The organism is Mariniradius saccharolyticus AK6, assembly GCF_000330725.2.
GTDB classification, from domain to species: domain Bacteria; phylum Bacteroidota; class Bacteroidia; order Cytophagales; family Cyclobacteriaceae; genus Mariniradius; species Mariniradius saccharolyticus.
On the sequence record NZ_AMZY02000006.1, the window covers coordinates 113,838 to 229,180 of the forward strand.

General features: G+C 46.4%; 93 protein-coding genes (2 of these 93 cut by a window edge). 43 read left to right on the forward strand and 50 right to left on the reverse strand.

Translation table 11 applies throughout. The features are described 5' to 3' along the window. From C943_RS04630 to C943_RS04645, 4 genes are all read right to left on the reverse strand, one after another. Positions 1-136: the beginning of a PorP/SprF family type IX secretion system membrane protein gene (locus C943_RS04630; RefSeq protein ID WP_040479022.1), read on the reverse strand. The gene continues 836 nt to the left of window position 1, outside the view; the window shows 136 of its 972 coding nt (coding positions 1-136); its start codon is at positions 134-136; its stop codon lies beyond the left edge, outside the window. Positions 137-210: 74 nt separating this feature from the next. Further along, the gene (locus C943_RS04635; protein WP_040479025.1) at positions 211-984 is read right to left on the reverse strand and encodes a uroporphyrinogen-III synthase; all 774 of its coding nucleotides are present in this window, start codon (positions 982-984) and stop codon (positions 211-213) included. 33 nt (positions 985-1,017) lie between these two features. Beyond that, positions 1,018-2,145, reverse strand: coding sequence for a DUF4271 domain-containing protein (locus tag C943_RS04640; RefSeq protein ID WP_157198431.1), 1,128 nt, complete (start codon positions 2,143-2,145; stop codon positions 1,018-1,020). A 9-nt stretch (positions 2,146-2,154) separates the two neighbouring features. Beyond that, entirely contained in the window at positions 2,155-3,879 is a 1,725-nt protein-coding gene (locus C943_RS04645; RefSeq protein WP_008624761.1) for a BamA/TamA family outer membrane protein, read from the reverse strand. A 45-nt stretch (positions 3,880-3,924) separates the two neighbouring features. Here C943_RS04645 and hemW point away from each other — a divergent pair, with 45 nt between their 5' ends. Next, positions 3,925-5,052, forward strand: a complete 1,128-nt coding sequence (hemW, locus tag C943_RS04650; protein WP_040479148.1) for a radical SAM family heme chaperone HemW — start codon at positions 3,925-3,927, stop codon at positions 5,050-5,052. A 19-nt stretch (positions 5,053-5,071) separates the two neighbouring features. Further along, on the forward strand, positions 5,072-5,380 hold the full coding sequence (locus C943_RS04655) for a DciA family protein (protein ID WP_008624764.1): 309 nt from the start codon (positions 5,072-5,074) through the stop codon (positions 5,378-5,380). Here C943_RS04655 and C943_RS04660 read toward each other — a convergent pair whose 3' ends face one another. Continuing rightward, positions 5,381-6,100 (reverse strand): DUF4197 domain-containing protein, encoded by a 720-nt coding sequence (locus C943_RS04660; protein ID WP_008624765.1) that lies wholly within the window; start codon positions 6,098-6,100, stop codon positions 5,381-5,383. A gap of 90 nt (positions 6,101-6,190) precedes the next feature. Here C943_RS04660 and C943_RS04665 point away from each other — a divergent pair, with 90 nt between their 5' ends. From C943_RS04665 to C943_RS04690, 6 genes are all read left to right on the forward strand, one after another. Further along, positions 6,191-8,254, forward strand: a complete 2,064-nt coding sequence (locus C943_RS04665; protein WP_040479031.1) for a PP2C family protein-serine/threonine phosphatase — start codon at positions 6,191-6,193, stop codon at positions 8,252-8,254. A gap of 31 nt (positions 8,255-8,285) precedes the next feature. Further along, positions 8,286-8,618 carry an STAS domain-containing protein gene (locus C943_RS04670; RefSeq protein ID WP_008624767.1) on the forward strand — a complete coding sequence of 111 codons (333 nt, stop codon included), beginning with the start codon at positions 8,286-8,288 and terminating at the stop codon, positions 8,616-8,618. Between the two features lie 3 nt (positions 8,619-8,621). After that, positions 8,622-9,038 carry an ATP-binding protein gene (locus C943_RS04675; RefSeq protein ID WP_040479034.1) on the forward strand — a complete coding sequence of 139 codons (417 nt, stop codon included), beginning with the start codon at positions 8,622-8,624 and terminating at the stop codon, positions 9,036-9,038. Between the two features lie 165 nt (positions 9,039-9,203). Next, positions 9,204-11,135, forward strand: a complete 1,932-nt coding sequence (locus C943_RS04680) for a peptidylprolyl isomerase (RefSeq protein WP_008624769.1) — start codon at positions 9,204-9,206, stop codon at positions 11,133-11,135. Then, on the forward strand, positions 11,089-11,982 hold the full coding sequence (locus C943_RS04685) for a peptidylprolyl isomerase (RefSeq protein ID WP_040479151.1): 894 nt from the start codon (positions 11,089-11,091) through the stop codon (positions 11,980-11,982). The genes C943_RS04680 and C943_RS04685 overlap by 47 nt, the downstream gene beginning before the upstream one ends. After that, the gene (locus C943_RS04690; RefSeq protein WP_040479042.1) at positions 11,975-13,360 is read left to right on the forward strand and encodes a peptidylprolyl isomerase; all 1,386 of its coding nucleotides are present in this window, start codon (positions 11,975-11,977) and stop codon (positions 13,358-13,360) included. Before C943_RS04685 ends, C943_RS04690 begins: the two co-directional genes overlap by 8 nt. Positions 13,361-13,477: 117 nt before the next feature. Here C943_RS04690 and C943_RS04695 read toward each other — a convergent pair whose 3' ends face one another. Then, entirely contained in the window at positions 13,478-14,728 is a 1,251-nt protein-coding gene (locus tag C943_RS04695; RefSeq protein ID WP_008624784.1) for a cystathionine gamma-synthase family protein, read from the reverse strand. Positions 14,729-14,944: 216 nt separating this feature from the next. Beyond that, positions 14,945-17,755 carry a YCF48-related protein gene (locus C943_RS04700; protein ID WP_008624786.1) on the reverse strand — a complete coding sequence of 937 codons (2,811 nt, stop codon included), beginning with the start codon at positions 17,753-17,755 and terminating at the stop codon, positions 14,945-14,947. 175 nt (positions 17,756-17,930) lie between these two features. Between C943_RS04700 and C943_RS04705 the strand changes: the two genes are divergently transcribed. From C943_RS04705 to C943_RS04720, 4 genes are all read left to right on the forward strand, one after another. After that, positions 17,931-18,584 (forward strand): Tll0287-like domain-containing protein, encoded by a 654-nt coding sequence (locus tag C943_RS04705; RefSeq protein ID WP_040479046.1) that lies wholly within the window; start codon positions 17,931-17,933, stop codon positions 18,582-18,584. A gap of 6 nt (positions 18,585-18,590) precedes the next feature. Beyond that, on the forward strand, positions 18,591-19,283 hold the full coding sequence (locus C943_RS04710; RefSeq protein WP_008624790.1) for an NAD(P)H-dependent oxidoreductase: 693 nt from the start codon (positions 18,591-18,593) through the stop codon (positions 19,281-19,283). A 257-nt stretch (positions 19,284-19,540) separates the two neighbouring features. Continuing rightward, positions 19,541-20,887 (forward strand): PhoH family protein, encoded by a 1,347-nt coding sequence (locus C943_RS04715; protein WP_008624793.1) that lies wholly within the window; start codon positions 19,541-19,543, stop codon positions 20,885-20,887. Positions 20,888-21,352: 465 nt separating this feature from the next. Further along, the gene (locus C943_RS04720; RefSeq protein ID WP_245545509.1) at positions 21,353-21,652 is read left to right on the forward strand and encodes a hypothetical protein; all 300 of its coding nucleotides are present in this window, start codon (positions 21,353-21,355) and stop codon (positions 21,650-21,652) included. Positions 21,653-21,734: 82 nt separating this feature from the next. Here the strand turns inward: C943_RS04720 and C943_RS04725 are convergent, their stop codons facing one another. The 6 genes from C943_RS04725 to C943_RS04750 all read right to left on the reverse strand — a co-directional run bounded on the left by C943_RS04725 (position 21,735) and on the right by C943_RS04750 (position 30,307). After that, the gene (locus C943_RS04725; RefSeq protein WP_008624796.1) at positions 21,735-22,490 is read right to left on the reverse strand and encodes a LytR/AlgR family response regulator transcription factor; all 756 of its coding nucleotides are present in this window, start codon (positions 22,488-22,490) and stop codon (positions 21,735-21,737) included. 142 nt (positions 22,491-22,632) lie between these two features. Next, entirely contained in the window at positions 22,633-23,367 is a 735-nt protein-coding gene (locus tag C943_RS04730) for a LytR/AlgR family response regulator transcription factor (protein ID WP_008624797.1), read from the reverse strand. An 11-nt stretch (positions 23,368-23,378) separates the two neighbouring features. After that, on the reverse strand, positions 23,379-24,431 hold the full coding sequence (locus C943_RS04735; RefSeq protein WP_040479051.1) for a sensor histidine kinase: 1,053 nt from the start codon (positions 24,429-24,431) through the stop codon (positions 23,379-23,381). Positions 24,432-24,520: 89 nt separating this feature from the next. Continuing rightward, positions 24,521-27,355, reverse strand: a complete 2,835-nt coding sequence (gene uvrA, locus C943_RS04740) for an excinuclease ABC subunit UvrA (protein WP_008624799.1) — start codon at positions 27,353-27,355, stop codon at positions 24,521-24,523. Between the two features lie 155 nt (positions 27,356-27,510). Beyond that, the gene (locus C943_RS04745; protein WP_008624800.1) at positions 27,511-29,310 is read right to left on the reverse strand and encodes a hypothetical protein; all 1,800 of its coding nucleotides are present in this window, start codon (positions 29,308-29,310) and stop codon (positions 27,511-27,513) included. Between the two features lie 64 nt (positions 29,311-29,374). Further along, the gene (locus tag C943_RS04750; protein WP_008624805.1) at positions 29,375-30,307 is read right to left on the reverse strand and encodes a lytic transglycosylase domain-containing protein; all 933 of its coding nucleotides are present in this window, start codon (positions 30,305-30,307) and stop codon (positions 29,375-29,377) included. A 229-nt stretch (positions 30,308-30,536) separates the two neighbouring features. On the opposite strand from C943_RS04750, the gene C943_RS04755 reads away from it, so the two are divergent. From C943_RS04755 to C943_RS04770, 4 genes are read left to right on the forward strand one after another with little or no spacing between them, the layout of a single operon-like run. Further along, positions 30,537-31,148 carry a YkgJ family cysteine cluster protein gene (locus C943_RS04755; protein WP_008624806.1) on the forward strand — a complete coding sequence of 204 codons (612 nt, stop codon included), beginning with the start codon at positions 30,537-30,539 and terminating at the stop codon, positions 31,146-31,148. A 56-nt stretch (positions 31,149-31,204) separates the two neighbouring features. Then, positions 31,205-31,549: a phage holin family protein gene (locus C943_RS04760; RefSeq protein WP_008624808.1), complete on the forward strand. Its 345-nt coding sequence runs from the start codon at positions 31,205-31,207 to the stop codon at positions 31,547-31,549. A 5-nt stretch (positions 31,550-31,554) separates the two neighbouring features. Next, positions 31,555-31,935 (forward strand): hypothetical protein, encoded by a 381-nt coding sequence (locus C943_RS04765; protein WP_008624809.1) that lies wholly within the window; start codon positions 31,555-31,557, stop codon positions 31,933-31,935. Beyond that, on the forward strand, positions 31,919-32,689 hold the full coding sequence (locus C943_RS04770; RefSeq protein ID WP_008624810.1) for a phosphoglycerol geranylgeranyltransferase: 771 nt from the start codon (positions 31,919-31,921) through the stop codon (positions 32,687-32,689). The genes C943_RS04765 and C943_RS04770 overlap by 17 nt, the downstream gene beginning before the upstream one ends. Before the next feature lie 11 nt (positions 32,690-32,700). On the opposite strand, the gene C943_RS04775 is transcribed toward C943_RS04770, so the two are convergent. From C943_RS04775 to C943_RS04800, 6 genes are all read right to left on the reverse strand, one after another. Then, positions 32,701-33,117, reverse strand: coding sequence for a putative toxin-antitoxin system toxin component, PIN family (locus C943_RS04775; protein WP_040479057.1), 417 nt, complete (start codon positions 33,115-33,117; stop codon positions 32,701-32,703). Positions 33,118-33,123: 6 nt separating this feature from the next. Continuing rightward, positions 33,124-33,336, reverse strand: coding sequence for a hypothetical protein (locus C943_RS04780; protein WP_008624813.1), 213 nt, complete (start codon positions 33,334-33,336; stop codon positions 33,124-33,126). Between the two features lie 131 nt (positions 33,337-33,467). Then, on the reverse strand, positions 33,468-34,496 hold the full coding sequence (locus tag C943_RS04785) for a phenylalanine--tRNA ligase subunit alpha (protein ID WP_008624814.1): 1,029 nt from the start codon (positions 34,494-34,496) through the stop codon (positions 33,468-33,470). Positions 34,497-34,756: 260 nt separating this feature from the next. Next, positions 34,757-35,392, reverse strand: coding sequence for a hypothetical protein (locus C943_RS04790; RefSeq protein WP_211208861.1), 636 nt, complete (start codon positions 35,390-35,392; stop codon positions 34,757-34,759). A 108-nt stretch (positions 35,393-35,500) separates the two neighbouring features. Then, the gene (locus C943_RS04795; protein ID WP_040479060.1) at positions 35,501-35,965 is read right to left on the reverse strand and encodes a hypothetical protein; all 465 of its coding nucleotides are present in this window, start codon (positions 35,963-35,965) and stop codon (positions 35,501-35,503) included. 147 nt (positions 35,966-36,112) lie between these two features. Beyond that, a complete protein-coding gene (locus C943_RS04800; protein WP_040479062.1) occupies positions 36,113-36,631 on the reverse strand; it encodes a hypothetical protein in 519 nt (172 codons plus the stop codon). Between the two features lie 240 nt (positions 36,632-36,871). On the opposite strand from C943_RS04800, the gene C943_RS04805 reads away from it, so the two are divergent. The 8 genes from C943_RS04805 to C943_RS04840 all read left to right on the forward strand — a co-directional run bounded on the left by C943_RS04805 (position 36,872) and on the right by C943_RS04840 (position 44,058). Continuing rightward, complete coding sequence (locus tag C943_RS04805) at positions 36,872-38,269, forward strand: O-antigen ligase family protein (protein WP_008624818.1); 1,398 nt, start codon at positions 36,872-36,874, stop codon at positions 38,267-38,269. Then, positions 38,256-39,386 (forward strand): glycosyltransferase family 4 protein, encoded by a 1,131-nt coding sequence (locus tag C943_RS04810; protein ID WP_008624819.1) that lies wholly within the window; start codon positions 38,256-38,258, stop codon positions 39,384-39,386. Before C943_RS04805 ends, C943_RS04810 begins: the two co-directional genes overlap by 14 nt. Further along, on the forward strand, positions 39,379-40,095 hold the full coding sequence (locus C943_RS04815; protein WP_008624820.1) for an acyltransferase: 717 nt from the start codon (positions 39,379-39,381) through the stop codon (positions 40,093-40,095). Before C943_RS04810 ends, C943_RS04815 begins: the two co-directional genes overlap by 8 nt. Before the next feature lies 1 nt (position 40,096). Beyond that, a complete protein-coding gene (locus C943_RS04820) occupies positions 40,097-41,239 on the forward strand; it encodes a glycosyltransferase family 4 protein (protein ID WP_008624822.1) in 1,143 nt (380 codons plus the stop codon). Continuing rightward, positions 41,229-42,365, forward strand: coding sequence for a glycosyltransferase (locus C943_RS04825; protein ID WP_008624823.1), 1,137 nt, complete (start codon positions 41,229-41,231; stop codon positions 42,363-42,365). Before C943_RS04820 ends, C943_RS04825 begins: the two co-directional genes overlap by 11 nt. A gap of 222 nt (positions 42,366-42,587) precedes the next feature. Continuing rightward, positions 42,588-43,115, forward strand: a complete 528-nt coding sequence (locus tag C943_RS04830; RefSeq protein WP_008624824.1) for a lipid-binding SYLF domain-containing protein — start codon at positions 42,588-42,590, stop codon at positions 43,113-43,115. Positions 43,116-43,355: 240 nt separating this feature from the next. Beyond that, positions 43,356-43,661 (forward strand): type II toxin-antitoxin system HigB family toxin, encoded by a 306-nt coding sequence (locus C943_RS04835; protein WP_008624825.1) that lies wholly within the window; start codon positions 43,356-43,358, stop codon positions 43,659-43,661. A gap of 10 nt (positions 43,662-43,671) precedes the next feature. Beyond that, positions 43,672-44,058, forward strand: coding sequence for a helix-turn-helix domain-containing protein (locus C943_RS04840; RefSeq protein ID WP_008624826.1), 387 nt, complete (start codon positions 43,672-43,674; stop codon positions 44,056-44,058). A gap of 418 nt (positions 44,059-44,476) precedes the next feature. Here the strand turns inward: C943_RS04840 and C943_RS04845 are convergent, their stop codons facing one another. Continuing rightward, positions 44,477-44,698: an addiction module protein gene (locus C943_RS04845; RefSeq protein ID WP_008624829.1), complete on the reverse strand. Its 222-nt coding sequence runs from the start codon at positions 44,696-44,698 to the stop codon at positions 44,477-44,479. A 275-nt stretch (positions 44,699-44,973) separates the two neighbouring features. Between C943_RS04845 and C943_RS04850 the strand changes: the two genes are divergently transcribed. Continuing rightward, positions 44,974-46,431 (forward strand): calcineurin-like phosphoesterase C-terminal domain-containing protein, encoded by a 1,458-nt coding sequence (locus C943_RS04850; RefSeq protein WP_008624840.1) that lies wholly within the window; start codon positions 44,974-44,976, stop codon positions 46,429-46,431. Positions 46,432-46,455: 24 nt separating this feature from the next. Continuing rightward, positions 46,456-47,955, forward strand: coding sequence for a pyruvate kinase (locus tag C943_RS04855; RefSeq protein WP_008624841.1), 1,500 nt, complete (start codon positions 46,456-46,458; stop codon positions 47,953-47,955). Between the two features lie 31 nt (positions 47,956-47,986). Here the strand turns inward: C943_RS04855 and C943_RS04860 are convergent, their stop codons facing one another. From C943_RS04860 to C943_RS04890, 7 genes are all read right to left on the reverse strand, one after another. Next, complete coding sequence (locus C943_RS04860) at positions 47,987-48,766, reverse strand: polyphosphate kinase 2 family protein (RefSeq protein ID WP_008624842.1); 780 nt, start codon at positions 48,764-48,766, stop codon at positions 47,987-47,989. Further along, positions 48,763-49,608 carry a polyphosphate kinase 2 gene (gene ppk2 / locus C943_RS04865; protein WP_040479064.1) on the reverse strand — a complete coding sequence of 282 codons (846 nt, stop codon included), beginning with the start codon at positions 49,606-49,608 and terminating at the stop codon, positions 48,763-48,765. Before ppk2 ends, C943_RS04860 begins: the two co-directional genes overlap by 4 nt. A 145-nt stretch (positions 49,609-49,753) precedes the next feature. Further along, the gene (locus C943_RS04870; protein ID WP_008624844.1) at positions 49,754-51,928 is read right to left on the reverse strand and encodes a hypothetical protein; all 2,175 of its coding nucleotides are present in this window, start codon (positions 51,926-51,928) and stop codon (positions 49,754-49,756) included. A gap of 175 nt (positions 51,929-52,103) precedes the next feature. Next, a complete protein-coding gene (locus C943_RS04875) occupies positions 52,104-52,580 on the reverse strand; it encodes a thioredoxin family protein (RefSeq protein WP_040479066.1) in 477 nt (158 codons plus the stop codon). Next, a complete protein-coding gene (locus tag C943_RS04880) occupies positions 52,577-54,943 on the reverse strand; it encodes a TonB-dependent receptor (RefSeq protein ID WP_008624846.1) in 2,367 nt (788 codons plus the stop codon). Before C943_RS04880 ends, C943_RS04875 begins: the two co-directional genes overlap by 4 nt. A gap of 160 nt (positions 54,944-55,103) precedes the next feature. Then, positions 55,104-55,478 carry a hypothetical protein gene (locus C943_RS04885; RefSeq protein ID WP_008624847.1) on the reverse strand — a complete coding sequence of 125 codons (375 nt, stop codon included), beginning with the start codon at positions 55,476-55,478 and terminating at the stop codon, positions 55,104-55,106. A gap of 220 nt (positions 55,479-55,698) precedes the next feature. After that, positions 55,699-56,136, reverse strand: coding sequence for a DinB family protein (locus C943_RS04890; protein ID WP_040479164.1), 438 nt, complete (start codon positions 56,134-56,136; stop codon positions 55,699-55,701). A 204-nt stretch (positions 56,137-56,340) separates the two neighbouring features. Here C943_RS04890 and C943_RS04895 point away from each other — a divergent pair, with 204 nt between their 5' ends. The 4 genes from C943_RS04895 (at position 56,341) to arsB (ending at position 59,103) form a co-directional block, all read left to right on the forward strand. Continuing rightward, complete coding sequence (locus tag C943_RS04895; protein WP_008624857.1) at positions 56,341-56,673, forward strand: ArsR/SmtB family transcription factor; 333 nt, start codon at positions 56,341-56,343, stop codon at positions 56,671-56,673. A 168-nt stretch (positions 56,674-56,841) separates the two neighbouring features. Continuing rightward, positions 56,842-57,384 (forward strand): DUF6428 family protein, encoded by a 543-nt coding sequence (locus tag C943_RS04900; RefSeq protein ID WP_008624860.1) that lies wholly within the window; start codon positions 56,842-56,844, stop codon positions 57,382-57,384. Positions 57,385-57,460: 76 nt separating this feature from the next. Then, positions 57,461-58,072, forward strand: a complete 612-nt coding sequence (locus C943_RS04905; RefSeq protein ID WP_008624861.1) for a low molecular weight phosphatase family protein — start codon at positions 57,461-57,463, stop codon at positions 58,070-58,072. After that, on the forward strand, positions 58,072-59,103 hold the full coding sequence (gene arsB / locus C943_RS04910; protein WP_008624863.1) for an ACR3 family arsenite efflux transporter: 1,032 nt from the start codon (positions 58,072-58,074) through the stop codon (positions 59,101-59,103). The genes C943_RS04905 and arsB overlap by 1 nt, the downstream gene beginning before the upstream one ends. A 31-nt stretch (positions 59,104-59,134) precedes the next feature. Here the strand turns inward: arsB and C943_RS04915 are convergent, their stop codons facing one another. The 3 genes from C943_RS04915 to C943_RS04925 all read right to left on the reverse strand — a co-directional run bounded on the left by C943_RS04915 (position 59,135) and on the right by C943_RS04925 (position 63,993). Further along, positions 59,135-59,743 (reverse strand): outer membrane beta-barrel protein, encoded by a 609-nt coding sequence (locus C943_RS04915; protein ID WP_008624866.1) that lies wholly within the window; start codon positions 59,741-59,743, stop codon positions 59,135-59,137. A 456-nt stretch (positions 59,744-60,199) separates the two neighbouring features. Further along, the gene (gene purU, locus C943_RS04920; RefSeq protein WP_008624868.1) at positions 60,200-61,054 is read right to left on the reverse strand and encodes a formyltetrahydrofolate deformylase; all 855 of its coding nucleotides are present in this window, start codon (positions 61,052-61,054) and stop codon (positions 60,200-60,202) included. An 11-nt stretch (positions 61,055-61,065) separates the two neighbouring features. Beyond that, the gene (locus tag C943_RS04925) at positions 61,066-63,993 is read right to left on the reverse strand and encodes a DEAD/DEAH box helicase (RefSeq protein WP_040479069.1); all 2,928 of its coding nucleotides are present in this window, start codon (positions 63,991-63,993) and stop codon (positions 61,066-61,068) included. Between the two features lie 442 nt (positions 63,994-64,435). Here C943_RS04925 and C943_RS04930 point away from each other — a divergent pair, with 442 nt between their 5' ends. The 4 genes from C943_RS04930 (at position 64,436) to C943_RS04945 (ending at position 75,249) form a co-directional block, all read left to right on the forward strand. After that, positions 64,436-65,926, forward strand: a complete 1,491-nt coding sequence (locus C943_RS04930; protein ID WP_245545510.1) for an APC family permease — start codon at positions 64,436-64,438, stop codon at positions 65,924-65,926. Between the two features lie 11 nt (positions 65,927-65,937). Next, the gene (locus tag C943_RS04935) at positions 65,938-67,392 is read left to right on the forward strand and encodes an aldo/keto reductase (protein WP_040479070.1); all 1,455 of its coding nucleotides are present in this window, start codon (positions 65,938-65,940) and stop codon (positions 67,390-67,392) included. A gap of 166 nt (positions 67,393-67,558) precedes the next feature. Beyond that, positions 67,559-73,519, forward strand: coding sequence for an alpha-2-macroglobulin family protein (locus C943_RS04940; protein ID WP_040479072.1), 5,961 nt, complete (start codon positions 67,559-67,561; stop codon positions 73,517-73,519). Between the two features lie 236 nt (positions 73,520-73,755). Next, complete coding sequence (locus tag C943_RS04945; protein WP_040479074.1) at positions 73,756-75,249, forward strand: S10 family peptidase; 1,494 nt, start codon at positions 73,756-73,758, stop codon at positions 75,247-75,249. A 206-nt stretch (positions 75,250-75,455) separates the two neighbouring features. Here the strand turns inward: C943_RS04945 and C943_RS04950 are convergent, their stop codons facing one another. From C943_RS04950 to C943_RS04970, 4 genes are all read right to left on the reverse strand, one after another. Beyond that, the gene (locus C943_RS04950) at positions 75,456-75,959 is read right to left on the reverse strand and encodes a response regulator (RefSeq protein WP_008624875.1); all 504 of its coding nucleotides are present in this window, start codon (positions 75,957-75,959) and stop codon (positions 75,456-75,458) included. Between the two features lie 1,203 nt (positions 75,960-77,162). After that, positions 77,163-78,395, reverse strand: coding sequence for a sialidase family protein (locus tag C943_RS04960; protein WP_008624881.1), 1,233 nt, complete (start codon positions 78,393-78,395; stop codon positions 77,163-77,165). Continuing rightward, on the reverse strand, positions 78,392-79,084 hold the full coding sequence (locus tag C943_RS04965) for a response regulator transcription factor (RefSeq protein WP_008624882.1): 693 nt from the start codon (positions 79,082-79,084) through the stop codon (positions 78,392-78,394). Before C943_RS04965 ends, C943_RS04960 begins: the two co-directional genes overlap by 4 nt. Then, positions 79,081-80,790: a sensor histidine kinase gene (locus C943_RS04970; protein ID WP_008624883.1), complete on the reverse strand. Its 1,710-nt coding sequence runs from the start codon at positions 80,788-80,790 to the stop codon at positions 79,081-79,083. The genes C943_RS04965 and C943_RS04970 overlap by 4 nt, the downstream gene beginning before the upstream one ends. A gap of 224 nt (positions 80,791-81,014) precedes the next feature. Here C943_RS04970 and lysA point away from each other — a divergent pair, with 224 nt between their 5' ends. After that, the gene (gene lysA / locus C943_RS04975; RefSeq protein WP_008624884.1) at positions 81,015-82,247 is read left to right on the forward strand and encodes a diaminopimelate decarboxylase; all 1,233 of its coding nucleotides are present in this window, start codon (positions 81,015-81,017) and stop codon (positions 82,245-82,247) included. A 186-nt stretch (positions 82,248-82,433) separates the two neighbouring features. Here the strand turns inward: lysA and C943_RS04980 are convergent, their stop codons facing one another. Then, positions 82,434-82,991, reverse strand: a complete 558-nt coding sequence (locus C943_RS04980; protein ID WP_008624885.1) for a DUF2911 domain-containing protein — start codon at positions 82,989-82,991, stop codon at positions 82,434-82,436. 379 nt (positions 82,992-83,370) lie between these two features. Between C943_RS04980 and C943_RS04985 the strand changes: the two genes are divergently transcribed. Beyond that, positions 83,371-83,910 (forward strand): hypothetical protein, encoded by a 540-nt coding sequence (locus C943_RS04985; protein WP_157198432.1) that lies wholly within the window; start codon positions 83,371-83,373, stop codon positions 83,908-83,910. Positions 83,911-83,983: 73 nt separating this feature from the next. Continuing rightward, positions 83,984-84,781 carry a hypothetical protein gene (locus tag C943_RS04990; RefSeq protein WP_008624897.1) on the forward strand — a complete coding sequence of 266 codons (798 nt, stop codon included), beginning with the start codon at positions 83,984-83,986 and terminating at the stop codon, positions 84,779-84,781. Positions 84,782-84,863: 82 nt separating this feature from the next. On the opposite strand, the gene C943_RS04995 is transcribed toward C943_RS04990, so the two are convergent. The 3 genes from C943_RS04995 to aspS all read right to left on the reverse strand — a co-directional run bounded on the left by C943_RS04995 (position 84,864) and on the right by aspS (position 90,594). After that, complete coding sequence (locus tag C943_RS04995) at positions 84,864-85,400, reverse strand: dihydrofolate reductase family protein (RefSeq protein WP_008624899.1); 537 nt, start codon at positions 85,398-85,400, stop codon at positions 84,864-84,866. A 330-nt stretch (positions 85,401-85,730) separates the two neighbouring features. Further along, complete coding sequence (locus C943_RS05005; protein ID WP_008624902.1) at positions 85,731-88,628, reverse strand: outer membrane beta-barrel protein; 2,898 nt, start codon at positions 88,626-88,628, stop codon at positions 85,731-85,733. A 208-nt stretch (positions 88,629-88,836) separates the two neighbouring features. Further along, positions 88,837-90,594, reverse strand: a complete 1,758-nt coding sequence (gene aspS / locus C943_RS05010; RefSeq protein ID WP_040479078.1) for an aspartate--tRNA ligase — start codon at positions 90,592-90,594, stop codon at positions 88,837-88,839. Positions 90,595-90,890: 296 nt separating this feature from the next. On the opposite strand from aspS, the gene C943_RS05020 reads away from it, so the two are divergent. Next, a complete protein-coding gene (locus tag C943_RS05020; protein ID WP_040479079.1) occupies positions 90,891-92,171 on the forward strand; it encodes a peptidoglycan DD-metalloendopeptidase family protein in 1,281 nt (426 codons plus the stop codon). A 241-nt stretch (positions 92,172-92,412) separates the two neighbouring features. Here the strand turns inward: C943_RS05020 and C943_RS05025 are convergent, their stop codons facing one another. The 5 genes from C943_RS05025 to C943_RS21960 form a co-directional block, all read right to left on the reverse strand. After that, positions 92,413-94,767: an OmpA family protein gene (locus tag C943_RS05025; RefSeq protein ID WP_245545511.1), complete on the reverse strand. Its 2,355-nt coding sequence runs from the start codon at positions 94,765-94,767 to the stop codon at positions 92,413-92,415. Positions 94,768-94,769: 2 nt separating this feature from the next. Then, positions 94,770-95,744 (reverse strand): PorP/SprF family type IX secretion system membrane protein, encoded by a 975-nt coding sequence (locus C943_RS05030; protein WP_008624910.1) that lies wholly within the window; start codon positions 95,742-95,744, stop codon positions 94,770-94,772. Between the two features lie 12 nt (positions 95,745-95,756). Then, positions 95,757-100,346, reverse strand: coding sequence for a DUF7507 domain-containing protein (locus C943_RS21670; protein WP_008624911.1), 4,590 nt, complete (start codon positions 100,344-100,346; stop codon positions 95,757-95,759). A gap of 18 nt (positions 100,347-100,364) precedes the next feature. After that, positions 100,365-100,886: a hypothetical protein gene (locus C943_RS05040; protein WP_040479080.1), complete on the reverse strand. Its 522-nt coding sequence runs from the start codon at positions 100,884-100,886 to the stop codon at positions 100,365-100,367. 223 nt (positions 100,887-101,109) lie between these two features. Continuing rightward, on the reverse strand, positions 101,110-101,364 hold the full coding sequence (locus C943_RS21960) for a hypothetical protein (protein ID WP_040479081.1): 255 nt from the start codon (positions 101,362-101,364) through the stop codon (positions 101,110-101,112). Here C943_RS21960 and C943_RS05050 point away from each other — a divergent pair. After that, positions 101,363-102,799, forward strand: coding sequence for an aldehyde dehydrogenase family protein (locus C943_RS05050; RefSeq protein ID WP_008624914.1), 1,437 nt, complete (start codon positions 101,363-101,365; stop codon positions 102,797-102,799). The genes C943_RS21960 and C943_RS05050 overlap by 2 nt on opposite strands. Before the next feature lie 50 nt (positions 102,800-102,849). Then, positions 102,850-103,947 carry a DmpA family aminopeptidase gene (locus C943_RS05055; protein ID WP_245545514.1) on the forward strand — a complete coding sequence of 366 codons (1,098 nt, stop codon included), beginning with the start codon at positions 102,850-102,852 and terminating at the stop codon, positions 103,945-103,947. Positions 103,948-103,959: 12 nt separating this feature from the next. Here C943_RS05055 and C943_RS05060 read toward each other — a convergent pair whose 3' ends face one another. The 4 genes from C943_RS05060 to rlmH form a co-directional block, all read right to left on the reverse strand. Then, complete coding sequence (locus tag C943_RS05060; protein WP_008624916.1) at positions 103,960-105,489, reverse strand: cryptochrome/photolyase family protein; 1,530 nt, start codon at positions 105,487-105,489, stop codon at positions 103,960-103,962. Positions 105,490-105,537: 48 nt separating this feature from the next. Beyond that, positions 105,538-107,418, reverse strand: coding sequence for a T9SS type B sorting domain-containing protein (locus C943_RS05065; protein ID WP_008624917.1), 1,881 nt, complete (start codon positions 107,416-107,418; stop codon positions 105,538-105,540). 324 nt (positions 107,419-107,742) lie between these two features. After that, the gene (locus tag C943_RS05070; protein WP_040479170.1) at positions 107,743-109,155 is read right to left on the reverse strand and encodes a DUF1254 domain-containing protein; all 1,413 of its coding nucleotides are present in this window, start codon (positions 109,153-109,155) and stop codon (positions 107,743-107,745) included. Positions 109,156-109,963: 808 nt separating this feature from the next. Next, positions 109,964-110,437 (reverse strand): 23S rRNA (pseudouridine(1915)-N(3))-methyltransferase RlmH, encoded by a 474-nt coding sequence (gene rlmH / locus C943_RS05075; RefSeq protein ID WP_008624938.1) that lies wholly within the window; start codon positions 110,435-110,437, stop codon positions 109,964-109,966. A 190-nt stretch (positions 110,438-110,627) separates the two neighbouring features. Here rlmH and C943_RS05080 point away from each other — a divergent pair, with 190 nt between their 5' ends. Then, positions 110,628-111,128 carry a fasciclin domain-containing protein gene (locus C943_RS05080; protein ID WP_008624939.1) on the forward strand — a complete coding sequence of 167 codons (501 nt, stop codon included), beginning with the start codon at positions 110,628-110,630 and terminating at the stop codon, positions 111,126-111,128. Positions 111,129-111,181: 53 nt separating this feature from the next. Here the strand turns inward: C943_RS05080 and C943_RS05085 are convergent, their stop codons facing one another. Next, the gene (locus tag C943_RS05085) at positions 111,182-111,655 is read right to left on the reverse strand and encodes a YcxB family protein (protein WP_008624940.1); all 474 of its coding nucleotides are present in this window, start codon (positions 111,653-111,655) and stop codon (positions 111,182-111,184) included. Between the two features lie 168 nt (positions 111,656-111,823). Between C943_RS05085 and C943_RS05090 the strand changes: the two genes are divergently transcribed. Continuing rightward, positions 111,824-112,054 carry a hypothetical protein gene (locus tag C943_RS05090; protein ID WP_008624941.1) on the forward strand — a complete coding sequence of 77 codons (231 nt, stop codon included), beginning with the start codon at positions 111,824-111,826 and terminating at the stop codon, positions 112,052-112,054. Here C943_RS05090 and C943_RS05095 read toward each other — a convergent pair whose 3' ends face one another. Both C943_RS05095 and C943_RS05100 read right to left on the reverse strand, forming a co-directional pair. Next, on the reverse strand, positions 112,055-112,474 hold the full coding sequence (locus C943_RS05095; protein ID WP_040479083.1) for a Fur family transcriptional regulator: 420 nt from the start codon (positions 112,472-112,474) through the stop codon (positions 112,055-112,057). It lies immediately after the preceding gene. Between the two features lie 149 nt (positions 112,475-112,623). Then, entirely contained in the window at positions 112,624-115,158 is a 2,535-nt protein-coding gene (locus tag C943_RS05100; protein WP_008624944.1) for a zinc-dependent metalloprotease, read from the reverse strand. Between the two features lie 122 nt (positions 115,159-115,280). Between C943_RS05100 and C943_RS05105 the strand changes: the two genes are divergently transcribed. Next, positions 115,281-115,343, forward strand: partial view of an NAD(P)/FAD-dependent oxidoreductase gene (locus tag C943_RS05105; RefSeq protein WP_008624945.1) — the 5' portion only. 1,050 nt of this gene lie beyond the right edge of the window; the window shows 63 of its 1,113 coding nt (coding positions 1-63); it begins with the start codon at positions 115,281-115,283; the stop codon falls past the right edge of the window.

The following is a 115,343-nucleotide window of genomic DNA, read 5'->3' on the forward strand; positions in this document are numbered from 1 at the left end:
CAGGGTTATAATAGAGGCCGTTGTACATGTATTGGGTAAACTGTGCGTCCTGTTGCCCATGTGCGAGAACCGCCAAAAAATTTGTTGCCAAAAGCAACCAAAAACCGGTGGACAAAAAACTGTGGATTTTACTCATGAATGAATAATTCTCTACGTGAAAACTCTATTCTACACATTTAAACTCATTTTCACCAGAAAAGATTAAAAACTTCACAAATTATTGGCCTTTTTGATATACAATTCCAATGCACCGGTCATACTTGGCGCATTCGGCATGGGTGCCTCGATATCCAATATCAATCCTTGGGCGCGCACTTCGTTGGCAGTAGTAGGGCCGAAGGCGGCGATCCTGGTGTTGTTTTGTTTGAAATCAGGGAAGTTTTGCTTCAAGGATTTGATACCCGAAGGAGAGAAGAACGCCAAAATATCATATTTGATATCCCTCAAATCCGACAAATCAGCCGCCACGGTATGGTAAATGATCGCTTCTGTGTAGGCGATATTATTTTTTGCCATATATTCCGGAATCTCGTCCTTCCTGATGTCGGAACATGGGAACAGGTATTTCTCGGATTTGTGCTTTTTGAAATAATCAAACAAATCCGCAGCAGTCTTTAGTCCAACATACAGCTTGCGCTTGCGGATGACTATATACTTCTGAAGATAATGTGCAGTCTGATCCGAAATACAGAAGTACTTCATCTCAGGCGGCATCTCTACTTTCAGTTCCTTGCAGATCGTGAAAAAATGATCTATCGCGTTTCTACTTGTGAAAATGATCGCTGTATGCTTGAGTATATCGATCTTCTGTTTTCGGAAATCCTTCACGGAAACCGGCTCGACCTGTATAAATGGCCTAAAATCTATCTTGAGGTTGTACTTTTCCGCAAGTTGAAAATAAGGTGACTTCTCGTCGGTTGGCTTCGGCTGTGACACCAAAATACTCCTGACCGGATTCAATCTGTCTTTGGTAGATTTAGTCATAATGTACTAAGCCTTTAACACGTTTGCATCGAATCAGCCGATGACAATCTTGGAAATTGCCAAAAGAGGCACCAATTCGGTGGTGCAAATGTAAACAAATAAATGGTAATTTTTAAAGGGCACCCTATTGCTCATGATCCAATACAGGAGAAAAACACCAACCAAATAAATCCAAAAAAAGGCATATAGCGAATATTGTACGGTAATTTCTAAATCGATGAAATTATTTAAATGTATCACTGCGACAACAAAAGCGATAACGAATATTGTTATGGAAATAATGCGAAGCAAATAAAAGAAATGGGGAACAACTATTTTCTTGAGTTCAAACAGGAACCCGAATGCCTGCAGAAATGAAAACTTAAGTACACCCAACCCGGTCATGACAAGCGACCCGAGCAGCCAATACAGGAACAACTGGTTCAGATCGCCTCTTACCATAAAAAGCAAACTTTCCCTATCAGTGACATCGACAAGCAGCATAAGCAACAGAAAGGCGGCCATATTGATGATCAACAAAAAGAATATGACATCCAAGGAGAAGAACTTTTGTAATCCGGTACTTTCAGAAAAGTCCTCCGCAGACACCACCGAAGTGGGGGTGATAATCATACCCAACACGAATGGATAAATCAATTTGTAAATGGCCACGAGGAGCAACACACTCACCAGGGCAACGAAAAAGAAATCGGGAAACGCAGACTTTATCCTAGGCTCAGGCTGTAGAGGATCTACCTTTCGGGGCATGATCAATACCGGTGCCGCCGCCTGTTCTTCATTTGAGAAATACCCCTTTTGCAGAATAACCGCTCCAGGGTTGATTTCGGGGCTAATGATTGTGAGCTTATTTTCAGAGGCCAACTTTTCGCCCACAAATTCAGAAACCAACGTCACCGGCAGGACGATCGTCGTGTCACTTTTTGCCATGATCCAGAGTCGATCCTCCCAAAATACAACCGCGCCCTCTGGCAGCCCGACCTTCAGATCGGATTTTGGAAAAGATCGGAGGTCAACCATGACTTCGATTTGATCATAGGCACCTATCCGAGTGGCAGAATAGTTCTCCAAAATCTTAGGCCCATAATTTTCCAGGACCTGCGAAAAGGCTCCGCCGCATCCGATCATCAGCACCCATAAAACAGCCACTATTCTTTGCGCCATTGCCATGAATCAAAACCGACCAGTATATCCGAAATGAATTTTTGAAAGATTGAATGCAAACTCCTGTGTATTTGACCTACCCAAACCATACACAAAATTGAAAACGCCATTGCCGGTCTCCAGACTCAAACCCATCCCGGCAGAAAAGGTGTTGTCCCTGGGAAGTGACAAGACCGCGTTCTCCATACTTCCAAGGTCGGCAAAAATCATAAAATATGAATAGGTATCAAAATAAAAACGCGGTTCTACATTGAGGAAAAGGTATTGATTCGCAAAAAAGAAGTTTTCATTGAAACCCCTGATCGTACGAAGGCCTCCAAGGCGAAATAGGTCGTTGAGGAATAGATTCTCGTTATCTACCACCCCACCCGATAGCCTTGTCCAAATACCCCATTGCGGCCTGAGATAAAAATGTTTCTCAATCATGGCGGTCAAATAATACTGAAGGGTCTTCATTTCGATGTCGGCATACAACTCAGAAGGAATTGCGGTGTTCTGAAGGATATTCTTGTTGCCAATCGAGAACTCCAAGGCCGCTGCCATTCCCCTTCTGGGGAAAAAGACGTCATCCAGCAAGACATGCTTGTAGTTGAATCCATAATTGTTGAACCTGAAATCGCCCGAATTGGGTAATTCCGTCAAGTTTTCCAGTCCATTTACAGCCAACAAATCCCCTGCCTGTCTTCGTGTGAAAAACTTGAGGTACCCATCCCGCAGAATTCGGGATCCAAATACCAATCTAAAATCCCTATTCAGAAAAGTGGTGTCTTCCTTCAAGAGTGAAAAACTCAAGCCCATGTCTATCGGCGTTCCCAATAACAATGGTTCCCACCCGGAGACAAGCAAGGATTGGGACTGCTGGTTGAATCGCTGCCAATGGAGCTCATAATTTCTGCCCCTGCCTCCGACGTTGTAAAGGGCGATATCGACCTGCCCCGTGATGAGCAGTTTGTTTCCATCCAATTCGTTGGGCAAGAAACCTATGATACCGTCTAGAGAGTTGATCTTTCTGTCTGCAAGGGGGAGGTAAAGTGTGGCTTGTTCATTTTGAAAGCTGAGCTCCGGCGTGTCTTCCCAGCGCAAATAAGGCAGCGTTTTGATTTGGGAGATCCCTTCCGTGACTTTCTTTTGAGAAAAGGGTTCCCCATACCTGATTTGCAGGAAATTGGAAAGGAACTTCGGTTTGATGCGTGAATCCCCGGTGACTTTGATCGAATCAAAACTAATAAAGGGGCCTTCATCCAGATTCAGGCTTGCGGCAAAATCATTCCCCGACCTTTGGAGACTATCGAGGCGCAGTGCTGCAAACGGATATCCACGGTTTTCAGACTCCGAAATGATGGACTCCATCATTCGCGCGACCTGTCGGTAATCCAGCGGCTTGTTGAAAAACCTCCTCAAATCCACTCCGGCTTTTACAAGGAGGACTGGATCCACGTTTCCGATACTCAGCCCAAGCCAAGAAAACCGATCGCCCGAATCCACCCTAAGCCAAAGGGAATCCGCCGAACTCCGGACCACATTTTCCCGGGGGACCAAAAAGCCCGCCTGATGCAATTCTTGGTATTTGCTTTTTACAAAATCCCTCAAAACCAATGAATCCCTAAAAAAATACTCCTCTTTTGCCTGTATCGCCCCGGTCACTTCCCAACGCAGCCATTTTTGGTTTTGGGCGTAAGCCGAATGGATACAAGCAACAATCAGGCAGCAGCGCAGAAGGAAATCTCTTTTCAAAATGGAGGAAGGGTTTACCTATCTTTGGGGCTAAAAGTAAACAAATTGTCCGGCATCTACATCCATATTCCCTTTTGCAAGCGCGCCTGTCACTACTGTGACTTCCACTTTAGCACCAACTCGAGCCAAATGGAAGCGATGGTTTCGGCGATCTGCAAGGAACTGGAGTTGAGGAAGGATTTTCTTGGATCAGACCAAATCATCAAAACGGTCTACTTTGGCGGGGGGACACCCTCTCTGGTTCCAACTGATTTGTTGAAAAAGATCATGGAGCAAATCAGCGCCTACTATGAGACTGACTTGGAAGAAGTGACTTTGGAAGCCAATCCGGACGACCTTTCCGATAAAAATCTGGAACAATGGAAGGCTCTCGGAATAGATCGGCTGAGCATCGGTATCCAAACGTTTGATGAAAATGTGCTCCGATTTTATAACCGTGCGCATACCGGAGAGGAATCTCTGCTAGCTATTCAGCGTGCCAAGGCAGCCGGCTTTGGCAAATTGTCGATCGATCTGATCTATGGCTTTCCCGCCATGGACCATGGGATATTTCTTGCCGACCTTGACATTGCATTGGAACAAGACCCCGGACATATAAGTAGCTATTGTCTGACCGTAGAGCCAAAAACTGTGCTGGGCAATTGGGAAATGAAAGGGAAATTCCAATCCGCGACCGAGGATTTTGCTGCCGAGCAGTTCGAAATCCTCATGGATAGACTGGAAGGCGCGGGCTATATCCAATACGAAATCTCCAATTTTGGTAAGCCCGGAAATTTCGCGCTTCACAATACCAACTATTGGAAATCTGTCCCCTACCTCGGTATCGGCCCAAGTGCGCATTCTTATGACGGAAAAAACCGAGGTGCTAATATTGCCAACAACGCCCGGTACATCAAAGGGATGGAAAATGGACTTTCTCCCTACAACGTAGAGACTTTGGCTGGTGCAGATAGGGTCAATGAATATATATTGACATCGCTTCGGACGATTTGGGGCTTGGACATTGACCGCGTATCGGCGCTTTCAGGTGTAGATTTTGTTGCCGGGAAGGTAAAACTTCTCGAAAAACTCTATTCGGAAAAATTGGTGCTCTTGAAAGACAATTACCTATTTCTGACCAGAAAAGGAAAGTTTTTGGCAGACAGTATCGCTGCGTCACTGTTCATCGAATAATTTGAGGTAATTTTGAGTCATGGAAAATCGTGAAAGCGGTAGAAGAAAAGAGGCAGCTCCCCTACAAGAGGCCTTCGAGGAATTGCTGAAAGCCTATCGCCTGAAGGACAGGTTTGACGAACGGCTGCTGATACAGGCTTGGCCCGAATTGATGGGCCAAACCGTGGCGAAGCGGACTTCGGGGATTTTTATCAAAGACAAAAAGCTGTTTGTAAAAATCAGCTCGGGGCCTGTCAAGAACGAACTCAATATGAACCGCTCCAAGGTGATGGCCCTGATCGAGAGCAAATTCGGGAAAGGTGTGATAGAGGATTTTGTGGTCCTTTGATCAATCCTGTTGTGCAAAGACCTTTTTCATCAAGTCAGTGGTCCTGCCCAAAGGATTCTCGCGAATATTTTTCTCCTCCTCAGCAATCAGCACAAACAAACCGTCAATCGCTTTCTGGGTCACATAGGCATTGAGGTCAGGATCGATTTTTTGCCTCGTCAGGGGAATTTTGTTATAGGTACTGGCCAAATCTCCATAGTATTTCGTCGCTCCCACTTCATCCAAAGAAGCTTGGATTTTGGGTTTGAAGAGTTCTACCAGTTGGGCATTGGTTGTCCTTTTTAAAAAGTCTGTGGCAGCTGTAGGTTCTCCTTTCAATATTGCTAAGGCATCCTGGATATTCATTTGCTTGATTGCATTCACAAAAATCGGCTTTGCCTCCACGGCTGCACGCTCCGCGCCTCGGTTAATCGCTAACAAGGCACGGTCCACTTCCCCGCCCAAGCCCATTTGCCGCAGCGTCTTTTCGACTTTTTGGGCATCCTCGGGGAGCAATATTTTGATTAGGTCATTTTTGAAATACCCGTCTGTCTTGGAGGCCAAGTCGGTCCCCTTGACGATTCCCTGCTCGAGCGCTTCTTTGAGACCTGCGGCAACTTCATCTTGGGAAAGGGACATCTGACCTGAAGTGACATCTTTGAGCAGCTTGTTGATTTGGGCGGAAGCACAGCTGGAAGCAAAGAAAAACAAGGCCAGCAGTATAATTTTGGGTGATTGCATATAGTTTTTTAATATCAATTTGGATACATCGCGTTTAACGTGGTCGCAATAATTAAGTTAGTTTAATTATTATTGTGTCTCCAACCTACGATGTTCAACCTTCCTCGACTAAATATCGGAAAAGTTAGTTTGTTGCTGGCCATTCTGACATGGCTGTCGCTGCTGTTTGTGGACATCACGAGGATTTTCCAGTTTGTAAACGGCATGGCGCCATCCATGTCTCCCGAGATTTCCTACACATTGGAGATCCTGTTTTTTATCCTTGTCTACGTTTTTTACAACGATTCCTTACAGAAAAACGAGAATACGGATTTCCTGAACATGATTTGGCGTGGCGCATCCACGGGACTGTTGGCCTTGATAGTTGCATTTGGGGTCAATATGTTTTACAAAATGCTCGGAGAAACCAGGCTGGCCCAAGATCCCTTACTTTCCAACTTTTTCTACCACGTGATTTTTGCTTTGGTTTCAATCTTTCTGATTTCGAATGCCCTGCTGTGGCGTCACTTGATCCTCTATCAGAAAACCAAGAAAGTCGTCCAACAGTGGCAGGCCTTTGAAGTGCTGCTGTTGGTCAGCATGTTTTTTGTGTACATCAATGGCAACGTCATGGATTACAGCTTCCTTTTCGGGCTGGTATTCTTGGGCATTTTCTCGGCAACGCTTTCCATCAATCTGAAGTGGATACCTTACCTGACTTTCAAGGAAAAGTGGAAATCGATCCTCTTCCTTTCCATCATCATAGCGAGTACGAGTTACCTACTTTTGGAACTTTTGTCCTATAGTGATTCGGATATAGCATTTGTCAACCTTACGGACAGTCTATTTTTGATGGGGCTTTCCACCTTTGTGTTCCTCTACGCACTTTCGAGCTTCCTTGTCACCTTGTTCAATTTGCCGACTTCCTCGGTCTTTGAGCAGAAGCTCGTCGAAGCGATCAATTTCCAGCGTCTCAGTCAATCAATCAAGCCAGGCCAGGACGAAAATCAAGTCTTGGATATTTTGGTGGATTCCAGCATGAGTGCTTCTTACGCGGATGCCGGCTGGCTGGAAATGGTCGAGTCGGGAAATGAAAAACAAATCCTGCACGAGCGCTTCATTGATGCACAAATCAGGACGGAAATCACCGAACTCATCGAGCGTACAAAGCCATTCTCGGATTTTTCATGGTCGGATTCCGATAACCTTTCGAAAAAATACCTGGGTAAACTCCGACATCCGATCTACCAGTCAGCATTCATCGTCCCATTGGTGGTCAACCAGCAAACGATCGGCAGGCTCATTCTTGCCAAAGAAGTCAAGGACGGTTTCAACAAAGAAATGGTGAACATCATCACCACCTTCGTGGGGCAGGCGTGTATTTCCGTCGAAAACTATCGTTTGCTCAGCGACGCCATCCGCACGGAGCGGTATAAGGAAGAATTGAAGATCGCCCAAAGGGTACAGCGAAGCCTTTTGCCGCGGGTTTTGCACCACGACGAAACTTTTGATATCTGCGGCTTTTCTCAGGCAGCGGACGAAGTCGGCGGAGACTATTACGAAACCAAGGAATTGGACAAAGGCCAGTATGCCATCATCATCGGTGATGTATCTGGCAAGGGTACTTCAGCGGCATTCAATATGTCACAGATGAAGGGTATTTTCCACAGCTTGGTACAGACAAACCCCAATCCGACTGAATTCATCGAAAAGGCCAACGTCGCTTTGGGCAGATGTCTTGAAAAAAACCATTTCATCACGACTACGTACTGCCACCTTGATACCAACAGGAAGGAAATCCGGTATTGCCGTGCAGGCCACTGCCCAACGCTATATTACAATGCCAAATCGGAAAACGCGGAATACCTGAGTTCTGATGGCCTCGGCTTGGGCATCTTGCGCAACAGTCAATATGGGCGCTATATCCACGAGTCATCTATCGGGTATGGACCGGGTGACATCTTTCTGATGTACACAGATGGTATCATCGAAGCAAAAAACAAAATGGGGGTGGAATTCGGTTATGAGAGACTGAAATCAGTCCTGAAGGATTCGCATCGACTTGCGGCCGCGGAAATCCAACAATACATCATCAGCCAAGTATTTGATTTTGTCGGGGAGACGGGAATCCCAGACGACGACTTCACGATGATGGTCATCAAGTTTCATTCATAACCAATAACCTGAAAAAGCGTATTTTAAACACATGCTTACAATCGAAAAAACACACGAAAGTCCCAATTGGATCCTGAAGCTGACTGGTGAAATCGACGCCAGTAACTCAGTGAATGTGGATTCAGCCATACAGGAACTACTTAAAAGTGGAGCCGAAAACCTGTTGGTAGATTGTACAGATCTGGAATACATTTCCTCGGCGGGCCTGGGGGTATTCATGTCCTATTTGGAGGAATTTCAGGAAAAAAATATCGGAATGGTCATTTTTGGGCTGAAGGACAAAGTGTTCCAGGTGTTCCATATCCTTGGACTTGACCAATTGATCCGCATCAAACCCGATAAATCCGCTGCCTTGGCGTCCTGAAAAATGGAAAAGACGATGAAACTGTATTGTGATACCGGTCGGCTTGTGGAATTGAGGGATTTCTTGCAGGGAATCCTTTCAGACACCACCATGTCTGAGGTAGAACAGCATCAAGTCATCCTGGCGGTAGAAGAAGTAGCCGCCAACCTGATTATTCATTCCCACGACTGCAACCCCAAGGAATTCATCGAGATCAATGTGAGCCGCGATAAAAAACTCCTCAAGATTGAGATTATCGATTCAGGGGAAAAATTCAATATTCTCGAATACCAAGAACCCGACATCACTGAAGTCATAAAATCCAAACGCAAGGGTGGATTGGGTATTATACTGGTGAAAAGGATTATGGACAAAATTGAATTTGAGTCTTTCCAAAACAAAAATATATGCCGATTGTATAAAATTCTGAAATCCAAATAATTGTTAATAAGACCATCAAACTGCCGGCTTCGCCCCACATTTTTCAATTTAATTTGTAACATTGCAGTGATTTTCGGGAATTCATTTATGTTCAATCATTACCGTTTTCTTTCAATTCTATTGATAGCAGTCATTTCCTGTAGTCCGAAAACGACCATACAACCCGTGGGACCTCAGGAAGTAATCAAAAAGCCGCTGCTAACCGTAGGAGACGAGGAAATCCCCGGTGAGGAGTTTTTGTACATGCTCTCGAAAAACCGCCAATTCAAGACGGCGGAACAAAAAATCGACTCCGCAGACTTTTTTACCAACCTCGAACTTTTCATCAATTACAAGCTAAAGGTGCGAGAGGCAGTCAATCTTGGACTTGACAAAACGGAAGAGTTTTCACGGGAATTTGAGATGTTCAAGGATGACTTGACCCAGCCTTTTTTGATTAAGAATTCCCTTCAGGAAGGTGAGTTGATGAAAGCTTACAACCGAATGAAAGAAGTCATCAAAGCCAGCCATATTCTCTTACAGTTCCCACCCAATGCCTCCCAAGCCGATACTATCTCGGTGCTCCGCATGGCGCTGAAGCTCAAAGAAGAAGCAGAGGCGGGAGCTGACTTCAACCAATTGGCGGTAGAGCATTCTGACGACCCGTCTGCCAAGGATAACAGAGGCAGTTTGGGTTATTTCACTGCCTTACAGATGGTTTCCGCATTTGAAGATGCAGCCTACAATCTTCAGATCGGGCAGATCTCGGATCCGATTCTGACGGATTATGGATACCATATTATCAAACTCGAGGACCGCATGCCAAATCCGGGGGAGATCAAAGTTTCCCATATTTTGGTCCGCTCACAGGGTACCGATCCAGTTTCCGAGGAAAGAGCCCTGAGAAAAGTGAGTGAGATATACACCGAACTTCAGAAACCCGAAAGCTCTTGGGAGGAATTGTGTGCACTGTATTCCGAAGATCCGGGGACAAAGAATTCCGGTGGGTCATTGCCTTGGATCAGCTTGGGTACCGTGATTCCGGAATTTGAAAGGTCAGCGTTTTCCCTGCAAGAAGAAGGCGAAATATCCGCCCCGACCCGAACGCCGTTTGGCTATCATATCATCAGGCTGGAAGAGCGACGCCCTCTTTCCAGCTATGAGGAGATGGAGCCTATGATCAAATCCCGGGTTCTCCGTGACACCCGCTCCACCTTGATCCAATCCCAAGTCGTAGCGATACAAAAATCACGGTATGGTTTCCTCGAAAATGAGCCCAATGTCGAGGTTGTAAATCAGATTTTCAACGGCAATTCCCAAGCGGAGGCCAGAAAACTGATCGAAGAGCGTGGATTGGGTTCATCGGCACTGTTTGTGGTGAGTGGCGAAACAAAAACCGTGAAGGACTTTTTGGATTTCTTGGATGCAGAGCAACTTTCCGTAAAGGGCAGCCAAAAAAGTGGCTTCACCAATCTTTTTGATCGCTACGTATCGACAACTCTGCAAGATGCAGAAGTCAACGATCTCATGACCAACAATGAGGAATACAAGCTTCTCATTCAGGAATATCGCGACGGCATCTTGTTGTTTTCTTTGATGAATGAGCAAGTTTGGCAAAAAGCGATCGAGGATAGCCTCGGTCAGGTTAAGTTCTACAATGAGCATATCGACAGATATCAGTGGAGCGAGCGTATCCAAGCCCTGATAATCACTATGGGCAAAGCGGAGAGCATCCCGTCAGTTCGTCGGTTTTTGGCAGACAAGAAATACCTGCCAAACCTTTCATCCAGGTTGGAAAACACCTTTTTGATCAACAATCCACTTGCCTTCACTTACGAAGAGGGAGTTTACGAGTGGGCGCAGCATCCGATTTTGAAAAAATTGGATAACGGCAGAAACTTCCATGAACTGACGCAGGACGGGAAAACACATTTTGTTGTTTTCGGAGATAAGGTACCTCCGGGACCGAAAAAATTTGAGGAAACACGTGGAAAAGTCATCCAGGAGTACCAGGAATTCTTGGACAAATCCTTGGTGGACCGGCTAAGGGAAACCTACAGTGTCCAAATCAATGAGGAAGAAAAGAGGAAACTTTACCAGACTGCCGTTGGAAAATAGGATTTGGATTTTGGTTTCGGCGCTGCTCCTCAGCTCCTGTGATTTGTTCAAATTCAGGTCATTGGACAGCGAAGGAGAAGATCCACTTGTTGCTTCCGTAGGAGATCAGGTTCTCAGACAGTCCGACCTTTCGTTTATAAGCAGCCAAGGAGGGTCGAAGGAAGATAGTACAAATATTGCGGAGGGATATGTCCAATCTTGGATCAGAAAACAACTTATGATTCGGGAGGCAGAACAAAACCTGGAAATCGATGAGGCTGAACTCAACAGGAAACTTCTCGATTACAGGTATGCCCTGATGGTGTACGAATTCGAAAAAAAATACGTTGAGGAAAATCTGGACAGGGATATCAGCGAGGCGGAAATTGAAGGCTATTATCGGGAAAACCAACAAAATTTCAGCCTAAAGGAAATCATTGTCCGTACCAACTACCTGAAGATGGAAAAATCTTCCCCACAGATTAGGCAGGTAGAAAGGGCAATGGCAAGTGGACGGCTGGAGGAATTGAAAGATCTGGCGGGAAAATATGCAAGCAACTATTTCCTGGAAGATTCCACATGGGTAAGGCTGGATGAAATCCTGGGCGGAACGCCTCTTTCATCCCATCCCAACAAGGTAGAATTGGTGAGAAACAACCGCTCTATTTCTGCTGAGGATGAAGGTTTTCGCTACTACTTTAGGATTTTGGACTACAAATTGCAGGACCAAGTTCCGCCGTTGGAGTTCGTAAAGGATGAAATCTCGAAAATCCTGATCAACAAGAGGCGAATTTCCCTTGTCGAAGATTTACAAAAAGAAATTTACAACAGAGCCAAAGACAACAATGAGTTTACAGTTTATGAATAAACACAAGTTTGTGTGGATGAGCCTCTTCGGCATTATGGTATCTTTTGCGACGATGGCGCAAGAGACACCCACGACCCAAGAAGCGCCGAAGGCAAGCGGCCAAGTCCTCGACAAAATCGTGGCCAAGGTTAATAACTACATTCTCTTGGAATCTGAAGTCCAAAAAGCTTATATCGAAGCCATTGCAAGCTCGCGCCAAGGATTTGAAGCGCCGACACGATGCGATGTTTTCGAATCCCTTTTGATCAACAAGCTGATGGTGGCCAAAGCGGAAATTGACTCTGTGATCGTGTCCGATGTGGAAGTGACGTTCCAAGCGGACCAACGCTTTGCCATGGTGATGCAGCAGTTTGGCGGCGATGAAAATACTTTGGTCGAAGTATATGGAAAAACGGCAGAACAACTCAAAGCCGAAATCCATGACGTCATGAAGGAGCAGATGATCGCCCAAAGGATGCAGGCAAAAATCACCGAAGGATTGACCATTTCACCTGCGGATGTAAGAAAATTCTACAATTCAATACCAAAAGATTCACTTCCATTCTTCTCAGCCGAAGTGGTTGTGGGACAAATCGTCAAAAAGCCGGAAGTCAGCCGCCACGTCAAGGATTCTATTGCCAACCGATTGAAATCATTCAAACAATTGATCCTAGATGGAAAATCCGACTTTGCAGCGCTCGCCAAGCAATATTCACAAGATCCAGGTTCGGCTATTCAGGGTGGGGATTTGGGATTTTTCAGAAGGGGCGAATTGGCGCCAGAATACGAAGCGACAGCCTTGGGCCTGCAATTGGGAGAGATTTCCGATCCCGTGGAGACGATGTTTGGGATGCACATGATCCAATTGTTGGAGCGAAGGGGAAATACATTTAACACACGTCACATCCTCATCCGTCCGGAGGCTACAGAAGCCGATATCCGCGACGCGGAACGGTATCTGGACAGTCTGCGCAAAGAAATCCAAGCAGGACGCATCGACTTTGCAAAAGCAGCCAAAGACCACTCCGATGACCGCGCCACTTCCGACAATGGTGGATTTTTTACCGACCCCCAGACCAATTCAAACCGACTGACTTTGCGTACGCTTGAAGATCCCGTATTGTATTTTACCTTGGACAGTATGAAAGTCGGATCGATGACACCGCCCATCCGCTTCGAAGATGAGCGTGAAGGGACCAAAGTCAGGATCCTTTACTACAAAGAGCGCTTTCCCGCCCACCGCGCCAATATGGAAGATGACTATGAAAAGCTGAAGACAGCCGCGAGAAGGAGAAAAGAGGAAGGCATGCTGAGCAAGTGGTTTGTCACGGCGAAGGAAGACGTATTTATCGACGTCGATCCAGCCTATGACCGCTGCAACGTACTTGAAGGAAAGTAGCTTTAAGAAACTGAAGTTCCTTTTCCGGGAAAAAAATAAAACCCTCCAAAAGTTATTTTACTTTGGAGGGTTTTTTGTTTCAACTAGAAAAATTCAGTCGGTCCCTTATCGGCTGGTTCACACCCTCTCCAAAGCCTGCGAGATATCCCAAATGATATCCTCGTGATGTTCGACGCCAATGGATAGCCTGATTAGTCTCTCGGAAATACCCATTTCTTTTCTGTCTTCCTCTGAAACATCACAATGCGTCATCGTTGCGGGATGCTCGGCCAAAGACTCAGTACTGCCCAAGGATACTGCCAACTTGATCAGGCGCAGGTGATTGAGAAAGACAAAAGCATCGGCTTCGCCTCCTTTAACCTCAAAGGAAACCATGGCTCCGGCACAGCTCAACTGCTTTTTGAAAATATCGTACTGCACGTCTCCGGGCTGCAAATGGCCGAGATAAAATACCTTTCCAACCTTCGGATGTGACTTCAGAAATCCGGCAACTTCGACCGCATTTCGAGCTTGTTGGGTCATGCGCACTTTCAGCGTCTCCAGGCTCCGCATCAGCAGCCAGCCAGTCCAAGGGCCAGCCATATTGCCGAGGAAGGTCCTGAGGGTGCGGACCCTTTTCATATGCTTGGATTTTCCCAACACCGCTCCTGCGATCAAGTCCGAGTGTCCACCGATATATTTGGTGGCTGAATAGACCACCAAGTCCACACCGTGCTTGAGCGGATGCTGCCAAAGCGGTCCCATGTATGTATTGTCAGCTACGACGACGACTTCTTTTTCCGCCGAAGAGAACTTGTCGGCAACCTCCCGGCAGATTCCAAAATCAAACAAGGCATTGGTGGGATTGGCGGGAGTCTCGACGTAGACCATCTTCAATTTAGAAGCCAAGCCAGCATCTTTCACCATTTGTATGACTTCTTCTGCCGACTGCGAATTGGTAAAACCTATCCCATGGATGCCATATTCTGGCAAAACTTTGTTGATAAAATGATCTGTGCCTCCATAGACAGGCTTGCTGTACAAAATCACATCCCCCGGTCTCAAAAACTCCAACATCACAGTAGATATTGCAGACATCCCGCTTTCAAACACCGCACATTCCTCCGCCTCATCCCACAAACAAAGCCTCTCCTCCAGAATCTGCAAATCAGGATTGTTGAGCCGGCTATAGATAAGTCCGAGTTCCTCGTTGGGTTGCTTTTCGCGCTGCCCGTAGGCTACTTGGAAAAACGCTTTCCCTTCCTCCGCGGTCTTGAAAACAAAAGTGCTGGTTTGGAAAATGGGGCATTTTACGGCCCCTTCGGAAAGCTCCGGCTTGTATCCGAAAGTCATCATCAGACTTTCTGGATGAAATTGGCGATTCTGCATCGTATTTGGGTCTATTTGCCCCAAATGACACCAAAAAGCAAGAAATAATCAAGCCAATGAATGAAATAATATTCTGAAAAATTGAATAAAAAATTAATAATATTCTTAGAATTCAACATTAAATATGGCTAATTGCATTCTGGTAAAATGAAATATCGCCGCCTAGACATTTTGGAGTTCTCTCAAAATAGTAAATTGGGCAAAAACCAAAAATGCTTATTTCACCACCAGTTTCAGAGAATATTCCTGTTCACGGCTGCTGACCGAGATTATATACATCCCCTGAGTCAATCCCTCAATTCGGATTTTGGTTTGACCTTCTTCGGGTAATACCAAGAGCCGCTCTTTGCCGAGCATGTCTACGGCCCGAATCGAACGTACACCCACAATTCCTTCGAAATCTACCCAGGTTTCTCCATTGCTTGGATTTGGATATAACTTGATTCTGGAGGGATTGATCTCTTTGCCCAAACTTGTGATGATGTTGACATTGACATCAAAAGTGCTCGAAGGGCCTGCATTGCAACTGTTTGTTGGAACAACGGTTACTTTGAAATCTCCCTCCCGTTCCCAGCGTATCTTCACGCTATTGGTACCTTGCCCACTGACAATCCTTCCTCCACCTCCGGAGACAGACCATTGGAAATTGACTCCCGCTACTGCAGTCACCGTATAGGTCTCTTCGGTCAATGCGACACGATCAGGACCGGAGATATCTGAGGGTTTTTCGGGTGGAGAAATCACCGATATCGTTCTGCTGAATTTTTGCCCTTGCCCACAAGGGTTGCTTGGCGTCACTGATAAGTTTTGGCTGGCAAGTACGTTCCACTGCACCCGAACGCTTGCCGTACCCTGCCCTTGGAGGATAGTGCCGCCGGTGACTTCCCACACGTAAATTGTCCCAGGAACGCTATTTACCGAATAGTCCATACTGCCATTGATACAAACCACGCCGTCACCTTCGACTTGGGAAATACTCTGCGGAAGGGTCGATACGACAACCTCCAGCCCTTGGGTTCCACCATTTCCACAATTATTGGTGCCACGTACGAGAACAGCATTGCGTCCAGGCGTATCCCAGCGTACTTGAATTTTGGTAGTACCTTGTCCAGACAAAATCGTCCCACCATCCACACGCCATTCGTAAGCAATATCTGCTACCATGGGTTCCTGGATTTGGTATTCAAACGGCCCCAGACAAACATTTGATTCCCCGAATATCAAGGTCGGCGTATCCGGCACCTGGCAACTGTAATTGAGCAAAGTACCGTTGTCGCCCACCGCATATCCGCTGCTCAAATCCCCGAAACTGATACGATTGATGTGTTGGAAAGTGCCTGTTGGCATCTTTTGCCAAGTTTGTCCTCCATCCCGGGAATTCATCATCAGCCCATTTTCCCCAGCCAAAAATCCGATAGACTCGTCCAAAAAGTGTGCTGACCTCAAGTTGGTGGTTTCGCCAATATTGATTGCTGACCAGCTTTTTCCCCTGTCTGTTGATTTCAGAACTGTGCCGTTGTCGCCGACAACCAAGGCTGTTTGGGTATCCAATACGGAAAATCCCCTGAGATTCTGGGCGATTGGATTCACCGCATTCTGCCAGGTCAAGCCCCCGTCGTTTGTCCAAGCAATGAAGCCACTTTCCCCAAAAACAAATCCCTCATTCAGATCGAAAAAATGAACATCCCGAAGTAGGCGGGTGGTATTGTTGACGGATATCTTTTGCCAGCTCACTCCAGAATCTACAGTCCTCGCCATAAAACCATTATTGCCGACTGCAAATCCGTTGGTGTTGTTGAAGAAGAAAAGGCCGAGGATTGGATCCGTTGTTCCAGGGTTGAGCGAGGTCCAATTGGCACCCGAATTGGATGTTCGCAAAATTGTGCCCTCATCACCTGATATGTAACCAAACGCATTTGTGGTAAAGGCAATATCGCGGAACGTCGCCGAAAGTGGTCTTGTGCGATCCGTCAGCGAGGTTCCTCCATTGGATGTTACAAGTACCAACCCATCTTCACCAATTATATACCCAAGTACCCCTGTCCGAAATAGTGTCGCCGTGTAATCTTTCGCAAAACCGCTCAGCCTGACCGTCCAACTCCCCCCCGAATTGGTAGAGGAAATAATCACCCCATTGGTGCCCACGGCATACACGATATTGGATGTAAATCGAAAATCTACTGACAGCAAGGTTTGCGTCGTGGGAATATTGATGCCGTCGAAGGTGGTGCCTCCGTTGATTGTCCGTAGACTGGTGCCTGTATCACCCAAAACAACTCCCAACAAAGGATTTGTCCGATTGAACGCAACTGTGTTGAGGTTGCGTTCGGTACCAGAAGTAACCTGTGTCCAGGTCTGCCCGGCATCAGTGCTGCGCAAAATCGTGCCGAGCTGTCCGATGGCGTATCCGTTTTTTGCATTCGTAAAATACACATCGTTCAAGCCATTGGATTGGCCGGTATTTACAAATGCCCAGTTGTTACCACTATTGAAAGTCCTCAGGATTCGGCCATCGGCAGCCGCGACATACCCTGTATCGGCATTGGCGAAATGCATACCATTGAGATTTACCGTAGATCCAACGGATTGTTTGGCCCAGCTAGACCCGCTGTTGGTCGAACGATATACTTCACCGGATTCGCCGACAATATAGACACGGGTTTGGTTGAGAAACTGAACGCTTCTTAGGGTCTTATCAGTCGGCAGTTTAATCAAAGACCAGGTTTCGCCGCCATTTGTAGTCCGGAATACCTGCCCATTTTCTCCCACCATCAATCCGAGGTTCTCATTGAAAAAATCAAGCCCATGCATATGGGTTTTGACGGGCGCCAGTTGTTCTGTCCAACTTAGGCCACCGTCGATTGTCTTGAGTATAATTTGATCGCCTGATACAAAGCCAATCTGTTCGGTCACCCAGTCAATGCCTGTAAGCCGATTGCCCCAAGCTCCGACCCTTTTCCAGGATTGGGCTTGCACGGCGACATGGAATAGCACAAAAATGAGAGAGAAAAAAAAACTTCTGTTCATGAATTGGTGATTGAGAGCATACAAAATTAGGAGGAAATACCAAAAATGAAAGACTTTAGGAATCGCCCCAGCGCCTATTACCTAACACCTTATCCGACATCACCCACAAACGACAATATTGATTTCATGAATTCATCTTTTACCGCTATTTTTAGAAGTGCTAAGGCAGAAAAAAATGAAAAAAATCTTAAAATTTTTGATTCCAATCAGCATGTTAATGGCCTGTGGCTCAAATGAAAGGGTCAGTAAGGAGGTTTTTGAGGAAGCCACCAAGAGCATGGAAGTCAGGAAAATCAGTGAAGCAGACATCGTGCGTGAGGCGATGAAATGGGGCGACGAAATCAGTACTGAAGCCCAACAACAGTTGCTCACGGTACTGCAAACGACCATTTCAGAAAAGGGTGTTCCGGCGGCTATCGAGGTCTGTCACACACAGGCGCTTCCCATCCTGAAAGATGTCTCCGACAAATATGGGGTCCAAATAAAAAGAGCCTCGTTCGCTTACCGTAACCCACTTGATAAACCGGATGAAGCTGAAAAAGCCATTTTGGATGCCTACACTTACAATGTCGAAAACCAAATCCCCAACGAACCGAACATTCAGAAATTGGAAAATGGAGATGTACTGCTTTACACCAAAGCCATCCAAATCCCTAACGCCCTTTGCCTGAACTGCCACGGAAAAAAGGGCGAGGATATCAAGCCCGAAACCCAAGCGGCACTTAACCAAATATATCCTGAGGACAAAGCGACAGGCCACAAGGTCGGCGACCTCCGGGGAATGTGGAGCATCAGGATTCCCAAAAAAGAAGTAGTCAAGAGAATGTAGCGAGCTATGAATAAACCTTTCAAAAAATACTTTTTGATATGCTTCCTCTACTTTTTGATGGGAACCATGTCCTATGCGGTTTCAGACAATGTGATTGTGTCTGGAAAAGTACTCATCATATTGGCACATCCCAATGTTGAGAGTTTCAATCATGCAGTCAGCAAGACCGTCTCAGGAAGGCTTTCCAATAAAGGTTATGAGGTGAAGACACGAGACTTGTACCAACTGGGTTTTGATCCGGTGTTGTCTTTGGAGGAATTGAAAAACTACGAAAACGGCGATTTTCAACATGCCCAAGATATCTTGGCCGAACAGGAGGCAATTCTTTGGGCGGACCATTTGGTGTTGGTTTTTCCTACATGGTGGTGGTCTCCGCCTGCGATTTTGAAAGGCTACTTGGATCGCGTGTTTACGCCAAATTTCGCTTTCGCTTTTGATGAAAATGGAATCCCAAAAGTCTCCCCACTTAATGGGAAAAAGGTCAGTATCATACAAACCACGGGTGCGGGTGAGGAATTTGTCAAATCCGAACAAATGGACGAAGCGGTAAAGAAACTTTTCTCTACCGGCATTTTTGGATTTTGCGGCATGGAGGTCGTCCACCACGAGTTTTTGATGGGGGTTTCCGGAAAAAGCTATGAGGAACTAAAGCAGGTGCTTCAAGAAGTAGACATGATGGTGGACACTTGGTTTGAGTGAAAAGAATGGATGGCGAAACAAGAAAGCTCGGAAATTGCTATGAAGGAGACCTAATTTCATTGCACCCCATCTCGCTCGAAACTTGGTTTTTCATCATAATGTATTCGACTGATCGCTATCCGAAATATTTCCTCCTGACAATCAATCGGCTACATTGAAAGTATCATCAGAGAACCCTATTTTTCCTATATAAAATGGTAATCTAATTTTTATTTCTTTATCTTTTTCCTAATTAAGACCTAGTAAATTTCCATTCTATGCCAAGAGCAAAATCCGATAAAGACCGTAAAATCTTTGTGCTGGATACTTCCGTTATCCTATATGCACACAACTCCATTATGAATTTTGCTGAGCATGATGTGGTCATCCCGATTACTGTATTGGAAGAGCTCGATCAGTTCAAAAAGGGGAATGATACCAAGAATTTCGAAGCGCGGGAGTTTATCCGATTGTTGGACACCTTATCCAAGGACCAAATGATCCACCACTGGACACCACTCAACGGGAAAACACGTGGATTTTTCAAGGTCTTGATGAATCCGGAAAACGCGATGAACGCGAACGTGATTTTTGGAGAGGAAAAAAATGACCACAAAATCCTTAACGCAGCGCTTCATCTTCAGCAAACGGAAAAAAACCGCAGGGTGATCCTTGTCTCCAAAGACATCAACCTCCGCCTCAAAGCAAAATCGCTTGATATCCACGCTGAAGACTATGAGACTGGGAAAATCAAAAACCTCGAGGAGCTCGAAAATACCGGCAAATATGTCCTGGAAGGCATCGGCCAAGAAATCATCAATCAGATTTATGAATACAATTCCGTCGAGGCCAAGCATGTCTTGGGCACCAGGAAACGAAAGGCAAATGCTTACTACATTCTGAAAAGCGAGAAAAACTCGGTTTTGGCATACTACAACGCTGAGGACAACACCATGGAAAGGGTGGACAAGAAGTTGGCTTACAACATCAAACCAAAAAATGCGGAGCAGACTTTCGCGATGCATGCGATTCTTAACCCAAGGGTAAAATTGGTGTCGATACAAGGAGTGGCTGGTACCGGAAAGACCTTGTTGGCTTTGGCTGGAGCATTGGAACAGCGTAGGGATTACAAGCAAATATTCCTGGCTAGGCCAATCGTCCCCCTCAGCAACAAGGATATCGGCTATCTTCCTGGCGATATCAAGTCAAAGCTGAATCCTTACATGGAGCCACTTTGGGACAATTTGAAGTTCATCCAAAACCAATTCAAAGAATCCGACAAGGAATACCAAAAAATCACCGAGATGGTCAATCAGGAGAAATTGGTGATTCAGCCCTTGGCCTACATCCGTGGACGCTCGCTTTCCAACATTTTCTTCATCGTGGACGAGGCCCAAAACCTGACGCCACACGAAATCAAGACCATCATCAGCCGTGCGGGAGAAAATACCAAAATCATCTTCACAGGCGATATTTTCCAGATTGATACGCCGTACTTGGATAGCCAAAGCAACGGTCTCTCCTACCTTATTGATCGGGTAAAGGATCATCCGTTGTATGCCCATATCAAGTTGGAAAAAGGTGAGCGGTCCGAATTGGCCAATCTAGCCAACGATTTGTTGTAAACAAAAGCTGTCTTGATTCTCCCGATTGCGTTTTCTCGCCAAATTCAGGATTTTGTTCTGTGTTTTGGGGAAAAGATTCGGGAGAATTTTTCATTTTAGAGCAATACGAAATTTATTGCTGATTTTTTCCTTCGTTTTAATTCCAATCAGAATATAATTCGGATTTTTTTGACATTTTAACCTTTTTTTAACGTTCCCGCGCAACCTTTCACCCCCCAAAAAGAGTTATCAAACTGTATCAATCCACGCAACAATATGTACGGTATCGTACACACTTGTTTGGCATTCAAAATTATATTTCATTGATTATCAGTTATTTACAAAATTTGGAGCAGAATTTGGCATAAAGCATACATCTGCCGAACAGGGCGGACGGAAAAAGAAACCAACTATTATTAATTACATAAGATTATGAAACCAACTATTTTAACTCAGAAAAATGTATGTGCCTTTTTAAGTTTGATCATGGCACTTACCATCTTGTGGGCCGCTAAGGTCGAGGCGAAGTCTGACATTGTCAGCGTGGTCATGCCGATGGATTCCATCGAGCGTGTAGAAGGGATAAAAGAAGACGTTCCCGCATTTGAATTGGACCTTTCTGACATCAGGGAATTCCCAACCGTTACTTTGATAAACAAATATGGAGAGGTAGTGGCCGAATTCTACGGAAGCAAAACAGAACTTGAAAAAAGATTCAAAGAGGTAATCGACAACGGTGATTTCTTGACGACAGTAGGAAAACAGGAATTTTACCTCGTAAGATAGTTTAGTTGATTGTTTGGTTTTTTGAATAAGCAAAAAGGTGGATTTTGTCCACCTTTTTTTATTATCTCCATCAGCAGACTCATCAACTTTCCGTAATGGTGTTCAATTTGGCTAGAAAGCTGTTATAGTACTGTCGTCCTACTTGGACAACTGCACCCATCCTCAGGTTGATGTCTTTTGTATTAAAGCTTTCGATTTGGGAAAGCTGCACGATAAATGATTTTTGCACCCGGAGGAATAGATGTGGGGGAAGCTTTTCTTCCATATCTTTCATGGATTTACGGATGGTGAAATTCCTTCCTTTTGTGTAAATGGTCACCATGTTGCCATTTGCCTCCACATAGTAAATATCCTCGTAGGGCACACGCTCGTACGCGTTGTCCGCTTTGATAAATACTGCGTCAGTGACGAGATATGGGCTTTCGTCTTTTGCACGGACCGTTACTGCTTCTGCAGCCGGCTTTGTACGCTTGTTGTAAAGCACAATCTCAACAATCGCATGTATGTCATTTGTGTTGAAAGGCTTTACGATGAAGCCTGCAGGATTGATTCTTTTTGCCCTTTCGATGATGGTAGGATCGGAATAGGAGGTCACGTACACCAAAGGTACTTCTACCATTTGCTTGATGATCTCACCCAATTCAATACCGTCTTTGTCACCTTTGAGCTTGATATCCATGAACACCAAGTCAGGTTTGTATTTCTTTACAACTTTGACTGCTTGGTTGGCGGAGTTGGCAATATCGATATTGACATAGCCCAAAAGCTCCAAAATCTCCTCTATATTCTCGGCAATGTTGACATCATCCTCAACAATAAGAATTCTTTCCTCTTTCATAAGTTAAATGGGGAAATATTGCGTTTTAGTGACAATTAAATAAATTTTTGATGCAGTGAAGTGATTATTGGGCTATTTACAAATTTTAGTTTTCTGAATCAATATTTATCTCAATTTTTCGCCATGCCGATAATTCCGCTCACTACAGGCTCATCATATCCTTAAATCTTGCTGCCTGACGCCTACTTACCTCAATCCGATCGCCCCCTTTGAGTGTAACAACCAGTCCTCCATTGAACCATGGTTCGATCGCTTCCACCCAGCTGAGGTTGATGATATGCTTTCTGCTTGCGCGGAAAAACGATTTTTCGCTCAATCTTTCATCCAAAGCATTGAGTGACTTATGGATCATGGGTTTAAAGTTGTCGAAATATACCTTGATATAATTCCCGTCGGATTCGAACAGGCGAACATTGGACAATTTGACAAACCAGCACCGATCACCGTCCTTGACAAAAACCTGATCATCCAATGTCAGTTTTCTGTTTGCCATATTGGCGATTTCCTCAGTGCGATCCTGATTCTCATTGAGCTTTTTGGAAAGTTTTTCTACCGCTTCGCCGAGCCTTTTTGGCTCGATGGGCTTGAGCAGATAGTCCAAGGCATTTACTTGGAAGGCCTTGATCGCATACTCGTCATATGCGGTGGTAAAGACGACGTGGGGGACATTGTCCAGTTCTTCCAGGAGATCAAAGCCCGTCTTTTCGGGCATTTGGATATCCAGGAAAACAACATCTGGCGCCAACGCCTCTATTTTCTCTTTGGCATCGTCCACGTTATTGGCTTCTCCCACGATTTCAACTTGTTCGTATTGGGACAACAAGGTGATCAGTTCTTTTCTCGCCAGTCTTTCGTCATCAATTATCAGTGCTCTCATGTGCATGAATTTTAACCTAATGTAAGGTTTTGTTTTGGAATTTTAAGTTCAGTTATTACAAAATCGTTCCCGGAATTGTATATTTTAAAGGAAGCCTTTTCTCCATAGATTAGTTTCAGCCTTTGGATAGTATTGCTGATACCATGGCCTTCCCCGTCCCGTTTTCTGCCAAACGCATTATTTCTCAATTGCCCGCTGTTTTTGACCTGGACGATCAAGTCGTCGGCAAGACCCTCCCTGCATTTGATCTCTATCAGGCCTCCCTTTACCCTATTTGAAATCCCGTGTTTGATTGCATTTTCGACAATTGTCTGCAGCATCATGGGAGGGATCTTGAAATCGAATGCTGATGGCTCGATATCATATTTGACCTTCAGACGTTCCTCAAAACGAATCGTCTCCAAATTGAGGTAGTCCTTCACCGTATTGATTTCGGATTCAAAATCGATCGTTCTTTTTCTATCCATCATGAGCGAAAACCTCAAGATGTTGGAGAGCTGCGTAATGGCAAGCTTGGCCTTGCCGGGATCTTCGTCGACGAGCGCCCTCACGGAATTGAGTGCATTGAAGATAAAATGCGGGTTAAGTTGGCTTTTGAGATGATTGAGCTGGATTTCGTTGATCTTTGCTTGATACTTGAGCGATTGGTTGTAATTATCCAAAAAATGGTAAAGGAAATACACCATCACCCACAGTAAGTAATAAATAAAGGAAACGAAAATATTGCCGGAGACGACAATCCATCGAAAATCTGTTTCGGGATTAAGCGTTCCGAATATCCAGTTGATGATAAACTGGGCGCCGGTGTTGAGCACACCCAAAATCACCAAGGCCAGTAGCGTACGTGCCAACAAGTTGGGGAATCCCAAATTGAACCAGTCGTACTTCTTGAAAACCAAGCGCAGGCCATGGGTAGAAACCAGGAAAAATAGCGCCAAGGAAACGTAGGCTCCAATTTGAATAAGCGTAATCCTGCGGTCGAGCGAAACCAAAAAAAGGTTGATAAGGGCATAGCCCGACCAACCCAAGATCTGCAAAACCCAGTATAATCGCTTTCTATTCATGGTTAGGCGCCAAATATACTACGGGGCTTCCATGAGGGGATATTTTTTTTGGGAAGGGTAATTTACCGTCCGTATGAGGCTATATCCTGTTACAGACTTAATTCCATCTTCAAAAACCGCGCAGTATGGCTTTCTGGGTGCAGGGCTACCTGCTCTGGAGTACCCGTCGCGATGATTGTACCGCCCTTGTCCCCACCTTCCAATCCAAGGTCCACAATATGGTCCGACACTTTGATCACATCCATGTTGTGTTCAATAATCAGGACGGTATTCCCTTTGTCCACCAAGCGATTCAAAACCTCCAGTAGATGCTCAATATCCTGGAAATGTAGCCCTGTGGTCGGTTCATCTAAAATGTAAAATGTCTTTCCGGTGTCTTTTTTCGAAAGCTCCGTCGCCAATTTCACACGCTGCGCTTCTCCTCCCGAAAGCGTGGTTGCGTGCTGACCCAAGGTCACGTAGCCTAAGCCAACGTCGTTGAGGGTTTTGATTTTCCTCAAAATACTGGGTTGGTTTTCGAAAAACTCCACTGCTTGCTCCACGGTCATGTCCAACACATCCGAGATGGATTTGCCCTTGAACCTCACCTCCAAGGTTTCCCGGTTGTAGCGCTTGCCTTTGCAGGTCTCGCAGGGCACGTGTACATCGGGGAGAAAATCCATTTCGATCAACTTCATCCCCGCCCCCTCACAATCCTCACAGCGGCCGCCCTTCACATTGAAGCTGAACCTGCCAGGCTTATAACCCCGGATTTTGGCCTCGGGAAGTTCGGTAAATAGCGTTCTAATGTCAGAAAACACACCGGTATAAGTGGCAGGATTGGAGCGTGGTGTGCGACCGATCGGTGATTGGTCCACTTCGATGACCTTGTCGAGATGTTTCAGTCCCTCCACTGCATCGTAGGGAAGCGGCTCTTTCTTTGCGTTGAAAAAATGCTTGTTCAGGATAGGATAAAGCGTCTCATGAATCAGCGTGCTTTTTCCGCTACCTGATACGCCGGTGATACAAATCATCGTGCCAAGCGGGAGCTTGAGGTCGACATTCTTCAGGTTGTTTCCTTTGGCACCTTTTATTTCGAGAAACTTTCCGTTACCGATTCTTCTTTGCTTTGGTACTTGTATTTTCAACTCACCGGCCAGGTATTTGGCAGTAATGCTTTTCCTTTTTAGAAAATCCTGGGGCGAGCCCAAAGCCACGATCTGACCCCCATGCCGTCCGGCACCCGGACCGATATCCACCACAAAATCAGATTCCAACATCATGTCCTTGTCGTGCTCTACGACAAGTACGGAATTGCCCAAATCCCGCAAATCCTGCAAGGCTTTGATCAACTTGACGTTGTCCCGCTGATGCAATCCGATGCTCGGTTCATCCAAAATGTACAACACCCCAACGAGTTGGGTACCAATCTGGGTAGCGAGGCGGATACGTTGCGCTTCCCCGCCCGAGAGGGTTTTCAAGGGACGATTGAGAGACAGGTAATCCAAACCAATGTCCATCAAGAAACCGATTCGCTTTCGGATTTCCTTCAAAACTTCCCGCGCGATCGTATTCTGTCGCTCACTCATCCGATCTTCCAATCCAAGGAACCAAGCCCCCAACGCAGCAATATCCATCATGGCCAGCTCCCCGATGTGGTGATTGTCAATCTTGAAATGGAGCGCCTCTTTCTTCAGTCGATATCCATTGCAATCAGGACAGACTTTTGTCTCGGTGAATTCATTGACCCAATCTTGGATCTTATCGGTGCCGCCTTCTTGTTGCTTTTGGAGAAAATTCACAATTCCTTCGAAAGTGGTGTTCCACATCGTTCCAGGATACTTCACCGAATCCACGGCTACTTCGATCTTATCGCCATACAAAATGACATGCACGACCTCCTCTGGAAGATTCTCAATCGGTGTCGTGATGCTGGCTTTATAATGCTTGAGAATTGCTTCGATTTTCTTGAATATCCAAACGTCCCGGTACTCTCCCAAAGGCGCTATCCCGCCACGGCTGATGCTGAGACTGCGATCGGGAATGATGTTTTCAATCGTAATTTCCTCAATCACTCCCAAGCCATTGCAAGTCGGGCAGGCACCGTAGGGGCTGTTGAACGAGAAAGTATTGGGTGCAGGCTCATCGTATGAAAGCCCCGTCAGGGGATCCATGAGGTATTTTGAGAAATGATGGACTTCTCCCGCCTCATCCCGGAGCATGATGACACCTTTTCCGTGGTGCAGGGCGGTCTTGAGGGATTGGCTGATTCGGTAGTGGTCTTCTTCGTCTGCGACTATCCGGTCCACCACGATCTCAATATCGTGTATCTTGTAGCGATCCAACTGCATCTTGGGCACCACATCCATTACCACGCCGTCGATGCGGACTTTTGAAAAACCCATTTTCCGGATCTGTTCAAACAACTCGCGGTAATGTCCTTTTCTCCCCTTGACAATCGGTGCAAGGACATAAAGCTTTTGTCCTTTGAACTTTTCAAAAAGCTGCTCAATGATTTGGTCCTCTGTTTGCCTTATCATCCTTTGCCCACTCAGGTAGGAGTATGCCTCCCCCGCGCGCGCATAAAGCAAGCGCATGAAATCATAAATTTCCGTCACAGTACCTACCGTCGAGCGGGGATTCTTGGAAGTGGTCTTTTGCTCGATCGAAATCACGGGTGAAAGCCCATTGATCTTGTCCACATCGGGGCGCTCCATGCCACCCAGAAAAGACCGTGCATAAGCCGAAAAACTCTCCATGTAGCGGCGCTGTCCCTCGGCATAGATCGTATCAAATGCCAGTGAACTCTTCCCACTGCCGCTCAAGCCGGTGATGACCACAAGTTTGTTGCGGGGAATACTAATGTCGATATTTTTCAGGTTGTGTTCCCTGGCACCAAAGATTTCGATGGTCTCTTCTTTGGTATCAACTTGTGCGTCCAACATTGAGGGAGGTGTAGGTTTGTGAAGCTTGCAAAAATACGAACTTGTGAGCGGGATTCCCAGAAAGGCCCGATCTTAAAACAGTCTGAAAGCAGGAAGGTTTTGAATTGTGAAGTGATTTGAATCCGTACCTTTCCCTACAAAAGCCCAAAATGACATCAAGAACCTTTTGCCTCCTTTTTCGCTTGTCTGGCAGCTTTCTTTTCCTCTTTGGTGGGCTTTTCACTTGGGTCCTTCTTTTTGAACAAGTGAAGTCCCTTTTTTTCCTCCTCCTTTCCAGAACGTTTGTCAGCCTCCTTTTTCTTCAATTCATCCAAATCATCCCCTGAAAGTGTCGACTTCAAACCTGAAAAAATCAACTTCCACCAATAGGCAAACATGGATTTGTGGGTTTCCCGGATAAAGTAGATGCTTCCTTTGTTCAGGTTTCCATTCTTTTTGGGATTGGAGGAACGAATGACGATGGTATTGGCCATAAAGGCCCCAATTTTCCTAAGGAGATTGTTGTCATGCTCGTAGTTCTTATTGAGCAATTCCAGTTTCAAATCGTCATAACGTATAATCAATTCCCCCTCACCTCTGTAGTCGTTGCCAAGGATGTTAAAATCCAACCGATTGAGTGTGCCGGATTTGATGCTTGCCTTTGCCTCGGGTTCGATCATGGTATTGAGCTTCCCAAGGTCCATTTTGCCAAGTGTTCCTTTCATGGTGAATTTACCCTGTTCATCTTCCAAGTCATAGCGAATCGCTGCTTTGAGCAAGCCCTCACCCATCAGTTTGGCGTCTGCATCTATTGAAATTGTCCTGTTTTTACCCCGTCTTTCGAGATAGTTGGACACGTTGGTGATATGCGCATTCATATCAGAAAAAAAGAGGTGGGCAAATCGATTTGACGCGTTTGCCGGTCTTTCCTCGATCATCACATGGGCTCCTTCCACAAACACATTCTCGATATGGATGATTTGCTTCAAGTTTTGGATGGCCTGATGCACCATCTGTGGTCTTTTGTTAACGTCTTCGGGCTTAAACTTGTCCACGAATACTTCAAGTTTGAGGTTTTTTGCCCTCAAGGTATCCATCTCCACGACCCCATTTCTGAAATAACTCCCAAACCTTACCCCGCCCATCTCCATTTGCGCATCCCGAATTTGCAACCACGTTTGTCGCTGTGGAAACTGCGAGGTGTATTGCAATTTGCCCTGCTTATTGAGCAAACTCAAACTTCCCACGCTTAGCTTATTGGTATATGAATCCAAGATCACATTGTTGACCAAGGCATATTGTCTGAAACGGTCAAAGTGAAACTCGACTTGCTGTATACTTCCTTGGACCACATCGACGTGAAACAAGGATTTGGCGTTATCGATATCACTTTTTGTTAATTGGAAACCTTCGGCCGAGATATCCATGTCCACCAAAGCCAATCTTAGGGAATCGTAGAGATTGTTTTTGACACTGACAGAGAAATCCTGCAAAACGATGTCTTTCACCTCTATCAGATCATAATCCTTCCCCTTCTTGGGCCTTTCCTTTTTTGGTTGGGGTGCGCCGGTGAAAAGCGAATCCCAAGGCGGAAATGAAGAAACGATCTCCATCCCGTTCAGGTAAGCCGAATCCATGGAAATCGTATTGTCAAAAATCAAGGGACGCCATTTGAATCCAGTCAAATGGAGATTTTCCGCAAAAAGATTGATCTTGATATCATCCTCACCCAACACATTTGAAGGGCTTACCACAATGCTGTCGATCCTGAGATAAGTGCCAAAGTGGTCGTAGTTCAATTCAATTTTGCCAAAACTCAGCTCATGTCCGCTGAAACTGCTGGTCCGGGTGATGAGTTCAGTGAGGATCCTCGACGCATTGGCATTCAGGTACTTGTTGATGAAAAAAGGCAGACCCAATACCAAAAATCCAAGCAGGACAGCAAGAAACAGAAAAACATAAAGGACTTTTTTCATAAAATCGGCAATACCCGATTAAGTTATCAAAAAATGGACATATCCATATGGTTTGGGGGATTTTTCAATCTTCGACAGGAAGTTTGATGAGGTAGCGCCTACCGCGCCTTACGGGAAGTTTCCTGTCACGTAGCCATGGATTATACATTTTCAGCTCCTTGTAATTGGAGCCGTGCCTTATCGCCCAAGCTGCAAGATCGGGTATGCTTTGATCCACGGCCAACTCCCGCAAAACGGGCATGCGGTACAGGTCCTTTTCCGCCAACTCAAAGCCATACTTCTCGGGATTTTCGAATATTTCCTTAAAGGCCAAAATCCTGAACAAATACCTGCTCGTCTCTTCCACCAAATGCAGGTCAAAGTAATTGTCTTTGTGCTGCTCTTCTTTTCGCCTTCGGATACCTGCGATTCCGGCATTGTAGCTTGCTGCCACCGAGGTCCAATTCCCAAACTTGGCATAGGCTGATTTGAAATATCCACAGGCCACTTTGGTCGATTTTTCCAGATGGTATCGTTCGTCCACCTCATCCCTCACTTCAAGCCCATAGTCCTTGGCCGTGCCTTCGAGAATCTGCCAAAAACCGCGTGCGTCCGCCGAAGACACAACGTTCATCAGTCCCGATTCGGCCATCGCCAAGTACTTGAAGTCATCCGGGATGCCATTTTCGGCTAAGATCTTTTCGATGACCGCCAGGTACTTTCCAGATCTTTTCATCAACAAAATCATGTTGGATTGCCAATATACATTGACGTAAAGCTCGCGCTCAAAGCGCTCCCTCACGTCCGGTAATTTCATGGGTACCTCCTCACCGGCGAAAGTCAACGTTGCGGGTATCTCGAAAATCCTGGCCTTCGGTTCGGGCATCGTAAAACGCAATGATTCACCCTCTTCGGTTTGGATAAGGATTTCCTGCTGTTCGGTTTCGGCGGTGCTCTTTGATTCCCGCCAGATTGTCCAGGCCAAAAGCAGGCCAAGCAAGCTATAAATTACGATCAAATGAAGCTGTTTCAATGTCCCTTTCCTGAAGTATGTGAATACGATTGATGCGCATGAATCAGCGGGATATTGGCTCGCCTACCGCCAGCTGTCATAACGAAGCCCAAAATAGGGCTTAAACTGGGTATTCAAAACCCAAATTCCGTTTTGGGCAATCCATGTCCCGAATGAAGTGTATTTGCGGGACTCCGCAAGTCTATTTACCTTCGTTGGCTTTTTGCAAGACAATATGAATCTGGAAGAGAAATCGAAGGAAGTCAGACGGGTATTTCAGGAACTTGACCGAGAAATCAAGGCATTCCTGGGAGCCAGCCAACTCACCTGCCTTCCGGGTTGTGGGTTCTGCTGTTCCAATCCCAAAGTAAGCGCTTCAGTGCTTGAGTTTTTGCCATTGGCTTTTGACTTGTACGAAAAAGGAAAAGCGGAAAAAGCGCTCGAATTGCTTGAATCCAAATCCGATTCGGACTGGTGCATCATTTACAAAGCAACCTCAGCAGATGGCGAAAAAGGCTTCTGCTCGGACTATCAAAACCGGGGACTGATTTGCCGCCTTTTTAGCTCTTCCTACCGGACCAATAAATCCGGAAGAAAGGAAATCATCACCTGCAAAAAAATCAAATCGGCCAACCCGGAGCTTTTTGAAACCGCCGCTGAGCAAGTCAATATCGATATGCCGATACCTTCGAGCTCAGGTACTTATGCACAATTGTACAATATCGATTTCCAACTGACCAATGACCAAATGCCGATCAACCAAGCGATTCACAAGGCCCTTGAGCTGGTTTTGAACTATTGCTACTACCGGGACATGGCAAGCCAAGATCCCGGCGAAAGTTTATGAAATGGGCTTTTTGCCGTATATTGTATGTGAATTCTTTCTCTCCAAACAACAAGACCATGCTGAACATTTCCGAAATCATACAAACGGTCCGACAGCTCATCGATGTCCGCATCCAGATGATCAAAGAGGAAATCAACCAACAATTAGCTACAGTGTTGGCGCGGGTTTTCCTCTTGTTCTTTATCGGCTTGGTCATTTTGCTGATTATGATTTTCGCCAGCTTCACTTTGGCCTATCTCATCAGTGAATGGGCAAGGACACCATACATGGGATTTTTGGTGGTGTCACTGCTGTACGTGTTGCTTTTGATAGGTCTCTACCTGATGCGCAATTCCAAAAAACTCATCGGCGCATTCCACTTTATCCTTAATCAATTTCTCTTTGGCGGAAAAAACGACTGAACACGATGAAAGAAGAGCTGGAAAAAAAATCCAAAGAGCTGGAACAGACGCTGCAAATGCAGCTGGAAGTAGCCAAAAAAGAATCTGAGGAATGGGTAAAGATAGGCGCCGTAGCTTTGGCGAGCGGCTTGCTTGCATTTGGACTTTACCAAATATTCGGCAAAAACAAGGAAAAGAAAAAGACCAAAAAGGTCATGGAAACCCTGGCAAAAGAAGGTCTGCTGGATGCCGAGATTAAGAAAAAACTGACCCAAAAAGCAGAACCTGGATTGCTCGGACGGGTAGGGATAGCTTTGCTCCCGATGGCTTTGAATTATGGCAAAGAGCAACTTCTGACCAAACTGCAGGAATCCGCTACCAAGAAAACCGATGAACCGCAAAAATAGGGTTGGGGTATTTTTGGAAGAACTGGCCAACTCCGCCAAAAAGGGAATTGCCTGGCTCATCGACCCCGATGATATCCGGACGACGGAGGATCTGGAAAATGCAGCAGAGGCTGCCATCAGTGCAAAAGTTGATTTGCTTTTTGTAGGCGGAAGTCTGTTGCAGCGCAATCATGTGGACCAGATTCTTTCCCATTTGGCTTCGCTGTGTCCGGAAATCCCTACCGTACTTTTTCCGGGAAATACCCTCCAGTTTTCTCCAAAGGCAGATGCATTGTTGTTTTTGTCCTTGATTTCCGGAAGAAATCCGGACCTTCTCATTGGACAGCATGTTCAAATCGCTCCTTTGCTGGAAAAAACGGATATCGAAATCCTGCCGACCGGCTATATGCTTGTGGACGGGGGAGAAAAAACCAGCGTGCATTACATCAGCCAAACGATCCCTTTGCCCAACCACCATCCGGACTTGACAGTGGCAACTGCCTTGGCGGGGAAGTTTCTGGGGCTGAAGTATTTTTACTTGGACGCGGGCAGTGGGGCACCACAGCCCGTTTCGATGGAATTGATCAAGGCTTTCAAGAAGCGAATGACGGAGCCGCTGATTGTCGGTGGGGGACTCAATAGCCTCGAAAAGATCAAAAACGCATTTTTTGCAGGAGCTGACTTGGTCGTCGTCGGCAACGGCATCGGTAAAAACCCAGAGCTGCTCGCAGAAGCCAAAGCCTTTGTAGAATCACTGCGGGTGATGGCGAATTGAGGATGAAAAAACTATCGATTCCCCTCCTCCAGCAGATTCATAAACCCATCTAAAGATAAAACTGAGACACTCGGGAATTGTATTGAAGCCAATACTGAAAAATGCCTGTCTTCAGTAACAATAAATGCGGCCCGTGACGCGATCGCACAATCGACATACTTATTGTCTTCAGGATCCGCCGCTATCAGATTCCATTTGAAATAGGTGTTGGCATAATGAACGTTTGGGAGCTCCCTAAGCAATGAGATAAAGCTGCCAGAAGTTCGTACCCCATATTTCAGTTGGATGATTTCTTCATACTCCAGCAAAATCTCTTCAGTGACTGCCAAGTCGAATTTACGTTTCACCAAGGACTGAAAAACCAAATGATATGGAGACCTTGAAGTCAAGCACATCACCAATATGTTGCAGTCAATTACAATGACCATATCTGGCTAAGCCTGTTTTCGAAAATGCTCCTTTTTCCATTTTTCGAAAATAGCCTGCGGCTCATGCTGTTTATCGAAAGCCTTGTCAGCTTCCCTGACCACCTTATCTGCAAGGTAAGTTATCAGCAATGATTTCAATTCCTGTAAATCTTCTTCTGATTGTTCGTGGCCAAAAAGCCTCAGGATTTCCAGTTGAGCTTCATTTAGGGAGTTTGGCATGGCAATGATTAATTTCTGGTAACGGAATACACCGCTAATTTAGCAAATCTAGCGGGATTCTGGATTCGAGTGTATGCACTTGGTGGAATGGCAAAAAAAACGCCCCCATTTTGGAGGCGTTGGAATCTTGTCTACAATAGGGGCCCAAACTGCCGCAGGAAGCGCACGTCGTTTTCGGTAAACAGGCGCAGGTCGCGGATTTGGTACTTCAGCATGGCGATACGCTCGATACCCATCCCAAAGGCGAAGCCGGTATATTTTTTTGAATCTATCCCGCAGTTCTCCAAGACATTCGGGTCGACCATCCCGGAACCGCCGATTTCCACCCAACCTGTGCCTTTGCAGACGTTGCAGCCTTTGCCGCCACAAATCAGGCATGAAATATCGATCTCGGCACTCGGTTCGGTGAACGGGAAAAAAGAAGGCCTGAACCGCACCTTGGTTTCCTTGCCAAACATCTCCTTGGCAAAGTGGTACAGCGTATTTTTCAAATCCGCAAAACCGACATTCTCATCCACATACAGTCCCTCCACTTGGTGGAAGATGCAATGTGCACGGGCCGAAATGGCCTCGTTGCGGTACACCCGGCCCGGGGAAAGTGTGCGAATCGGTGGTTTTTGGTTTTCCATCACGCGCACCTGTACGGATGAAGTGTGGGTACGCAGGGCGATATCGGGATTTTTTTCCAAAAAGAAAGTGTCCTGCATCTCGCGCGCAGGATGGTTTTCGGGAAAATTCAAGGCTGTGAAGTTATGCCAATCGTCTTCGATTTCGGGTCCTTCGGAAAGGTTGAAGCCGATGCGCTCAAATATCTCGATGATGCGCTGCCGGGTCGCGGTCAGGGGGTGAATCCCGCCCGCAGGCGTCAGGACAGCAGGCAGCGTCAGGTCCAAATCCTTGGACTTGGATTGTTTTTTGGATTGGTTGACGGTTTCGATCAGGGATTTGAATTTCTCCTCGGCCAAGTCCTTCACCTCATTGACCAATTGGCCATAGGCACGCTTTTGGTCATTGGGGATATCCTTCATGGCAGCGAAGAGTTCGCCGACCATGCTCTTTTTGCTGATAAACTTCATCCTATAAGCTTCCAATTCCTCCTCGGTGGCAGCACTGGCTGCGGCAATGGCGGACTTGATGGCTTCGATTTTTTCCTGATGCATGGGAATCTGGTTTTTCAAAGCCACAAAGCTAAAATAATTGGCAGGATATGGAGGTAAATCAGGGGGAAATTTGAATAGCAGAGGGTTCCACTTCTCGGTTTAGTATAAGCTTTCGCCGATGACTGGGTGGAATTACAAATTCCAAAAAAATAGAAAAGCGTAGTCACATCCTCGAAAGACATCGGGATAAGCTTAGCGTCTGCGCCAATCTATGCTAATGGGGGCCAGCCCGCATTTGCTATAGCCGATGCTGGCGAACATTATTTTTTTCTTTTCACTTTCAATTCTGTCCCTTTGTCCTCAGGGTCATTAAATTTTATTGTGAAACTTTCATTGTCAAATTGAGTAATTTCAAAACATTCGCAGCATATACATTTAGTGTCCGGTGTCGGATATGTTTCTGTTTCGTCTGTCGAGAAGTCGTGAACTACAATATTTGAAGATAAATCCGTGTAAGCTTCGTAAACTCCAATTTCATTTTCCTTGTCAATGTAGAATGGATAGTTTCCAAGCCATTTATCTTTACCTGTCTTTTTGTTGATTACTCGGAGTTCCTCAGGGTTTCCTGATCCGTCTCCACGATGCTTCACGAGTACGTAGTTTTCAAAGTCAGCACCTAATTCTGTATAGCCGCGAAAGTTGTCTTTGTATCGAAGGTCGAGTTCGATTTTGTCCCCATTTTTCAAGGTCAATATCATTCCTCTGAATAAGGTGTCACTGATATAGAAAATCTTGGCTCCGTTGGTCAATTGGTTAGTAGAGTCGACATGATTTTGAAAATTGTCAATTAGCAAATCGGCTTTGTCGCTGTCGGTTTCGCTGATTTGTCCATACGAGACGGTAGCAATAAAAGTAAATAATATGTAGAAAACTGGCTTCATTTTAATGTCTGCCATCGGTATGTGTGTATGTAAAGTAGCGGATTCGAAGCACTTTACTGTCCACCGAAACGAAAGCTGGCTGCAGAGCGAAAGCCTTGCTGAAAGCCATTTGCCCGCCATTAGCTATATGCGTTGTTTTGCATAGTTTTTTATTTCTTTAACGTCTTTTTCAATTGTCGAAAGATCAACTAATTTCTCTTCAAATTTTGTTTCTTTCTTAGTCTTTTTCCAATAGGGAAACAACCAAGTCATTGCCGTTCCTAAATTCTCAAATTCTGAGTCGCTTAGTATAAGTTCAGTCTTGCTTTTATATGGAAAGCTGCCCTTGTAATATCTAGTTATTCGCTTTCTTTTAGTCAGCAGATTGAAAAATCTGTCAATTGCATTTTGAATGTCATCATATTCTGGGTCAAAATGTTGGTGTACTAAACCATATCCAACTGTCAATTCTCTTTCGTCACAACAAATCCATATTCCTGTTTCACCAATTGATAGGTGGTCACCGTCTTCATATTCTCTTAAGTCACTTCCGAAATGGTTTTTCAAAAGTTCCTTAATCTTAGAATATATGGCTTGGTGTTTTTTCATTTCAAATTATCATCAACGTGATTCAGCTTGGAGAAGGCGGGCTTTCGGAGCCGTTCTAATCAAGCCTACTCCTAACTCCTTTAAGATACTAAACTTTCAATTTACTCTGAACCCCCCGCTGTCTTCCAAGGTGATGTTACACACTGGTTATTCTTTTCTCCATTTACGTAATTGTTCAATTTCCTTTCTTAATACTTTAAGAGCTTTTTCCATATATTTTGCCATTTGTTGAAATTGTTTAATCATTGACAAAGTTCGATCGTGATTATTTAAATCTAACGGCGGTGGTACGAATGCCTGTTTGTGCCTGAGGAATGGAAAGTCAAAACTTCTCGATAAGCCACATTCATGAATGTCAATAATTCCATTTTCGTCTAGGTCTGCATATACAATCCAAATTTTATCTGTCATCTTAGGAATAACTGAACAGCTTGAATGATATTTTCCTATCACATTTCTACCTGGATGTTTACCTTTCAAAAGCTCGATTATTTGAAATTCGTAGGATCCATCATTATTTGATTTAAGTAGTTCACCTATGAATATTAATTCAGAATATAAAAAGTTTTCTTTTTGATTTGTAGCTAAAGCTTTAATTTTAACACAATTACAACCAATTGCTGATTGAATTTGAAAAAGAAGAAAGATCACGATAATTGTTCTCATACTGGTATGTAACTTGTTTATACCCCTGACGACTTTCAGACTCAGTATCCCGATTTTTAGCTTCTACGCCTGATTTCTAGCCCGTATTTGTCAGGTTTTATTAAAACTATGGAATTATTTAAAATCGTCAAAGGGCGACTTGATTTTCTGCATTCCCGACCTTTTCCAAATTTTTCTGACTACCCCCCAAATCCCCCATTTTTCGGATATCGGCGCAAAATAGCTTAATATTGGCCCCTGATGTTTCCGGTCCAACTCATCCTTTTTGCATCCCTGTCATTGTTGTTCCTGACGGTAAGCTACTGGGCAGTGAAGCAGACCATGCTTTTTGGAAAATGGGAATACTGCATCTATATCCTGCTGCTGTATTTTCCGGTGTATACGGTGTACCTAAGTGTGGCCTACGGCGTGACGGCTTCGGTGCCCGTAGTCAAGGGCTTGCAGTCGTACAAGGACCTGATCGTCCTGTTTGCGATCGGGGCATTTGTCCTTTACCAGCGGGATTTTTGGGCATACCCCTTCAAGCTCAATGCACTCGACAAAGCCTATTTGGCCTTCATTTTCCTAGCTGTTGTCTTTCTCTTCCTTCCCCTGGGAGAAGCTTCCTTTGTCAACAAGGCCTTTTACCTGAAGGGACTCCTCATCCCGGCTTTGGTGTACACGATGGGCCGGAATACCCGCTTTGCGGACGGGGAAATCAAGTGGGTTTTTCACATCATCTTCGGTATCGTGATCGCCGCCTTTGTGGTCAATCTGTTGGAAATCGCATTGGACACCCATTTCCAAACCCTGACGGGCTACGCCAATTTCAACCAAGCCATCAACGACGTAGCGCCCTCGGGTAATTTTGGCCTGACCTGGACCTTTGAAACGCAGGCGGTCACCAAGCGCTTGGGTTCGCTCTTTTCCGACCCCTTGGAGTTGGCGAGTTCGGTGCTCTTGGGCTTTGCCGCGGGACTGATTTGGTACCTGACAACAAAAAGGGAAGACTCCGTTCCATATTTCATCGTGATGCTGTGTGCGTTGGCAAGTTTGTTTCTCGCCTCCTCACGGGCTGCATTTGGGGCATTTTTCATCATGCTCTTTTTTGTGGCGATCATCTTCAGGCTGTACAAACTCATCCTTTTTGGGGCAAGCATGGGCGTGCTTTTCGTCGTGTTTGTCATCTTCTTTGCCTCGGAGGATTTCTATTTCTTTGTCTTGGATACGATCACCTTCGAAAATGCCTCCAGTATGGGCCACCTGATCGAGTGGCTGGTTGCCCTGGATTCCATGATTGCCAATCCCCTCGGCATCGGCCTCGCCATGAGTGGCAATATGGGCAGCGTCACCGACGATGTGCGCGTGGGCGGGGAAAACCAATTTCTGATCTATGGCGTGCAGATGGGTATTCCTGGCATGCTCCTCTATATCGTGATGCTGTACCTTGGCATCAAACTTTCCATCCGCGTTTTTCGCAGCAGCGACAATGTCATGACGGCACGTGTGGCCTTCACTGGCGCTGCGGTCAAAGCCGGACTGCTGCTGCCACTCTTTACTGCCAATGCCGAAATGTACGCCTACGTGAGTTGGATATCCTGGTGGATGATTGGCTATGCCCTCAACCAAAAACCGAAAGTCGTCGATGGGAAAGCCTAGGATATTGGTGGATGCCTATTACCTGCACGTAGCCCAAACAGGGATCAAAACCTACATGGTGACGGTCTGCGAAGAGATCTTGCGGCACGAAAATTCCGAATGCGACTACATCATTTCCCCCGATTTTCGGAAGATCAAGGAAAATTCCTTCTTCAAAGGCAAGACTTCCAAATGGAAAAACCTCCTTTTTCAAGTGCTTTACTTTTGGAGAAAGCAAGTCGTGCTTCCGCTGCTTTCTTATGTTCACCGGGCGGATGTGGTTTTTTGCCCGGATATCATGGTGCCGTTATGGGGTCGGGGAATCAAGGTCTCCGTGCTGCACGATACCTTCTTCTGGGACAGTCCCGAGCATTACCACCCCCTGTGGCGAAAATATTACCTGTACTTTTTGGAAAAAGGCCTCAGGCGTCACGGCCGAATCATCACCGTTACCGACTTTTCCAAAAACAGGATTCAGCAATTGCCGGGATTTGAAAAGATACCCGTCCGCCGCGTCTATCCGGCATCGGGAATATCGCTGAGCACAAACACCCCCGACAAAATGCAGGTTTTGGATTTCCCATACATCCTGCACGTAGGGGTATTGGAAAAAAGGAAAAACCTCAGCCTGCTGATCGAAGCATTTGCGTTGCTTGCGCGGGACCCGGCATTTGCCGATTGGAAACTTATCCTCGTCGGACAGCGCGGCCCCAGAAAGACCTTGGATGATTTTGACCGCCTGCGGGAACTGGTTTCAAGTTTAGGATTGAAAGAAAAAGTCCTGTTTCCTGGATATGTGACGGAGCAAATGCTCGCAGCCTATTTTTCTCAAGCCAGGATTTACGTCTTTCCCTCGGCCAATGAAGGATTTGGACTGCCGGTGCTGGAGGCTTTTTCCTTTGGGCTTCCGGTGATCATTTCCAACCAAGGCGCTCTCAAAGAAGTCGCGGGCGATGCGGCCTGGGTTTTGGAATCCGACACCCCGGAGTCCTTGAAATCTGCCATTGTCCACCTGGACCGACATCCCGATCTCGTTAGCGACATGCGGCAAAAAGGCCAAAAGCGCCTGCAGGAATTCGGTACGGAGAAGTTTTTCCTATCTTTGGACCAAACTTTTAAAATGATCCTCCATGGGTAGTTTTCTCGGAAACACCATTTCCAAACTGACAGGCAAAGACTTTCGCAACCGATTTGGTTCGGATTGGGATGGTGTTTCGACTTTGGGAGCCTTGGCAAGAATGGCTTGGTGGATGCTGCGGGGCTTTTTCGTACGCTGGCGATTCGGAAAGACGAAGGGATTGTTTCTGATCGGAAAAGGCGTCACCATCCGTCAGGCATCGTACATCCGCGTCGGGCGCAACTTCATCGCCCAAGACCACTGCGAAATCAATGGCCTTTCCCAAAAAGGCCTGGAATTTGGGGACAAAGTCACCATCGGCAGCTATGCCATCATCCGTCCGACCAATCTCTACGGAGGCGAGGCTGGTGTGGGATTGAAAGTCGGCGACAACAGCAGCATTGGCCCGTATTGCTACATCGGTTGCTCGGGCTATATCGAAATCGGCAACAACGTCATGATGTCGCCGCGGGTGAGCATTTACTCGGAAAACCATAATTTTTCCAACACAGACCAACCCATGATCGAACAGGGCGTCACCCGCTCATTTGTCAAAATCGAAGATGATTGTTGGCTGGCTGCCAACAGCCTGATTTTGGCAGGCGTGACGGTGGGCAGAGGGGCCGTTGTTGCCGCGGGGAGCGTGGTGACCAAGGATGTTCCGCCCTACGCCATCGTGGCGGGCAATCCTGCCAAAGTCGTCAAATTCCGCAAAGAACCACAACCCTGACATGGCTTCGATCCTGATGTTGCATGGTTCTTCGGATTTGTATGGGGCGAGCAAAATCTTCCTCCAATCCGCCGCCGCCCTCCAAGCCGCAGGCCATCGGGTGACGGTTGTGCTGTCCGAAGAGGGTCCTTTGGTACAAAATCTAAGACAAAAAGGCCTCGAAGTTCATATCCATCGACTCGGCATCCTTCGCAGAAAATACTTCAACCTCCCCGGATTGGCCAATCGGGTCTTGGCGCTGCGAAAAGCCAGGACTTTTTTGGAAAAACTGGGGAGGGAAAAGCAGGTAACCCATTTGTATTCCAACACGTCGGCCGTATTGGTCGGGGCACTCGTGGCCAAACCCATCGGCGCAAAGCATATTTGGCACCTGCACGAAATCCTCGTCCAACCCGCTTGGTTTGCCAAACTCATGGGCAAGATTGTCGGCAGGTCCGCGGATACGGTCCTGGCGGTATCCCAAGCGGTGAAAGACCATTGGCGACCCTTTATGGATCCTTCCAAAATCCATCTTTTGTACAACGGCATTGACTACGAAGCCTATCTCGAAAAGCATCCTGATGTGCTGCGCGACCTGAAAATCCCCACAGACTGCCTCCGAATCGGCATGATTGGCCGTATCAATACCTGGAAAGGGCAAGGATACTTCTTGGAGACTGCGGCGAAACTTTTGAAGCAAAACCCAAAGCTGCACTTTATCATCGCGGGGGATGCATTTCCCGGCATGGAAAATTTGGTGGAGGAAATGCTTCAAAAAATCAGGGATTTGGGTTTGGAAAAAAACGTAAGCTATTTGGGTTTCAGGAATGATATCGCAGCCCTGATCCAATCCTTGGATTTGTTTGTGTTGCCCTCGATTTTGCCCGATCCTTTTCCGACCGTAATATTGGAAGCGATGGCATCGGGAAAGCCTGTCGCGGCTACAGCCCATGGCGGTGCCTGCGAAATGCTGCTGCACGGCGAAACGGGCATTTTGATCCCTTGGAACGATGCCGAAAAAGCCGCAGCGCTGATCCAATCCATGCTTCAAAACCCTGAAAGATTGCCGCTGATGGGCGAAAAAGGAAGGGAGCGGGTGTTGGAAAAATTCTCCACCGAAGCCTTCGAAAGAAAGTTTGTCAAGTTTTTTGAAGATGAGCGATAAAGGAAAAAAGCTGAAAGTCTGCATCCTCGGGAGCAAGGGCTACCCCTACGTCTATGGTGGCTACGAGACCTTGGTCAAAGAGCTCTCCGAACGCCTTGTCAAAAAGGATGTTGAGGTCAGGGTCTATTGCCACCGTTCGCTTTTCAAGGACAAACCGAAGGAAGTCAATGGTGTCCGCTTGATTTACACCCCTGCGATCGAGACCAAAAGTCTCACCCAACTCAGCCATTCCTTCATTTCGATGGTCCATGCCTGCCTCTCGGATGTGGACGTGATTTTTGTGGTCAACAGTGGGAATGGGCCATTTGGCATCATTTCCCGACTTTTCCGTAAACCCACCGCCATCAACGTCGATGGATTGGAATGGCTGCGACCCAAATGGAAAGGACTCGGTGCGAAGTATTTCCTTTGGGCTTCCCGGATGGCTACCAAGTGGTACGACCAAATCATCAACGACTCGGACGCAATGCGGGACATCTACCTCGAAATGTTCCAAACCCCATCCAAGGTGATCGCTTATGGCGCCAATATCTCCCTGAGCGCCGATCCCGAAAAAATCCGCAAATGGGGACTCGAGCGGGAAAGCTACTTTCTGATTGTGGGCCGACTTGTGCCTGACAACAACGCCGACCTGATCATCGAAGGGTTTTTGGCTTCAAAATCCAAGCGCAAGCTGGTCGTAGTAGGGGACGTACCATTTCAGGATGCGTATGCCAGCCGGCTAAAAAATATGAAAGACGAGCGGCTGCTTTTTACGGGCTATGTCACAGATCCTGAGGAGCTCAAGTCGCTGTATCACCACTGCTACGCCTATTTCCATGGACATGAATACGGTGGTACCAACCCGGCCATGTTGAAAGCACTGGGCTATGGCTGCGCGATTTTGGCTTTGGATACCCGCTTCAACCAAGAGATGTTGCAAAACGGCAAGCACGGCTGGTACTTCGCCAAGACCGCGGCATCTGTGGCCGACACCATCCATCGGGCGGAAGCTTCCCCGGATGCCCTATCCCAATTCCGCAGCACCGCCCGTGAAGGCTTGACAACCCGCTACCAATGGGATACCGTTGCGGAGCAGTATTTGGATGTTTTTAGGGAGTTGGGGAAAAGAATCAAAAAAGTGTAATCTGAAAAATAACAGGGTGTAATGATTTCTTTTTCACGTCTTCTTCCTAGAACACTCAGTAAATTTTGATAATTTGAATCACATATGTATCGGAGAGAATCAAGTTCACTGTGGTCTGATAGTCTTTATTTTTGGCATATGTAACCTTTGGAAAAACATTTCTAAGAACATTAGACACTCTCGCGCCAATACACCTAGGAACCATCACAAATACCATTCGATATGAAAAACTTATCAATTTCCCTCCTCTTTCTCTTCATTTCATCTTTTGCCAATGGTCAGTCGATCAAGAAACTGGATAAAATAACCAAAGATGCAAATGAAGCCAAAGCCGCATTTCTTGAAACCGATCCTCATCTCCAAACCCTATTCGAGAGTTCACACGGTTATGTAATCTTCCCGAATATCGGAAAAGGTGGACTTGGAGTAGGAGGAGCCACAGGCAACGGAGTTGTATGGGAGAAAGGCCAACTAGTAGGTTATGCGAAAATGACCCAGTTAACACTTGGCTTCCAGGCAGGTGGCCAAGGGTACAGCGAGGTGATATTTTTCCAGAACAAGGAAGCTTTTGACAGATTTACGAGCAATAAGATCGAGTTTGGAGCGGAAGTCTCGGCGGTTGCGATTAAGCCGCAAGCATCGGTGGGTGCGAAGTACTTGAACGGCGTATTGGTATTTACGCAGAGCAAGGGGGGGCTGATGTATGAGGCTTCCCTGGGCGGTCAAAAGTTCAGCTATACAGCAAAGTAGACGCGAATTTATCAGGATCTTAATTTGGGATCTTCGGAAATGAAAAATTTCGTTAGGCATACGGCTTTTTAAAGAGCCGCAGCCTAGTGACAAAGTCTATCCAGTAGTGGAATAGCAGTTTGCGTTTTTTGCATGGAAGGGACTAGGGAATCCGGACGGCTAATTTTTGGGTCAAAAGCAGGAGCATTTTGTTTTCAAATTGAAAACTTTTTGCTAAATTTATGCGTTACTAAATACAACTTGAAAAACATCATTGCGGTCAGAAACCTAGTCTTGTTTTACCTCAAGCATCCTGATGCCAAGGCAAGCATTGAAACATGGCTAGCCATCACCAAAAACGCTTCTTGGCAAAAACCATCGGATGTTGTGGCTTCATTCCCCGATGCGGATCCGGTGAAAAATAATCGGGTAGTGTTCAACATCACAAGAAACAAGTATCGGCTAGTCGCCCAGATCAGTTATGAGAGACAATGGGTCTTCATCAAGTTTATTGGGACACATGCCGCCTACGACAAGATTGATGCGAGTACAATTGAACAGTTTTAATTCGAAGCCTATGAAATGGGATAAAATCATCACAACGGAATCGGAGTACAATTTGGCATTGGCGAGGCTGACAGAAATTTTTGATGCCCATCCAGGCAGTGCGGAGGGAATGGAGGCCGAATTGCTCGTCACGCTCATCGAAAAATATGAAAAGCAACACTATCCAATTGCACTGCCGCATCCCATCATAGCGATACAAGAAACAATGGAAAAAAGGGGGTTGAAAGATAAAGACCTTATCCCCGCTATCGGCAGCAAAACGACCGTTAGCCTCATCCTGAATAAGAAAAGGGCTCTGACCATCGACATGATCCGAAATCTATCCGAATTGCTGGGACTGCCTGTGGAGGTATTGATCCAACCCTATGAACTGGATCGGGAACGGGTATTGCAATAGAAATCAGATAGACCTATTTCAAAATTGACCTCAGTTTGAAATCAAACATGTTCGATTTTGCCGGACAATCATCTCTTGTTTTTCCAAATCTTCGGATTTCTGGTGGTCTGGATCACTCGTCTCATTGCTGACAATTTTTTCAACCACAAAAGAGACAAAAGGATGTTGGTGATTCAGGTCTTTTGTTATCTCTTGTACCTTTTGTGGTTCCTATTATTCTGTCCGTTTCGCCGAAAGTAAAGAATCTGCGCCACTTGCTCTTCAAAGTTTGGGTCATTTTGCCAATAAGTATAAGTTCAAAGTTGGCTTGGCTAAATCCACAAAAAAATGTTTTCCCGCTTGCAAACATTGGGATACACAGATTCTATAACTTCAGAGATGTCAATTTTCGCTTCCTGAAGAACTTTCAACCTATAGTTCATAAATTCTTCTCCAGCTCCTTCACAACATCATTCCAATCCAAGGCTTTTGTTGGATCCGCATGATAAGAAGCGATTCTGTCGTCCAACAGCGCCTTATGGGCCTCAGATAAATGGCTTTGATGTTGGTCTTTGAGAGCGAGTAACTGCTTGAGCGTACTATAATCCTGAAGCTCTGTAAGCCAATGGATAAGGTCGATCTTTGCTGCGTGAATGTCCATGGAATTTTGAAATGAATGATTAAAGCTAGGGATCTAACGCCAACAAGACAAGGGATAGCATCGTGAGACTTGGACAGGCAAACAATCCCACCGATAGACATGATCCGAAATCTATCCGAATTGCTGGGACTGCCTGTGGACGTATTGATCCAACCCTATGGACTGGACCGGGAAAGGGTAGTCCGATAGTTTTGCGCCAAGCAAGCTTCGCAGAAATCCTGATCAAAACACCCCCATTTTTTGCTACATTTCCGCATTTCAAATAGGCTACAATCATGAATGGAAGGAGACTTTTTGTTAAAAGAACAGCCCTAGCAGCGGCAGCGCTAGGTTCATGGGGATTTGTAAAAGCGCAGCCGCCAGTCAAAGAGTCTGCTTGGATTTCCGTGTCCGGACGTGTCAGAAGCGGAGGGAAAGGGCTTGCGGGTGTCCGCGTTTCGGACGGCAAGTCGGTGTTTGTCACGGATAGCAAGGGTAATTTCGAATTCCAAACAGATCGTGATTTTGTTTTCCTCTCCTATCCTGCGGGTTATGCTTTCAACTTGCTGGAAAACGGCTCTGTGGATTTTTTCAGAAAACTGGACAAAAACCGAGAAAACCAATCGCTCGACTTTGACTTGCGGCCATTGGGACAGTCAGACGACCGGCACCATTTCATCGTCCTAGCCGATCCACAAGTGCAAACCGATGAGGAGGCGGATCTTTTCCGGACTGAATCTTGTGCCGACATGATCCAAACCAAATCAGAAATCGCTGACCCAAATCTCTTTGGTGTAGGTTGCGGGGATTTGGTTTTTGATCGATTCGACTTGTTTGATTTCTACAACCGCGCGCTGAAATCCACCGGGATTCCTTTTTTCCAAGTCTTGGGAAACCACGACATCGACCTACAGGCCCGCTCCAACGAATCGGCGCAAGCTCCTTATTTGGCGCAATACGGTCCTCCGTACTATTCCTTCAACCGCGGCAAGACGCATTATGTCGTGCTTTGCGACGTCTATTTCTTGGGCAATCGGCAATATTACGGGTATCTATCCGAGACACAACTGAGTTGGTTGGAGCAGGATTTGGAAGGACTGGAAAAAGGCTCTGAAGTCGTTGTTTTTCTGCATATCCCCTCCTTCTCTGATATTGTTCGGCTCAATCCCGGTCGGGATGCCAACAAAGAATCGGTCGTAAACCGGGCTGCCTTGTATGAAATCCTCAAACCCTACAAAGCGCATCTGATCTCCGGTCACGTGCATTGGAACGAAAATCGGGTGGAAGGAAACATTTTTGAACACAATACCGCCGCCATCTCGGGCGCCTGGTGGTCGGGAATCTGCTATGACGGCACACCAAAAGGCTACGGGGTCTACCAATCCAATTCGGGAGAAATGTCTTGGCATTACAAGAGTGTAGGCAAAACCAAGGATTTTCAGTTGAGGGTTTATCCTCCGGGAAAAAGCGACAAATATCCCGACCATTATTTGGTCAACGTTTGGAATTGGGATCCAGCTTGGGAAATCCAATGGACCGAAAACGATCGGGTCGCAGGTTCGCCGACCCGCGTGGAAACCGTCGACCCAATGGCAGCGGATATCTATGCCCCCGACAAACCCAAAAAACAACCTTGGATCAGCCCCCAGGTCAATGGACACATGTTTGCCTTCAAGAAAATCGATCCTAGGGCCAAAATTAAAATTCGCGTAAAGGACAGGTTCGGGAATGTTTATGAGGAAGTTATTTCCTAACTTTTCATTCAAATTCGAACTTTCATGAGCGATGGAATAAACCCGAAAATCCAGGAAATCAGGGATTCTTTGGAGGGTTTGGAAAAAAAGATGGACCGAGAGGTAAAGAATAACAGCACGCTGCTGAATTCCCTCCACCCATCGCAATATCAGGCCGGGAAAAACCTCTTGGAGTATTTGACGACTCGGGCGGAGGATCTGAGAAACCTTCAGGATGAGCTTCATATCCATGGGCTCTCCTCATTGGCGAGTTCCGAGGGACATATCCGGAGACAAATCCAAGCGATTCAAGAACGCCTTGGTAAAAAATACGTCGAATCGCAACTCGACACCTGCACCTACAGATTTTGCAAATCGTCCATCAAGGAAAAAAGCAAGAAGCTATTTGGTCCGAAACCAGAGGAGCGGATCCCGTCCCTGATGGTGACATTCGATTCGGGTTTTGCCGATAATTATGCCTTGATAAAAAGCCTGCTCCAAAATGGCATGAACGTGGCCCGTATCAATTGCGCCCACGACGACGAAGCTACTTGGTCCCGCATGATCAACAAGCTCAAAAAAGCCTGCCGCAATACTGGGTTGGAATGCAAGGTCTACATGGATCTTGCAGGACCAAAAATCCGAACAAAACTCCTCGCCAAAGGAAAAACCAAGGGCAGGGTTAAAGTGGAAGAGGGACAGCTGGTTTGGCTCGCCGAAAACGACAAAGATTTTAAAAAAGAGGATGTAGTCATCAGCCCAAATGTGGAAGGAATTATTCCATCTTTGAAAAAAGGCGATCGGGTATATTTGGACGACGGGGTGATCAGGGCTTTGGTGGAAAAAATCAAATCCGACCGTGTCGGTATCCGGATCACGCGGATCTCGACGGAAAAGAAACAAATCAAAAACGGCAAAGGCATCAACTTCCCTGACACTCCCTTGCAGATTGCTTCCTTGACGGCCTTTGATCGTGCCTCACTTCCCTACATCTGCGAGCATGCCGACTTGGTGGGGTATTCATTTGTGAAAACGGCCCAAGACATCCGGGACTTGAGAGAGGCCATGAAAGGTATTACCGAGAATCCACCTTCCATGATCATCAAAATTGAAACGCCCGAAGCAGTCAGAAACCTCCCATTTCTTTTGATGGAGGGAATGATCGATCCCTATTTCGGTGTCATGATTGCCCGGGGAGACCTTGCCGTGGAGATAGGATTCGAGAGAATGGGTGAAATCCAGGAGGAAATCCTGTGGATTTGCGAAGCCGGACACGTTCCCGTCGTTTGGGCGACACAGGTATTGGAAAGTCTCAACAAATCGGGCATGGCTACCCGTTCAGAAATCACCGACGCCGCCAACGCAGCCCAAGCCGACTGCGTCATGATCAACAAGGGCGACCATACGGTCGAAGTGATGGAAACGCTCAAGGATATCCTCCTCCGGACTGCCAGCCACAGGATCAAAAAACGCTATACATTCCGTCCACTTCAGATAGCCCAAAGGTTTTTTGAGTCGAAGGAAAAAGAAAAAGGCCAAGCGTAGCTCGGCCTTTTGATTTGTTTTCATTGGTTGATTACTTTTTGTAGGGAATATGCTTGAGGATGTGTTCGGCGGCCGCTATCAACTCCTCTTCCCTGGTATCCTTGTCGATTTCGACCCAAGGCGCAAAATCAGTACTTGTCTTTTCAAACATCGCGGCTTTGTGCTGCATGTATTTTTTGAAAATCTTCGGGGACGCGGAAGTCCACCGCTCAGCCTTCCACCTGTGAAGCGGAGACTTGGTCAGCTCTTCAAACCGATCTTCCTGTTCGTCGGGACTTACCGTAAAGTAAAACTTGAGCAAAATGATACCGGAATCGACGAGCATTTTGTCGAAATTATTCACCTGTTCCATAAACCGCTCATACTCCTCCTGCGTGCATAGCCCACCAATCGGCTCAAAAAGGGCCCGATTGTACCAACTCCGATCCCAAAAAACCATTTCACCTGCCCTTGGCAGTTTTTCGATGAACTTCCTGAAGTAGTAATCATCCTTTACCTCACCGTCCTTCTTGGGAAGGTTTACCTCTATGCGGAAGTGACGTGGGTTGTTGTGGGAAAGGATCTTCCGGATAATCGTACTTTTCTCGGAAGAGTCCCCGCCGTGGAAAAGCACCAAAACCCGCTTGTTGTTGGCAATGACCCAAAGCTGCAACTTGACCAGTTCCTCTTGTATCGCCCGAAACTTCAATTCATGGCGGGCGTTTTTGAGCACTTTCTCCAACTTGATTTTTTTGTTGGCAAGGAGGTGTTTGAGACCAATTTTGGAATTCAACACCTCCATATCCTCGGCCGTAAGCGCTATTTTGCTCATAAATCAAATTTTTCGTTTTTCCTGTAATACTTGAAGACAACGTTTGGGTCAAACTTCAGACTGACTTTTGTCTTTCCTTTGCCCGGATACTTGAACCGCGAAAGGACATAGCGAAGGCTTTCCAATCGGGCTTCCTCTTTGTTGTTGGTGTCCACGATTACCCAAGGGCTGAAACTGGTGTGTGTTTCCAGAAACATCGCCTCCTTGTAGTCCGTGAAGTGATCCCAAAGTTCCTGACCCTTGAGATCAACCGGACTGAACTTCCATTCCTTCAGCGGATTTCCCTTACGCGCATCGAAGCGCTTCTGCTGCTCCTCCCGGGTGATATCAAACCAAAACTTGATCACGGTGATGCCATCTTCATAGAGCATGTGCTCGAAGTTGGTGACTTGCCGCATGAATATCTCGTACTGTTTGTCATTGCAAAAACCCATTACTGGCTCCACGACTGCCCGATTGTACCAGCTTCTATCGAAGAACTTGATTTGGCCGGGATTGGGAAGTACCTCGATGTACCGCTGAAAATACCACTGTCCTTTCTCGATCTCGGTGGGCTTGGAGAGTGCTACCACTCCACTGGCGTTGGGGTTGAGGTGCTCGACGAAGCGCTTGATCGAACCGCCCTTGCCTGCAGCATCACGGCCCTCGAAAAGGACGGCGACCCGGAGTTTTTTCTTGGCGATGTATTCGGTGAGCAGTGCGAGCTCTGTCTGCAAGAGAAGAAGCTCCTCCTCGTACTTGGCACGTTTGAGGGGCTTTTTGACATCTACGCCGATCTCCTTGGCCAGTTCGACCAATTGCTTTCGGGTTTTTATGCCTACTAATTGTTCTGCTAAAAACATGGATTGTGCTGTTTTTCGATTTCAATAAAAGGTAATGATTTGCCGTCAGTTAACAAAGGTTTTCTTCTTTTTCGGCGATTTGCAGCCGCCTCGGTCACTTGAAATACCCTTTTCCTAACACGGGCTGCTATGATTTTGGCTTTTGTTATTTGATGACGATCCAAGTGTAGCCGTCGGCCGGAATTTCGATCCTGAGCCTAAGCTCCTGCCGCTCGTTGAGGGGAAAACCTTGGAACCCCTTATCCTCAATACTGACCTCGGCTTGATTTTTTAGACCCGAATAGTATAGTGGGATCACCATATCCTTGGACATCGGTTCCTTTGTAGGGTTGAAGAGCATGACGAGAGCCTTTTCCCTGCCTTGGGGATCCACGTGCATCCAACCGTCCCAATCCCTTCCGTCTGCACGGCGGAGTCGGATGATGTCGGCATTGAGGATATCACGGTACTTCTTGTACCAATCGATCACCGAAATGACCATGGCTTTGGTTTCCTCGGTATCATACAATCTCGGTCCCCGGTAGCAAGCTTGTACACCTGCTCCATAGTATTGCATCATCAGCTGCTTGTAGTCATCCAAATGCTCGCTCAGCGGCTCCAATACCGCTTCTGGCCCTCCACCGTGGTAGGCTGTCAAAGGCACGAATCCCCAACCCATCGAAGGCGTCTTTTCCCAGGTACCGTCATGGATGTTTTGCCTATTCAAGATTTTTTGTCGCTCTCTCGGTAGGGAAAAATTCACCTCCCGATAGCCCAAAGCAATCTTGTGTGTCCCATCCAAAAAGTACCAATCCGGCGCATTGATATAGATTCCCCGTGCATTCATCCATTGGTAAAGTCCCTTTTGGAGATTGATCTGTACCCACTGCGAATCGTGCAGACCCTTGTGACCGGGATGTGAAGTCGAGGCACAGACATCGCCGGGATAGGGTCCGTCGTTTTCGAAAATATCAAAACCTGTGTTTTCGAAGAAAAACTTCAACTTGCCCAAATACTCCAAGCCCCATTGACTGGCCATACAGGGTGCATTTCCAAAAAAAGCTCCTCCTGGCCTGAGCGTGAGCGGACTGATGACGTCATGCTCGTCGCTGATTTTCCTCGAACTGAAAAGGGAATAACCCCCGATTTTGATCCCTTTTTGATGGGCATAATCTGCCAGGCCTTTCCAGCGTGCAATATTTTCCGGAGAAATATCCTCCATGTTGATATGGCTTCCAAAGCTCAGTATCAAGGCTTCATATCCTGTGGCTACACATTGGTCGATGGCCGTCCTAACCTCAGCGTCGTTTTTGCTCACCAAATGCATGAAAATGGGATTCTGCAAAGTCCAAGGAGCCAAAGCCCGGTACATTTTCCTCCTCGCCAAACCATTCCGCTCCCGGTCATAACTGTCCAAAACCAATTCATAAGTACGGATAGACTGGAAATTTTGTCCAGGCTTTAGGTCAATTCCAATTCCTCTTTCGGGGTAGACTTCGAGGATACTTGGTGTCCGCAATTCGTAATTGACCTGGGAAGTGTAGCTCGAATCCGGCTTCCAATGCGTGGCCTGACTGCTGAGTTCGGCATGCATGGCGTTGTTGAAGGCGAAGTTGTTTTCGATATACAGTTGGTGCGGCTTCTTCATCTTCTCCGTGCTGCCGACCACAGCGGATTCTTCCTCCACGATTCCAAGAATTTCATTGACCACTTGGTTGATGCGGATGCTTTCGTTTCCAGTATTTTCGAGGGTGAGGTATTTGCCCATGAGCGGAATGTCATCGAAGAGCTCATAGTGGACTTTCAATAGGAGGTCTTCGAAATCCGGATGGGTATAGGAAAAACTCACTTTCTTGCCTGTGGCATCCTTTTTATGGCCTGTCCAGAAAACTGTTTTGGTAGGAAAATGTGGGATAATCTCACCGATTTCGTAGGACTGGTATTGGAAATCTTCAGGAGAGGATTTCATGTTGTCCAACCATTCTTTGCGAAAATATCCCCGCTCCTCTTGACCGCTGAGCCCTCCAATGCGGTAAGTTTTCCAATTGAGGATAATCCGGGCCTCTGGCATGACGGCCCGAAGCATTTGCTCGCCAGTCATCAAGTTCGTGAAATCGAAACATGCCAGATTGGGTGTCAAAACAAAACTCCTGCGGATCAGGCCGTTGTCCAAATGGATTTCCTTGGCCTCCAAAACGGTGATTTCCGCCCTTCTACTTTTGCCGTCCACCAACCAATCGGCGTTGTGGGTTTGTGCCCCTACAGACCCACAGACCCAAAAAATGACGATCGTAAAGACTATTCCAAACGGTGAAAAGGGCGATGGGGTCGAAGTGTGCATGGAGAAGGCAGATGTTTTGCTGTCTACAATTTATAAAAATGCACGGAAAAGGCATTGTAGGACAAAAGATCAAATCCCCGAAATCTGGCATCGGGTGATGATGCCGGGCTCGGAAAGCGAAGAAGTTATCGGCGGCACATCGGAAATCCAGACCAATGCGAATAAGTTGGATAACCTAAAAAAGGGACTCAAGCGTCTCAACCAAGGCCTTGGAATCCATGTATTGGTTGACGCGTTTTTTCACCACAAAATTCTGGTCCAATAAGAGCATCAGTGGCGGTGCAAATGCGTTGTTTTGCCCATTGAACAAAATGGCCAAGTCATGCAAGGGTATTCTGCTGGTCTTTAGCTGGCGGTTGGAAAATACCTGCCCATCAAAAACCACATCTCCGTCGAACTCCGCATCAAATTTGACCGCGTACAAGTCATTGGATAGTGATTCAGTAACCGTTGGTTTGGTAAACACCTCCTTTTCCATTTTGCGGCAATACGTACACCAATCGGTGTGAAAATAAAGAAACACGGGCTTTGGGTTGACACGTAAGGAGTCTTCCAACTGCTCAAACGTCAACCAAAAGTCCGAGTTTGATTCCTGAGCGGGGCAATTCCCGCTCAGGAAAAGTACTATTACTAGGGCAACAATTGATTTCATCGGTGGAAGTGGCCAATCTTGATACCCATGAAGAAGGTCCTGGGTCTCAATGGCCCATAGATAAAGCCTGCATCTCGGGTCGGTCCTGTATCAAACTCGCGCTGATAGCTGTCAAACATGTTTTGCAAGCCGCCGCTGAATTCCACGTTGAACTTACCTTTGGTCTCGACACGGTAAGCAAGTCGCAGGTTTACGTCGTAAAAGGCGGGCGTATTGACCAACTCGATAAACTCCACGTCATTGACAATCAGGGGTACGACCATGGACCCGGTGTACAAACCTGTCAAGTCCAAAGAAAGCTTCTTGTTGGGAGTCCAGCTACCGCCAAGGAAACCGTAGGTATTTGGCGTACGGATAAATTCCGAGACGGTGATTTGGGGAAATTCCGTCGTTCCTTCTTCAGGTTCGAAGAGCACCTCGTCTTCATTGTAAAGGGCACGTTGGATGGTTCCCCCGGCTTGGAAGGAGAAAAACCGCGAGGGCGAGAAATTATACTCAAGGTTGAATCCTGATACGGTCGCCCCGCTTCCGTTGCGCTTTTCTTCCAAAAATGCGCCGTTTCCCTGCTGCCCAATGCTAACACGTTGGAATTGGTTGTTGAGGCGGGTGTAGAAGCCTTCAATCAAGAAGTTACTTTGGACAATACCCGTGTTTTTACCAAAATTCAGCGAAGCCGTGAATGCGTCGGAGGTTTCCATTTGCAAGTCCTCCGCAAGGATGACAAACTTTTGCTCCCCACTTACAGAAGAAATGTGTAGATCTTCGTCAAAGGCCTGCGGTGCCCTGAAGCCCCTCGCGTAGCCGCCTCGAAGCTGGGCTCCCGGCATCAGGTCATAAAGAAGTGTAAATCGGGGACTCAGCACGCCGTTGTTGAAATCAACCGAGCGACTGATATCGCCTAGTTCGTAGACACCGTCCACCGTGACGATGTCGTAGCGTGTACCCATGAAGAGCGTCAATTTATCCGCTGCTTTCCACTCAAACTGACCATAGAATCCGAGCGTGTTTACCTGTTGGTCGATCAATTTTTCATAACCTGTGATCTCGTCCTGTACCGAGTTGCCTTGGTACTCGATCCCGCCGACGAATACATTTCTTCCTTTGAAATTGTGGGTAAACTGGCTCCCCAATACGCCAGCCAAATCATTGGTCAAGCCATAGGCACTGGCTGCCGCCACACTGTCCGCCAAGGTACGCCCACCTCCAAGGCCTCCGTAGAAACTCCGCCTCACGCCCGAAAGCAAACTTCCGTAGGTGGATACCTTTGTCCTTCGATCCTTGCTGAACTGATCATAGGTCAATCCCACATTCAGGATGTTGTGGTCGAGCTGCTCAGCGATATCGGTCATATGCGGCGGCAGGGATAGCTGATCACCACCCCGGCGAAACTCATCGATGGCGTTGAGATCGAGGGTAATCTTACTTAGCTCGGTCGGTTTGTAAAATGCCTTCGCACCAAATGTCAGGTTATTCAACTGCACAATTTCCGTAAATCCATCCCCATCAGCATCGAAACCTCCCCGGTCTCTTTTCATTCCATAAAATGTCACCCCACTCTTCAGGTCCTCGCTCACGACCGATCCATTGAAGCTGAGGGTATTGTCAGGAACATCTCCTCGCATCAGTCCAAAGTTGGAGCCAATTTGCCAAGTGTTTTCCACTGGTTCCTTGGTGATGATATTCACTGTGCCGGCGATCGCATTGGAGCCAAAAAGCGCGGAACCCCCACTCCTGACTACTTCAACGCGTTCGATCATATTGGCGGGAATCATTTCCAAGCCATAGACACCCGTCAGCGAGCTGAAGATCGGCCTGCTGTTGACCAAAATCTGGGAGTATGGTCCGTCCAAGCCGTTCATCCGCAATTGGGTAAAACCACAGTTCTGGCAGTTATTTTCTACCCTGATTCCCGGCTGGAAGCTCAAGCCCTCCACCATCGATACTGATTGGGTGGCGTTGAGGATTTTGGAACCGACCACTGAGACGAGGTTCGGCGCATCCTCCCTGTTGAGCTCGTAGCGGCTGCTGCTGACTACGACCTCGTTCAATCCAATCCTGTCTTCATTGATTTGTTGGGCAAACTCGGTGGTTTTATCTTCCTCGACCTTTACATCGAATACAGAAGTAGCATAACCTACCGCCCGCACCTGGAGTTTGTATCTGCCGACAGGCACATTCGGAATATTGAATTTGCCATCAAAATCCGATACGGCACCGAGATTTGTACCTTGGACCAATACCGTCGCCTGCACCAGAGGGCCGTCCACACTAGTCAAACTGCCTTGTATAGATCCCATTTGTTGGCCCATCAGCGGGTTGACAATCAGGAAAAGTATATGTATCAATAGTATGCTCTTTTTCATGTTTTCAAGGGTTTAATAAAAAAGGATAAATACACCCGAATGAGGATCAAGTGAATGTAAAACACAGACACACGATCCCGCGGATTCGGGGTTAACAGATCTCACTTTGGATTAGAATCGGGACGCGGAAGTCATTGATTGATTCCACGAAGCATAAAAGTCAAGAAAAAGAAGGTGGGCCCCGAATGTGCCAAGCTGAACAGGAATTGTCTTCGTATTTGAAAAGAATCGAGGCGATTGCATCATTTGATTCCGCATGGAACGGACTCAATACGAATTCAAAAAATTCCAATTCCAGCCTGGGGGTATTGGAAATCAAATCGTAGAGTTCCAGTTCTTCCTTGCTATGGGAACCATCGTCTTGGCCACTGGGACTTTCGGAATTGAACTCGTAAGGGTGGGCGTGTACGGCGACCAAATGTCCATTGTACCAGTGCGAGTGAAAAAAGATGATTTTGTTGAAAAGCAAAAGCAAGTGCACCAGCATGAACATGCCGAAGCCAACCCGCCTGATTTTTTGAAAAATGCTCTCCAACTCCGAAACAGTTTTGACTCAGTAACTTGAAATGCCCGCTTTTGTTTTCAATCCCACAGAAAACAAATCAACTTCAGACCGTTGATTTGACTCCCACTGCCAAAAGGATTGGCAATCAGCGCAGCAAATATTGCAAAAGTGAAACAAAGTTGCAATCTGATCAAAAATCCTTCACCCTTGCCCTGGGGGGACATAGCACGAACCGCAAGTTACTTTCAACTCAAACGCCGTACTTCAAGACCAAGGCCAATTGACCGGCATGGTAAGCGGTATGCGTGGTGATTCTGCCGAGTGCTTCGGCCTTGGTCTTTTTTCCAAATTCCTTGGTTTCGATGATTGACTCCCAATCGGATTGGTTTTCAATCGCCTTTTGAAGTTGGATACCTGCTTCCTGTACCAGGGCGATCAAGGAATCCAAATCGGTCCATTCTCCCGTATCTCTTCCGGCTTTGAGTGTTTGTGCATCTACTTTCACTTCCAAATTCCCGAATACATTCTTGGCAAAAAGCAGCTCCACCTCAGCCACATGGCGAATGAGGAAACCCGCCGAATTGGGGCTGCCGCCGAGTTTTTTTGGGAGGTCTTCAGGCTTGATGTTGGCCAGCTGATTGGTGAATCGGGTACGCCCTTCTTTCCAGAGTTCTACAAGTTGTCTCATATCCGAATTTACAAAATCTGCCGGAATAATTTGGTCGGAAAAATATTCATCGTAATATTGCAATATATTTAAATGGTACTCACTGCGTGAGAAAATAAAAACCAGCATGCAGGGAAAATTCAGATGGAGCCAAATATTTGGTTTGATGAAGATATCCCAACCAATTTCAAAATAGTCTAATCTCTCGCCTCTAAAGTCTGCAAAATGGGTGTCACAAAAACAGATCTCTTCACCGAACAGCAAAACGAACTGGCCAAAGTCTCCAAGGTACTGGGACATCCTGCCAGAATCGCAATCCTCCAACACCTGATCCAAGCAAATTCCTGCATCAATGGGGATTTGGTACAGGAGATTGGGCTGGCACAGGCGACCATTTCGCAGCACCTGCGCGAACTCAAGGAAATCGGAATCATCAAAGGCAGTATTGAAGGAGTCTCTGTCAACTATTGCATCGATCCGATCCGTTGGGCCGAGGTCCAAAACCTTTTCCAAGGATTGTTTGAGGGCTTTCCGAAGGTCCCGGGCTGCTGTAGATGAAGAAACAAGATCCAAGACATAAGATATAAGAATTAAGAATCAGGAGACGAGAGCGGAGGACCGCCTCATCGTAAAAGCAAATGAAGCTCAAAATAAATTATCCATATCCAATAACAGGAACGACGCGACAGTCTTGAATCTCAAGTTTAGCGTCTCAAATCTAAAAACATGAAAACCTCAGAATTCACCCAAATCCTCGAAAAAAGCCCAGGAAAGGCGCTTTTCTTCGAATACCAAGCTGGCCAATATGTGCGGCCGGACTTTCACATTACGGAAATTAAGAATGTCAACTTCGATACGGTGGATTGTGGCGGCATACGCAACCAATGGTCTGAAGTACATGTCCAACTGTGGGAAAATGAAATCCCGGAGCCCAACCATGCGGTAGACACAGCCAAGGCACTGAAAATCTTTGAAGTGGTCAACCGCGTCCGGGAAACGTATCCAGCCTCCGAAATCAAGTTTGAGTACGGCAATTCCAAGTTTCCGACGGCAATTTTGCCCATCCACCAAATCAAGGATACCGGCAATGCTTTGATCGTCCAATTGGTACCAGACCAAACCACCTGCAAGGCGAAGGACCGGGCAACCACTCCGGAAGAAAAAGCAGCCGCCTGCTGTGCGCCTGTGACCGAAGAACCAAAAATCAGGATTTCCCTTGCTTCCCTCCAGACAGCAAACAGCTGTGAGCCTGGATCGGGATGCTGTTAATCATTGTACCATGTACCAAGAATGGTGTAATCTTGGTACTTCGTACTTGGTACATGGTACCTAAAAAAACACGATCATGACCCTATACCCACAACTCGCAGCCAGCATTGAGAAGGCCAAAACCCTTCCAATTCCCGAAGAGCGCACAGAAATTCTCCAAGTCCTCATCGATTACGTCCAAGAAAAAATCGACAAAGGACAGGAAATCAACTTGAACTTCATTTGTACCCACAACTCCCGCCGGAGCCAATTTTCCCAGATTTGGGGAAAAGTGGCTGCTGCCTATCATGGCATTGAGGTCAATTCATTTTCGGGTGGTGTGGAAGTCACAGCCTTCAATGAAAGGGCCGTATCATCCATCCAGCGGTTTGGTTTCAAAGTGAGCAAAGAAGGAAAAGGCAATCCCAAGTATTTTGTGTTTTACTCCAACGACGAGGACCCTATCGTCGCGTTCAGCAAAGTATACGACGACCCGGCCAATGCGCCTGCACGGTTTGCCGCCGTGATGACTTGCTCCCATGCCGACGAAAATTGTCCTTTCATTCCGGGTGCCGAGGCCAGAATTCCGGTGCGCTATGAGGACCCAAAAGCATTTGACGATACGGCCCTGGAAGCAGAGAAATACGACGAGCGTTCTTTGCAGATTGCTTCGGAGATGTTGTATGTTTTTTCCCGTATCAAAAAGTAATGAATACCAACAAAAAGCAGATCGCCTTTTTCGAGCGGTACCTTTCACTTTGGGTTGCCTTGTGCATCGGTGCGGGAGTCGCCATCGGTCATTTTGCCGGGGATACGATGGGCATATTGGCGAAAATGGAAATCTACAATGTTAACATTCCGATCGCTATCTTGATCTGGTTGATGATTTACCCGATGATGCTGCAGATCGATTTCGGATCAGTCACAAATGTGGGAAAGGCGCCGAAAGGCCTGATATGGACTGTGATCATCAATTGGCTGATCAAGCCGTTCACAATGGCATTCTTTGCTTGGATTTTCTTTGAAAAACTGTATTCCGCTTACATCGAACCGGAAATGGCAGGGGAATACATTGCCGGCGCCATTCTGCTAGGCGTGGCACCTTGCACGGCAATGGTGTTTGTCTGGTCCTACCTAACTGATGGAGATCCGAATTACACCTTGGTTCAGGTTTCGGTCAATGACTTGATCATTTTGGTGGCTTTTGTGCCATTGGTTGGACTGCTACTGGGCATTACCAACGTAACGATTCCCTATGAAACCTTGGTGTCCTCGGTGGTGATTTTTGTAGTAATACCGCTGTTGGCCGGCGTGATTACCAACAAATCGCTGATTCGACAAAAAGGAGAAGAATGGTTCAAAAACGAATTCCTTCCAAAGTTTAAGCCTGTCAGTATCATTGCCCTTTTGTTGACATTGGTTTTGTTGTTCGCTTTCCAAGGACCAAACATTCTAAACAACCCACTTATTATTGTGCTGATTGCAGTTCCACTTATCATCCAAACCTACTTTATCTTTTTCTTGGCATGGTATGGGGGCAAGAAACTCAAGCTGGCACACCCAATCTGCGCACCAGCGGCCATGATCGGAGCAAGCAATTTCTTTGAATTGGCAGTTGCAGTCGCAATCGCCTTATTCGGATTGCAGAGTCCCGCGGCATTGGTCACGGTAGTCGGAGTTTTGGTAGAGGTGCCAGTGATGCTGAGCTTGGTGGCTTTGGCGAATAAGTGGAGGTATTGAATCGAGATTTAATTGTCTACCTTTTAGATTTTCATTTCTTACCGAAATTGAATCGTAATTTATAATTGACATTGATGAATAAAGGAAAATCATTGTCTGCTCCATATGCTGAAATACTGGCTGCATTTCTTATGTTAGGATTTTTTGTTTTCCACTCAGCTTCAAGTTCCATCATCAGGCCTATTCGCTGGTATTTATTGTGTAAAATAAAAGAATCAGGATTTTCAGGATCAGTGTAATCATAATCGAAAAGAATTGATTGTCCGCCTAACTGAAGGGAGGGGCCGGCGGCAAAAGCCAATTTAAAACCGGAATCACGCTGGAGGATATCATATTTAAGCATGGGAGTAATAAAAATACCAGAAGATTGATCCATACTTTTTTGACCAGGGAAGACTTCTTTGTTTTCCAAATTTCCTAGAGATTGATAAAATGAAATTCCGGCATTCAGGGAAGTTCTTTTCCCCAATCTATAATTGACCTCATTGGTCATATTCAAACCCCAAAGCTTGTTGCTTCTATCAACAGAGACGCCGCCTCCGATCGAGTATTGAAATTTTGGTTTTTCTGTTTGAGCCGAAGAGACTATAGGCGCAAAACCCAAAAAGAAAAGGAGGAGAAACCGTAGATTTGTTTTCATAGTCAGTACCAATTAAAGTTTGAATTTCAAATGTCAGAAAACTTAATTATTCGAAAAACTAAATTTAGATTTTTTAACTAAGCATTTGTTAAATAAGCTGAATTAAAAACTAGGGCATCAAGTTGGCAGGAAACGATTTGCTCATTCGTTACTTCATTTTTTTAAGGACCCGGTCAAAAAAGTCTCCAGTTTTCGGTATGATAGGAAGACTAGTGGTATTTTTGGGTAGATTAAGCAAATACACATGACATAAAATTGGAAAAAGGTCTCGTGTCTAAATGCCAATATTCATTCGGGGTTTCTGATAATTCAGAAACTTTCCCAAAGTTTTAGACTTTGGGAAAGGTCTTGATCAAATCAAAAAAATGACCGCAATTGAGTTAGATTCAAGTGATTTCCTTTTAAGATACTATTTTACTTTTCCTTAGTTTTTAAACTTTGGAAAAGGTCTACTTATCAATAAAAAATCACCGTCTTGTTCCTGTAAGCCAATACCTTCCGTTCGAGATGGTACTTGATGGCTTTGGAAAGGACTACTTTCTCCACGTCTTGGCCGATTTGGACAAGGTCGGCAGGAGAGTTGTGGTGGCGGACACGGGCGATCTCCTGCTCAATGATAGGTCCCGCATCCAGTTCCTCGGTTACATAGTGGGCAGTCGCACCGATGATCTTTACACCCCGTTCGTAGGCCGCATGGTAAGGCTTGGCCCCCACAAATGCCGGCAAAAAGGAATGGTGGATGTTGATAATCTTATTGGGGTAGTTACGGATAAATTCCCCGCTGAGGATCTGCATATACCGTGCAAGAACGACAAAGTCAACCCGATGCTCATTGAGTAGCTCAAGCTGCCTTTCTTCAGCATCTTCCTTATTGGCTTTTTCAACAGGAAGGTAATGAAAAGGGATCCCAAAGGCTTCTACCACCTTTTTGTGATCGGGATGGTTGGAGATAACCAAAGGAATCTCGACTTCAAACTGCCCTGAATAATACCTACTCAAGATATCGATGAGGCAATGCGAAAGTTTGGAGACAAAGATGGCCATCCTTGGCTTCCGATAGTTGAAAAACAAATCAAACTCCATGTCGAATACCTTGGCTACCTTCGCCTCGAAGACAGGTTCGATTTCCTCTTTTTTCAGGGCAAAGGAATCGAGTTCCCAAGACACCCGCATAAAAAACATACCGATCTCCTGGTCTACATGTTGGTCAATCTCCAGGATGTTTCCGTGATAGGAAAACAAAAAATCGGACACTCTGGCAACGATCCCTTTCTGGTCCTTGCACTGGATAATCAAAATTGCTTTTTTCATAGATTAAATAATTATTCCAACAATGCCTCAATATCTTCTTTGCTGAGGCTTTTTACAAAACTTTCTTCGGTACTGATCAATTCTCCCGCCAAGGCCATCTTGCGTTCTTGCAATGCCATGATTTTCTCTTCGACGGTATTTCGGGTGATGAATTTGTAAATGATGACTTTGTTTTCCTGACCAATCCGGTGTGCCCGGTCAATAGCCTGTGCTTCGACCGCGGGATTCCACCACGGATCAAGGAGAAAAACATACTCCGCCCGGGTCAGGTTGAGGCCAACGCCGCCGGCCTTGAGGGAAATGAGAAACAATTTGATGTCTGGATTCTCCTGAAATGCCTTGACCTGTCCTTGCCTGTCTTTGGTAGCGCCATCCAGGTAGGCATATTGGATTTTCTCCTCCTGCAAAAATTCTTTCACAATCGCCAAATGCCGCACAAACTGGCTAAATACCAACACCTTGTGCCCTTCGCTGACAGTGGCTTTGATCATATGGGTGATATCTTCCAGTTTCCCCGAATCGCTTGTGTAGTCTTTATCGGTAAGCTTCGGATGGTTGGCCATCTGCCGGAGCTGCGTCAAACCACGCAACAAGGTGAACTGTTGGTTTTTTATGCCAGGGACACCCAGCTCACTCACAATCTTTTCCCGGTAATAACCCTTCACTTGCTCATAGGCCTTTTCCTGAGCCTCGGTCATGGTAGAATACTTCACATTAATGACCTTTTCTGGAAGCTCGGTGGCCACTTGACTCTTAAGCCTACGCAATATAAAGGGCTTAATCATCGCATGGAGCTTTGCGGCCTTGTCCTTGTCATTCATCTTTTCTATCGGCAACAGAAACTGTCGCTTGAAGGTATTTTGGTTTCCCAAAAGACCGCGATTGATAAAATTCATTTGGGACCAAAGGTCCATCGTTCCGTTTTCGACCGGTGTTCCTGTGAGGATCAGCCTTTGCCTGCAATTCAACTCGTTGACAGCTTTGGCGATAATGCTACCTGGATTTTTGATCGCCTGCGATTCGTCCAAAATCACATAATTGAAACGAAAATCCTTCAACACATCCAAGTCCAACCTTGTGATCCCATATGAAGTGAGCACCAGGTCATAATTGGCAAACTGTGCACTTTCCTTGATGCGTTGACCGCCTGTGTAGACGAGTATCCGGAGATTTGGCGTAAACTTGCGCGCCTCCAATTCCCAATTGTAGATCAGCGAAGTCGGCATTACCAAAAGGGAAGTAGACTCCGGAAACTGTTCTTTCTCATGGGCCAGCAGCGCGAGTGTCTGCACGGTCTTTCCCAAACCCATATCGTCCGCCAAGCATCCGCCAAACTTATATTCCGCCAAAAACCGCAGCCAATTGTAGCCGGCCTTTTGGTAGGGACGGAGGGTTCCATGGAAGGAAACCGGCATTGCATAATCATCTATCTGACTAAAATCCTTCAGCTTTTCGAGCTTTCGACTTAGGGTCAGTTGCAGGAGGTTGTTGGATTGGAGCTCTTGGGCGAGCGCGATGTGGTGTTTTTTGAGTACAAGGGCGTTTTCCTCAGATTCCTGCTCCTCCATAAAGGCAAACATTTCCGAGTAATTCACAAACCAGGAATTGGGTATCACCGCCAATTCTCCATTGGGAAGTTCAAATTCACTTTTCCCTTGTAAAAGTAGCTTTCGAATTTTTTGAAACGAAATTTCATACGGTCCGAACCGGATCACCGCATGTACATCAAACCAGTCGATGTTTTCCTTGATCTCAACCGAAATCGCGGCATGGCCGATGAAGTACTTTTTCCCTTTGCTCGAAGTCTGCTGTATTATTTTAACCCCGATATCTTCAAGATTCTCCTTGTAGCTGCTGATCCAGCCAAAAGCCTTGGACTTGGCCAAGGCAATCTTACCGTTGGAGATCTCCAACCTAAGATTTTGGAGGTAGTTTGCGTAGAATTTTTCCCTTGACAGATCGCGTACCACTTTATGAAAGACATATTGGTCGCCCCGCTCCTCAAGCTCGACATTGTTTTCAATTCTGTTCTCGGCCCTAAACGTATAATCGCCATATTGGAATTGCAGATCAAACACCATTTGGTCTTCCACATTTTCCTCCAAAGGATTCCCAAAAAGATCCGTCTTCGATTGCGAGGGCAACTCTGTCAATACAAGTAGCGGCTTCGGTTGCGAGTGCTCGACCTTGATATCGAAGCCCACCGCGTACACATCAAAAGAGGCAACCAATTGGGTTACGAACTTTTTGTAGTATTCCTTTTCTACTTTCTGGGGAATGACAATAAACTTTTTGTTGAGGAAAGGTTGGAGCTTTTTGCCGTCGACACCTTTGGTGAAGCTGTATAGGCAGCTATTTACGACCAGCCAAGCAGGCTCATGGCAGATCAGATAGGCGTTTTTGTATTGCCATTCGAGCTTTTCTCCACCATATTTGATCGTTGGGAAATAGTGCGTATTGTCTTCGTTCTTTCTGAAATGAAACAAGACCGTGGCCTTCTCCGGCATGATGTGGATTTCGCGCCAGATTGGATTGCCGTCGTTGCCCATCTCAAATAATCGCTTGCCACCGAGGTTTTCCAAAATCTTGGCACGTAGATTTTCAAGCCTCGTTTCCAAGAGTTCCTGTACTGGCTTGTTCCCGGATTTTGAATCGTAGATTTTACGCAGAAATTCCTTCGGCTTGAGTTTTTTGGGATTGTACTTCTTGATCACTGCTTCCTGCTGCATTTCATCCATCCATTTGATCAGCTTGTAGTCAGTCTCATCCAAGCCCGCATCAAACTCCTTTGCGTTAAGGTGGGAGATGTTTTGGTGGGCAAAAGAAAGCCTTCCTTTTTCGTCAAGTTGGATCACAAATGATTCAAACAACAGCCCCAAAAATTCGTGGCTGAAAATTGCATAAACTATCTGAAAAGGCTGTTCAGGAGATACAATCATTTGCTAATCTGAAAGAAACGGACCAATTCCGTCAACAAAACACAATTTTCCTAAGTAAACTAGTTCGAAAAATACAGATAAAATCGGGATTTGAAAACTCAATGCTGAGCTATTTTCGATCAACTTTCAGTCTTTGTCACAAAATCAAAAAAAGCATATTTGAAGGAAAAAATCGGGTAGGCGAAAAACTGCTTGATTAAAAAATTTTTTTTCGGTGCTATTGTGTTTTTCTCCATCTCCTCGATTCGGATTGGTAGGATTTTGACTCAAAAACGAAATATTCATCTCTTCGAAAAATGAACCTGTAAACCACTCGCCAGCCTAATATTGTATTGGGATTTTTAGCACGAAAGGACAAAGCCTCAATGAAATAAAATCCACCTTTGATTTCCCCAAATTTTGGTGAATCTTGAATTTTGGATTTATTCTCAACATTGCAAGTATGGCTTTAAGCAGGCAAATGGGTTTGGCTGGTCTCGTCGCAACGGGGGTCTGTTCCATGATTGGGGCATCCATCCATGTCGTACCCTTTATGATTCAGCGGCATGTTCCGGGCATTGGTCCATATGTGCTTTGGGCTTTTGTTTTTGCTGCTTTGCCGGCAATCTTGGCGGCCTTGGCTTATGCTTCGCTCGCGACTGCAATGCCGAGGGCTGGTGGAAGCTACCTGTATGCCAGTCGCGGCCTGCATCCTTATTGGGGATTTGTGGCGAGTTTTTCGCAGTGGTTTGGCCTGTCGATCGTCATCGGCGTGGTGGCTTATGTGACAGTTCCGTTTTTGCGGGACGTCGCTGCTGCCATGGCATGGGAGCAATTGGCACAAGCTCTCGATTTGGGTTGGGTGCGGGTGTTGCTCGCCTTGGCTTTTCTATGGCTTTTTGTCTGGATAAACATCCAGGGTACAAAATCCTACGAAAACGCAGTGCTTCCAATGATGTTTTTGATGTTTGCTTTGGGCGCGATCGTGATCGTGGCGGGATTTAGTAGCTCCCAAGAGGATTTCCTAGCGGCATACCAGGAACGGCATGGAGGGTCTTGGACAAATGATACTACGGCAACTTTTAGCTGGTCCACATTTTTTTCTGCCGGAGCAATTCTTTTTGCGAGTTTTATCGGCTTTGATAGCATTGCCCAAGCTGGCGGCGAAGCCAAAAACCCAAGCAAAAAACTTCCTTTGGCCATTGGCCTGACAATCTTGGTGGTGGGTGCTTTTTACCTGCTGTTTACGGCGGCGGTCTATCATGCGGTACCATGGGCTTTTGTGGCCGAACAGGCGATCTCGGCTGACATCACGGCCCCCGGACTGATGGGATACATACTTCCCGCCGGTTGGACCATACTGATTTTGGCTGGCGCAGCCGTTGCCTTGCTCAATGATCTGCCTGCAATGCTGCTTTCGGTCTCAAGGTTAATGTTTGCTTGGGCAGAGGATGGTATTTTTCCCAAAAAAATCTCCACCATCCATCCGCAGTACCAAAGCCCGGTCGTGGCATTATGGGCCAGTGGCCTGATTGGGAGTATTGGAATCTTGGGAAGCCATTTTGCTGGGGATTTTTTTCTCGGAATTGATATTATGGTGACCTCCATGATGGTCAATTTCCTCTTGATTTGCCTCACGCTTGCGGTGATCGGGCAGAAAAACCCTGCATTGGCAAAGGAGATCAAGTTTCTCAACAACCCAAAACCCCGCGAATTCATCGGGTGGACAGGTGTTGTGGTGATGCTGTTTTTCCTTGGCATCCATACCGCCAAGGATCTGCAAGCCACGCGTGAGGCTTGGTATTTCCATTCCACATGGGTTTGGCTGGCGGTCATGGCAATCGGATCCTTGATATTTTTCTTTCAAATGCAGCAAATGAAAAAGCGCGGAATAGATGCCAATAAAAGGTTTCAGCGTCTGCCTGTGGAAAATGGGAAAACCCAAATCAACTAACCGATGAAAAAATGAAAGATAGATATATAGAACTAGCGCCGGGATTTAGGATTTCTACGGTCCTCACAGGGCTATGGCAAATAGCCGATATGGAAAGGGATGGAAATACGCTCGATCCCCTAAAAACCGCACCTGCGATGACCCCTTATGTCGAAGCAGGGCTGACGACTTTTGATATGGCCGACCACTATGGCTCGGCGGAGGTGATTGCAGGGACGTTTCGGAAAATGCATCCTCTTGGCTCCCAGTCGCAAATGCTGACCAAATGGGTCCCCAAGCCGGGAAAATCCTCTTTTGCCGAAACGAAAGCCGCCGTCCAAATGGCCATGGACCGGTTGCAGGTGGGAAGCATTGATTTGATGCAGTTTCACGCCTGGAATTATCCGGACCCGGTTTGGCTGGACCAGTTGTACTGGCTCAAGGAACTACAGCAGGAGGGCTGGATCAAACATATCGGCTTGACCAATTTTGATGCGGCACACCTACGAATCGCCTGTGCGAGCGGAATCCCGATCCTGACCAATCAGGTTTGCTTCTCCCTGCTCGACCAAAGGGCCGCAGGGGACATGCTTCACGTTTGCGAGCAATATGGCGTCAAGCTTTTGGCCTTTGGCACTTTGGCGGGGGGATTTTTATCAAATCGATGGCTGGGACAGGCAGAGCCTTCGCTGGAAAACGGTGCCACTTGGTCCCAAATGAAATACAAACGCTTTATCGATGTTGCCGGTGGCTGGGGTGTGTTTCAGGAATTGTTGAAGACACTGCATGCAGTCGCCATCAAACATGGCGTTTCCATTGCCAATATCGCAACCAAATACATCCTGGAGCAGCCGCATGTCGCAGGGGTGATCATCGGGGCAAGATTGGGACAAAGCGTCCACGTTGAGGAAACCTTGGAGCTTTACGGTTTTGACTTAGACGAATCTGATTTGTCCAACATTCAGAAATCCATGTCGACCCTGCATAAGATCCCCGGAGATTGTGGCGACGAATACCGCAAGCCGCCATTTCTGACGGCATCGGGTGACTTGAGCCACCATTTGGAAAACATGCCAAAACCTTACGATGCGGTACAATATCCCGACGGAAGCCTCAAAGTGTTCAGTGGTACGCCTTGGGAAGGGATGGCAGGCTACTGCCGGGCTGTGCGCAAAGGGAACACAATCCACGTCTCTGGAACCACAGCCACGCACGGGGACAAGATGATAGGCGGAGAAGATGCCGAAGCCCAAGCACATTTTGTACTCGACAAGATCGAGGCAGCGGTCACTTCACTTGGGGGAAAGCTGGAGGATATCGTCCGCACCCGGATTTTTGTCAACAATATCAATGACTGGGAACCTGTAGCCCGAGCCCATGGCAAGCGCTTTGGTTCCATCCAGCCCGCCAATACCCTCGTCGAAGCCCGGCTCGTCGGCGAAGGCTACAAGGTCGAAATCGAGGCTGAGGCCGTAGTGGAAGGGTAGGGAGTGAGGAAGTCAGAAGTCTAGGAGGATGGGGAGTTTAGAGCGGTTCCATCCAGTTTATTTTTTAAAGAAAGAATTGGGTATCGCTGTAAAATTTTCTTTAACTTAGTTTTACTCAATCCCTCTTTAGAAACAGAGGCCATTGGTACCTCCACACTTCCTGCCTATGAAAAAATTCTACTACACTGCCTTGGTATTGTGGAAGTTCAGTTTGGCCATGTTACTCACGTGTCTTTTGACAGAGTATGCAGTCTCCCAAAACCTGCTTTCAAGCAAACAGACGAGCCATTATTCCTACATCTACAAACTCACGGATGTAGAAGCCGAGGCTATCTACAGGTTCGGTCAAAGCGGGCTAAAGGATTCTTTTTTTCACACGCTCGTCGATTCGTTCCCAGTCGGGACACCTTATGATTCCACACTACCTATCGGACATTATATCAAAACTAAAGCCGTGAGAAACAAACAGGAGGTAGAAATCACTTCTGTCCAAGCACTTCGAATCTATTCAATAAAAAATGACAGGGATCTCAACATCCAGATTCTTGATGAAAACGGCAAAAAAGTGAAAGGTGCTTCGGTGTGGGTTGACGACAAAAAACTGGCTTACAATCCTACTACCGAGTCATTTGAAGATAAAAAGTCAAATAAAAAGGGTTTGGTAAAAGTCCAGTTTCAATCTTCGACCAACTTTTTTCTTTTGGACCGTCAATTGGACAACTCCACGTTTAAACGTACAAAAAACAAAGTCCTTTATGGAACACCACTCAAGTATATATGGATACCGGTTCGGTTTATAGTCTATATTCCCATCGATGGCTATCGATCGATCAGGCAAAACTACCTGTCAGGATCAATCTATAAAATAGTTGATTTTTCGAGAAGAGCCTACCACAAGACTGCATGCATTTTCGACGCTTATCACTGCGATTGGTATGATGATGGCAGAACTCGCCACAGCACAACCGGATATCTTGTGTTTGACAAGCCAAAATATAAACCCTTGGATACACTTCGTATGAAGTCATTCCTTGTCAATAAAAAGGGTAAGCCGCTACACGAGGATGCGAAATTTGTACTTCGTGAGAACTATCAAAAAGAAAAATTCATCGCAGAATTAACACCGATCCGCAGAGGTGCCTATTCCTACTCGCTGCATCTACATGACTCACTCCAGTTGAAGCTGGACACCCGGTACACAGTCTCTATCCAGAGTAAAAGCGGTCGGGAATGGATCGACGAAAATTTTTACTTTGAAGAGTATGAATTGGATCGAAACAGTCTCGAGTTAACCATTTCTTCCGAAACCCACGTCAAAGGTAACAAACAGGTACTTTCAGTTTCGGCTAAGGATGAAAATGACTTGCGCATAAAAGATGGAAAATTGCAGGTATGGGTTTTTCCTCATCATCCAAAACGATTCTTGGATTCCGTGGTTTTTTTGCCGGATACGCTGATGTACCATGCAGCAGAACTAGCACCTGACAGAGATACTGAGATCGAAATCCCCGATTCCATTTTTCCAAAAGTCGAAATGGAATATGAAATCAAGGCACTCCTGCTGAATGCAGATTATGAAAGTATCACTGCAAACAAGAGCGCACTATTCAAGGCCCAAGCTGATCCGGTTTCATTTGAGTTGGGCATGGATTCCTTGATGATAAGTAAGACCGATTCCGAAACGCAATCTCGATCAGTTTCTGTTTTTGGTGAAGATGAATTCGGCAACAAAACACTCGTAACTGCTGACGAACTACCAATAAAGATCCCCGTCAATCCAATTTTCGCCAAGTATTCCACGGATGTTGAAGGGGAGAAACAAGAGTTTTTGGTTGATGAAATTGATTCAAAAATCAACATAAGCACCTATAGGGATCCGCGAGAACTTTCAATCTCCGTCCAAAACCCAAGAAACATTCCAGTCACTTATTTTCTTTACCGCCGAAATAAGCTTATCCGATCTGGACTGAAGATCGACTCCCCAATCCGACTTCGCAACAAAGGAGACAAAAACTACTATTTGTCCCTTAACTATATTTGGGCTGGCCAAACGCACTTTCAGAATTACCAAATACCCCTGCGGAAAGACTACCTTAAAATCACTTCAAATGAGCCTGTGATTGTGTATCCGGGAGAAGAGGCCGAAATCGAGATCGAAGTAAAAGACTACAAAAACCAACCAGTGGCCGATGTCGACTTGACGGCCTTCGGTTTGACAAATAAATTCAAATATGAGGCGCCCACTGTCCCCAGATTGGCAAAGGCGCCCAAGGGAAAATCCCTGATCAACAATTTCACGGTGGTTGATAATAGCCAAGAAACAATCACGCGTCCGCTCGACTATCAAGCCTGGAAAGTACTGGCATCTTTGGATTCAATTTCGTATTTCAACTTCATCTATCCCGAATCAGCGCTGTATCGATTCGAATACACAGTTGCCGACAGCATTACCCAATTCTCACCTTTTGTGGTCAGCAAGGGTGATTTCGAGCCGATATCGGTCATTTATGTGGACCAAGTTCCCGTTTACTTCTACTGGAATTCGATCAGGCAGCCCTATTCCTTTCCCGTTTCCCCCGGCTACAGACAGCTGAAGTTCAGGTTAAAGGACAAGGTCGTCACCTTGGATAGTGTATATTTTGAAGCGCAAAAAAGAACCATTTTGTCATTTGATCCCGCCACTTACAAAGGGAAAATGAAGAGCGAAGTGGCGGAAATTAGTTTTTCCCAAATGGAAAAGAATCACCTTTACCACTACATTTTCCCCTATCGAAACCCGTTCATGAGGGACTTTCCCTACCTTGTGAAAGGAGAAAACGCAACCTTCCTGGGACTTGGCGACAATCCACAATCAGAAAAAACCTTTCTTGCTGGTCCGATAAGCGGCTTTTTGGATTTCAAACTGTTAAATGGCTTTACCACGAGGTTTGACCATGAGCCCTATTTCGAATACGATTTCAGACAGGGGCTTCTGAAAATGCGTGAGGTAAAGGACAACCGGTATCCCACTCAGGCATCGAGGACTTCTTTTTCTCAATCGCTGAAAGATGAGGTCATGACCGAGGCGAAAATTTTAAACCTTTGGCAGTCGCATTTGGAAAAAATCAGAATCGAGAAAGCCCAGTACACCAACCCAAAAAACACAACGAAAGGCAATGGAAGGCTGGAGCTTGACTTCGACCAAAAAGTCTACGTGGACGGCCCACCAATCAATATTCTAATATTCAACCTCAGCAATATCGAAGATATCCGGGTGTACCCAGGCAGCACTCGGGTTTTCCATGATCTCAGCCCAGGCGAATACCAGTTGGTTTTGCTATTCAGGGGCTCGTCCTATGGAAAGATGGACTCTGTCCAAGTTTTAATGGATGGTCTCAACTTTTTAAAGGTTCCTCAATCGCTTCCTATCAAAAAGGATGAGTTCAGCAACCAACTCGTTGATTTGATCGAAAAGACAGTTTTTTCACCAATACCTATCGACCTGCCATCTGATAAAAGAGAATTACCGCGTTTCCAAAGAAGCTATCTCGATAATAACCGTTATTCCGGTCCGGGAAATCTGGTATCGGGCTTTATCCGGGATGAACTTGGCGAAGGATTGCCCGGCGCGACAGTCATCGTGAATGGTACAACGATCGGAACTTCCACTGATCTAGATGGCTATTATGAGTTGATTGTACCTTTTGGATATTCGGAGTTGGTGGTATCATTTATCGGGTACGAAACAGGTTCGATCCAACCGGTCATTGGGATTTCCAATGACTATGATCTGACCGAAAGTATATCTGCCCTGCAAGAAGTCGTGATTACGGGCTATAGTGTAAGTCAATCAAAGGTTTCTTTGTCGAACGCCGTAGTCGTGAACGACGAGGACTACTCCGGTGCAGGGGAGTTTAGTGGGGTACTCCAAGGCCGTGTTGCGGGCGTTTCCGTCCAGTCCATTGGATCTAGCGGATTGAATATCCAGATTCGCGGCGCATCCACCGTCAGCTTCCAGGAAAAGCCATTGATATTGGTAGACGGGAGAGTATTCTTGGGGGACATAAATGATTTGGATTTAACCCAAGTAAAAAAAGTAGAAACTTTAACGGGCGAAGAAGCTACCAAACGATTTGGCGAAAGTGGCAAAAACGGCGTAATCCTCGTTTATTTCAGAGAGGATGCCCCAACGATTACAGGGCAGATCAATAGTCTTGATTGGAAAAACACGGGAGGAGGCAACATTCGAAGCAACTTCTCGGATGCCGCCTTCTGGCAGCCGGACCTGATCACCGACGCAAATGGAAAAGCCAGATTCAAAGTAAAATTCCCCGATGACATTACAGCTTGGCAGACCCACGTCCTCGCCATGAACGCTGAAAAGCAAATCGGACAGAAGCAAGGACTTATCAAGTCTTACATGCCACTGGCTGCGCAACTTTTTGTGCCGCGGTTTTTAGTGCGCGGAGACACGGCAAGGGCGCTAGGCAAAGCCTTAAACTATCTCGGCGACTCCGTGGAGGTCTCGACAGGATTTGAAATCAACGGCCAACCGGTAAGTTCAAATTGGAACGGAATCCTCCGCGAGATTAAGATCGATACACTATCGGTTGTCGCCAAAGACTCGATCAAAGTGCAATATCAGTTGAAATCAAAATCGGGCTTCAAGGACGGAGAAATCCGAGATATCCCTGTCTTCCCGATAGGTATGGCAGAAACGACAGGAAACTTTGCCATGTTGGAGAAAGACACCGCATTTACCATAGCCGTCGATACGGCTGCAATGAGTTCGACCTTGACATTTTGGTCGGATCTTTCTGACCTTTTTGAGGATGAACTGGATTACATCCACCGCTATCGGTATTTGTGCAACGAACAAATGGCTTCCAAAATTAAGGCCCTGCTACTCCAAAGAGATATAGACCTTTGGAAAAATAGGGAATTCACCCAGGAAAAAGTGCTGAAAAAACTTATCGCTGACTTGCAAAAAAACCAGCGCTCTGACGGAACCTGGGGTTGGTGGAAAGACTCCGATCCCAGCATTTGGATTACCCAACACGTGGTGGAGGCTTTGCAGCAGGCAAGCAGCAAGGGATTCGAAGCCGGATTCCAAAAAAATTCGCTTGAGGAGTCGCTACTCCGAAATTGGGATATTGAAAAGAAGTTTGAAACGAGGGTTATGATGATCCAAACATTCTTGACATTGGAAAGCAAGGTTGGATACACTACGCTGCTTGAGGATTTGGAAAAGATAATGCCAGATAAGTCGCTTGAAAAACTCAGACTCATGTCCATCAAATCCCAACTTAGCGACACGGTTGATCTGTCTGATTTGGCACAGTTTCAAAGAAAATCCATTTTGGGAAACACATATTTCGACATTGACGAAAAAGAATCAAATTGGATGAGCGGTGATTTGAGAATGAGTCTCATGGCCTATCAGATTCTCCAGAGAAGTTCCACAACACCGGATTCTGTTTTGAAAAGTGTCAGAAATTACCTTTTTGAGCAGAGAAACCGAGGTAATTGGATCAATACCTACCTATCATCTTTAGTGTTACAAACACTTGTCCCCGATTTGCTAAAGGCTTCAAAATATACCGGATCACAGAAGGTGACGCTTATGGGTAATTTAGACGAAACGATCACCAATTTCCCATTTATCAAGGAAATCCAAGGAGGCGAAGCGCTGAAGGTAAGTAAGACCGGGAATCTTCCGATCTATTACTCCTTTTCAGAAAAATACTGGAATACTAATCCTGTAGCTAAAAAAGGGGCTTTTGAAATTTCGAGCAGGTTTGATGGCGAGCAGGGTCATGTGCTTCAAGCGGGCAAGGCAATCGATCTTATCGTCGAACTTGTCGTTAAGGAAGACGCACCCTATGTCATGATCAATGTGCCAATTCCCGGGGGCTGCAGCTATGGCAACAAAAACCAAAGGTCGGGCTGGGAAACCCATCGGGAGTATTTCTTGGAAGAAACAGCGATATTCTGTGAGAACCTGCCGAAAGGAAATCACAAATTCAGAATCTCCCTGGAACCACGATTTACGGGATCCTACACACTCAATCCGGCCAAAGTCGAACTGATGTACTTTCCCACCATCAACGCCAATGAAGGTATGGGTCGGGTGAGTATTGTGGATTGAAGGGATGGCGGGAACTTCGAAAGGCTTGGAGGTTCATTTACCCAATCCGGAAGGACATCCAATAATTTGAGCCCATCGGTGTAATCTGTGGTTCGAATTTCTTTATTGCAGAATGCGCAGATTTACACAGAGGATTTATGTAGTGTTAACTCTTTCTACGATGCAAAAATCCAATTTGCAGCAAATAGATGTTGCTGTTTTGTATCTTGTTCCCATCCTCCAAGACCAAAAAATCCATGAAAAGATTCATCCCGCTGATTGCCCTTTTGTTCCTTCAATCGATTCAGCTATTCGCCCAAGAAAAAGAAGCCCCGATTCCTGACCCTGTTGTTTTCACGAGCTCGCATGAGGGCAGCTTTCATGGAAAAAACATTGCCTATAAGGCGGTTTCGGGGGAAACCCACCTTAAGAACGAATCCGGCGAACCTGTGGCAGCATTGTGGTCAACTGCCTATATCAAGGATGAATCCGACCCATCAAAACGGCCCGTGCTCTTTGTTTTCAATGGCGGGCCCGGCTCCGCTTCGGTTTGGCTGCACATGGGCGTGTTTGGACCGAAAGTGGTCCAAGTGGACTCAGATGCGAAACAGGACGATGGCGCAGCGCCATTTACAGTCAAAAACAATGAGTTCTGTCTTTTGGATATTGCTGACTTGGTTTTTGTCGATCCCATTGGAACGGGATACAGCCGGGTGATTGGAAAAGGGAAGGAGGAAGATTTTTGGGGTCTGACCGAGGATGCCCGCTCAATTGCCCAGTTTATGCGGACGTGGATTTCCCAAAACCAACGCTGGCAGTCTCCTAAGTACATTATCGGCGAGAGTTTCGGAACGACCCGTGCCGCTGCTGTTACCGCGGCCTTGGAAGGCGGCGGCCAAGCCATGGCAGTCAATGGCCTGGTACTGATTTCCCAGGCATTGGACTACCAAGGGTCCACCTCCGTGCACGACAATATCGCTTCCTATTTCACCTATTTGCCCACCATGGCCGCCACAGCTTGGTACCATGTAAGGGCTGGTCAGGGAAAATCGCTTGCAGCTTTTGTGGAAGAAGCCCGGCAATTTGCCTACAATGAATACCTGCCTGCACTGTACAAAGGCAACCAACTGCCCCAAACCGAAAAGGAAAAAATTGCCGAGCGGCTTGCCTATTTCCTCGGTTTGGAGAAATCCTACATCCTCCTATCCGACAATCGGATCCTTACCGGCAGGTTCAAAAAGGAATTGCTGCGCGCGGAGGGAAAAACCATCGGCACGCTCGACGGGCGCTATCTCGGCACTGAAGGCGATCAAACCGCCGATCGGCCAACACTCGGCGACCCATCCAACTATGGGATCGACGCAGCCTATACCGCCGCACTCAACGACTACCTTTCCCGCGAACTGAAAATCAAATCAGATCGGCCCTACCTGACATCCAATGGTAAAATCGGCGGCAAATGGAACTGGAGACCCGTTCCGCAGGGGGCGTATTGGGAGCCTTCCTACGTCAACGTAGCCCGCGGCCTCGGCGAATCCATGCGCCGCAACAAGGACCTCAAAGTAATGGTCGCAAATGGCTATTATGACCTGATCACGCCGTTTTTGGATGCCGAATACACTTTTGCGCGACACGACATCCCCATGGAAAGGGTACAAATGCAGTACTACGAAGGTGGCCATATGATGTACAACCATAGACCAGATTTCGAAAAATTGGTCAAGGATATCCGGGAATTTCTTGGCAAATAGCCCCTGCAGGCAATCCATGCTAATGTTCCAAATTCCAGCAGAAACAAACACAAGGGTGAAATTTATTCGAGGACTATCCCAGATCAAGAAAACTGCCTTGTTTCACTTCTTCTTTGGTCTTCCTATTGCATTCGGAGAGGAAAGAAAAGTCAATCACCATCACACGAAGGGATTGAGGAAGATTCCATCAAACGTGGTGGATTTTTCTAATTCTTCCCAAATCTCAAAAAACCCTTCGTCTTTGGAACAATGGTTTTTTTTGCCCGGCGCAAGGTCTTTCCCAACCGGTTTTTGATTAATCTTTTCAGGACAGAACCGATCAGTGGCTTAGTGACCACCTCTAAGCCTTCTCTTTGTTTTCTGCAGGAGCATGTCTCGTCACAAGGATGTCCCGCCACCATCAAAACAGGAATTACTTTACTCCGCTTTTCTGGATTTAGGCAATCCATCTTTCCCAACAGATCCATCGCATCGATATCGGGAAGGTCACTGTCCACAAAAATCATTGTCTTCCCACGCGTCTCTGGTTCTTTTGCCAAATCGTCGAAATGCTGGTCCAAAAAATCAGCAGCTTGTTTTGCATCCGAAAACAACTGGATATCCCCTTTAAAGCCAATGAGTTGTAAAACTCTTTTGTTGACAAAGTTGAGAACAGGGTCATTCTCAATCAGGACAGTGGTGTCCCATTTTGAAAGATTAGTCGCATACATAAGCGAGATAGGATAGGTTTGAAATTGTATTTAACCAAGGACTGGTATGAATGCAAAATTCGTTCAGCGCTAACTTTTCGAAAACCTAATTTTTACAGAAAAATCATAAACAATATTTATGGCTGAATTTTAAACATCTTTTAGTCATTTAATAAAATAAAATGGTAATTCAGCCGACAAAAATATCTTTTTTTAACAAAAAACTATAAAAAACCAATGTGCTACGTTTTAGTCGTTTTTATATGAACGGTAAATGCGAACATCGGTAAGCGTTGGGAATAGGTCGAATTGCTTCAAACAAAAGAAAAAAACCAATGATAATGAACCACTTAACAAGACTGAATCACTTCTTGCTAATCCACAAAACCAAAATCTGGGCTGTCAGGACCTTTCCGGAAAAAAACAGCGGTCCAATAAATCGGATATCAAAGATCTGGTAATAGGTTTAGATACTGACTCTATCCTTATATCCAGTTTTTTATCCGTCATCAATTGACCTTCTGCGCAATCTTCCACCATCAATATTGCAAGCAGGTTTTCGCGATACTGGATAGGTGAGATTGAAAGAAACCCAAGCAAATCAAATACACCTTTCCTTGGAAAATTCATATCGATGAAAACCAAGGTGCCCAAGGGTTCCCTCGGATTATTTGTTTGGGCGAAAAGTTGTGAAAACAATCCGAAGGCATCGTCCAGATTCCGAATGATGTGAATAGCGCCCTCATAACCGATAAGCTCTAGCACGCGTTTGTTCACCGAATTGAGCAAATCGTCCTGACCAATTAATACAATATGCTTCAATCTTGATAGGCCACCAATTTCCGACATTTCGACTAATAAATTGTGATAAACGAAACCAAACTAATTTCCGCACAAAATAACCGCAATACTTTTACAATGTTTGCAGTACATTTTAATTGTAAAACTACAGAAAAACGAATTTTATATCGTAATGTTGCTTTTTCGCTATTTAAATTAGAAAAAGGAAAAGATTGACCCTTATCTAGTTTTTTTTCAATAATGAATTGAACAAAAAAATATTCTCCTTATTCAAAAAAATCGAATGTCAACATCTTTCGTCGACGGGAAGGAATGAAAAAATAGATACGTCCGAAATGCTGTCAGCAACTACCCAATGAAGTCAAAGGGTGTCTCAGATCAACCGAAAACATTGAGGAAATCCAAGCTAAAGGCCTAAATCTATCATTCCCGAGGTAAGGTTATTGATTTGACCTTCCTCCATTCCCCATCATCAGTCCAAGCAAGCATCAAGCCCTCGGCCATAGCTGTAAGTTGGGGAAAACCACTGCCACGCTTACCAGAACTCACAGCAACCAGCATCGGGTCACCTTTTTTGCCGTCTTGGCCGACCCAGCGTAGGTAGATAGCGCCTTCTTCCATCCACGCGACCCAAGCTTTGCCTTTGTCATCCAGCGCGATAGCTACCCTCCCGATTGTTTTCCCCAAATCCACGGGAATCGGCTTTCCAAAATCCTTCCCCCCATTATTTGAAAAAACGAGTTGAACCCTGGGCTTATCCTGTGCTCCCGTATACCAGACCACCGCCGTTAGCCCCGATTTGGCCCCAATTCTCGGCCCATTTACCGGACAGGCTGCGATTTCCCAAAAATCCGCATGGACCGGCATCGTCTGTGTCCAAGCTTCTCCAGTCCAACGGACGATTCCGATATCCCTCACCTCGCTTTCCGATCGATCCCGAAATATGACGATCGGACCCTCGGAGCCCATTGCCACACTTGTCTGGCAACAATCGCAGACCCGATCGGCCAGTTCCCACTCGGCCAGTTTTTTGCCACTGGGATCCAACCGAGCAGCCCGCAAAGTCATTTGGCCATGGTGGCCATGGTCATGCGCGCCCTGGTCTGTGCCGCCTGTATTTCGTCCGTCCAGCCATGCGATCAAAAGGTCATTTTCCCAAGGAATCATGGAAACGAACCCATGTTCGGTTTGGGTGCCATCATCGTGCAGAACGATTGGTTCAGTCCATTCGCGGCCGTCCTTGGAGAATGTGAGCATTACGTCATAGGAAAAGGTCCCGGGACCTCTTTTCTGTAGAAATACCGCTACGAGCGTGCCATCGGACAGCATCTCCATTTGGGGATAATCCGCCCAATTCACAAACCAATCTTTCCCAGATGCGATCAGTTGAGGATCAGTCCAATTATTCTCCTCCCATTTTGCATAAAAAAGTGTGCTTAGGCTATCGGACTTTTCGATCCAAGACAAAAAGACCTCACCTGAGGGCGAGGTGAAAAGATAGGGTTCCTCGATATGCTTTCCAAGGGCGACTATTTCCCGGGGCTCCGACAAGCTTGGCAGGTTCTCCTTTACTCTCTCCTTGCAGGAAAGCATTGTGCAGGAGACCAACACACAAAACACTTGGAATGTAAACTGTCGTTTCCCCTTGGTTTTCATTCCGAAACGACCATTTTGAAGCCTTCACCGTGTACCGTGATGATTTGTACTTTCGGGTCGTCTTTGAGGATTTTGCGGATTTTGCTGAGGTACACGTCCATGCTTCGGGCATTGAAATAAGAATCATCCCCCCAAATCTGCTTCAAAGCATGGCTGCGGTTAACGAGTTTGTTGATCTCGGAAGCCAACAAACGAATCAATTCATTTTCCTTGGAAGTCAATTTATGGTCGCCGCTTGGCCCTTTGATAAACTGCTCGTCATAGTGCAGTTCAAAGGACCCAAACTTGTATATCTTCAGCGCTTGTACTTCTTCAGACTTTTGGGTGCGTTTCAAAATCGCAGCGATGCGTAGCAGCAACTCCTCCATGCTGAATGGCTTGGTGATATAGTCATCGGCACCGATTTTGAGACCCTCGATGATGTCTTCTTTGAGGTTTTTGGCAGTGAGGTAGATGATGGGCAGGTCTTCCTGTACCTTCTTGATTTCCTTTCCGAGGGTGAACCCATCCTTTTTCGGCATCATAATATCGAGGATGGCCATATCGTACTTGTCCTTCTTGAATTTTGCCCAGCCCTCTTCCCCGTCCCGGCAGAGCGTACTTTCGTAGCCTTTCATGATGAGGTATTCCTGCAGGATATCGCCCAAATTGGGATCATCCTCTACTACCAAAAGTTTTGCTTTGCTCATAAGTTTTTGGGGAGTTTGATGGTAAATATACTTCCTTTTCCGGGTTCGGACTGTACGCTGATTTCACCCTTGTGGGCTTCCAGCATGGTTTTTACATAGGAAAGTCCCAAGCCAAATCCCTTCACATCGTGTAGGTTTCCGGTAGGAACGCGGTAAAATTTATCGAAAATCTTTCTTTGGGCATCTTTGTTCATACCGATGCCGTTGTCTTGAATGGATATAAATGCATGCTCCCCCTCTTCCCAAGCCTTGATGCGGATCACAGGTTTTTCTTTACAATACTTGTTGGCGTTGTCAAGAAGATTATTGAAAATATGGCTCAAATGGAAAGCATCAGCCCTAATCAAGGGATATCCCAATTCACTCTCGAAGGTGATTTCACCTCCCTTGTTTTCGACCTGTAATTCAAACTGCCTGCGCGCCCCCTCCAAGATTTCCTCTAAGTTTATCTCCTCCAATTTGAGCTTGAATTCCTTTTTGTCCAAAGTAGCAGCCTGGAGGACCTTTTCTACCTGCGAACCCAAGCGCTTGTTCTCATCCTTGATGACGGAAATATACCTTTTTCGAAACGCCTCTTGATTCATCAGATCGGGATCCTGAAGGGCCTCCACTGCCAGGCTGACTGTTGCAATCGGCGTCTTAAACTCATGCGTCATGTTGTTGATGAAGTCGTTTTTGATATCGGAGAGATTCTTCTGACGAATGATGACTTTGATCGCATAGACAAAGCAAAAAATCACAATCCCGATAAAAAACAGCGAACTCAAAACCGGAAGCCAAATTTGGCGGAGGATGAATGCGTTTTTATCGGGGAAATGTACCATCAGGAAGTTTTCTTTGCCCAAAATATCCCCAGGAAAAAGCCGTGCCTGTACACCTTCACTCAGCAGTTTCTCAGGAAAATCAGTCTGCGTGATCGGTATGATCTGTCCTTCATCGCTCAATACTCCCAAATCAAAATCCTGAACAATGCCTCTCTCCTTGAGGTTATTTTGCAGCAACTTTCGCACAACTCCCGTATCCACCCGCGAAAGAATATCCCGCTGTCCTTCCAACATTTCCTCCCAAGCCCGATTCATCAGCTCGATTTTGATATTGGCATTTCGGATTTTCTCCAGTGCATCCCTTGGGATATTGTATTCCTCTATGATGTCAGGAGAGAAAAACCCATACCTACTCCTGAAGCTACCCTCGGCCTGACTGAGGTATTGGAGCTGCCGCTCCCGCTCTTGAAGTAGAATTTCCATTTCGTCCGGAGTAAACATCGACGAAGCCACCTCCGGGGTCAGGTTGGTAAAGAAGTTGTCCAAGTCGTTGAGAACACTCACATCGATGCCCCTCGCCTCTATCAGCCTTCTAAATCGTTGGCTAACTTGGGGGATTTGCTGCTGCAGGAGAGAATCCCGAATCGAAGGCCTTCTTGGATTGGCGGGCCGCTGCCTTACCTGAACCACGATGGGTTCGATCCTTTGGAACAAAGACTGTTGCAAAAGGGTATCTGTAGCCAAATAACTCAAAAAAATATCGCTCGTTTCTCCCTTTTCCAACTGCGCCACGGTATTGGCCATGGATTGGTAGACCATTTGCTCAAAGCGCTCCTCATTGATCCGCAGCGCATTACGCACCCAATAGTACTGAAAGCCCAATAAGCCAATACTGGCTATGGACATCAATAGGATAATCAATTTCATTTGGGTGCTCGACATGGGTCAAATTTACGGCTTATTCAAAAGGCCGCCCGTTGGGTTAACAATTTTTAACGGCAGTATAGGCAGGAGATTTGAGACACAAGAATCAATACACAAGACCTGATATCGCAGTGGAATGCTTCTTGGTACATCATACTTGGTACTATTTCCCGGTCTCAAATCTCCCTTCTCGCGTCTGTTTCGCCACCATTTCCTATCTTTGCCGCTCAATCTTCGATCAGATGGAAATTCAGCACGAGCAATACAGGATTCAGGGAATAGCCCTGACAGATTTGGCAGCAACTTACGGAACACCTTTGTATGTATACGATGGGGAAAAAATTCTCCAGAAGGTCTCCCTTTTGCAAAAAGCATTCTCTACCGTCACCCTAAGGATCAAGTTTGCGACGAAAGCGCTTTCCAATATCAATATCCTGAAGCTGCTGAAAAAAGCCGGCACAGGCGCCGACGCCGTGTCGATCGAAGAAGTGAAGCTCTGCCTGCATGTGGGTTTCCAGCCGCATGAGATCATGTACACTCCCAATATGGTTTCCTTTGCCGAAATCCAACAGGCCGTAGACCTCGGCGTGATGATCAATATCGACAACATTCCGATGTTGGAGCAGTTCGGCGCCTATTACGGTGGGCAGGTACCCGTCTGCATTCGCCTCAATCCGCACATTTTGGCCGGGGGGAATGCCAAAATCTCCGTAGGGCATATCGACAGCAAGTTTGGGATTTCGATTCTCCAGTTAAAAAATATCCACAAAGTGGTCGAAGCCTATGGCATTCAAGTTACAGGCCTGCACGTCCATACGGGATCAGATATCTTGGATGCGGAGGTGTTTCTGAAGGGTGCTGAAATTCTGTTTGAAGCCGCGATGGATTTCAAGGACCTGAAGTTTTTGGATTTTGGGGGTGGATTCAAAGTGGCTTACAAACCCGGCGATATCGCCACCGACATATTGGACGTGGGGGAAAAAGTCTCAGCGGCATTCAAGGATTTTTGTCAACAGTACGGCAGGGAATTGGAAATCTGGTTTGAGCCAGGCAAGTTCCTCGTATCCGAAAGCGGCTACCTCCTTGTCCGCGCCAATGTGGTGAAATCCACACCAGCTTCCACTTTTGTAGGCGTGGACTCCGGTCTCAACCACCTGATTCGCCCGATGATGTACGATGCCTATCACAGTGTCGTCAACGTCTCCAAAACCGAAGGCCCAGAGCATGTCTATACCATCGTGGGTTACATTTGCGAGACGGATACCATTGCCGCAGATCGTAGACTGAAAGAAGTCGAAGAAGGTGACATCCTTGCCATCAAAAACGCGGGCGCCTATGGCTTTACCATGTCCTCCAATTACAATTCAAGGCTCAGGCCAGCGGAAGTATTGATACTCGATGGCAAGGCCCGGCTTATCCGCGAGCGTGAAACCTTCGATGATATCCTCAGGCACCAGATCGATGTGGGGATTTGACTCATTCCGGCCATTTGTAGTGGCTACCCCAACCGCCTTGAATGCTTCGTCTTAGCTCCTTTCCAGTCGCGTGTGGACGCAATCTTAATCAACAAGGTGGTAAAAGGAGTGCTCAACAAGCGGGACGGCTCCCGTATTCTTCAGTTATTTGAACCATCCTGTGCCAAACCCAACGACCACTGAAGGTTAGTCCCCGGCGGAGACAACTGGGATAACCAGCTGCACGTTGCTCCACTCAAAATACAGCAGCGCACCACCATCAAGTCCAGCTTCGATGCGGGTGGTAAACTGCTCCACGGGAACCACTGGCCGGGCAACGGGGACTTCCGTCACCAAGACATCCTTGCTGTAGTCGGGCTCCCAAGCACCCCAATTTCCCAATGCGGAATTCAAGCCGACTTTGAAAGATTCTGCGCCGGGAATTGCATACATGCTATAGGTACCAGCCTTGAGTGGTACACCATTGAAAGTCACATCTTTGCTGAATGTAATCTCGGTAGCCTCATTGGCACCCAAGCGCCAATAGCTTCCATAAGGTTGCAGCGCTTCCTCTTCCTCGGTACCAAAAATCACCCGACCCCTGACCGAAGGACGGCTGTAGTTGACAGCGATTTGCAATCCATCTACATCCAATTCCGCTGTGCCCGGAGGACTCAGGGTGCGGTTGCGATGGTTGGCATAAAAAAACAAGGCTGTAAGCGCTACAAGCAAAATTCCAAGTCCGATGAGTACCTTTTTCAACATGACGTTTTGTGTTTGAAGTGTAGGGAAATGTACGAATTAAAAGCGGTTGTGACAACGTGCCAAGTGATAGTGCGGAGATCATACGAACGGCTTGATGGACATTGGAATCGTCATCGGGTAGATTGAATTGCATCAAATCAGAAAATCGTTTTTGTCCCAAAAATATTTTCCCCGACTGATGCAACCTGGATACACCTATCAACATCTTCCAATCATGAAACTCAACTGTCCAAATTCGTACATCACTTTCGATTTAAATTGCAAAATAAAGAATTGAAAATCAACATATTAAAAATGTGGGCGCACAATTTGGAAGTGTACGGACGTCCTTTCTTTCGAAGGCATAATGATACTAAACCAACTTAAACAAATCAAAACCATGAAACCAACTGTTTCACCTCAACAGCACGCCGGTGCTTTTTCGGACCGGATCGAATCTTTCGCCAAGCCAACTGCGGGAGCACTCCGTTTTGGTCGGCTTTTCCTGGCTTTACCCTTGATGGGTCTTACGCTGCTATCGGCCTGCAGTCCGGATGAAGACGTCGCACCTCCAGCCAACAACAAAATGGAACACCGAATCGAATTCAGCATCGCCAAGGCCAAGGAATACAATGAGATCATTTATGACGATGCAAAAGCCGAACTCAACCTGACGATTTCGGTCGAGGATCTGCGCAACGGCAGCAACACGATTCTTTGGGACACGGTGTTCAGTCTCCGCCATCTCAGGGAATTCCCAGCACCGGATGCCCCTTTGGTTATCAAAAAAGACATTTCGCGCATCGCAGCTGCCCATGAGGCGCTCCGCCTTTCCAACAGCACCCGCTACTTTGATCGCAACAATACCACTTGGGCAGCGGCAGAGAGCGAAATCGTCCCCAGGGACTTTCCGAGGGCAAAAGTGGAAATCGCGCTTTAATCCACTGTTTCCGCAGCCAACAGCCAAAGTCTGAGGATTCAAAAATCAATCACGAACTGCTTATTTGAAGACCATGAAGCTCAATTTCTTCATTTTCATATGTATTGCCGTTTTGGCAGCCTGTAGTCCCATGAACCTTGCGCTGCAGGGTGAGGATTGGGAAGGACACGATATGCTCGCCGTAAGCGGACGCACGGGAATTCTGGTCAACCAGAAACTTGCCTTCGGTGAATACCAAACCTTGGATGTCCGTCGGTCTTGGACCAAGGGCCCAAATGGGTATTCCGGGATTGGCTTTGGGAACTATGGCACGGGGGAATACCTGAACATCATCGGCCGGGAATACATTGACAGGAAACAGACCATCCGATTTGACCTTTCTGATGGCGCTGACTTGGGGTCCTCGGTGTTCTGTGTTTCCAAGTTCCAAGCTTCAAACCTGCTCATTGGAGATGATCGCGGGCTTCTTTCCGTGGGAATAGACCTGCTCGAGCTTAAGAATGGAAATTCCTCGAGTCTGTTTTTTGCCCAGATCTACACACCTGCTGCTGCTGAGCCGTGGCAACTCATCCTCAACAACGATCGGGTGCAGCGCCAGCCACGGGATTGTGCGGGCACGATTTCAAGAAGCAATGGGGATTACTACACGATTTTCCCGGTTTCGAGTGTGCTTGGCAAAAATGGTCAGGCGCTCCAAATGCCTTTTGGCGCGATGGGACTTGAGATCAGAGATGCCACAGGTCGCCCGCTTGCCGCGGTCAACTTGTCCGACAAGGGCCAAGTATATCTGGCCCAAGGTCTCGATCGGGAGGAGAGATTTCTGATGGCCAATATCTGCACGGCTTTACTGCTGCAGGAGGTGATTGGCTAGCAAAGACGCCCAGTTGCAAAAAACCTGTGCTGATCGGTGTAAAAGAAACCCCTTTTCGCGGTGCGAAGAGGGGTCAGATCTTTTACTTCAACCGCTGATAGGTAAGCGTGACCACTCCCGTTTCAAGGGTTTTGGTATCCTTCAACTGCCAGTTGGATTGAATTTTATTTCCGGGAAATAGCGGTATCCCCTCCCCGAGAATAGTCGGAATAATGGCCAAAATGAGTTCGTCCAAAAGGTCCTGGTCCAAAAAATAGCTGACAAGATTCCCTCCACCGATCAGCCAGATATCCTTATCAGCCGTGGTTTTGAGATTTTTCACCAATTCCCCCAGATCCGAATGGATCGGAAAAGTATCCGGCGTCGTGCAGCGATAGCTTGGGTCGCTTGATGCGACATAGGACTGCAGGCCGATATAGGGCCAATCGACCCCGAAGCCAAGAATCTCCTCATAGGTTTTTCTTCCCATGATCGTGGTCCCGATACCCGCGAGGAAATCAGCGTAGCCGTAGTCCAGTCCGTTTGGGTTGGGATGGTTTTCCAACCAATCCAGCCCGCCATCGTTGCGGGCGATCTTCCCATCCAAAGAAATGGCGATATAGAGGATGAGTTTGGGCATGATGTTCGGTCTTGCAAATTGCGGACAAAGGATCCGAAAAATAGCCATGTAAATGGAAGATTCTCAATCAAAAGGCAAGCAAATTAGTCTACAATATTCCGTAAAAAAGTCTCTTTTTTTGGGTGGCAATGTAGTTAATCTTTATTCCAGTATTCGCGTCCCAAACACCATCTGTCAAACATTTCTCAGATGCCGACTTTGTCAAGATCAAGCTGTCGCAGAAATCCGCGATCAAGGATTGCACAAGTCTCGATTTCCAAAAATCGAAAAAAGAAAATAGAAGGGCTGCCAAAAAGCAAAAAAGCGTCAATTGACGCCTTTTTTCGGGACCTACCAAGTCCTTCCTCCGCCACCGCGCCAAGGCATACCCCCTTGGTTTTCTTGTTGGGTTTGGGGCTTGAAGTTGCCGATGTTATAAGTGAATGTAAGCATGGCATAGCGCTGCAGCACAACTGTGAATGTATCCTCGATTGCCACGTCGGTCACTGTCCTCCCGATGGCGTTGTTTTGGTTGAGCAAATCAAAGACCGTCATCTTCAATTCGCCCTTACGGTCTTTCATAAACCTGTAGCCCGCCTCGATATTCCAAAGCCATACAGATTGGTCTAAGTTTGCGGAAAGACCACTGTACAGAGAGTTGTTAACGATATTGGAGATAAATAGCTTCCCTTGGTTGGGAGAGTAGTACAAGCGGATATTGGAGTTTTGGATATAGTAGTTTTGATCCAAGGTCGGCTGTAGGGTACTGTTCACGATGGTGTAAGTACCAGTCGTTGATACCGTGAAATCCAGATCCTTGCTGATATTGCTCGTGAGCGTGATTCCTTGGCTGAGGTCGATGTTGTTGTTGAAATTTTTCTGCAGGTTGATAATACCCGGCGTCCTGTTGTAGGCGATACTTGAATTGAGGTTGAACTGTGACTTCAGCTTTTTGATGGGCGTACCGTAGGTCACAAACAACCTGGATCTGAAGTTCCCCTGCAGGTTTTCCGGCCTGCTGATTTGTCCTCCCGAGCGCAACAAGACTTCCCCGTTGATCAGCGTATCACTCTGCGCCACAAAGGTGCTGGTACCGATAAAGTCCTGGTTGTAGTTTGCAAACAGGAAGGTGAAGAAGGTTTTAGACTTGGCAAGGTTGATTTTGGAGAAATTGGTGAACACGTTGTGACTAAATGACTGCCCCAAGTTTGGGTTACCGACCGACAACTGCAGCGGGTTTTGGTTGTTGATCACATTCTGCAACTGGTTTACGCTAGGCTCTTGGGTGTTGGTCCTGTACCGCAAGCGGAAGGAAGTTCCTTTCTCCTGATTCCGGTAATTGGCGTTGAGTCCGGGGAGAAAATTACTGAAGCTTTGGTTAAAAGTCCGCTCCAAGGGGAAAAAGCTTTCGTTGTTTTGGACCGCGTATTGGTAGTCTAGGTTGGCATTGAAATTCCAATCCTTCAAGCGGTAGCTGATACCAGCACTCGGTCTTTGGATGATAAACTTGTTGTCAAAAACGTTGCTCAAAGCAGTATCCAAGACCATAATACCCATCTCCGGCATTAAGCTGAATGTCCTTTGGTCAGCCGAGGTTTTGTTGTTCCCGACCTGATAGGAAAGCGTAAGGAGGGATTTATCGCTCAAAGCTTCTGTGAATTGAAGCGTTGCCCGGTAATTGAATCCGTCAGAAAGTCCGAATGTCTCCTGATTGATCGTGTCGTTGATGTCGCGGATATAATCCCTATTGGCGGCGATCAGGTCAGAAAGTTGGTCCCTTTTGTTCCAAGATGTGAATATAGTCGTGGAAAGTGTCCGCCCTTGTTTGTCGAATTTGTACCTGTAGACAAAATTGTTGGAAAGCGCGTAGCCATCGGTAGTGGCATTAGACCTCGAAAGAGTCGAACTCAAGGGTTCCCGATTCACATTGAAGTTAAATCCTGCCCGGTCGATGAAAGTTGAATTGCTTTGAAAATTCAAAGACGGCGTGACAATAATGGCATGCTTCGGAGTGATGTCATATTCAATCCTGGCATTGACACGGTGGTTGTTGTTTTTGACCGTATTGATGAGGTCCTCTTCGTAGTACTGCCTGTTGGTCTCAGAAAGAATAATCTCCCGATTGGTAAGTTTATTCAAGTTGTTTCTGGTCGAATTGAAAAAATAGCTACCGGTGAGATTCATCTTCTGCCCAATCTTGTCGCTATAGTTAAGACCCAAAGCGCTCGTGGTGATGATACCTTGGTCTTGGCCTACGAGGAAGTTGTTGTTGCCTCCTCCCCAGCCTTGGCCTCCAGGACGACCCCCTCCTCCGCCGGGTCCACCGCCACCTGGGCCCCGGTTTCCACCGGAAGCTCCTGCATTCACTCCCACCAAATCCTGGCTGGAGAAATTCTGCTGGTTGATGTTGTTGAACATCCCGATGATCGAAATACGTCTCGCACCTTTGAAGATGTTGTAGTTACCCCCTGCCGAATACCTATCGTCAGTACCATATCCACCATAAATCCTTCCAAACTGCCCGCTGTTTTTGTCAGGTCTGGTGACGATATTGATCGTACGGGAATAATTGCCGTCATCAAAGCCCGTAAGCCTAGACTGGTCGGACCTCTGGTCCAAAATCTCGACCCTGTCTACCACGTCAGCAGGCAGATTTCTCAAGGCCATAAACGGATCGCTTCCGAAGAACTCCCTGCCATCAACCAATACACGTTGCACCTGTTCGCCTTTTGCCTGGATCTCGCCGTTTTGGATCGTTACTCCCGGCAATTTTCTGACCAAGTCTTCAGCGTCTGCATTTTCACGGGTTTTGAAGGCATTGGCATTGAATGAAGTCGTATCTCCCTTGACTTCACCTACTGGCACCTGACCCTCGATGACGACTTCGCCGAGCAACTTGGTGTCCTCCACCAAAAGGAGTGTTCCCAAATCCAGCGGGTTTCCTCGGTTGTGGGTTTTGCTGATCTTCTGATAGCCTAAAAAAGTGATCTCTACAACTACGGTAGGAATGAATGGTCTGCTGACCTCAAAGGTTCCATCAGCGCCCGTGACTGCGGAAACCAACAGGGAGTCGGTGACCGTTTTTACCTGCACGACCGCGCCAATCATCGGCTGCTGGTTGGGTCCCTCGACCACCTTTCCTTTCAATAGAATATTTTGCTGTCTGCCCTCTCCTCTTTGTGCCTGCAAATCAGCGGCATAGAAAAATGCCAAAAACAAGAAAAATAACTTAATGGTAGAAACTCTCATGGTTCTTTGTTTTTCAATCCATGTTTAGACATAGCCAGCTCCCAAAAAGTTTAAGGAATTTTAACAGTTGTTGTGAGTGGACTAAAACTAGGTTAAATGGTGATGGCACTTGATATAAACCCTCACTCCTAAGACAGAAAAGTAAACCCCCTTTTCGCGCCACTGATTGGAGATGAAAAGGGGGAAGAAAGATTGGTGGTTTGAGCCTTTACTTGGTAGCTATCGCAACTTGAATCGACAATTCCTTCAATTGCTCCTCGGCAATAGTGCTTGGGGAATCGATCATCACGTCCCTTCCCGAGTTGTTTTTAGGGAAAGCGATATAATCCCTTATGGAATCCGAGCCGCCAAAAATCGCGCATAAACGATCGAAACCAAAGGCAATCCCGCCGTGCGGTGGAGCTCCGTATTCAAAAGCCTCCATCAGGAAGCCAAACTGCTTTTGGGCTTCCTCGTCCGTGAAACCGAGATGCTTGAACATCAATTGCTGGGTTGCACGATCGTGTATTCTGATGGATCCTCCACCGATTTCGACGCCGTTGATGACCATGTCATAGGCGTTGGCCCTAACGGCGCCCGGGTCAGTCTCCAGCATCGGGATGTCTTCCCTTTTTGGCGAGGTAAATGGATGGTGCATAGCATGGAAGCGCTTGGTCTCCTCGTCCCATTCCAACAATGGAAAATCAACCACCCAAAGTGGCTTGTACACCGACTTGTCACGCAAGCCGAGGTCTTCGCCCATCTTCAGCCTGAGTTCGGACATTTGCTTGCGGGTCGCTTTTTCGTCCCCACTCAGCACCAACATCAGGTCGCCTGGCTCTGCGCCCATTACGTCTGCCCATGCTTTCAAGTCTTCTTGGGAGTAAAACTTGTCAACAGTCGACTTCAGCGATCCATCTGTGTTGAATTTGACATAAACCAAGCCTTTGGCGCCGATTTGAGGCCTTTTGACCCAATCGGTCAATTCATCCAATTGCTTGCGGGTATATTCGGACGCGCCTTTGGCACAAATGCCTATGATCAGTTCCGCTTGGTCAAAAATGGAAAATCCTTTGCCTTTTGCCACAGAATTGAGTTCCGCAAACTTCATATCAAATCGCAAATCAGGTTTGTCGTTGCCATAAAATTTCATGGCTTCTGCGAAGGTCATCCGTTTTACCTCCTCGAGCTCGATGCCCTTTACATTTCTGAACAAATGCCTTACCAAGCCTTCGAAAGTATTCAGGATATCCTCTTGCGTCACAAAGGACATCTCGCAGTCTATTTGCGTAAACTCCGGCTGCCTATCCGCACGTAGGTCCTCGTCACGAAAACACTTCACTATCTGAAAATAACGGTCAAAACCACTTACCATCAACAGCTGCTTGAAAGTCTGTGGGGATTGGGGTAGGGCGTAAAATTCACCTGGGTTGACACGGCTGGGGACGACAAAATCCCGGGCACCTTCGGGCGTGGACTTGATCAGAACCGGCGTTTCCACCTCGATGAAATTTTGCCCATCCATATACTTCCGCGTCTCCTGCATCATGCGGTGACGAAGTTGCAGCTTTTCACGGACCACGTTTCTTCTGAGATCCAAATACCGGTATTTCATGCGGAGCTCATCCCCGCCGTCTGTCTCATCTTCAATGATAAATGGAGGAACCTTGGCAGGATTCAGGACTTCGATAGCCGACACACGGATCTCGATGTCGCCGGTAGGCATTTTGTCGTTTTTGGCGGCGCGCTCTACGACTTTTCCTTTTGCCTGAATGACAAATTCCCGGCCGAGCGAAGCCGCTTTATCCAACAGCTGCTTATCGGTAGAGCCTTCCTCCAAAATCAATTGGGTAACACCGTATCTGTCCCTCAAGTCGACCCAAATCAGGCCTCCTTTATTTCGCACCTTCTGCACCCAACCGGCAAGCGTTACTTCCTTATTGGCATCTGAAATCCTTAACTCTCCGCAAGTATGTGTCCTCAACATGTTTTTGAATCGTATTTTTTGAAGTGGACAAAGATAAACAAAGCGAAAGGACTATTCTAAAATGCCCCTGACAATGAGAAAAGATTTTTCTGCCGCTGTACTTCAAGGTCTATGCATTTCCCAAGCAGATTTTTGCAGCTTATTTCATCAAATTTGCCCTTGAATTTTTCTTGTTTAAAATTGCTCTTTTTCAAGACGCTGATATCAAATTCTTTACCTTGTAAAATTTGATTTTTATTTGGATTTTGGGCTTGAATTGAATTCCTTTGAAAAAAACACCTCATTTCACCCAGATTATGACTAGAAAGAATTGGATTTTTACAGCTTCAGTGATCTCCCTAGCGGCGGTATTTTCAGTTTATATTTTCCCAAAAAAGTCTTCTGAACAAGAGATTGTTTCCGAACAACCGCTCCCCGAAATCGTCGAACAAGAAGAGTTGGTATACGGCATCAATGTCAAGGGTTTGGATGTGGTCGAAGGCGTGGTCGGAAAAAACCAGACCCTCGCGAGCATATTGGCTCCATTCAATGTGCCCTACCAAATCATCGACGAGATAGCCCGAAAATCCAAAGATATTTTCGATGTCAGGAAAATCGCCTTCAACAAAAAATTCACCATTCTAACAGACAAAGACAGCTCGCTTGCGCAGTTTTTCATTTATGAACCAAATCCGGCAGAGTTTGTGGTTTTCAAGTTGGATGAGGGGGAAGTTTACAAAGAAGAAAGGCCGGTGGAGTGGAGAAAGGTCGAGCTCGGTGGTGAAATCTCCAGCAATCTCTATGTCAACATGACGGAATTGGGCATCAGCCCGGATTTGATTGACCAGTTTGCTGATCTATACGGCTGGGTAGTAGATTTCCAAAGACTTCAGAAAGGCGACAAGTTCAAGGTGGTGTTCTCAGAGAAGGTGGTCGAAGGTCAGGTCATCGGCATCGGTGATATCGAAACTGCCTACTTCGAGCACATGGGCGAACCTTTTCACGCGATTCCTTTCGAGCAAAACGGAGAAAAGTCGTTTTTCGACCAAAATGGGAACAGCTTTAAGAAGGCCTTCCTTAGAGATCCTCTAAAGTACACCCGCATCAGTTCCCGCTACAACCTCAATCGGTTCCATCCAGTGCAAAAGCGCTACAAAGCACATTTGGGTACAGACTACGCTGCTCCGACCGGAACTGAAATAAGGTCTGTGGGAGATGGGACGGTAGTCGAAGCAAGGTATACCAGCGCCAATGGAAACTTTGTGAAAATCAAACACAACGGAACCTACACTACCCAGTACCTCCATATGTCCAAAATTGCCTCAGGCATGAAACCTGGTGCACGTGTGAAACAAGGACAGGTAATAGGGTTTGTCGGCAGTACAGGTTTAGCCACGGGCCCACACCTTTGCTTCCGCTTCTGGAAAAATGGGAAGCAGGAGGACTGGTTGAAGGAAAAAATCCCACCTTCAGATCCGATTTCAAAAGATAACCGTCTGGCTTTTGACCAGGTCAAGATGGAGAAAATGCAACAAATAGCTGCAATACCTTATTCCAAAGCAGATGGCATTCTTTTGGCAAAGAACAACCAGAAATAAAGGAAATTAGATTTTAACTTGATAAGCATTTCGGAAACGGGATGCTTTTTTTGTTCCCCCAAAGCCTGCGGCCTTTTCGGTGAAAAAGTTAAATCAAGCGCCAACTTGGGCGTATCCTTTTTTGATGCAGACTTTTTACTTGGATTCATCTTCGTTTGGACATAAAAAAAAGGACCTCCCAGAAGGAGGCCATTTTTACTTATCTATCTCGCAAGTTGAAAAAATAAACTCTTACATATCTTTAGTTTCCTTTTAGGATCAGTTCCGTCCTTCTGTTTTCCTGATGCATGGCTTCTGTACAGGCTTTTGTGCCACAATCATGTATCGGTCTCGACTTTCCAAACCATTCATATTTCAGTCTAGATGCATCCACTCCCTGCCTGACCAAATAGTCCATCACTGCTTTTGCACGCCTTTCCGCCAACTTCATATTGTATGCTTCATTTCCCCTTTGGTCCGTGTGACCTGCCAGGTAAAGTTGGAGATTTTCCTTCGTTTTCATGACAAAGCTAACGCGATCCAAGTCCGTCTGGTGCTGCGGTCTGATTGCAGCCTTATCGAAATCGAAGTAGATATTCGGAACCGTGATCAATTCCTTTGACAACAAATCCGTCAGGGGGCTTAAATCACAAGGATCTTCCAACTCAAATCCACTAGGCAAACTGTACTGCTTGTTCCTGTCCGAGAAAGCCTCCAAAATCAGCTCGCTGCGACGATTTTGTTGGTGCAGATTTTCCGGACATGGCTTACCATCCCCACAATCATTGACCGGCTGCTCTTCACCAAACCAAGCAAGCGTTATTCGCTCAGGTGCAATTCCCTTGGCTACAAGGAAATCACTCACAGCCTTAGCCCTTTTCTCGCTCAATCTCTCGTTGTACACGTCCGATGCACGAGCATCTGTATGTGATGTCACCTTCAGGTTCAGAAAATCATGCTTCAACATCAGGTCAGCCAATTTTCCCAAGATATCCTCCGCCTGAGTTTTGAGGTAAGATTTGTCGAGATCGTAATACACGATGTCCGACCAAACCTGCAAACCATAAGGAATCCGCGCCAAACGGTATTCCCGCCGAAGCGTATCACCCTCAAGTCCGATTGTAGTCAAAGAACTATCCTTGATGGAAAAGAATCCGGGCTTGGAAATTTGAAGCCAAAAATCCTGCTCAGGCTCCAAGTCCGCGGATATTTCACCATTGCCCAATCTGCGGGTTTCAACAATTTGTCGGGTATTTGCCTGACCTAACCTAACATCGAGATTCTCTGCAACTATCACCCCGTCACAATCCAAAACTTTGGCCAACAAAATTTTGTAAAGGTCCTGAATGAAATAGATATCATCCATACCCAAACCACCTTCCCGATCTGAACTCAAATACCTCTTTCCATCCGACGCAACGTAGAAAGCAAAATCATCGCGCGTGGAATTGAAGGGAACACCCAAATTTTGGACATCTGAAAATACTCCCCCGTTCTGGTCTGCACTGAAAATATCCATTCCGCCCACACCCGGATGACCTTTTGAGGAAAAGTAAAGTTTTCCTGCCTTAATAAATGGATGACTTTCGTCTTCCAGGGTGTTAACGCCAGGACCCAAATTGACAGGTGATCCAAAATTCAGGTCTTGGTCAAAAGTTACGTAATATAAGTCAAATCCACCAACACCGCCCGCCATATCTGAAGCAAAATAAATTCTGCCTGCTTGCTCGTCGACAAAGGGATTTTGTATCCCATTAACCGTGAAGTTGTTTAAGGGAAACGGCCTGCTTCCCGAAATCTGTCCATTGTCTCCAAGTGTTCCGAAATAGATTTCCGGTTGGATTGTGTATGCCCGTTTCTTTTTGATCTTCCTGACATCCCTAAGTACTGTATAAAAAACCAGGCCCTTACTCGGCATCGGCGCGAAGTCAGCCACATGCGCAGCATCGGTCAAGTCTGATTGCAGGGTTGTTGCTTCACCATCTTCACTTTGTTGATAGATTTGGAAGAAAGGACGCTCATTGAAGTTACTTTTATCCCCACTTGGCAAGCTGTTCTTCGCATCTAATCGTATGCCCTTTTTCTGGGTCGGAGTGATGGTCCCACGATCGCTTGAGAAATACTTCGTGCCACTTTCATCCAATTTCAACCCTTGGTCGGAACCATCTGAGTTTACTCCATCGACAGGAAGCAAGGCCACCCTTGCCGTTCCTGCTTGGAGCTTTCTGATCAAATCAAAATCCAACTCTGGGAAATCCGCCTCAGTGAATCCAGATTTGGACAAGATATCCTCCACTTCGGAAAGTTTGCCAAGCTTCAAAGCAGCTTGAAGGTAGGCTGAATAATCGGTCCGCTCGGCCTCAGCGAATGCCACTGTTTTTTCCCACCATTCGAAAGAATTGTTGTAGTCCTGAATCGTTGTAAATGCCTGGGCCGCATTTTTGGCCGTGGTATATCTTGGTTTTCTTTGATATGCCTGGGTGTACACCTCAGCCGCATGGGCGTAATTTTCAAGCCCAAGCTGCTTGTCGGCATATTTGAGCAGGCGGTTTTGGCCTAGGACCGGTGAAACCATACAAGTACACAGAAGTGAAAAAATCAGAACGTATTTTTTCATGCTTAAAACCATCTTGGATTTTTCATTGTCACCTTCCTTGGCGTTAGATAGTACCCTACCGAAAACTCATGGGAATTATTCCTGGCATTTTGGAGTACATTGAGGTTTTGGTCGTAGGCATATCCTACCCTTAGACTCTCTGTAGCAAAAACCTCCACAATAAAAGCGATCGCATTTCTTCTACTCAAAGAGCTTTCCAAATCATCATTTCCGACATGCATATTGGTCCTGTAGGATGCGCCGACCCAGATTCGTTCTGAAAAAAGCACCATGCCGTTTAGGTCGACATTTGTTGGTGATCCTTTTACTTCCTTGATTAAAAAGGAAGGCTTTATCTGAATCGCATCGGTGATGGGGAAAATCCCGCCGGCAGTCAGAAAGATGTGGAAATCATGCATCGAAAGGGCGATATCCTCACGTTCGAGAGCTCTTCTGCCAATCAGGTTGTAAGCGCTCAGACCGCCATAAAAACGATTGTTGTGGAAGAACAAACCCATGTTCATGTTGGGGGTAAACATGTTGGTGATTCCTTCGGGAATCAAAATATCACCCTCATCTATTGGATTCATTTTGTCACTGTTGAGCTGGTATTCCGAAACCCCCGCACTCGCACCGAGTGCCAGATACGAATCGTGACCCGTCTGTATTCGATAGGAATAAGTCAAAAGTCCGGTCGTCGTCCTCGTCGGGCCCAATTGGTCTGTCAAGATCGAAGCCCCAAAACCCATCATTCCCTCATTCGCACTCAAGTCCGCCGTGACCGTAAAGGTCTGTGGTGCACCCGGGAAATTCATCCATTGCTTTCTGAACGTACTTTGTATGTAGCCTTGGTTTTTGTACCCCGCATATCCTGGGTTGATGTGCAATCCATTGAAGATATACTGGCTGAATTGAGGCAATTGTTGCGCAGAAGCTGACAAGGCAGTCATCGCCACCACAACCAAGCTGAAGTAAATGTGAATTGCTGATTTTTTCATCCCCTCTATCGATTAATCTTTGATGACTTGAATCCAACCCTTGAACTCTTGAACCTGACCATTGCTGTCAGTACCACGTAACACGAAGAAATAGGTCCCTGCTACCAATCCATCAGCCGTCCAATTGTTGTCGTAGTTTCTTTGCTCGTACACGTGGTCTCCGTACCTGTTGAGGATCACAATCTCGTTGGATGCAAACTTATTCAAGCCTTGGATAACAAATCTGTCGTTTTTACCATCATTGTTTGGCGTGATCACATTTGGTATAAAGAACTGTTTCACGGTGTTTACATCTTCAGCGGTATTATCATCCGGATTTACATCGTTTTCTTCTGCCTCTACATTTACCCGGTTGACGATTGTATTGGAAGCAGAACCATTAAGCTGATTGGCTTTGACTTTTACATAGATTGTCACGATCGCGCTTGCAGGCATTGAAGGTATCGTGTATTTCAATGTCGATCCTGAGAGCTCTTGGTTGACCTGAATTCCGTTCGGATTGCTTTCAAACCTGCTGCTGACATAGGTCACGCCACCTGGTAGTTTGTCTTCGACGACCACATTGGTTGCGGGCGTTCCGCCGACGTTTCTGACCACGATTTCATATTCAAACTCATCTCCCTCAAAAATCTCCACACCGTTGGAAGTCTTCGTCACACTCAAGTCCACATCAGAGCTTACCAATCGGAAAGTGATGATCGCGTCGTCGGTATTGGTTGGATTCAAGGCTTCTGACAGGACATATCTCAGTCGGTATTCCCTTGCCTCGTTGAGGCCAGGAATCAAGCTCAACTCGCCTTTTTCATCCAGAATCAATCCGAGGATACCATCCAAGTCAACGATCTCAAAGTTGACATCTTCCCAATTGACGGCCTTGCCATCCAATAGGTCATTGGTAAGGATATTACCCAACACGCCTCCGTACACTACCGGGAATTCACCGAAATTATCATCGTTCGCAATGATTTCTTTTTTACCTGCATTGACAGTCGCTGTGTCGGTATTTTCGACTGTGTCTCCTTTTGAATCTTCAGCGGTGACAAACACGGTATTCAAAACTGAACCCCTTTCGATATCTTCCAAAGTGACTGTGTAGTTAGTCTGGAAGGTCACGGACTGTCCAGGTGTTAATTTTTCGATAGGCTCTTCCAAGCCAGTCAAAGGATCCTTGACGAGAACGTTGGTAAGGGTCGTATTTCCCGTATTGGTTACTGTAATTGTGTAGGTTACAACTTGACCCACCGCTGTGAATTCCGTAACGTTCGCAATTTTTTCCACCGCAATTGCACTATTGAATTCAGCCGGAACTTCCACGCTTCCTTCTTCTTCGAGCTCTCCTGCTGTAGCAACCGCGACGTTGAGGATGCCGCCGGCATCTATATCAGCTTGGCTGACGGAGTAGGAAGTTATGATGTTGGAAACTGCACCCGGAGCAAGGCTCACCAAGGTCGTATCCAAATTGGTCAAGGGATCACGCACTACAACATCGAAAAGCGTAACATTACCAGTGTTGGTGATTGTCAATGTATAGGTGACAAGCTCGCCGACTTGGCTCACTGTGCTCTTGTCCGCTACCTTGACAATGCTGATTCCGGGGTTGGTAACAAAAACCTGTACATCGTCATCGGAAGCAGAAACTTCATCGCCATTCACGGTACCCGAAATGGTTGCCACGTTGGTAAAAGAACCTGCGTCAATATCATCCTGTGTCAAAACATGCTCAGCGGAAAAAGTGGTGCTATCAGTTTCACCTGGACCAAGAATCGCGAGCGGGCCTCCAACGACGGTAACTATAGGGTCAGTCAAAGTGATGTTCTCAACTGGTACAGTTCCTGTATTTTTGATAATAAAGGTGTAGGCAATTTTGTCCCCGACGTTGGTCTTTCCATTTTCATCGACATCAACAAGCGAGCCCTTTTTCTCCAACTCAAGCCCGCAGGTATTTACTGAGATAGTCACGAGAGCCCTTTTTCCAAGGCAGTCAGCAGATGGTCCTTCGGCAACCCAAACTTGGGTTGTTCCAAGGACAGAACCATCAACAGTGAAGTCTTCCAAGGCCTCTCCACCTGTTTCGGAAGCAAAGAAAAACACGGTGAATGCTTCCTCGCTATCAGCGTTACTTGCCGAAATAAGATTCTTGAGTGATGGAATGGTCGCTCCTTGGCAGAAAGTCAAGCCAAATCCTTGTGGAACATTGGGAACTGTATTGACATTGGTCACATGCAACCTGAATTCATACACGCAGTTGCTCGAATTTGCTGGGATCGCATAGTAGGTGCCGCTGATTGCAGGGAATGGGTTTTCCTCTGTAATTTCCTGATCACGGGTCCGATCTGGTCCTTTAAAGAACCGAACGCCCACAGGGAATGATCTTCTAATTTCACTCAAGGGCACACCAGCTTCGGAATCAACGTTGCAAAAGTTAAAGTCCCGGAAAAGTTCTGTTTCTGAGCAGTTCTCCAGAACCCACTCTGAAGCTCCGGAGATCTTCACCACGATGGCCTCCTGAATCGGCTCACCTGCGCAGGCACCATCCAAGAATCCTTGTGTCAAAGAGATTCCGTCGAAAGACGTTTGGGAAACCCCACCTTTTCCTGAAATCAAGCCATTGACTGAAACGAATGGATCGCAATCGACCTCAGATAGTATAAAACAATCTTCCGTTGTCTTGAGGGTGTAGAACAACTTGGCCAAAACTGTATTCAGATCTTCGGCCAAAGGCAACTCTCCCAATTCCCAAACAATCGCACCTGTTGCTCCCAAGTTTGGATCAAAATAGGGGGCTTTGGCATTTGTCGGTTCAAAATAAATCTCCTGTCTAGCACTAACAAATGTGGCGGTAAACGGAATCGGAATGATGACTTTACCGTCTTGCACATGCTCCGTTCCCAAATTTTTGATCTCCAGGGAATATGCAATCTCTTGGCCAGGCTGAGCTGTTAGTTCGGTACCTGGAGTTTCGCCATTGATGGCTTCTATTTGGTTGAATCCTTGGATTTCGGGAACATAAGCATCTACAGCAAAAGCAATGGTGTAGATATTGTAGGTATCCTCGTTGGAACCGTATCTAAAAGTTGTCGAAGTCTGACCATTGGCGATAATGGAGTTATCCGGGTTAGGCACGTTCCACATCGCAATGTCGATTCCGGTGCTGTTATCCAAAAACGGATTACGTGGATTGTCTACCAAGTTGTTGTTTTCATCCAACACGGGTGTATAAATGGATGAATTGAAAAAGTTATTTGGGCTGTTAAGTGCATGCTGTAGTCTTACCCATTCGGTATTGGCAGCATTTCTGACTTCGAAGAAATCCCCGCTCAGTCCCCTATCGCCTTCACCGACCATCACACCAAGCTTAAGGTTCACAGCGCCATTGTCTGCTGCCTGAAAACCACTGATTACAAACTCCTGACTTACCGGTTCGGCTTCGAAAGTGGGCCTCATATAAGAATAGCCATCAAAAATGGTCACATCCCTCCAGTTCATCTTGGAGTTTTCGTAAACCACGATGATGCCCCAATGACCGAAGTATCCAACGGCACCGCCATTGCCTTCCACCAAGGCCAAGTCGGCTACGGTGTATTCGCCGATACCATGTAGTTTGACATATTGTGTAATGTCCGCATAGCCTGCGTACATTTCTTGGAGCTCATTGACCGGGAAAAGAATTTGATTATTTGAAGCAGAAACTGTGGAATAGGAATCGGCTCCTGGGCCTTTTATTTTCACTTTTGCTTTATTCAAAGTGACTTTGTTCTCAACGATTGGATAAAATATCCCTTCGACGGTGATTCTGGCAGAAAAATCCTCGGTCTGAAAATCAGCGGTCACTCCTTCTGTCCTGGTATTTCTTTGGAACTGATCAATCTTGATGGTCATGCTGCCATCTTGGATCACAATAGGTTCGAAAGTTGAAGTTCTCAGCGAACCATTGATCGCCGTGGTTTGGTTGGGAATCGAGGTGTAGGAACCTGAAGTACCGACCCTGTACCTTACGGGATTGTTGTTATTATTGGAGAATTGAAACTGGTAGGTATCTCCTCCTTTTTTGGAAACAAAGGAGTATCGTGGATATCGGGATCCTTCAGCACCATTTCTATCGATCACCAATGTGTAATGGGTATTGGGCAAATCGAACGAGTGGTACACCACATGGTCCTGTTTTTCGACTTGGATGGGTTCGCCATCTTTTGTGCTTGCTACCACATCAAAAGTCTGACCGATTCCGGGCTTTGCACGGCCCGACCAGTACAATCCCGCATAAATAATCTCTGAGCAGTTTGGATCGGCGCCGTTTTCACGGGAAAACACCAAGGTGGACGAAGATGAGTTTACTGTTCTTTCGTCATTGTCCACGTCTACGTAGACCATGGTATTGTTGGAGTTGTCCACCCTGTTTTCATAGTCCAACAAAGTCATGCTGGTATTTCCTATGATGGTGAAGTCACCCTTGATCTTAAAAATGTTATTCTGTGGCGCTGGATTGCCAACACGATGCTTGAAAGGAACCCTATTCACTTGTTGGCCAAAAGCAGCCGAACCAATCACTAGCAGTGCGAAGAAACCGAGTCCTCTGAGGAGATATTTTTGAAGCCTTTTCATGGGATATCAGTTTTGAGGTTAAAAATTGGATACTACCTGAAACAATAAAACGATATCGCCATCTTCATACCCCGAGACCATGGCGCTTACTTCGGAAGGCGTCAGGTCTACTTGGGATTGAATGAAAACATATTGCAAATTTACGAAAGAGGCCAAAGTGTTTGGGTTTAACCTTACCCGTCCTTTTTCATCAGCATTTTCAAGATTGATTTGGAGGAATTTCACCGCACGGTTTTGTGAACTTTCACCCTTCAGATTCGTGAGTGAAACAACGTCGGTGACAAGTTTCTGGGCATTTTGAGGTGCATCAGCGACTATCATGCCTTGCTTCCAAGTCGCAGTGGGCACATTGTCGAAAACAAAACCCCTAATGACTTCAGAGTTGTTGGAGTTTTTATCCTCAAGAAATTTTCCTAGTTCAATTGCATCCTGTGCAAAAACAAATACTGGAATTGACAAGAACAGTACAGACAATACAAAAATCTTTAGGAAGGTTTTTTGTAAAGACACTGATTCCGCGAGATAGTTAGAGTTCATCATGACTTGATGTGATTAAGAATCAAAATGGGTGGCCTAGTTGAGATAGATTAGAGCCGTTTTACTTTAAATGGATGACAATGGGTGTTGTCTAAGCATTTATTTGCATCAAAAATACACTTAATTGTTTTTTATTTCCAAACGTTTTACAAAAAAATTTTCATGAAATGCATTTTTTTGCATTTATCCTGAGCTTAACAATTAAGTCATTAATTAGATTAATCAATTATTTTTTTGAAATAAAAAAAGGGCTTTTTAGCCCTTTTTGATTTTTGAAAGTTTTTCTTTCTTTAATTGCTGAAGATACTCTTTGATTACCCTCAGTCGCTGATTGTCTCCCAAAAATAGTTGAGGAACAATCCTGTCCAAGCTCCACTGCATATTTTAATAGATTAAGGTGATAATGCTCAAACGGTTTTTCCAAAGATTTGGTTATTTGGGCGCATTGTTGGAAATTGATTTCACTATCCAAAATAGCCATGTTACTCAACCAAGAAATCGATTTGTTGGAATCCAAAATCGATAAGCTCTTCGATTTACAGAAAAGGCACTCCATATCATTGCGGAAAAGTACGGTTCATGAGCGCTTGGGCCATATCAAGCGGCTCCGAGAATGGGTGCTGTCCCACAAGGAGGATATCCAAAAGGCGCTCTATGCCGACTATCGCAAGCCTTACACCGAGACCGATATCACGGAGATTTATCCGGTTCTATCTGAAGCCAAACATTTTATAAGCAATCTGGCCCATTGGATGAAGTCCAAGCGGATGCCCACCCCCCTCACCTTTTTGGGCACCAAGGCACAAACCCAATATGAACCAAAAGGCGCCAGTCTTATCATCGCTCCGTGGAATTATCCATTCAATCTGGCCATCGGTCCGCTCGTTGCTGCCCTGGGCGCGGGGTGTACCGCGATCGTCAAACCTTCCGAAATGACTCCCCATACTTCTGCATTGATTAGGAGGATGATAGGCGAGCTATTTGATGAGCAAATGGTCGCAGTCGTCGAAGGAGGCGTCGAGGCCAGCCAATTGCTGCTATCCAAGCCTTTTGACCACCTCTTCTTTACTGGGAGTCCTGCTGTGGGCAAAATCGTCATGAAAGCCGCCGCCGAGCACCTGACATCCGTAACCTTGGAACTTGGAGGAAAGTCGCCAGCCATTATTGCCGAAGATGCCAATCTGAAAGATGCAGCCGAAAAGATTGCGGCTACCAAGTTCCTCAACTGTGGTCAAACCTGCATCGCGCCCGATTATGTTTTTATTCCGAATTCCAAACGTGATCCCTTCCTGCAATATGTGAAGGAGGCGATCGATTCTATGTACAAAAGTGGTAAGAAGGGTATTGAAAAAAGCCCGGACTATTCACGCATTGTAAATGAACGTCACTTCAACAGAATCATGCACTTGCTTCAGGATGCCAGTGAAAAAGGGGCAAAGATTGAAATCGGTGGCAAAAGCATACCTGAAGAGAATCTACTGGAACCCACGGTCCTGGTGGATATCAATCCAACTATGTTGGTCATGCAGGAGGAAATTTTTGGGCCAATTCTACCCGTAATGGTGTATGAGAACTTGGAGCAGGCCTTGGCCTTGGTCAACGAAATGCCAAAACCCCTGGCCCTTTACGCATTCTCCAACAGTTCCCGAACGATTCGCCATATATTCGAACAGACCTCCTCGGGCGCTTCGGTGGCTAATGATTGTGCGCTGCATTTTTTGCATCCGGAGCTTCCCTTTGGCGGAGTCAACAATTCCGGTATCGGTAAATCGCATGGGGTTTTCGGATTTCTGGAGTTTTCCAACCAGAAAGCTGTCTTGGAACAAAGGATTGGCTTCACCGCAGCGAAGCCACTTTTCCCACCATACAATATGGCCAAGAAAAAGATGATCGAGGGATTGTTGAAATGGTTCTGATGAAAGAAGGCGGTATCCCTTTCAAGATTCTGTTTTACCTCACTCTATCAATGGGTATGATTAACCAGTCGATGGCCCAAGGACGCGCAAGGGATTTTGGCATCCGCATTGGCATATTGCCGACGGGCAGCCAAAACGCAATCACCGATGTCGCTGGCATCAAAGTGGGCCACCACACAAAAATCGAAGGAACCAATATCCGAACCGGGGTCACGGCTATTCTTCCGCACGAAGGAAACTTGTTTCAGGAAAAGGTACCAGCCGCGGTCTTTGTCGGGAACGGTTTTGGAAAACTGGCGGGAGTCACCCAGATCGAGGAACTCGGCAATCTAGAGTCTCCCATTATCCTGACCAATACACTGAGCGTCGCTGCAGGCATCACAGGGATAGTGAGCTACACGCTCTCCCAACCCGGAAATGAAAACGTCCAATCCGTGAATGCGGTCGTCGGTGAAACGAATGACGGCTACCTGAACGATATCCGCGGTAGACATATCACCGAAGCTGATATCTTGGCTGCCATCCATACCGCTTCGTCGGGACCCATAGCCGAGGGGAATGTAGGCGCAGGTACGGGCACGGTCTGCTTCGGATTTAAAGGTGGGATAGGAACTGCTTCCCGGCAACTTCCCGCCTCCTTAGGTGGCTACACGGTCGGCGTCTTGGTCCAGAGTAATTTCGGCGGGGTGCTGCAGATCGATGGGGTTCCGGTAGGCGTCGAATTGGGACAATACTCATTTTCAGAGCACATCACGTCAGCTGATGGTTCTTGCATGATCATCGTCGCCACCGATGCGCCTGTATTGGAAAGAAACCTGAAACGGATGGCACAGCGGGCCATGATGGGCCTCGCCAAAACGGGCGGTATCGCATCCAACGGTTCGGGTGATTATGTCATTGCGTTTTCGACTTTTGGAAAAAACCGTATCTCGCACCAAAACCCCCCACTCAAAGCCCTCCATCATGAAGAGCTGGCGAATGAGGACATGAGCGCACTTTTCCTTGCGGTCATAGAAGCAACGGAGGAAGCTATCATCAATTCGCTGTTTGCCGCGCAGGATATGGAGGGAAAAGATGGAAGAAAAATCTATGCCCTTCCCAAAGAAAAAGTCCTCGAAATCATGAGGAAATACGGGAGGATCGAGTAAGCCTCCTCCCAATTACAAATCATTCAGCTCCCCCAAATACTTCTCTGCCTGATCGAGTATTGCTTGTCGGTCCTGCATCTTCTCCCAAGTCCTGTACATCATCCCAATCCGGGGATTGGTGGCCAGCTTGTCAGCGTGCCGATGGTAAAAATGCCAATAGAGGCTGTTGAAAGGACAGGCGCGGTCTCCGGTTTTCTTGGTTTTGTCGTAAAAGCAGGAGCCACAGTAATCACCCATTTTGTCGATATAGTTGGCGGAGGAAACATAAGGCTTGGTGCCAACGATGCCCCCATCCGCAAATTGGCTCATGCCCCGGGTGTTGGTAATCTCGACCCATTCGATAGCGTCGATGTAGATGCCCAAGTACCATTCGTCCACAGCATCGGGGTGGATTCCCGCCAACAACGCGAAATTTCCCGTCACCATCAGCCGTTGGATATGGTGCGCATAGGCATGCTTTAGCGATTGCCCGATGGCATGGCGCAAGCAGTTCATTTTGGTCTTTCCGGTCCAGAAAAAATCAGGCAGCGGACGCTCGTGCCCAAAGTAATTAAGCCCTTGGTAATCTGGCATTTTGGCCCAATAGACGCCGCGCATGTATTCCCGCCAACCAATAATCTGCCTGATGAATCCCTCCACCTGCGCTATCCCAATGCTTTCCTGGTGCCGATACCAATATTTCTCCACGTATTCTACGACTTCGAGTGGGGAAATCATCTTTGTATTCAGTCCAAAACTCAGCCGGCTGTGAAAAAGAAACGGATCCTGCCTGAGCATCGCGTCCTGGTATTCCCCAAAATGCGGGAGCAGCTTTTCGCAGAAATATTCCAACATAACAAGACACTCCTGCCGTGTGACAGGCCAGGGGAAGTTTGTAGGGTCGATTTTCCCGATTGTCTTTACACCCTGTTGCTCGATCATTGTCAGGATATCGGAAACGTCCCTCTGGAAGGTCTTGGCTTCCTTGAGCAAAAGCAGGTCTTTGAGCTTGTTCCTGTTGTCATGGTCATAATTCCACTGCCCCGTCAGCGGCTGCGAACCGTCCATGAGGATTTGGTATTTTTTGCGCATTTCCCGGTAAAAGCTCTCCATGAGGTAGGTCTTTTTTCCCTTGAAAAAATCTGCCATAAATCCCCGCTCAGTCAAAAAATGCTCCGTATCGTAGGCTTTTGAAGGAATTTCCAGTTGGCTGCAAAATGCGACAAGCTGTTGGTCCAACCGATATTCGTCCGGAAGTTGGTATTCGAGCCGCTCGATTTTCTGCTGCGCAATGATCCAATTCAGGTTGGCCGTAAGGCTTTCCTGCTGTTCGGGATGGTCGAGTGGCCAATACAAAACCACATGGCCTTGTTCCCGAAGTTCCCTGGTAAACTCCCGCATCGCTGCGAAAAAACCCACAACCTTTTGGATATGGTGCCGGACGTAATCGGTCTCCTGCCGCATTTCCATCAGGAGATAGAGCACGTCGCCGCTCTTTTCAGAAAACCAGGAATGTTGGGAATTGAGTTGGTCGCCAAGGATAAGGCGCAGGGTTTTGGCCATGTTGCATTGGATCTTCCAACATGGAAAAGCATTTCCAAGGCAATTTGTTTAGCGAATCAAGGTAAGCATACCGGATTCTTGGACCGATTCCCCGGCATCCGTTACCAAACTGATCTTGAATACATAGCTTCCGGAAGGTGCCTCCTGACCCATCACACGGCCGTCCCAGCCAATTCTTTCGGATTGGGAACTCGAAAAAATCAACTCACCCCAAGTGTTGAATATATCCATGCGGAAAAATGAGTAAGCTTTCAACTTGGGCTCAAAGGTATCGTTGAGACCGTCGCCGTTTGGAGTGAAGGCATTTGGAATCAAGATAACTTCGCTGGATTCCTGTACGCTGATTTTCTCTTTCTGCACAGATGAACAACCAAAAATGTCATAGCCTTTGAGCACGATCTCAAACTGTCCCGGAGTTTCGTAGACGTGTATGGGGTCTTTTTCACGAGAAACCGTGCCGTCGCCGAAATCCCATTCCCAAGCGATGAATTCTTCGGACGCCAAACTCTCAAACTGGAGCGGATCTAAGACTTCGATTTCAGTTCCGTTGACCTTACGGAGTTTTTTGTATTCAAATGCCAAACGATCTGCGGAAAGTACCTGCCCGTAGTTGACGGATTTGGTTTCGGTTACTTTGCAGCCATTGGCATCTGTGATTTCTACGCTGATTTCATTTTCTTCCAAAAACTCGATCTCATTGCCGGTTTGCTTTCCGTTGAGCCATTTGATCGTGTAGGGGGCCTTACCGCCTTGGACGCCGACCCAGGCTACACCTTTGGCCTCGCCACTGCTGCAATCCACGTCAAGCATCGTCTCGATGCGGGCCTGTAGTTTTTCGGGGGCACTGATTTCAAAGGACTTTTCGATGCTGCAGCCATCGGCATCGGTCACCGTGACCTCATACAATCCGGCGGACAATCCTTCCAAATCCGGTGTTGTTGCACCATTGCTCCAAGAGAAAGTGAAAGGAGCTTTTCCACCCTTCACCTCCAGATTGACGTAGCCATCAGCCGACTCGGCACAGGAAAGATCAAGACTGGCTTCTGCGCTGACTTCCATTGCTGCAAATGCATCTATCGTAAAGGACTTGGAAACTGTGCAGCCATTGGCGTCTTTGACGGTCAGTTCATAGCTGCCTGCTTCCAAGCCTTCGATTTTTTCGGTGGTTTTGCCATTGGACCAAAGGAAAGAGAATGGAGCTTTTCCCCCAGCTATGCTGACAGAGATGGAACCTTTTTCCTGGCTGCAGGAGATCGGCACGATATCATCCTTGATCGTCATACCCTCCGCGCCCGCAGGGATTTCGAAAGAGAGCGTTTGAAAACACTGGTAAAAATCGGAGACTTTTACGGAGTATGTACCCGGTGCGAGGTCTGTGGCTTCGAGGGCATTTTTCAAACCATGGCTCCACTCGATCGTGTAGGGCTCTCCGCGGCCAAATTTGATATTGATGCTCGCTTTTCCATTGGGTGTATTGCCGCAAGAGGCGGGCTGGATTTCCTTCATTTCGACGATAAGCGGAAAGGGCGGCTGCACCACAATCCGCTCCATGATTCCATTTCCTTTGCTGTCCTTGACCCAAACGGTATAGGTACCGGCGTTGAGATTATAGCGATTTTGGACGGTTTGAAGGTTGTTCCACTTGAAGGTGTAGGGAGGAAATCCCCCAATCACGTTGAGGATGATATGGCCTTTGTCGGAGGAACTGCACAGCGCCAACTTACCCGAAACGATCAGGGTCATACCCGTTTCGCCGTCACCGTAGGAAAAAGTCTTGGAAACCCGGTACTGGTGTGCAAACTCCGAAAATGGGTTCCTGTAGCCCGGCGCCGAAATTTCTTTCTCTTCGATCCTTTGGGCCAATGAAAAATGGGCAAAAAGCTGAATCAGCATTCCAAAAACAAGAATCCGATATGTTTGCCTGGCCATTTTCATGGATTTTCAGCAGCCCAATACTTATTTGCACCAAGTTTTTTTGCCCTTGAAGGACACAAAAGTGTTTTTGGTGAAATGAAATATTATTTTATGCTTTTTGAAATAAACAAAATGATATTAATGAAGAGAGATAGATTTGATTAATAAAAGGTATTTTATTCCAAAAAAGCAAGCGGTGGTGAATTGAAAGATTTGAAGTTTAAAAAATTGAAGGATCTGCAAATCGGTGTTTTTTGGATGAGGTTTTCACAAAAAAATCCCCCGAGCCCAGAATCACTGGAATTAAAAGCTCGGGGGTTTGAATTGAGGCAGCTTGGATTATTGCACACGCACCAGTGGTGCAGGCTTCCATGTGCCGTTCATGGCTTCTTCTTTTGGCCAATACAATCGCATAACCAAAACAAAAGGCCCTTTTGGAGCGGGAAGCCAATTGGACTCCTTGTCTTTACCGGGAGATTCATGTTGGATATAGATCGTGATGCTGTCGTCAGCGTTGCGCTTCAAGCTGGGCAGCATCGGCGAATTGATCAAATAGCGGTTCAGCGGGTTGGCTACCAGCAAGCTGGCGGGCAATTCATACATAGTAACCGACCAAAAGGAATTCACCGGGGGCAATTCATCGGCTTTCATCTTCAGGGTATACTTGTTGGTTGTGGCATCCAAGCGCTGTCCATCCGCATCGGTCTGATAGATGGGATAGAGGGCTTCCTCTTTCGAATTGCCATAAATCCCCAATACAGCCCCTGCAAATCGGCGCAGGTAGTTGTTTTGCAAGTATTCCCTTGTACCAAATACATCCCCGCTGTTGAGTTTTCCGGTTTTGATCTCTTCGTTGTTGAATGTTTCAAATTCCTTCCATGCATCTTGGATACCTGCCGTCAATGCCTCTTTGATCTCAGGAGAAAGCGTTTCAGGATCAAAGGTTTGACCCGGGACTACACCGATTTTGGCAAAGCGTTCGAACAGTTCCTTTTCGGAAGCATGCACCGTGCAGAATTGCAGCCAAAAATTCAGCTGGTTGAAAAAGAGCAAGCTGGACCTTTGTTCTTCCCTTCCGAGGGGCTTCAGGAACTCGATGGCGGCAGGTTGGCTGGGCGCTGGCTGGCCGAGGTAGGAGGAAAGCGGCTGTATGAGGTAGCCAGACTGGATTTTGGCCACATTTTCCAAATCCTCCGGCGCAAAAAGCTGTGTCCTGAAAAAGGCAAACACGAGGTTGGTTTCCGCCTGGATGACCTCATCAAAACCCTCAGGTTTTTCACCCTTCCAATCTGGACCTACGAAAAGGTATTTCCCACCTTTATTGCCAGTGGTTCGGCTACCTATGTAGTGAAAATTATGTGTGAAACCATCTACCATCTGCACCGAGAAGTATCTCCCTGCTTCAATTTCAGGAATCGAAATCACGACCGGTTCGGCCCTCAGATCAAGTGCGCCCATGGAATAAGGCGTGTCTGAATTCGGTGTTTGGATCGCACGATCTTCGGATGTGTAAACTTTGGGTATGTTTTTGATTTGATTGAAATGTGCTTTGAATTCCGGATCTGATTCATCCACAAAGTAGGAATAGAATATCCGATAGTGGTCCACGAGTGGGTTGCCATAGATATAGGCTTCCTTGGCGATGGCACGGGCTTCTTCTGGTGTGACTGATATCTCTTTTGGCGCGCATTGAGCAAGGAGCCAAAGTGACAAAAATGCAGCCAAGAAAGGATTGTTTTTCAGGGTTTTCATTTGAAGTATTTTAAATGTAAAGATCGAAATTGATGTTTGGATTTCAGTCTTTTTCTTGGTGTCAATTCCGGCTATCATACTTGCACAAGGCAATTTTAACCCAACGATTTATACCCGCAAACAACAACTGATTCGCAGAACCAAAACAAATCGTGCAGACAACCAAACCACGTATTACATCCCAACCGATAAATGTGTGAAAAAGAATTCGGTGATACTAAACGCCACCGTACAATATTAAACCCGAGGCATGAATCAATGTAAAAAGTCCCGATAGATCCAAAAACAACCGTGGATACTCGGCCAATGATTGGGCGGCTGCGGAGCGTATTTGCAGAGGTTCTGATGGAAGTTAAGGACTTGCAAGCCGGTAAACACTTCCGACATATTTATCTGGCTGGAGAGTTGGTGAAAAAGCAAATCCAAAAAAAGACGGCTGAAAAAACCACAATGCATTCTCTAAGGTCAAGATGATATCCAGTTCAATAGTCCCATTCATATCCCCCTGGTTACCGTATTGCGGGGGAAATGCCGGTAGGTTTGCCGTCGACCACGGTAGGAAAATTCATCAAAAAGTACCGGCAAACTTCCAAATTTGAGTTCGATACTTGTAAACAAAAGGGGTATAGCAGATTCTTTTTTACGAGCTGGCTTCAGTCCTCGAGGGGTTTTTGCATGTTGTTGACTCGGACAGCTCTGCGTTTTTTGCAGGAGTGCGTGTTGGGAAGAGTCTTTGAGGCAGGATCGTAGGAAGAAATGAAATTGCTTGTGTATACCCATTTCCAGATTTCACTGGAGTTTCATAAACTCACTCATGATGATAAGGCTCATTCCTGAGGATGGTAAACGCCCTGTAGAGCTGTTCGACAAAAAATACCCGCACCATCTGATGGGAAAAGGTCATTTTGGAAAGGGATAACTTTCCATTGGCGCGTTGATACACGGCTTCAGAAAACCCGTACGGCCCGCCGACGACAAAGACCAATTGCTTCAGCCCTGTATTCATTTTTTTCTGGAGAAAACCGGAAAACTCCACCGAACCCATTTGTTTGCCCCTTTCATCCAACAGTACCAACTCATCCGCAGGAAGGACTTTCTTCAGAATCAATTCGCCTTCTTTTTCCTTTTGGTCGGTCTCACTCAGATTTTTGGCCTGCTTGATATCGGGAATGATATCCAGTTCAAACCGAATATAATGTCCCAAACGCTTCATGTACTCATCCAAGAGTTGCTGAATGGCAGAATAGTCTGTCTTTCCGATCGCGATAAGTTTGATTTGCATACTGCGAAGGTAATGGATGGGAATCAAGCTTAATTTTTTATTTCCCCAAAATGGGTATCAACGGATCAATTCTTGAGATGAAAAGCCCCATTATAGGTATCAAAAATTTTTAACAATTTTTTATAACTAATTGAAAAACAAACACATGTAGAAATTGATTCTGTATCCATAAACCAAATTTCAACACCACATGAAAAAATTACCGATTGTATTTGCCATGGTCATGTTAATGGTGACCTCATCTTTCACAGCCAACAAGAATGCCAGCTTGCATGCTGATGCTGATATCGTTGACCTAGCCGTGAAGACCGAATTTCTGTCCACACTCGTAGCCGCTGTCAAGGCAGGGGATTTAGCAGGTGTCTTGAAAGGTGAGGGACCTTTCACTGTATTTGCACCCACAAACGATGCGTTTGCAAAGTTGCCTGCTGGAACCGTAGAAAACCTGTTAAAGCCTGAAAACAAGGCGCAACTTGTGAAGGTGCTGACCTACCACGTTGTTCCTGGAAAGGTTTATTCAAAGGACTTGAAGAATGGTATGAAGGCGAAGACGGTACAAGGCTCCGAGGTGACTATCACGCTCCAAGGTGGAAAAGCAATGGTGAACAAAGCCAATGTAACCACTGCTGATATCGAAGCTTCCAATGGTGTAGTCCACGTAATTGATGCCGTTATCCTTCCTCCGATGTAATCTAAGGCAATTGGAAAGTGAAAGGGCTCCTTCAACAGAAAGAGCCCTTTTTTTTATGCCAAATAGCCTTTTCGTTTCAATATCGCTTCCACGAATTTCTTTTCATTTTCCGTATTGAAGATCTTGAAAGGCAAGTGTATAAATTGTGCCTTGGACATGGTTAATACAAATGCGTCTTTGGTGACTTCGGCTTTTTTGATCATATCCCATTTGATAGGCATTCCTTGGGTAGCGTTGAGTTTCATCAGGATTTGACGGCTATCAATTTCATAGGACATCTTTTCAAATATGGCCTTATTCTGTTCCATTTGGCTGACACCCGCAAACTGGATTACCCAAAAAAGCCAATACAGCGCATAAGCCAAAATAGCCATACTAATCCACCACCAAGAAGGAATCCAAAAATAGCCGCAAGCAATGGCCAAAGCGATCAATGCCACCCACCACTGTTCCTTGAGAATATTGGTGAGGCCCAGTTTGATATAGGTTTTGGATTCGAGTTGGTATTTTTTAGTCTTAACAATCATCGGTCTAAAATTTCAGTGGGCAAATATCCGATTATGTGCCTGATTTCACAAATGAATCCCAAAAGCAAATGAGAAAATCGAAAATTCTCAAATCAATTTTTTCCCTGAAAAGTTAATCCATTGACTTCTACATGGTTTTGTAGTAAATTATCCGAAAATTGTTTCAGTATGAGTAGCTTGGTGGTGGATCTTATTTTGGTTGGGTTGGCCTATGTGGTGCTGATTTATTTTATCGCCACCTTGACCAGGAATAAACTTAGCCGCAACAAAGGCAGCAACGATGATGGAGATGGTGGTGTGGAGGATTTTACTCCGCCAAAAATCGACCTGCCGCCGGGCGTAATTTGGCCCTCTGATGCCCCAAGGAAAAAAACACCCAGAAAACCTGTTGAGGTTTGATCAATTGCACTTGTCGCAGATTCCCTGTACCAACAGACTCACTTCCTTGTTGACATAGCCCTCTGGCAGCACGATTTTTGGCAATTGTACTTCATCTATACAGATTGTCTTGCCGCATTTTTCGCATTTGAAATGCACATGCTCGTGATCGTGGGAATGTCCACCTGCGTGGCTATGGCTGCAAAGTGCATACTTCGTGGCGCCACTATCGTCAAGCACTTTGTGAATCAGGTCACTTTCCAAAAAAGTCTTCAAAGTCCGATAGATGGTCACGCGATCAAAGTCAGCATTGAGTTTTTCCTCCAAATCCGCATGGGAAAGCGCCGCCTGCATTTTCAGGAATATTTTCAAAACTTCCTTTCGGCAGTCGGTGATACGCAGCTTGTGTCCTTGGAGGATTTGGGTTGGGTTTTGTGCCATGATCTAAACGTGAAACCGTGTAAAAATAAATATAATTCTCTTTTTCCGAAGGAAATGAAAAATCCCTCGGATTCCGAAAGATCAAAAACAGGGTTTTCCATGTTGAAGATCCCGAAAATCCGAGGGATTTGATGTTTAAACGAGTTTTGTTATGGCTCCAATGTTTTCTTAATTCTCTCCAATAGATCTTCCAAATGAAGCTTGGAGGCACGGTCGGAAGTCCGCGGAATTGCCGCCGAGATTTGCCTTTGAAGCGTCCTCAATTCACCCCGAGCCATGGGCCTAATGTCAGATTGGGAAGCATTGATCTGCGGTCCGGCAAAAGCCCTGAACTGTGCCGGAAGCGTCGGTTCGTTGGCTGTCAAGAGAAATTCCAAGCGCTCTACGTGTGCGCGCTGCAAACTTCTCCTGTGGACATCGATTGTTTTTCCACTTGCCAATTCGGACCAAATTCCCCCCCGGAGATCGTCAAAGAGCTCCGTGATTGCATAGGCCTGCTTTCCATTGAGAGCTTCATTCTCGATCACCCGGCCCAAACGTCCCCATTCGAGGATGCCGTTGAGTGTGGTTACTTGGACATTTCTGATCCGCTCAAGCGCTCCAAAATCGCCGATGCGGGAGATGATTTGGTCGTCCATAAGCCAAGAAGGCGTGGCGAAAAGCTCCTTATTGACAAATTGCACGGCACGTTTTTGCTTGGCCTTTTCCACATGGATGTAAACGGGGTCACCCTGACCCGCTGACTTGTAGATTTCATACACACCGCCGACATTGGTGCGCACGTGACCCATATAGCGGTTGTACTGTCCGATGACTTGGCCATACATTTCATTGAGGTCGCTGTAGTCCTTGAATGGCTTGTCAGCCTCTGCGGTCCATTCCATCAGGTTGGGGAGGATCCGCTTCAGGTTTTTGATACCATAGTCAGAAGCTTTCATGCCATCGTCTCCCAAATCTTCGCTTTGGGTGCTTGGGTCATAGTTGTTGCCCTGACGTCCGAATCTGTAAATCGGATCACCTTGTTTTTCAAGAATCCATTTGTCCAAAATGGGCTGCTCTTCCTCGGGAGTCTTGGCTTCCAAAATCGGGCGATAACCCCACATGATCGAATACTTGTCATAGGGGCCGACATTTGGCATCAAGCTGACCCCTTTGTCTTCTGGTTGGGCAATGTAATTGAACCGCGCATAATCCATGATGGAAGGTGCCGTTCCAAACTTGTGTGTAAACTCAGCGGAACGCAGGGAGTCCACCGGATATGCATGCGAGGAAGCAAAGTTGTGGGGCAAACCAAGCGTGTGGCCCACCTCGTGTGCTGACACGAACCGGATCAAACGACCCATCACTTCCTCACGGAAATTGACGCCCCGCGCTTCGCGATTGACGGCTGCAGTTTGTATAAAGAACCAATTACGCAGCAGATTCATCACGTTGTGATACCAGCCGATGTCGGATTCGATGATTTCACCAGACCTTGGGTCAGAAACGTGCGGACCGTAGGCATTTTGGATATCTGAGGCAAAGTAGCGGATCACAGAGTAGCGCGCATCTTCGGGGCTCCAATCAGGATCTTCTTGCGGACTAGGTGGATCCTTTGCCAAGATGGCATTTTTGAATCCTGCATGCTCGAAGGCGGCATTCCAATCCTCCACACCTTGCTTGAGATATGGCCTCCATTTCTCGGGTGTTGCCGGATCGATGTAGAAAACGATCGGCTTTTTGGGCTCTACCAGTTCCCCGCGATTGAATTTTTCGATATCCTCATCTTTCACTTCCAGTCTCCAGCGATCGAGGAATGTCCTTCTTGCGGCTCTTTGTTCATCCAAACCGTAATCGACAACCGATCTGCTGAACCAGCCAACGCGCCTGTCAGCCAAACGCTGCATCATCGGTTCTTTGGGGAGGAGCACCATCGAGCTGTTCATTTCCAATGTAATCGATCCGGTGCTGGAATTTGACGGAGGCTCGTTGGCCACATAGGTCATGACATACCGCGCCTCGATATTGATCGGATAGGTGCTGATGCGCTCGATATAGGATCGCTCCGCGTCAAACCTTGTCACCTTAAACTGGGTCCGGCGCTGCTGCGGAAGCCCGATGGCCTGTACATCTTTCGCAAACAAATCGGTCACCTCAATGACTACACCCTTGCCGTCTTTTGCTTTGGCTTTGACGTCAAACTTCTGCAGGATTGGTTCCAAGTTGGAGCTTTTCACTGCCGTGAATATTGGCAAGGAATCGGCTGCCGTATTGCTGTAGGATACCACCTTCAATAGGACATTGTCGCCATTTTGGTCCCATCTGACCAGCAGCGTATTGGTGCGCTCGCCGCCGTAGCCGATGCCGTCAGCCGTTTTTGCAATGGTGGTCACCATCAGCATTTCTCTGCCAAGCAGTGAATCCGGTATCTCATAGAAATATTTTCCATCCAAGGTGTGGACTTTGAAAAGCCCGTCTTTTGATTTTGCCTTGTCGGTGATGACTTCGGCATAGGGTTTCGGCCCTGGCTTGGCTTGAGGCCTTGGTGCCGGTGGTGTTGCAGGAGCGGCAGTTTGTTCGGGGGCATTTTTAGAATCTTTCTTCTTCTTTCGTTGTGCAAATGCATCCTCTCCAGAGAACACCATTCCTAGAAAAAGGAGAAAAAGAATTGCCCTGTTAAGTTTTATTTGGGTAAACTTCTTCATGGGTTAACAGTTGATTTAGAACTTTGAATTTTGAAAATAACTTGATTGCCGACAGAGTTCTTGGCCAAAACCCTCGAAATTTGATAAACGGCGTGACCATCCGATAAAGGGCCTGAACAAACATGCAAGAAACCGAGATTTTGATCGTTGGCGGGGGATTGGCGGGATTGGTCGCCGCGCATCAA

Coding starts and splice junctions, on each gene's coding strand:
- C943_RS04940 (WP_040479072.1), top strand. CDS start 67,559: ATGAAAAAATTCTACTACACTGCCTTGGTATTGTGGAAGTTCAGTTTG.
- C943_RS04890 (WP_040479164.1), bottom strand. CDS start 56,136: ATGAGACAACTTGTAGAACTCTGGAAAGAAGGGCGTACCCGATTCACC.
- C943_RS04700 (WP_008624786.1), bottom strand. CDS start 17,755: ATGAACAGAAGTTTTTTTTTCTCTCTCATTTTTGTGCTATTCCATGTC.
- C943_RS04715 (WP_008624793.1), top strand. CDS start 19,541: ATGCCAAGAGCAAAATCCGATAAAGACCGTAAAATCTTTGTGCTGGAT.
- C943_RS04730 (WP_008624797.1), bottom strand. CDS start 23,367: ATGAGAGCACTGATAATTGATGACGAAAGACTGGCGAGAAAAGAACTG.
- C943_RS04775 (WP_040479057.1), bottom strand. CDS start 33,117: ATGGTCATTGTAATTGACTGCAACATATTGGTGATGTGCTTGACTTCA.
- C943_RS04795 (WP_040479060.1), bottom strand. CDS start 35,965: ATGAAAAAACACCAAGCCATATATTCTAAGATTAAGGAACTTTTGAAA.
- C943_RS04820 (WP_008624822.1), top strand. CDS start 40,097: ATGGCTTCGATCCTGATGTTGCATGGTTCTTCGGATTTGTATGGGGCG.
- C943_RS04855 (WP_008624841.1), top strand. CDS start 46,456: ATGAGCGATGGAATAAACCCGAAAATCCAGGAAATCAGGGATTCTTTG.
- C943_RS04770 (WP_008624810.1), top strand. CDS start 31,919: ATGAACCGCAAAAATAGGGTTGGGGTATTTTTGGAAGAACTGGCCAAC.
- C943_RS04900 (WP_008624860.1), top strand. CDS start 56,842: ATGAAAACCTCAGAATTCACCCAAATCCTCGAAAAAAGCCCAGGAAAG.
- C943_RS04810 (WP_008624819.1), top strand. CDS start 38,256: ATGGGAAAGCCTAGGATATTGGTGGATGCCTATTACCTGCACGTAGCC.
- C943_RS04970 (WP_008624883.1), bottom strand. CDS start 80,790: ATGTCGAGCACCCAAATGAAATTGATTATCCTATTGATGTCCATAGCC.
- C943_RS04755 (WP_008624806.1), top strand. CDS start 30,537: ATGAATCTGGAAGAGAAATCGAAGGAAGTCAGACGGGTATTTCAGGAA.
- C943_RS05005 (WP_008624902.1), bottom strand. CDS start 88,628: ATGAGAGTTTCTACCATTAAGTTATTTTTCTTGTTTTTGGCATTTTTC.
- C943_RS05090 (WP_008624941.1), top strand. CDS start 111,824: ATGAGTAGCTTGGTGGTGGATCTTATTTTGGTTGGGTTGGCCTATGTG.
- C943_RS04695 (WP_008624784.1), bottom strand. CDS start 14,728: ATGCAGAATCGCCAATTTCATCCAGAAAGTCTGATGATGACTTTCGGA.
- C943_RS04930 (WP_245545510.1), top strand. CDS start 64,436: ATGGCTTTAAGCAGGCAAATGGGTTTGGCTGGTCTCGTCGCAACGGGG.
- C943_RS05080 (WP_008624939.1), top strand. CDS start 110,628: ATGAAAAAATTACCGATTGTATTTGCCATGGTCATGTTAATGGTGACC.
- C943_RS04670 (WP_008624767.1), top strand. CDS start 8,286: ATGCTTACAATCGAAAAAACACACGAAAGTCCCAATTGGATCCTGAAG.
- C943_RS21960 (WP_040479081.1), bottom strand. CDS start 101,364: ATGGCTATTTTGGATAGTGAAATCAATTTCCAACAATGCGCCCAAATA.
- C943_RS04845 (WP_008624829.1), bottom strand. CDS start 44,698: ATGGACATTCACGCAGCAAAGATCGACCTTATCCATTGGCTTACAGAG.
- C943_RS04655 (WP_008624764.1), top strand. CDS start 5,072: ATGGAAAATCGTGAAAGCGGTAGAAGAAAAGAGGCAGCTCCCCTACAA.
- C943_RS05095 (WP_040479083.1), bottom strand. CDS start 112,474: ATGGCACAAAACCCAACCCAAATCCTCCAAGGACACAAGCTGCGTATC.
- C943_RS04980 (WP_008624885.1), bottom strand. CDS start 82,991: ATGTTGAAAAAGGTACTCATCGGACTTGGAATTTTGCTTGTAGCGCTT.
- C943_RS04880 (WP_008624846.1), bottom strand. CDS start 54,943: ATGAAAAAGAGCATACTATTGATACATATACTTTTCCTGATTGTCAAC.
- C943_RS04995 (WP_008624899.1), bottom strand. CDS start 85,400: ATGCCCAAACTCATCCTCTATATCGCCATTTCTTTGGATGGGAAGATC.
- C943_RS04850 (WP_008624840.1), top strand. CDS start 44,974: ATGAATGGAAGGAGACTTTTTGTTAAAAGAACAGCCCTAGCAGCGGCA.
- C943_RS04705 (WP_040479046.1), top strand. CDS start 17,931: ATGAAAAAAATCTTAAAATTTTTGATTCCAATCAGCATGTTAATGGCC.
- C943_RS04780 (WP_008624813.1), bottom strand. CDS start 33,336: ATGCCAAACTCCCTAAATGAAGCTCAACTGGAAATCCTGAGGCTTTTT.
- C943_RS04690 (WP_040479042.1), top strand. CDS start 11,975: ATGAATAAACACAAGTTTGTGTGGATGAGCCTCTTCGGCATTATGGTA.
- C943_RS04765 (WP_008624809.1), top strand. CDS start 31,555: ATGAAAGAAGAGCTGGAAAAAAAATCCAAAGAGCTGGAACAGACGCTG.
- C943_RS04990 (WP_008624897.1), top strand. CDS start 83,984: ATGAAGCTCAATTTCTTCATTTTCATATGTATTGCCGTTTTGGCAGCC.
- rlmH (WP_008624938.1), bottom strand. CDS start 110,437: ATGCAAATCAAACTTATCGCGATCGGAAAGACAGACTATTCTGCCATT.
- C943_RS05065 (WP_008624917.1), bottom strand. CDS start 107,418: ATGGCCAGGCAAACATATCGGATTCTTGTTTTTGGAATGCTGATTCAG.
- C943_RS05085 (WP_008624940.1), bottom strand. CDS start 111,655: ATGATTGTTAAGACTAAAAAATACCAACTCGAATCCAAAACCTATATC.
- C943_RS04870 (WP_008624844.1), bottom strand. CDS start 51,928: ATGCACACTTCGACCCCATCGCCCTTTTCACCGTTTGGAATAGTCTTT.
- C943_RS04860 (WP_008624842.1), bottom strand. CDS start 48,766: ATGAGCAAAATAGCGCTTACGGCCGAGGATATGGAGGTGTTGAATTCC.
- C943_RS05020 (WP_040479079.1), top strand. CDS start 90,891: ATGACTAGAAAGAATTGGATTTTTACAGCTTCAGTGATCTCCCTAGCG.
- C943_RS04665 (WP_040479031.1), top strand. CDS start 6,191: ATGTTCAACCTTCCTCGACTAAATATCGGAAAAGTTAGTTTGTTGCTG.
- C943_RS04985 (WP_157198432.1), top strand. CDS start 83,371: ATGAAACCAACTGTTTCACCTCAACAGCACGCCGGTGCTTTTTCGGAC.
- C943_RS04720 (WP_245545509.1), top strand. CDS start 21,353: ATGGCACTTACCATCTTGTGGGCCGCTAAGGTCGAGGCGAAGTCTGAC.
- C943_RS05060 (WP_008624916.1), bottom strand. CDS start 105,489: ATGGCCAAAACCCTGCGCCTTATCCTTGGCGACCAACTCAATTCCCAA.
- C943_RS04965 (WP_008624882.1), bottom strand. CDS start 79,084: ATGAGCAAAGCAAAACTTTTGGTAGTAGAGGATGATCCCAATTTGGGC.
- C943_RS04710 (WP_008624790.1), top strand. CDS start 18,591: ATGAATAAACCTTTCAAAAAATACTTTTTGATATGCTTCCTCTACTTT.
- C943_RS04945 (WP_040479074.1), top strand. CDS start 73,756: ATGAAAAGATTCATCCCGCTGATTGCCCTTTTGTTCCTTCAATCGATT.
- C943_RS05055 (WP_245545514.1), top strand. CDS start 102,850: ATGGGTATGATTAACCAGTCGATGGCCCAAGGACGCGCAAGGGATTTT.
- C943_RS04745 (WP_008624800.1), bottom strand. CDS start 29,310: ATGAAAAAAGTCCTTTATGTTTTTCTGTTTCTTGCTGTCCTGCTTGGA.
- C943_RS04935 (WP_040479070.1), top strand. CDS start 65,938: ATGAAAGATAGATATATAGAACTAGCGCCGGGATTTAGGATTTCTACG.
- C943_RS04675 (WP_040479034.1), top strand. CDS start 8,622: ATGGAAAAGACGATGAAACTGTATTGTGATACCGGTCGGCTTGTGGAA.
- C943_RS05040 (WP_040479080.1), bottom strand. CDS start 100,886: ATGATGAACTCTAACTATCTCGCGGAATCAGTGTCTTTACAAAAAACC.
- C943_RS04925 (WP_040479069.1), bottom strand. CDS start 63,993: ATGATTGTATCTCCTGAACAGCCTTTTCAGATAGTTTATGCAATTTTC.
- C943_RS04725 (WP_008624796.1), bottom strand. CDS start 22,490: ATGAAAGAGGAAAGAATTCTTATTGTTGAGGATGATGTCAACATTGCC.
- C943_RS04830 (WP_008624824.1), top strand. CDS start 42,588: ATGAAAAACTTATCAATTTCCCTCCTCTTTCTCTTCATTTCATCTTTT.
- C943_RS05070 (WP_040479170.1), bottom strand. CDS start 109,155: ATGAAAACCCTGAAAAACAATCCTTTCTTGGCTGCATTTTTGTCACTT.
- C943_RS04785 (WP_008624814.1), bottom strand. CDS start 34,496: ATGCATCAGGAAAAAATCGAAGCCATCAAGTCCGCCATTGCCGCAGCC.
- C943_RS04760 (WP_008624808.1), top strand. CDS start 31,205: ATGCTGAACATTTCCGAAATCATACAAACGGTCCGACAGCTCATCGAT.
- C943_RS04735 (WP_040479051.1), bottom strand. CDS start 24,431: ATGAATAGAAAGCGATTATACTGGGTTTTGCAGATCTTGGGTTGGTCG.
- C943_RS04895 (WP_008624857.1), top strand. CDS start 56,341: ATGGGTGTCACAAAAACAGATCTCTTCACCGAACAGCAAAACGAACTG.
- C943_RS04685 (WP_040479151.1), top strand. CDS start 11,089: ATGAGGAAGAAAAGAGGAAACTTTACCAGACTGCCGTTGGAAAATAGG.
- aspS (WP_040479078.1), bottom strand. CDS start 90,594: ATGTTGAGGACACATACTTGCGGAGAGTTAAGGATTTCAGATGCCAAT.
- C943_RS04660 (WP_008624765.1), bottom strand. CDS start 6,100: ATGCAATCACCCAAAATTATACTGCTGGCCTTGTTTTTCTTTGCTTCC.
- C943_RS04800 (WP_040479062.1), bottom strand. CDS start 36,631: ATGAGAACAATTATCGTGATCTTTCTTCTTTTTCAAATTCAATCAGCA.
- C943_RS04840 (WP_008624826.1), top strand. CDS start 43,672: ATGAAATGGGATAAAATCATCACAACGGAATCGGAGTACAATTTGGCA.
- purU (WP_008624868.1), bottom strand. CDS start 61,054: ATGAAAAAAGCAATTTTGATTATCCAGTGCAAGGACCAGAAAGGGATC.
- C943_RS05030 (WP_008624910.1), bottom strand. CDS start 95,744: ATGAAAAAATCAGCAATTCACATTTACTTCAGCTTGGTTGTGGTGGCG.
- lysA (WP_008624884.1), top strand. CDS start 81,015: ATGGAAATTCAGCACGAGCAATACAGGATTCAGGGAATAGCCCTGACA.
- C943_RS04790 (WP_211208861.1), bottom strand. CDS start 35,392: ATGGCAGACATTAAAATGAAGCCAGTTTTCTACATATTATTTACTTTT.
- C943_RS04635 (WP_040479025.1), bottom strand. CDS start 984: ATGACTAAATCTACCAAAGACAGATTGAATCCGGTCAGGAGTATTTTG.
- C943_RS04640 (WP_157198431.1), bottom strand. CDS start 2,145: ATGGCGCAAAGAATAGTGGCTGTTTTATGGGTGCTGATGATCGGATGC.
- C943_RS04815 (WP_008624820.1), top strand. CDS start 39,379: ATGGGTAGTTTTCTCGGAAACACCATTTCCAAACTGACAGGCAAAGAC.
- C943_RS04825 (WP_008624823.1), top strand. CDS start 41,229: ATGAGCGATAAAGGAAAAAAGCTGAAAGTCTGCATCCTCGGGAGCAAG.
- C943_RS04950 (WP_008624875.1), bottom strand. CDS start 75,959: ATGTATGCGACTAATCTTTCAAAATGGGACACCACTGTCCTGATTGAG.
- C943_RS04960 (WP_008624881.1), bottom strand. CDS start 78,395: ATGAAAACCAAGGGGAAACGACAGTTTACATTCCAAGTGTTTTGTGTG.
- C943_RS05025 (WP_245545511.1), bottom strand. CDS start 94,767: ATGAAAAAATACGTTCTGATTTTTTCACTTCTGTGTACTTGTATGGTT.
- C943_RS05100 (WP_008624944.1), bottom strand. CDS start 115,158: ATGAAGAAGTTTACCCAAATAAAACTTAACAGGGCAATTCTTTTTCTC.
- ppk2 (WP_040479064.1), bottom strand. CDS start 49,608: ATGTTTTTAGCAGAACAATTAGTAGGCATAAAAACCCGAAAGCAATTG.
- C943_RS04805 (WP_008624818.1), top strand. CDS start 36,872: ATGTTTCCGGTCCAACTCATCCTTTTTGCATCCCTGTCATTGTTGTTC.
- C943_RS21670 (WP_008624911.1), bottom strand. CDS start 100,346: ATGAAAAGGCTTCAAAAATATCTCCTCAGAGGACTCGGTTTCTTCGCA.
- C943_RS04915 (WP_008624866.1), bottom strand. CDS start 59,743: ATGAAAACAAATCTACGGTTTCTCCTCCTTTTCTTTTTGGGTTTTGCG.
- uvrA (WP_008624799.1), bottom strand. CDS start 27,355: ATGTTGGACGCACAAGTTGATACCAAAGAAGAGACCATCGAAATCTTT.
- C943_RS04905 (WP_008624861.1), top strand. CDS start 57,461: ATGACCCTATACCCACAACTCGCAGCCAGCATTGAGAAGGCCAAAACC.
- C943_RS04875 (WP_040479066.1), bottom strand. CDS start 52,580: ATGAAATCAATTGTTGCCCTAGTAATAGTACTTTTCCTGAGCGGGAAT.
- arsB (WP_008624863.1), top strand. CDS start 58,072: ATGAATACCAACAAAAAGCAGATCGCCTTTTTCGAGCGGTACCTTTCA.
- C943_RS05050 (WP_008624914.1), top strand. CDS start 101,363: ATGTTACTCAACCAAGAAATCGATTTGTTGGAATCCAAAATCGATAAG.